Raw genomic sequence first — 81550 nt, forward strand, 5'->3', positions numbered from 1 at the left:
GGCGGATCCCGGGATCCGCCGGCCTCTGCGCGCGTCCTCGGTGACTAGTGCTTGAAGGTGTCCTTGGCCTTCTGGGCGGTCTGCTTCGCGTCACCGGCAGCCTGTTCCGCCCGGCCCTTCATCTCCAGGCTCTCGTTCCCGAGGGCCTTGCCCGTGGTTTCCTTGATCTTGCCCTTCGCCGTCTTGCCGACGTTCTTGGCTTTCTTGCCTCCGGCCATCCCCAGCCACCTCCTGAGAAGAAGCTCTCTTACTGCACATTCCCTGCATTCCGGGCAATATGCCCTCCCTGGCGCTCCGGGGAACCGGGCGGACGTCACGGGAGGCGGCCCCGGACACCCCGCACGAGAATGAGGAAGGGAAATCGGCGCTCGGCGGCGAGGTGCGGGGATGGACGATGCGGCTTTCGGCCGACTGCTGGCCCGGCTGCTCGGCGATGCCCACCGCTGCGGCCCCGACGACCTGCCCGCCCTGGTTCAGGGGGCCGCGCGTGCCATGGGGATGCACGACGCCGTGATCTACCTGGCCGACGTACAGCAGGCGCAGCTGGTCCCCCTCCGCGCCGCCGGGCGGGCCCCACGGGCCCCGGCCGGAGGGCCGCCTGCGGGCGGGCGTCTGGCCGTGGACGGCACGCTCGCCGGCTGGGCGTACCGCACGCAGTCCCTGCGCCTCTCCTCGTCCGACGACACGGTGGTGTGGCTGCCGCTCGTCGACGGCGTCGAGCGGATGGGGGTCCTGCGCGTCACCGCGCCCCCGCTCGACCCCGCCGCCCTCCAACAGTGCAGGACACTGGCGGCGTTGACGGGACAGTTCCTGTTCTCCAAGCTCCCGACCAGCGACACCGTCCTGCGGGCACTGCGGACCCGCCCGATGACGCTGCAGGCCGAGCTCGGCTGGGCCTTCATGCCTCCGCGGACGATCGGCACCCGCTCCGCCACCTCCAGCGCGGTCCTGGAGCCCGCGTACGCGATCGGCGGCGACGCCTTCGACCACTCGATCACCGCCACCACGCTGCACATGGTCGTGATCGACGCGATGGGGCACGATCTGGCCTCCGGGCTCTGCGCCGCCGTGGCGATGGCCGGCTGCCGTTCCACCCGGCGTACCGGCGGTGATCTCGCCGACATCGCCACCGCGGTCGACGAGGCGCTCGGCACCTGGCTCCCCGACCGTCTGCTCACCGCCGTGTTCGCGGATGTCGACCTGGGGACCGGCGCCCTGACCTGGGTGAACTGCGGGCATCCGGCGCCGCTGATCATCCGCAACCACCGTGTGGTACCCGGAGCCCTGCAACGCCCCCCGCAGCTGCCCCTCGGTCTCGGACCGCGCACCCGGCGGGCCCCCAGCGTGATCCACCATGCGCAGCTGGAGCCCGGCGACCGGGTCCTGGTGTACACCGACGGGGTCACCGAGGCCCGCTCCAGTACCGGGGAGCAGTTCGGTGAGGAACGGCTCGTGGACACCATCGTCCGCGCGACGGCCGCCGGCGAGGCCGCCCCGGAGGCCCTGCGCCGCCTGGTACGGGCCATCCTCGACCACCACGACGACCGCCTCACGGACGACGCCACGATCCTCCTGGCCGAGTGGCACCCTCACGGAGCCGCCCCGCCGCAGGAGCCTTCGAGGACGCCGCCGTCCGCGGAGCCGTCGGGCGCTCGGCCCGAGGGGCCCGCGGCCGCGGGCGGGCCCGGGGGTGAGGGCACACCGTCAGGTGTCTGAGCGGGAGGTCCTCCGGGACGCTCCGCTCGGGGGTTCGGCGCGTACCGGAAGACCTGGGGGCCCATGATGGGCCACCGACCCTGCGGATCGCCGCCGCACACGAGGGGCGTGGCGCGTCAACACCCGGGCGGGATGGGCGTCCGATCGTGGGACAAACGCCGTGGCGCCCCGCAAATGCGCCCCGCACGCCCGGGCCGGTGGTACACAACTGGCCTACACAGATACCCCCAAGTGGGGCACCGGCCAGAGGAGTGGCGGATGACCAGCACGCCAGCACGACACCGTCCCCCCACCGGCCTCATCGCGGACGACGGCACCGCCGCCACCGGTGCCTCCCCCGAGTCGGCCGGACGCGCGGCGCTGGGACGGGCCACCGGAATCCTGATGGCCCTCGTGCCGTGCAGCACCGCGACCGCCCGCCGCATCCTCGCCGAGACCGCCCGGGTCGCCGGAGTGGGCCTGCCCGAGGCGGTGGGCGCCGCACTCGCCCTGCGGGACGGCGAGGACGCGCCGCCGACCCCTGTCGAAACCATCCTGCAGACCGTGATCGAACACACCCTGCACACCCCCGACCCGGCGCCGGCCGCCCTCCAGCCCAATCCCGGCGTGCTCCGCGGACACCTGCGCCACTTCCGGGCCCTGCGCCGCCGGACCTTCGCCACCCCCGAGGACCCCGGGCTGCGCTGCGAGCTGGAGGACGCCTCCTACACGCTGTGCGTGCTCACCGGCCGCCGCAGTCCCCACCACGCCGTCCACGCCGCGGAGGAGCTCGTCGCCCTCCACCGCCTCGACGCACCCCACGACCAGTAGGGGGTGTCCGCCCATGACCACGCCGAGCACACTGCCCGCCCCGCCGACAGGGACCACCCCGGCCCCCACGGCCAGCGCCACCGGGACCCTCATGACCCTCCTCCCCGGCCGTGCCGGCGCCTCCCGGCCGGCCTCGGGGATCCCTCGGCAGCCGAGGCACCCGGCCGCCGGCCGGACACCGCTGTTCGACACGCTCGCACGGGACTGGGCCGCCCGCGGGGCCACCGTTCCTGGGACGCCCGACCCCGTCTGGGAGCGGCTGGTCTCGTGGGAGCACCTCCGCTGGGAGACCGAGTGCACGCTGCGCAGCCTCCATCTCCAGGGCAGCGGATTCGCTTCCGAAGGCCCGGCATGGGTATCGGGAATCTGGTAAGACGCCCGGATAGCAGCCCCGGGAGGAAGCATGGATGAGGGCTTCGACGCGCCCGTCGCACAGGAACCCGCGATCCGCACCGCGCCCACCGAGCCACCGACGCATCCGTTCCCGGTCGGCCCCGACCCGCACCCGGCGCCGCCCACCCACCCCTTCCCGGCCGACCCGCACGCGCCCGAACCGAAGCCGCCCTCGCCTCCGGAGCCGGACCGCGAGCCGGGACCCGAACCCGCGCCGAGGCCCCCGCCGCACTGAGGGCCCGCCGCACCGGGGGCCGGGCCCGGCCCCGACCGGGAGGAAGCCGTGAAACTGCAGTTCCTGAGCGCCCTGTACGAGCATCACGGACCGGTGGCGTCGGTGTACCTCGACACCTCCCGCGACATCGACGACCCGGACCGCGCCATCGACCTGCGGTGGCGGAGCCTGCGCGAGGGCCTGCTCGCCCACGGCGCCGACCCGGCCACCGTGGGGGCCGCCGGCCGAGCCGTCGGTACGGACGCCCCGGTGTCCGGCCCGCACGGCCAGGCGGTCTTCGCGGCGGAGGGCGAGCTCCTGCTGGCCGCGTGCCTGCCCGAGCCGCCCGTCGACTCGACGGCCCGGTACGGGGTCGTCCCCGACGCCCTCCCCCTCGCCCTCCAGCACGCGCCGGACATCCCGTACACGGCGCTGGTCGTCCACCGGACGCACACCATGGACACGGGCAACGCAGAGGACGAGCTGGAGGTGGAGCGCGAGAGCGGGCGATGGCCGATGAGCCGGGTCGCGGCCCGCCGGACCCCCGCACGGCGCATCCCCGTGGACGGCTGGGCCAAGGAGGCCGAGCAGCTCCTCGCCGAGTTCGCGGACCAGGTCGAGGCCCGCGGCACCGAGGTGATCGTGCTCGCCGGAGACCCCTGGGCGGCGAACACCCTCACCCGCGAGGCGCCGCGGCACCTGCACGACCGCTTCGTCCGGCTCCGCGACGGCCACCCCCGGCGACCTCAGCCCGGCCGGGCCCTGCTGGAGGCGGAGCTCCGCTCGCTGCTCGCGGGCAAGGTGCCCGAGCACGACCGGCAGCGGCTGGACGCCTTCCACGCGCAGCGCGCCCGCCGCCCCGAGGAGGTCGAGGGCCTCGCCGCGACGGTCACCGCCCTCCAGCGCGGACAGGCCCGGGCACTGCTGGTCAACCGGCCCGCGCGGCTGCCGGGCCGGCTGTGGGCGGGAGCGGAGCCGACGCACCTCGCGCTCTCGGGTACGGAGCTGACCGCGTTCGGGGTGGGCTACTACTGGGAGGAGGAGCCCGGCGCGGCGCTGATCAGGGCGGCGTACGGCACCCACGCCGAGCTGCTGGTCGTCGAGCGCGAGGAACTGGCCCTGGAGGACGGGCTCGGGGTGCTGCTGCGCTACGTCGACACGGACGCCTGAACGTGGCGAGGCGGAAGGAGGAGCCATGGCCCGGGTGACGGTGGAAGGCGGGGAGCTGGTCGTCCGGCTGTCCCTGCGGGAGAGCCTGGCCGCCCGGCGGCGCGAGGTCCGCGTACCCCTTTCCTCGCTGCGCCGGGTCGAGGTCGAGTCCAGCTGGTGGCGGGTGCTGCGCGGGGTGCCCGGCCACGGCAGCTGGCGCCCCGGGCGGTGCCTGGGTGTCCGGCACGCGCCGGGCGGGGACGATTTCGTCGCCGTGAAGGCGCAGGGGCCGGTGCTCTGCATGGAGCTGGCCGGGGAGGGTGCGCTGCGCCGGGTGGCGGTCTCCGTCCCCGATGCCCGGCGGCTGTGCGAGGAGCTGAGCGCCTTCCTCCCCGCGGAAGAGGAAGGGAAAGAGGAAGGCGGCGGCCGGCCGGCGCCTCCCCCGCCGCACCGGCCGTTGCTCCAGCACGAGGGCGGGACCGCGGACGATCACGGCCGCAGGCCCGGCGCGCCCTCCCGGACGGGGACCGGAGCCCAGCCTCCGGCGGACGACGAGCGGGTACGGGAGGCCAACCAGGGCGCGGACGGGGGCCCAGCCGAGGACCGGGGAGGGGCCGAGCACGGAGCCCGGGACCGGACCGGGGAGACGGGCGGCGGGGTGCGGCCCCCGTCGCAGCCCTGATGGCCGAGGCCGCACCCCAGGCCCGGGGTCTACCCGGGGCGGGCGCGGTCATGCCGGAGGCATCTTGACAGTGCCGGTCCCAGGTTCTATCCCAGTCAGTGAAGGCGTTGTTTGCGCAGGTGGCAGGCCTCGGGGGAGGTGGAGGCAAAACCTCGGGGGCATCCGGCGCGGCACCGGGGCGCTCTTCGCCCCGAAGCTCCCCGGAGCGGCTCCTGCGGCGGATGTGAGCAGAGAGGAGCACGAGCCATGGCGCGCTCGGTGGGTATCGATCTCGGAACCACGAATTCCGTCGTCAGCGTCCTGGAGGGCGGCGAGCCCACCGTCATCCCGAACGCCGAGGGTGCCCGTACGACCCCCTCCGTGGTGGCCTTCGCCAAGGGCGGGGAGGTACTGGTCGGGGAGGTCGCGAAACGGCAGGCCGTCACCAATGTGGACCGCACGGCCCGTTCGGTGAAACGGCACGTCGGGGATCCGCAGTGGCGGTTCCCGGAGGCCGGGGACGTGGACGGCAAGCGCTACACCGCGCAGGAGATCTCCGCGCGGGTGCTGCAGAAGCTCAAGCGGGACGCGGAGGCCTACCTCGGGGAGGACGTGACCGACGCCGTCGTCACGGTGCCCGCCTACTTCAACGACGCGCAGCGCACCGCCACCAAGGAGGCCGGCGAGATCGCGGGGCTGAGGGTGCTGCGGATCGTCAACGAGCCGACCGCCGCGGCGCTCGCGTACGGGCTGGACAAGGGGCACGACCAGACGATCCTCGTCTTCGACCTGGGCGGCGGCACCTTCGACGTGTCGCTGCTGGAGATCGGCGAGGGCATCGTCGAGGTCAAGGCCACCAACGGCGACACCCACCTGGGCGGCGACGACTGGGACCAGCGCATCGTCGACCACCTGGTCCAGCAGTTCAAGAACGGGTACGGCATCGACCTGTCCAAGGACAAGATGGCGGCCCAGCGGCTGCGCGAGGCCGCCGAGAAGGCGAAGATCGAGCTGTCCTCCGCCACCGAGACCAACATCAACCTGCCGTACATCAGCGCCTCGGCCGACGGTCCGCTGCACCTGGAGGAGCGGCTCACGCGGACGCAGTTCCAGGAACTCACCGCCGACCTGCTGGAGCGCTGCAAGACGCCCTTCCACGAGGCGGTCAAGGACGCCCGCATCAAGGTCTCGGACGTGGACGACGTGATCCTGGTGGGCGGCTCCACCCGGATGCCGGCGGTGACCGAGCTGGTGCGCGAGCTCACCGGCAAGGACCCGCACAAGGGCGTCAACCCGGACGAGGTCGTCGCCATCGGCGCCGCTCTGCAGGCCGGTGTCCTCAAGGGTGAGGTCAAGGACGTCCTGCTCCTCGACGTGACCCCGCTGTCCCTCGGCATCGAGACCAAGGGCGGCATCATGACCAAGCTCATCGAGCGCAACACCACGATCCCGACCAAGCGGTCCGAGACCTTCACGACGGCCGAGGACAACCAGCCGTCCGTGCAGATCCAGGTCTACCAGGGCGAGCGCGAGATCGCGGCGTACAACAAGAAGCTCGGCATGTTCGAGCTGACCGGCCTGCCCCCGGCCCCCCGCGGCGTCCCGCAGATCGAGGTCACCTTCGACATCGACGCCAACGGCATCATGCACGTCACGGCCAAGGACCTCGGCACGGGCAAGGAGCAGAAGATGACCGTCACCGGCGGTTCGGCGCTGCCGAAGGACGACATCCAGCGCATGATGCACGACGCCGAGCAGCACGCCGAGGAGGACCGCCGCCGCAAGGAGGCCGCCGAGACCCGCAACCAGGCCGAGCAGCTCGTCTACCAGACGGAGAAGTTCCTCAAGGACAACACCGACAAGGTCCCGGCCGAGGTCAAGGCCGAGGTCGAGGGCGCCGTCGCCGAGCTGAAGGAGAAGCTCAAGGGCGAGGACACCTCGGCGATCCGCACCGCGACCGAGAAGGTCGCCGCGGTCAGCCAGAAGCTCGGCCAGGCCATGTACGCGCAGGCGCAGGCCACGGGCCAGGAGCCGCCGGGTACGGCGGGCGCGGGCGGTGACGCGGGCCGGGCCGGTGCGACGGACGCCGCGGACGACGTCGTCGACGCCGAGATCGTCGACGACGAAACGCCGAAGGGGGGAACGGGATGAACGGGCCGGGCGAGCCCCGGGATCCCGACCGCGAGGACCGCGCCGAACGGCTGGAGTCCGCCCTCGCGGAACGCACGGCCGATCTGCAGCAGGTCAAGGCGGAGTACGACAACTACCGCAAGCGGATCCGGCGCGACCGCCTCGCCGTGCGGGAGGCGGCCGTCGCCAACGTGCTCACCGGGATGCTGCCGGTGCTCGACGCGATCGACGAGGCGCGGGCGCAGGGGGAGGTCACCGGCGGTTTCCGGTCGGTGGCGCGCCTCCTGGAGGCGCAGCTCGCCTCTCTGGGTCTGCAGAGCGTCGGCGAGCCGGGAGAGCCCTTCGACCCGCGGGTCCACGAGGCGGCCACCTGCACCACCGCGGCGGGCACTACCTCGCCCGTGTGTACGGAGGTGCTGCGCGCGGGCTACCGCGTGGGCGCCCACCTGCTGCGGCCCGCCCAGGTCGCCGTGACCGGACCACCGGACCGGCCGGTCGGACCGCCGTCCGCGTGAGGCGTCAGGCGGATTCGTCGGCGAGTTCGAGGGCCAGCTCCTGGAGGATCTCCTGCGCCGACCGGGGCGGGTCGAGTTCGTCGTACGCATCGGCGACCGCCTCGAAGGCCAGCACGAATCCGGTGACCAGGGAGCTCCAGGGGCCGGAGAGCTGCTCCAGCATCGCGCGCCCGATCTCTGCCGCGTCCGCTCCGGCGGGGACCAGGAACGTCGACGGCGTGACCTCGCCGAGCAGCGCGGACACGTAATCCGAATCGACACCACTGCGCAGGCCCGTCAGTACTGCGATGGCCTTGAGCTTGATCTCGTTGTCGCTGGCTAGCACCGGTCCTCCTGCGGGATGCGCCGTGGCCCGGGTCCCTGGTGCGGGCCCCTCTGCCGGGCTGAGCGCCTGCCCCGGCCGGGGCCCGCCAAACGACGTCACCGCACCGGGGGCGAACGCGGGGCCGAAGCGCCCGGTTCACACCTCGCGCCACCGGTCGTCGACCAGGTGGGAGCCGGCCATCGGCCCCATCCGCAGCATGCCGCCGTCGACCGCCCACGAGGCGCCCGTGACGTAGGAGGCGTCCTCGCCGGCCAGGAAGGCGATCACGGCCGCGACCTCCCGGGCATCGCCCGGTCTGCGCAGGGGGACTCCGGGCCGGGTCTCCTGCCGTACGTCCCGGTCCTCCTGGCCGGTCATGGGAGTGGCGATCTCCCCGGGGGCCACGGAATTCACGGTGATGCCGTACTCGGCCAGCTCCAGGGCCATGACCTGGGTGAGCAGTCCCAGGCCGCCCTTCGCGGCGCAGTAAGGGGCTGCGCCGACGCGGGGCTGGTGCTCGTGCACCGAGGTGACGTTGACGATCCTGCCCCCGTCGCCCTGGTCGATCATGCGGCGGGCCGCCCGCTGCGAGCACAGGAACGGGCCGACCAGATCGACGTCCAGGACCTCGCGGAGGGTGTCGAGGCGGATGTCGAGGAACGGTGTGGCGGTTCCGGTGCCCGCGTTGTTCACCAGGACGTCGATCCGGCCGAGGTCCTCGGCGAGCCGGTCGATGACGTCGGCGGCCTCGGGCAGTCCGGTCAGGTCCAGCCGGCGTACGGCCGCCTTGCGGCCGTACGCGTGGACCTCGGCAGCCGTGGCCCGGGCACCGGCCTCGTCCGTGTGCCAGGTGATGCCGACGTCCAGGCCGGCGGCCGCGAGCCGGACGGCCGTGGCCCGGCCGATGCCGGAGTCCGCGCCCGTCACCACGGCCGCCGTCGGCCTGCGCCCGCGGGCTCCGAGAGGTTGAGTCATGGCACTGCCTTTCGGTCGGCTTTCCCCGGTCGGCGGGCCCGGGCGCGGACGCTCCGGCCGGGTACGGTGCACCTACCCGCGCCTCGCCCCGGCGAGGCGGGCCCATCCGGGTGCCGCCCGGCCGCCGGTCACCTGCGCCGGTCACCTGCCGCCGGTCACCTGCCGCCGCCCGTGAACGAGATCACGCACCCGGTCGACCAGACCGGTGTCGGGGGCTGCCGGGTCGGGCCCGGCCGGCGCGAGCTCCTTCGCACGACGCGCCTCGTCGCCCAGCCGGTCCAGGACGCCTTGCGGACAGGCCCGGCGCAGCCGGGGGAAGAGGTTCTCCTCCTCGTCCCGCACGTGGGCGGTGACCTCGGACTTCAGCGCGGCGAGGAGACGGTCGAATTCCGGCCCCTCGGCGTCCAGCCCTTCGAGGTCCTTCAGCAGCTTCTCCACCAGGGAGTGGTCCGCGACCTCCTTGTCGGCGACGACATCCCCGTCCGGAAGGTGCTCCCGGATCGCCGGGCAGAGGTGCTCCTCCTCCACGACGGTGTGCCGGACGAGTTCGACCGTCAGCCGCTCGGCCGCCCTCTGGCGGTCCTCCGCCCCCGTGGTGTGCTCGATCCGGTCGAACATCTCCGCCGCCTCGCGGTGGTCCGCGATCAGCTCGGCGATGACGTCTGCGCCGCGTCCCATGGCGCCGCTCCCTTCGACGAGGGTGTCGGCCGGCGCACACCGGCCTGCGGTGCGCCTACCCGGAGAACGGCCCGCTCTCACGGAACGCGGCCCGCTCCCCCGGCGCCGGGGTGGCGAAGCGGCCCGCATCCCCCCGGGCAGCCGCTGGGGCGGCACGGCTGGAGACGGCCCCGGGCGGGCCGCGGACACCGCCCGGCTGCCGCGGCGCGGCGACGATGCGGGCAGGGGCGCGGGTATCGGGAAGACGGTGGAGCCCTGGGCGGCCGCGCCAAGGTGCGTTGCGCACCGGGCGGTTGACGGCCGCAGCCGTACGACCTCCGGCGACGGGGGTGCTACGTGGGGGACTTGGCGGCGCGGGCCGGCCGTTCGGCGTCGAGCAGGACCCACAGGCGGCGTCCGTCCGCGGCGGCGTCGGTGCCGCAGGCGACCACGCCGGGCAGGGAGGCGAGTTCGGTGAGGACGCTGTCGTCGGGGGCGGTTCCGGTGACGTGGCTGAGGGCGACGGCGAGGATGCGGTGGTCCTGGTCGGCGAGGTGGAGGCTGATCCGCCGCCCGCCGTCGGCGACCGCGGCGCGGACCAGGAGCCCTACGGCGGTGTCCAGTTCGTGCTCGTCGAGATGGGGGTGGCCCCAGGCGCGGACGCGGGCGGCGGCCTGCGCGCCGGCCTTCTTCGCGGCCCACTCGTCCGCACGGAAGGTCAGCCCGGCGGTCCGCCGGTTGCGGATCTGCATACGGGGTGCGGAGCGGCCCCGGGACGGGGCGTTCGGCCCGCCTGCCTCGGTCGGCGACGTCGTCATGTCACCACGCTACGCGGCTGCACACGATCCCCGAAAGGCCGTCAGCCGTACGGCGGCAAGGGGAGTCGGGATCGGCCGCTCGGCGTCCGTGGCGGTCCCGCAGGGACGTCCAACGCCCGTTCCGCGGTTGCCCGGGCGCGGCGGGCCCCGGCGAACTCGACCCGGTGGTTCCCAGGTTGGCGCGAAGAGAACACTACTCTTCGTGTTTATGAGCCGCCATTCCGGTTACATGACGTAGTGACAGCCAGTCAGTACTCGACGGAAGGCAGGAACATGACCCTCGTCACCGTGCTCATCCTGGTCGCTGTCCTCGCCCTCATCGCCCTGCTCGTACTGGCCCCGCCGGTGCCGGCCCGGCGCAACGCCTTTCCCGGGCGCCGTCGCCGCGCGAGCCACCGGCGCGGCCACCGGGCCCGGCTGAGCAAGATCCCGGGCCAGCGCAGCGTCCACCACCACGCGGGCTGACCGGGGGCCGGCGCTGCCGGGCCGGCCCCCCGCGGGCTGCCCGGCTGCGGGGCGGTCAGGCCGACCCTTGCGGATCCCGCCTGAGCGGCAAGAGCCGGAAGACGGCCCTACGCGCCGCCCCGCGGCGTGGGCCGCACCTCGAACCCGCTGAGCCGCTCCCGCGCCGGCGCCTCCTCCCGTACCTCCACGTCCCGCACCTCGGCCGCCGGAGGTCCCGTGTGCGCCCAGCCCACCAGCTGCGCGACGGCCCCTTCCTCGCCCTCGAACACCGCCTCGACCTCGCCGCCCGGCAGGTTGCGCACCCACCCGGACACCCCGTGTTCCAGGGCCTGACTGCGACAGGTGTCCCGGAAGAAGACCCCCTGGACCCTTCCGGACACGATCACGTGCTTGCGTACCATGCCCCGACCATAAGGCCGGACCGCTCCGCACCGGACGTGACGGCGCGGCGACCCTCGGCGACGCGGGCGCGCCCGGGCCCGGCCGGCAGGGCACCCTGGAGATATGCCCAGGGCCAACGAGGACGTCGAGGCGCTGCTCCAGGAGTACGCGGACCTCATCGCGATCACGGGCGGGGACGCCTTCAAGGCCCGTGCGTACGAGAAGGCCGCCCGCGCCATCGGCGGCCACCCCGCCGACATCGCCCGGCTCGACGCCAAGGGCCTGCGCGAGATCCCGAACGTGGGCAAATCGATCGCCGACAAGATCGTGGAGTACCTTCACACCGGCCACGTGCCCGACATCGACACGACCAGGGCCTCGATCCCGGTCGGCGTGCGCGAGCTCATCAGGATCCCGGGGCTGGGGCCCCGCAAGGCGATGGTCCTCTACCAGGAGCTCGGCGTCTCCTCCGTGGAAGCGCTGCAGACCGCCATCGAGGAGGAGCAGCTGCGCGATCTGAAGGGCTTCGGGGAGCGCACCGAGGAGAACATCCTGCACGGCATCTCCCTGCTCCAGAAGGCCGGGAGCCGCATCCTCCTCGGCGCCGCGATGGACATCGCCGAGCAGATCGTCGCCGACATGTCGCGCATCCCGGGTTGCGTGCGGTGTACCTACGCGGGCTCTCTGCGCCGGATGCGGGAGACGATCGGCGACATCGACGTCCTGGTGGCGGCCGACCGGTCCGCGCCGTTCATGACGGCCCTGGCCGAGCTGCCGTACACGGGCGAGGTCATCGCGCACGGCGCGAAGAAGACCTCCATCCGGACCACCACGGGCCTCCAGGTCGACCTGCGCGTCCTGCCGCCGGCCTCGTGGGGTGCGGGACTCCAGTACTTCACCGGTTCCAAAGGGCACAACATCCGCACCCGGGCGCTCGCGGTACGGCAGGGGTTCAAGCTGTCCGAGTACGGGGTCTTCGACGCCGAGAGCGGCAAGAACCTCGCCTCGGAGACGGAGGAGGAGATCTACGCCCGGCTGGGCCTGCCCTGGATCCCGCCGCCGCTGCGCGAGGACCGCGGGGAGATCGCGGCCGCCCTCCAGGGCGCCCTGCCGACACTGGTGACGGAGCGTGACCTCAAGGGTGACCTGCACACCCACACGGACCTCACGGACGGTCTCGCCCCACTGGAGGACATGGTCGCCGCCGCTGCGGCGCGCGGCTACGCCTACTACGCGGTCACCGATCACGCTCCCGACCTCGCGATGCAGCGGATGACGCGCGAGAAGATCCTCGCGCAGCGGGAGCAGGTGCGTGCGCTGGACCGCACCACGCGCGGGATGCGGCTGCTGCACGGCACGGAACTCAACATCGGCCCCGAAGGCGGCCTGGACTGGCCCGACGACTTCCTCGCCGGGTTCGACCTCTGCGTGGCCTCCGTGCACTCGCACTTCAACCAGAGCAGGCAGGCCATGACCCGGCGCTTCATCCGGGCCTGCGAGAACCCGTACGTGGCGGTCATCGGCCATCCCACCACCCGGCGCATCGGCAAACGGCCGGGCGTGGACGCCGACTTCGACGCGGTGTTCGAAGCCTGCGCGCGCACGGGCACGGCCCTGGAGATCAACGCCCACCCGGAGCGGCTCGACCTGTGCGACGAGGACATCCTGCGGGCGCGACGGTACGGCGTGAAATTCGTCGTGAACTCGGACGCGCACGCCACGACGCACCTGCCGTACGTCCGCTACGGGGTGGGAACGGCGCAGCGCGGATGGCTGACGAAGGAGGACGTCGTCAACACCTGGCCGTGGACCCGGCTGCGCCGCTTCCTCGGGGCCCACAGGACGTAGGCCTGCGTGCAGTGCAGTGCCATGCAGTGCCGTGCCGTGCCGTGTCGCAGCGGCCGTCCGGAGCCGGCGGGGGCCGATAGTGGGTGCCGTGAGCAGCGAACCGGGGGCGGATGATGTCCAACGCTTCACCCGTACGTGGGAGGTCTCGGCCGGGCGGGGGTACGACACCGCGTGGGGGGAGTTCCAGGGGGACCGGCTGCGCGCCCGTGGACGGGCCTTCGCGCTGGAGCGCGGCCCCTACTGGGTGAGCTACACGCTCGACACCGGCCCCGGATGGGTCACGCGCTCGCTGCGCGTCGGCGTCGAAGGCCCGGGACACGCGGCGCGCGCGCTCGACCTCGTTCGCGGCGACGACGGGCGGTGGACGGTCGACGGGCAGCTGCGGAACGAGTTCGACGGGGCCCTCGACTGCGATCTCGGGCTGTGCCCGCTCACCAACACCATGCCCGTCCGGCGCCATGGCCTGCACCTGCGCGAAGAGGAGGGCCCGGCCCGGGAGTTCCTCATGGCCTGGGTGTCGGTGCCCGAACTCACGGTGGCCCCCTCGGTGCAGACGTACACCCCCCTGGGGAGCCGCCGGGTCCGCTACGCCTCCGGGGACTTCCGCAGCGACATCGCGTTCGACGCCGCCGGGCTCGTCCGCGACTACCCCGGCCTCGCCGCCGTCCTGGCGCCCTTCGCCGGCTGATCCCACCACGGAAGATGAGGATTGTTCACTTTCCATTGACAGGGTGGTCGCCGCGGCCCAACAGTGGGCTCTCCGGCCGTACTTGAGCCGCCGTCCTGCCCGCTGCCGAGCGAAGCGAGTCCGCATGACCGCGCCCGTGCCCGAGTTCCCCGCCGACTTCCTCTGGGGCGTCTCCTCCTCCGCCTTCCAGATCGAGGGATCGCCCACCGCCGACGGCCGGGGGCCCTCGTCGTGGGACGCCTTCACCAGGGAGCCCGGAAGGATCAAGGACGGCTCGCACGCGGACGTGGCCACCGACCACTACCGCCGCTACCGCGAGGACGTGGCGCTGATGGCCGGCCTCGGTGTCGGCGCCTACCGCTTCTCGGTGTCCTGGTCGCGCGTCCTGCCCGAGGGCCACGGCCGGGTCAACCGCGCGGGCCTGGACTTCTACGACCGGCTCGTCGACGAGCTGTGCGCCCGCGGCATCGCCCCGGTGCCGACGCTCTTCCACTGGGACACCCCGCTCGCGCTCGAAGAGGAGGGCGGCTGGCTCCGGCGCGACACGGCCGAGCGGTTCGCGGCGTACGCCTCGGTGGTCGCGGACCGGCTCGCCGACCGGGTGCCGATGTGGATCACCATCAACGAGCCCGCCGAGGTCACCCTCCTCGGCTACGGCCTCGGCGAGCACGCCCCCGGAAGACAGCTCTTCTTCGACGCCCTGCCCGCAGCCCACCACCAGCTGCTGGCCCACGGCCTGGGCGTGCAGGCCCTGCGCGCGGCGGGGGCCCGCGAGATCGGCATCGCGGCCTCGCACAGCCCGGTCTGGGCCGCTTCCGGCACCGAAGCGGACCGCGAAGCAGCCGAGTTGTACGACACGCTCACGAACCGCCTCTTCGCGGACCCGATCCTGACCGGCGCCTATCCGGACGAGGCCTTCGCCTCGCTCATGCCCGGCCCCGTGGCGGAGGACCTCAAGACGATCTCGGCCCCCCTGGACTGGTACGGGGTCAACTACTACAACCCCATGCTGGTCGGCGCCCCGCAGGAGCACACCTCCGCCGCGACGGGAACGGCCTACGCCGGCATCGACATCCCGCCCGGCCTCCCGTTCGGCATCGGGCAGATCGAGGGGTACGAGCGGACCGACTTCGGCTGGCCCGTGGTCCCGGACGGGCTGCGGGAGCTGCTCGTCGCCCTGGAGAAGCGCTACGGCGACCGCCTGCCGCCGCTGTACATCACCGAGAACGGGTGCTCGTACGGGGACGGCCCCGACCCCGCCACCGGACGGATCGCCGATGCGCGCCGGATCGCGTACCACGACGGCCATCTGCGCGCCCTGCACCGGGCGATGGGGCAGGGGGTGGACGTCCGCGGCTACTTCATCTGGTCGGTCCTCGACAACTTCGAGTGGGCCGAGGGCCATCGGCAGCGGTTCGGGCTCGTCCACGTCGACTACGAGACGCTGGATCGGACCCCGAAGGACTCCTACGCCTGGTACCGCGCGGTGATCGAGCGCGGCAGATGAGCGCCGGGCGGACGGCTGCCGCGCAGAGCGCCGGCCCGGTCGGCGCCCGGTGGGTGGGTGCGCTGTGCCTGGCCAACCTCGGGGTGTGGGTCGGCTGGTTCGGACCGCTCCAGCTGCTCCTGGCCCGCCAGGCGGAACTGCTCGCCCCGGAGCACAAGGCCTCCACGCTCGCGCTGGTGACCGGTGTGGGGGCAGCCGTGTCGATGGTCGCGAACCCGGTCTTCGGGGCGCTCTCGGACCGGACCACGGCCGCGGTGGGCCGGCGCATCCCCTGGGTGGTCGCGGGGGTCGCGGGCGGGGCGGCCGGGCTGCTGGCCCTGTCCCGGGCCTCGGGCATCGCGGGGGTGCTCGCGGGCTGGTGCCTGGTGCAGCTCGCCCTGAACGCCGCCTTCGCCGCGCTCACCGCCGCCGTCCCGGACCAGGTTCCACCCCAGCGGCGCGGCCTGGTCGGCGGGTGGCTCGGGGTCTCGCAGGTGGGCGGAGTCCTGGCCGGCACGGCGCTGGCCACGGCGGCGGGCGGAGTCACCGCCGGCTATCCGGCCTGCGCTGCCTTCACGGTCCTCGCCGCCCTGCCGTACGTCCTGATGGGGCGCGACAGCCGTCTGTCCCCCGCCGACCGGCCCACCCTGCGGCCCCGCGCCTTCCTGGCCGGCTTCTGGATCGACCCGCGCCGGCACCCGGACTTCGGCTGGGCCTGGCTGACCCGGTTCCTGATGAACCTGTCGTACTCCGTCAGCACCATGTACCTGCTCTACTACCTGACGGACGCCGTGCACTACGCGGACGACGCCGACACCGGCGTACTGGTCCTGACCGCACTCAACGCGCTCACCCTGCTGGCCACCGTGGTGGCCGGCGGCAGGCGGTCGGACCGTACGGGCCGCCGGAAGGTGTACGTCATCGCGTCCGGGCTGGTCATCACGGCAGGCACCCTGCTGCTGGCAGTCTGGCAGACCTGGACGGGGGCGGTCACCGCCTCGCTCGTCCTCGGGGCCGGCTTCGGCGTCTACACGTCCGTGGACTTCGCCCTGCTCACCGATGTCCTGCCGACCGCCGAGGACCGGGGCCGGGACCTCGGCGTCATCAACATCGCCAATGCGCTGCCCCAGGTGCTGGCTCCGGTGATCGCCGCCCCGGTGGTCACCCACCTCGGCGGATACACCGCCCTGTACGCACTGGCCGGGACCCTCGCCCTGGCCGGGTCCGTTCTGGTCGGCCGCATCCGCGGCGTGCCCTGACCGGCGGCGCTCCCCCGGGAGGGTCACCGCAGGCCGACGACGACCGCCGGGTGCCACCGGAGGGATCCGGTGGCACCCGGCCGGTGCGGACGTGTCAGTCGTTGACGCAGAGGGTGCCCCCAGCCGGGTTCAGCGCCCCGATGATGTTGATGCTGTTGCCGCAGATGTTGATCGGGATGTGGATCGGGACCTGGACCACGTTGCCCGAGAGCACGCCCGGCGAACCGACGGCGACACCGTGCGCCTCGCTGTCGGCGACAGCGGCTCCGGCCCCGCCCAGCGTCGCGGCGACGACCAGACAAGCTGCAGCGGCGACGGTACGGATCTTCATGAAGGTCTCCCATCGAGTGAGGGTGTTCGGCCTCATTCCACAGCAGACCCGGCCAGACCAGGCCTATTCACCCGGTCGTGGGCGGTGTGCGCGCCCACCTGGCGGGACCTCGATTCAGCACGGATCCAGACTTTTCTGGAAAAGCGCAATCCCTGGAGCAGCCTGCCCCGTATCTCTTGTGGAAGTTCTTCAGGAGGGAATTCTCATGGCGATCTTCAGTCACCTGACCCCGGCAAAGCACCGTCGCCGCAACAGGAGGAACACGAACGACCGGCACGACAACACTGGCACCAACCACCGTCGTCGCCGTCGTCACACCAGCACCACCGGCCACGGCCGCCACCACGGCGGCTGCTGACCGCACGGGAACGGCTGAGCAGCCCGTCAGGGCCGCTCGGCCGGCCTCCGTTGAGGGAACGTGCCCATGAGGCGGGTGTCATGGCAGGTCCTGCGACGGCTGCTCTCGGTGGCAGACGACCCCGACGCAGTCGTCGCCGCTGCGCCCCAAGTCTCTCCGCGCGCAGCCTTCCGACGTTTTTGGCCCTATACACGTGGTGGTCGGCGCTGGCTGGCGCCGATCCTCTTGTTCAGCCTGATCGGCCCCGTCCTGGACGCGGCCGAGCTCTGGCTGTTCAAAGTCGTGGTGGACGAGGTCCTCGTTCCGCGCGATCTGGGCCCCTTCCTCTGGATCGCACTCGCCTACCTGGGGTTCGTCCTCTGCTCCGGCATTCTGGGGTTCGCCGACGACGTGTTGTCCACCTGGGTCAGCGAGCGCTTCGTACTGTCGCTCCGCTCGGACGTGTTCCGCCACGTCCAGAGGCTCTCGCTCGGCTTCTTCGAACGCCGGCGGCTGGGTGACGTACTGTCACGCATCACGGGCGATGTCGACGCGGTCGAGACGTTTCTGCTCTCGGGCGTGGCCAACGCCCTGTACGACGTGGTGCGGTTGGGCGTCTTCCTCGGCCTGCTGTTCTACCTCCGCTGGGACCTGACCCTCCTGGCGCTCGTCATCGTGCCGCTCTTCTGGTGGGCGGCCCGGCACTTCTCCCGGCTGATCAAGGCCGCCTCGCGCGAACGGCGCCGGCGCAGCGGCTCGATCAGCGCGATCGCCGAGGAGTCGCTCGGCAACATCGCGCTGGTGCAGGCGTACAACCGCCAGGAGTGGGAGGGCCGCCGCTTCGACCGGGAGAGCACCGGCAAGTTCCGCGCGTCGATGGCCTCGGCGCGCATCCGCGCGGTCTACGGCCCGCTCGTCGAGATCGTCGAGGTCAGCGGGGCCCTGGCCGTGATGGGCCTCGGCACGTGGAAACTCACCCAGGGACAGCTGACCCTGGGCGGCCTGCTGGTCTTCCTCGCCCTGCTGAGCAAGCTCTACAGCCCCGTGCGCGGGCTGTCGCAGCTGGCCGCCACCTTCTACGCGGCGTCCGCCTCCGCCGAGCGGATCATCGAACTCCTCGACCAGCAGCCCCAGGTCGCCGAGGCGCCCGATGCCCGGCCACTCGGGCGGGCCCGCGGCGAGGTCGAATTCCGCGGCGTCAGCTTCCGCTACCCGGGGACGTCCCGGTGGGCGCTGCACGACGTGTCCTTCCATGTCGCAGCCGGTACGACGGTCGCCCTGGTCGGGGCGAGCGGCGCCGGGAAGTCCACGCTCGGAAAGCTGCAACTGCGCTTCTACGACCCGGATCAGGGCGCCGTCCTCCTCGACGGCACGGACCTGAGGGAGCTGCGCCTGGAGGAACTGCGCGAGAACGTCGCGGTGGTGCTCCAGGAAACCCTGGTCTTCCACGGCACGGTACGCGAGAACATCGCCTACGGCCGGCCCGGTGCGAGCGAGGCGGAGATCGTCGCCGCGGCCCGCGCCGCCGACGCGCACGAGTTCATCCAGCTGCTGCCCGAGGGCTACGACACCGTCGTGGGCCAGCGCGGGCGCACGCTCTCCGGCGGGCAGGCCCAGCGCCTCGCCATTGCCCGCGCGATGATCAGGGACGCGCCCGTCCTGCTCCTGGACGAACCGACGACGGGCCTGGACACCCAGTCGGCCCGCCGGATCATGGAACCGCTGCGCCGGCTGATGGCCGGACGGACCACCCTGGTCATCTCCCACAACCTGCTCACCGTCCGCGATGCCACGTCCACCGTGGTGCTGGAGCACGGGCGGGTCGTCGAGCAGGGCACGCACGAGGAACTGCTGCGCCTCGACGGAACGTACGCACGGCTCCACCGGGTGAACGGTTCCGCTCCGGCCGGCCCGACGGAGCCCAAGGTCCTGTCATGAACACTGCCATCAAGGCCCCGCCGGCCCCGCCCCTCACGCCCGGAACCCGCCCCGCCCCCGGGTACGAGGTCCTGGCGCACCTGGACCGGACCGGCTGGCTCGACCTCTACGACTCCTGGAGCGAGGAGCGGGCCTGCCGGTGCGTGCTCAAGGTGCTGCGGCCCGACCGCCGGCACGAGGAACGCCTGCGCGACCGGCTGCTGCGCGAGGGCCGTTGGCTCCAGGACTTCACCCATCCGCACCTGGTGCGCGCGTACGAGACCGTCGCCTCGCCTGAGCCGCTCGTGGTGCTGGAGACGCTGACGGGGGAAACGCTGTCCCACCTCGTCGACCGGCTGTCCCGGCGGCCGTCCGCGCAGGACGTGGCCCTGCTGGGGCTGCAGCTGTGCTCGGCGGTGCACTACCTGCACGGCCGCGGACTGCTGCACCTGGACCTGAAGCCGTCCAACGTGGTCGTCGACTGCGGGCACGTGAAGGTGCTCGATCTCAGCGTCGCCCAGGCGCCCGGCACGGCCCCGGCCGGGGTCGGCACCTTCTGCTACCTGGCCCCCGAGCAGGCGCGCGGCGGCCCGTTGTCGGCCGCTGCCGACGTGTGGGGCATGGGGATCACGCTGTACGAGGTCGCCACCGGCGGGCTTCCGTTCGACTGCGATGACTTCATCGGCAGCGAGACGACGTCGGCGACGGCGAGCGGTGGCAGCGCGGGCACGGACGGCCCGGAGGATCCGGCGGACCTGGAGGACTATCCGCAGGTGAAGGGGGCCGCTGCGCCGGTCGGCTCGCGGCGCCGGGGGCTCCCCGCCGAGCTCGCCGAAGCCATCGACGGCTGTCTGCGCCCCGAACCGGCCGCACGGCCGACGACGACGGAGCTGGCCGCCGCCCTCGATGCGGTCCTCCCCCCGGACCGCCGCCGCACCGCCGTGGCCCTGCCCGACTGACGCGCTGCGGACCGGCGTCCGTCCCCGGTACGGCGCCACGGCCCCGGTACGGCTCCGGGAGCCACCCCGCCGCAGGTCGGCAGGGAAGGGGCACGGTGCCCCGACGGCGTCAGCCGGGCGACAGCTCCCCCAGCCTGGCGGCAGCGGCGTCGGCCGCCCGACGGGCCTGCTTCGCCGCCCGTTCCAGGTCCCGTACCCGGGCCGCGGACCGCACCACCGCCTCGCGCGCGCTGCGCTGGGCTTCCCGGACCTCGCGGAGCCGGCGTTCCGCTTCGGCGAGGTGCTCTTCGGCCTCGGCCGCGGCCTCCTCGCAGCGCTCCTGCTCCTCGACGGCCGCCCGCAGTTCCCCCTCGCGGGCCTCGGCCTCGTCTCCGGTTTCCCGGGCCGCCTGCCGGGCGCGTTCGAGGCGGGCCAGGCGCCGGGCGTCCACGCGTGCGGGAGCGGGTGTCCCGGACGGCGGTGGCGGTGCGTCCGGAGCGGGGGCCCGCTCCGGACGGGGCCCGGGTTCCACTGGGGGGAGGCCGGTGAAACCGACGGGGGGCTCCAGTGCCCTGGACAGGCGCCCCGAGGCCCACTGCTCGGCGGCGTCGGGATCGGCCAGCGCGGCGTGCAACGTCTGCTCCACCTCCCGCAGGACGGTGTCGCTGACCGCCGATCCCGCCTCACCGGCCAGCTGCCGGGCGGTCCGGGCCAGCTCGGAGACCACCCCGTGCTGCCGGTGCGACAGCTCGCGCAGCTGCGGGCCGTGCAGTGCCTGGTGCGCCTCGCGCAGGGCCCGGCCGAGCTCCAGCAGCGCGGCCGTCTCCCGTGGCCGCTCCCGGACGAGGAGGTTCGAGGCGAACGCGGCGAGCGTGGGCCGCCGCAGGCCCGCGATCGTCTTCGCCGCCTGCTGGTCCCCGGCCTTCCGGGCCCGGGCGGCCTGCTCATCCCGGGCCTCGGTGAACCGGTCCGGGGGCAGCCCGTACAGCTGCGCGCTGACCTCTTCCACGTCCACGTCGGCATCCACAGCACCCACCATCGGGCACCGCCCGGCGTCCGGGGCGGAACACGCCGGGCCGAGCGGGCCACCGGAACCGGTATGCCCCGGCGGGGACGCGTCCGGCTCCGCGTGCGGGGGGCCGGGATCACCGGCAGGCTGGAGGGATGAGCAAGGCGATCGCGGGCCGGTCGCCCGCCGGGGCACGGACGGGGACGGACCGTGGAGTGGGATGAGGTGCTGGCGCTCATGGAAGCGCCCGGTGAGCGGCTGCCGCTGCTGTCCCGGGGCGAGGCCGCGGCGCTGATCGCGCTCCTGGGCGAGGTGGACCTGACCTCCGGGTCCACCGTGGCGATGGGGTTGCGCGAGCTCCAGGTACGCATCGCGGCCCGCATCGGCGTCCCGGAGGGCCATTAGGCCGCGCGGGCCGCCGATCTGCTGAACCCGGGAGCCGGCAGGCGTCGCCGGCCCGCCGGACGGGCACTCAGCACGGGTGAGACCTGACGTCCTGCGCGCCCCGGCGGGGAGCCGCGCCGCCTCCCGTCGTGCGCTGCTCGCCGGCTCGGTCGGCAATCTCGTCGAGTGGTACGAGTTCGGCGTCTACGGCTGCTTCGCCACGGTCATCGCCGCGAACTTCTTCACCCCTGCCGGGTCCGGCGCGGCGGTCGGGGCCGAGGCCCTCGTGGCGACGTACGCCTCCTTCGCGCTCGCGTTCTTCTTCCGGCCCCTGGGCGCCGTGCTGTTCGGGCGGCTCGGTGACCGGCTCGGCCGGCGGACCACCCTGGTTCTGGTGGTCGGCCTGATGACGTGCGCCACGACGATGATCGGGCTGCTGCCGACGCGCGCGGCCCTCGGCGCGGCCGCCCCGTGGCTGCTGACCCTCCTGCGGATCCTGCAAGGGCTCTCGGCGGGCGGTGAATTCGGCGGCGCCGTCTCCCTGATGACGGAGTACGCGCCGGTGGGACGCCGGGGCCTCTACGGTGCGTGGCAGTCGTTCACCGTCGCGCTCGGGCTGCTCACCGGGGCGGGCACGGCGGCCGGCCTGGCCTCGGTCCTGTCCGCCGGGGCGCTGCACGCATGGGGGTGGCGGATCCCCTTCCTGCTGGCCCTGCCGCTCGGCGCGGTGGCGCTGTGGCTGCGCACGGCGCTGGAGGAGCCGCCCGCGGCCGCCGCCGGCGGTGCCTCCCCGGCCGGACCCCGGGCCGCTCCCGCGCCGCCGGACCTCCCCGGGCCGGCCCGCCCCGGGGAGCTCGGCCGGGCCGTCGCGCTCGGGATCGGGCGGATCATGGGCTGGTGCGCGGCCGGGTACACCTTCCTCGTCGTCCTGCCCTCGTACCTCCAGGCCACGCTGGGCACTTCCGTGCGGGAGGCCCTGCTGGTCACGGCCCTCGCCCAGCTGGGGTTCGCGGCCTCGATCCTGCCCGCCGGGATGCTGAGCGACCGGATCGGACGGCGTCCGGTGATGCTGGCCGGGGCGCTCTGCGTGGTCCTGCTCGCCCTCCCGCTGCTCCACCTGATCCGGTCCCCCGGCGGGTCCCCCTGGCTGCGGGCCGGGGCGGTGCTGCTCTCGGGCGCGCTGGTCGGCCTGATGGCCGGGCCGGGTCCGGCCATGCTGGCCGAGATGTTCCCCCGGCGGGTCCGCTGCACCGGGCTCGGAGTGGCCTACGCCCTCGGCAACGCGGTGTTCTCCGGCTGCGCCGGACTCGTCATCACCACGTTGACCGCCCGAACGGGAGACCCCGGGGTTCCGGCGTACTACGCCGCCGGTGCCTGCGCCCTCAGTTGTCTCGCGCTGTCCACCCTGCGCGGCCACGACCACATGGAGCCGTTGCGATGAGAGTGATCGGTCTGATGTCGGGGACCTCGTACGACGCCGTCGACGCCGCGGCCGCCGATCTCGACCTGTCCGCCGAGGACGGCACGCTCCACCTGACCCCGCTGGGCATGGTCAGCGAACCCTACCCGCCGGACGTACGGGCGGCCCTCGCCGCGGCCCTGCCGCCGGCGGCCACCACCCTGGCCGACGTGTGCCGGCTCGACACCCGGATCGGGCAGGCCTTCGCGGCCGTGGCCGTCCGCGCGGACCGGGAACTGTGCGCGGGGCGGGCCGAGTTGGTCGCCTCGCACGGGCAGACCGTGTACCACTGGGCCGACGGGGGCCGGGTGCACGGCACGCTCCAGCTGGGCGAGCCGGCGTGGATCGCCGAGCGCACCGGCTGCCCGGTGGTGTCCGGCTTCCGGCCGCGCGACGTGGCGGCGGGCGGGCAGGGCGCACCGCTGGTCAGCCTGGTCGACCTGATGCTGCTGCGGGGGCGTCCCGGCGTTCCGGCCGCCCTGAACATCGGGGGGATCGCCAACGTCACCGTGGCGGGCGGCGGCGGGGGTCCTCACGGTGCTCCGGTCGCCTTCGACACCGGTCCGGGCAACGCGCTGATCGACGCCGCGGTGCGGGAACTGACCGGCGGGCGCCGCGCGTACGACGAGGACGGCGCCCTGGCGGCCGCCGGTCAGGTCCAGGAGGCGCTGCTGGAACGGCTGCTGGCGGATCCGTACTACCGGATGCCCGCTCCCCGCACGACCGGAAAGGAACTGTTCCACGCGGGCTATCTGCACGACCGGCTGGCGGGGTTCCGTGAGCTGCGGCCCCAGGACCTGGTCGCCACGCTGACCCGGCTGACCGCGCGGACCGTGGCGGCGGCGGTGCTCCCGTACGGGGTGACGGAGGTCTTCGCCTCGGGCGGCGGCGTCCGCAATCCGGCGCTGATGGCGATGCTCGGCGAGGAGGTGGGGAGCGCCGCCGTGGTGCGCGGATCGCACGAGCTGGGGCTGCCCGCCGAGGCGAAGGAGGCCTATGCCTTCGCGGTGCTGGGCCACCTCACCCTGCACGGTCTCCCCGGGAACGCCCCGGCGTGCACGGGAGCGGCGGGGCCGCGGATCCTCGGCTCCCTCACCCCCGGCAGCCGCCCGCTGCGCCTGCCGGCCGGTCCGGCCCGCGCCCCGCACAAGCTGCTCGTACGAGCGGCCCCGGCCTGACGGCCGGCAGAACGGCCCGGAACCGGCAAAGTCGACTCCGGCGACCGGGGGCCCGTGGTCGACTCGGCGGCATGGACACCGTACTGGCCGGCGTGGTCGCCGTGGTGGGCACTGTGGTCGGCGCGTGGAGCAGCTACCTGTTCCAGCGTCGCGGCGCCGAGCGCGCCGAGGCAGTGAGCCGGCAGGAACGGATCCGTCAGGAGCAGCTGACGGCCTACAGCGCCTACGCGGGGGCGGTGACCGAACTCAAGCGTGCCGTGATCACCCTGTGGTTCCGTCGGCGGCGCACCCCGCGCGACGGGGACCTCGCGGCAGCCCAAGTGGAGTGCGACCGCCTCGGCGCAGCGGCCGAGGCGGCCGCGTTCCGGCTGCGGCTGGTCGTGGGCGGGGGCGACGGCGTGGGCAAGGGCGGCGGTGCGCCCCTGTCGCCCTTGATGGACGCCGTCTCCGCACGGCTCGGCGAGCTCGGCGAGGCGGAGGACCGACAGGCCCTCCGCGCCGTCGAGGCCCGGTTCGAGGCGGCGGTCGGCGCCTTCCTCGAAGCGGCCGCTCGCCGTCTGGAATGACGGGCGCTCAGTGGCCGGGCGTCCAGAGCTCCGCCAGGTGTGCGGACTCCCGGGCGATGTCCCGCCAGGCTCCGGTCGCGGTCAGCACGGCGACGGACGACGTGGGGAACGACGTGCGCAGGACGCGCACCAGGTCCTTGGGGCCGCCGCCGCACAGGCCGTCCGCGAGCTGGTGGATGGCCGGATTGTGGCCCACCAGCAGCAGGCCGGTCAGGTCGTCGGCGCTCTCCCGCACGACGTCGAGCAGGTCGTCGGCATCGGCGTCGTAGAGCCTGTCGTCGTAGCGGGTCGGCGGCGGCGTGGGCCAGTGCGCCAGCATCAACTGCCAGGTCTGGCGGGTGCGGCGGGCCGAGGAGCACAGGGCCAGGTCGACGGCGACGCCCGACTGTGCGAGCCATTCGCCCGCCCTGGGCGCGTCGTGGCGGCCCCGGTCCGCCAGGGCGCGCTCGAAGTCCTCGGCGGCGTCCTTGGGAACTGCCTTGGCGTGCCGGACCAGGACGATCCGACGCTCGGCTTCGGGCATGGTCCACCCCTCTCACAGCTCCTCCCACGGTGGCACGCCCGCCTGCCGTCTGCACGGCCAACCAGGTGTTGAACAAAGTACGAGAAGCACGTGCACAGCGTTCCGGCTCTTCAGGCGCCCTTCACGGCGAACGGGCCGCCCTCGCCGAAGGCCCGTTCCACGAAGCGTTCGCCGATCAGGCGGTGGCCGGCCGTGTCCGGGTGCAGCCCGTCGGGGAGCGGCACCTCGGCGAAGTCGCGCTCCCCGTAGAGGCAGCGGCCGTCCAGGTAGTACAGGTGCGGGTCCTCCGCCGCCCGTTGCTCCGTGATGCGTACGAGCTCCTCGCGGATGACGGTGAGGGTGAGCCGCGTGGGGTCCGAGGCGTCCCCGAGGGCCCGGAAGCGCAGTCTCCCGTCCGAGAAGTCCGGCGCGAGGGGACCGGGGGTCTCCTCGTGCAGGGGGCACAGGACGGGAGAGACGACGAGCAGCGGCGCGGTCGGATGTCCGTCACGGAGGGTGTCGAGGAAGCCGTGCACCGCCGGGGCGAAGGCGCGCCGCCGCATCAGGTCGGTGTTGACCAGGTTGATGCCGATCTTGACGCTGAGCAGGTCCGCGGCGGTGTCGCGCATCGCGCGCGCCGTGAAGGGGTCGAGCAGGGCGTTGCCGCCCAGGCCGAGATTGATCAGCTCCACCCCGGCCCGGGTGGCGGCCAGCGCCGGCCAGGTGGCGGTCGGGCTCCCGGCCGCGGAGCCGTGGCTGATCGAACTGCCGTGGTGCAGCCACACCCGGCGTCCGGTGGCCGCCGCGGCCTCGACGGGGGCATCCGTGCGCAGGGCGATCAGCTCCGTGGTCTCCCCGTGCGGCAGCCAGATCTGGATGTCCTTGGCGTCCCCGGACAGGCCGGTGAACCGGACGGTGCCGGGGCGGCCGGAGCGCACCTCCTCCGCCCCGGTGGCCATGTCGAGGGTACGGAGGTTGCCTCCGGGCACCCGGGCCTGTCCCGCCAACAGGCCGTCGACCAGGAGGTCGTACACCCCGTCGGCGGGGGCGGCCATCCCCCGGTAGAGCGTCTTGGTGGGGAGCACGTCCAGCTCGACGGCGGTGGCCCGGCTGCGGAAGGACAGCCGTACGCCGGAGGGCTGGGAGGCGGCCATGAGCAGCCGGGCGTCGGGGAACTGGCGTCGGGCCCGGGCGGGCAGCCGGTACGGCAGCAGCCCGTGCGCGGTGCGCTCCAGGTCGAGCGCACCGTGCAGGATGCGGGTGTCGATGGGGGTGGTGATCCAGTCAGTCACGTGACGACCCTACGTGCGGCCCCGGCGCGGTCATGGACTGGCCGCCGATGTCCGCCGCGTCCGCGAGTTGGTCCTGCCACCAGGCCTGCGCCTCACCGGCGTTCATCGCCGCCCAGGCGGGTGTGCGCTCCACCTGGGCCCGGCCGAGCCTGCGGGCCAGGGCGACGAGCTCGCGGCCCGCGGCGGCCCGGGCCGTCCGGTAGGTGTTCACCAGCTCGTCCCAGGAGTCCGCCGCCCGCCAGGCGGCCTCGAAGGCACTGGCGTCCTGGAGGGCCTTGGCCGCACCGCTGGTGGTGTGCGGGCGCGCCACGACGGCCGCGTCGCCCGCCAGCAGGAAGCGTCCCGCGGTGGGGTGCGCGCTCTCCAGGTCGTAGATGGGCTGGACGTAGGTGTGCTCCGCATCGGTCAGCCCGATGACCCGGGCCCAGTACGGCGGAAACCCGCGGTCGAGCAATTCGGCCAGCGCGGCGGCCAGTTCGTCCGTCACCTGGCCGGGCGGGAAGCTGGTGGGGTCGTCCAGCCGCAGCTGCCCGGTCTGCGGGGGCATCGCGTACAGGACCCAGTTCACCCGGGGCCCGTCCGGTCCGGGGATGCGGTAGACGACACAACTGCCGCCCGGGAAACAGACGGTGGTCACCGCGTCACCGGGGAACTCCGCCCCGCCGGTCTCCGCCAGCCGCCGGGCGTCGAAGTTCCCGCGCCAGCAGACGTACCCGGCGTACTCGGGGCGCGAGGTACGGCAGACCGTCTCCCGTACCACCGAGCGGTACCCGTCGGCGCCGACGGCCAGGTCGTAGTGCTCGGCGGCGCCGCCCGCGAGCCGCACCTCGGCGCGGTCGCCGGCGTCGGCCGCCCCGGTCACGGTCACGCCCTGGCGGTAGACCACCGCCGCGGGCGTCGCCTCCCGCAACCCCCGCCACAGCAGCCCCCAGTGGTACGAGTGGAAGGGGAACGGCTGCTCCCAGAACATCCGCCCGGCCGGTCCGGCCGCGTCGTCGCGGACCACCCACCGGCGCCGGGTCAGCCGGTGGGCGGCGATCCCGGCGGGCAGGGCGCCCGTCGCGGCGAGTTCGGCGGCCCGGTCGTCGTGGACGCACAGTCCCAGTCCCCGGTCGGCGAGCCGCCCGCGGGTCCGCTCCAGCACCACCACCTCGTCCGCGCCCGCGCGCGCCGCCGCCGAGGCGAACGCACATCCGGCGATGCTCCCGCCGACCACCGCGACCGTACCGCCCTGCATGACTGCTCCCTCCACTCGCCGGTCCCGCGCACCGGTCCCCCTGCCGCGACCGGCGGACCCGCCTACGGGGACTCTCCGGCAGGCAGGGGGGATTCGGCAAGGGAGCACGGCCCGCAGGGCTGCCCGCCGGGCCGTCGACGCGTCGGCCCCTCAGCCGTCAGCCCGTCAGCCCGTCAGTGCTGCCGATACGACGCCCTGGGCCTCCTCCTGGACCCGGCTCAGGTGGTCAGGGCCGAGGAAGGACTCGGCGTAGATCTTGTAGACGTCCTCCGTGCCCGAGGGGCGCGCCGCGAACCAGGCGTTCTCGGTGGCCACCTTGATGCCCCCGATGGCCGCCCCGTTCCCGGGGGCCTCCGTCAGCACCGCGGTGACCGCCTCGCCCGCCAGGGTGTCGGCGGTGACCTGCTCGGGGGACAGACGGGCGAGGACGGCCTTCTCCTCCCGGGTGGCCGGGGCGTCGACGCGGGCGTACGCCGGTTCGCCGAAGCGGGACGTGAGACCGGCGTACCGCTCGCTCGGGGTCTGCCCGGTCACGGCCGTCATCTCCGAGGCCAGCAGGGCGAGGAGGATGCCGTCCTTGTCGGTGGTCCAGACCGAGCCGTCGCGGCGCAGGAACGAGGCGCCGGCGGACTCCTCGCCGCCGAAGCCGAGGGTGCCCGCGGCCAGCCCGTCCACGAACCACTTGAACCCGACGGGAACCTCCACCAGTTCGCGGCCGAGGTCGGCGGCCACCCGGTCGATCATCCCGGAGGACACCAGGGTCTTGCCGACCCCCGCACCGGCCGGCCAGCGGTCGCGGTGCCGGTAGAGGTAGTCGATGGCGGTGGCGAGGTAGTGGTTCGGGTTCATCAGTCCGCCGTCCGGGGTCACGATGCCGTGCCGGTCGGCGTCGGCGTCGTTGCCGGTGGCGATCCGGAAGCGGTCGCGGCCCTCGATCAGCGAGGCCATCGCGTACGGGGAGGAGCAGTCCATCCGGATCTTGCCGTCCCAGTCCAGGGTCATGAACCGCCAGGTGGGGTCGGTGTGCGGGTTGACCACGGTCAGGTCGAGGCGGTGCTCCTCGGCGATGCGACCCCAGTAGGCCACGGAGGCCCCGCCGAGCGGGTCGGCCCCGATGTGGAGGCCCGCGGCGCGTACGGCGTCCAGGTCGAGCACGGACGGCAGGTCGCGCACGTAGCTGCCGAGGTAGTCGTACGTCCCCGTGGTCGGCGCCGCCACGGCCCGGGTGTACGGCAGCCGCCGTACGTCCTTCAGCCCGCCCGTGATGATCTCGTTGGCGCGCTCCTGGATCCAGCCGGTCGCCTCGGAGCCCGCGGGGCCGCCGTGGGGCGGGTTGTACTTGAAACCGCCGTCCGCCGGCGGGTTGTGCGAGGGGGTGACCACCACGCCGTCCGCGAGGCCGGAGGTGCGGCCGCGGTTGTGGGTGAGGATGGCGTGCGAGACCGCGGGCGTGGGGGTGTGGCCGTCGGCCGAGTCGACCAGCACGGTGACCTCGTTGGCCGCGAAGACCTCCAGGGCGGTCACCCGGGCGGGCTCCGAGAGCGCGTGCGTGTCCACGCCCAGGAAGAGCGGGCCGTCGATGCCCTGCTGGGCCCGGTACTCGCAGATCGCCTGGCTGGTCGCCGCGATGTGGTCCTCGTTGAAGGCGGTGGCCAGGGAGGACCCGCGGTGCCCCGAGGTGCCGAAGGCAACGCGCTGGGCGGGGTCCGCCGGGTCGGGGTGCAAGGCGTAGTACGCGGTCACGAGCCGGGCGACATCGATCAGATCGTCCGGGCGCGCCTGCTGTCCCGCTCGTTCGTTCGGCATCCGCCGGCTCCTCCATGAGGTCGAGAGATCAACCAGGTCATTGTGTCGTCCCGCCGTCCGCACCGCACCGGCGCCCCGCCCGTCGTCGCCCCGCGGACCCGTGCGCCAGAAGACCCCCGCGCCCCGGCCCAACCTGGAATCGAGCCGGGCCCGGCATCGCCGTGGCCCGGCGGCTGGGGATGGACCCGGGACGGCGTCCTGCGCGAGAGCTGCTTCTACCGGGGCAAGCGGCACGACGAGGAACTCCGGTCGGTCCTGGCCCCTTGAATGGCGGGCGGCCCGCCGGGACCCCGGCGCCGGCTAACGCAGGAGCCACCCGCGGGTCAGTTCCAGGACCTCCGCCCGGCTGCGGGTTCCGTGGGCGGCGGCCACGAAGTGGTTGCCGATGCGCAGGGAGACGGCGAGCATGCAGCGCACTTCCACGTCGTCCTCGTCCGCGCAGAAGGTGCGGAACAGCGAGCGCAGGTACTCCATGCGCCGGTCGTCCACGCGCCGCAGCCGCTCCGCGACGTCCTCGTCGCGCCGGGCCCAGTCGCGGACGGCCAGGTCGGCGGCGATGCCGGTGATCGGCCCGCTGCCGGATGAGGCGATCTGGAAGAGGCGCTCCAGTTTGGCCCTGGCGTCTCCCCCGCCGCTCTCGACGCGTTCGATCACCGCTTCGGTGACCTCGTGTTCCCAGGCGTCGAGCATCTCGGTGAGCAGGGCGCCCCGGTTGCCGAAGTAGCCGTAGAAGCCGCCCTTGCTGACGCCCAGTGCCTGTGCGAGGACCTCGATCCGGACGGCCTCGGGGCCGCCCTCGGCGAGCGCGCGCAGGCCCTCCTCGATCCACTTCGCGCGCGGCGTCCGGGCCACGGCCATGGTGCGTCTCCCCTCGCTGCGTCAGATCCGTACGGCATCGTACAGACGGAGCCGGTGCGAACCGTACGGCACCGTACAGACGGGACTCCGGTCCTCCGGAGGGGCGCTGCCCGCCCCGTGTGCGGTGGGCCGTCGCGCGACGTGGCTGCGACGGCCCTCTGCGCCACGGGTCCGCGCTACGCCGTCGGGGTCAGCACGCTGCCTCCGGTGACGATGAGCGCCAGCAGGACGGCGGCCGCTTCGCTCTGCAGGATGCGGGCGGCCTGCTTCAGGCGGTGCGGGTCCGGGGCGGGCATCGACAGGGCGACGCACTCCGCGTTCGGACCCGCCGTGATCGGCACCGCCGCGCACACCGTGCCCATGGCGTACTCCTGGAGGTCGAGGAGCGGATCGTTGGGCAGGCGCACGTCCAGCTGGTGGAACAGGGTCCGTTCGCTGGTGAGGGTGTGCGGGGTGAACCGCTCCATCCGGTGCCGGGCCAGATGGTCCCGGCGGTCCTCGTCCTCCAGCTGGGTCAGCAGGGCCTTGCCGACCGCGGAGGCGTGGGCGGCCGCACGGAAGTCCACCCATTCCTCGACGAGCGGCGCGGTGGGGGAATCCGCGTACTGGGTGATGGCGACCTCGCCGTCGGTGTACCGGGCGACGTAGACGGCGGCGCCGACCGCGTCCCGCACCCAGGCCAGGGTCTGCCGCAGCCGGCCCGGGCCGTCGTCCCCGACGCCCGCGGTGAGGGCCAGGGCCGTGCCCGCGACGTAGGCGCCGGGACCGGCAGGGGTGGCCAGGTTCGCCCGTACCAGCCGCTCCATCACCCGGGCGAGCACGAGTTGGGGCAGCCCGGTCCGACGGGCGATCTGCGTCAGGCTCACGCCGCCCGAGTACCGGCCCACGACCTCCAGGACGCGCAGGGCCTGGTGTACGGACTCCAGGGCGGCCGAGGCCGGGCGGGACCGGGGGGTGCTCCGGCCGGTGGAGCGGGGGTGCGCCGGCGCGGGGGGCGTGGAGGGGCGGCCGTTCGCCTCGTCCGTCAGGTGCGCGCCGCCGAGCTGCGCGTGGCGGGCGATGGCGGCAGCTAACTGGGGACCCGGGGTGAAGACCTCGCCCAGGTCCGGGTCCTCCCGCGGGACGAGCGAGGCGACCGCCCTGCGCAGCCGGGGCGCGAGCCGGTAGCGGTCGCCGCCCAGGCGGCCCGGGGCGGTGAGGGCGGTGAGGTCCTGGGTGGTGATGGGCGGGGAGGTCCAGATCACCGAAGCCGCCAGGGCCCCTTCCAGGTTGTCCGGGAGGGCCAGCAGGGCGGGCAGGCCGTCGTCCGCGGGCAGGCTCTGCACCTGGCGTTTCCAGTGCCGGGCCGTGGTGACCTCGGCGCGGGCCAGGTGGTGGAGGTAGAGGCACTGGGCGGCGGCGCGGGATCCGGCGCCGGCCGCGTACTGGAACCAGAACTGTGCGCCCTCCATCCGCCCGGCCAGGTGCAGCAGGCACCCGAACAGCAGGGCGGACCGGGGGCTGTGCGGCCAGGCCTGCCGCTCCAGGGCGAGTTCGGCGAAGGCCCTGCTGTCCACCAGGTGTCCGGTCAGGGCGTCCAGGGCGCGGGCGGCCCGCACGTGGCAGGCGGCGTCCATGACGAGGTGGTCGGCCGTCCCCTGGGCCCCGCCGCGGCCCGCGGCCCGGGTGCGGTCGGCGACGACGCGGCGGGCGATCCGGCGCCGGGCCGCGTACTCGTCGTACCCGGCGAACTCCTCCGGGAGCACCTGTGCCTCCTTCAACGCGGCGTCCAGCTCGAACGGCACGGCGTCGCGGTCGCGTGTCATGTCGCTCACTGGTCCTTCTCCTCTCCGGGAGCCCATGCCACCCCGAGTTTTCGGGACAGGATCCGGCGTGCGCCGCGGATGTGCGAGCGGACCGTGGCGGGGGAAATGCCCATCATCCGGGCGACGGTGTCGTAGTCGTTGCCCAGCAGGAAGGTCAGCAGCACCACGTCGTAGTGGCGCTCGGACAGTTCCGAGATCGCCGCGTACAGGCCGAGCTTGGACTCCAGCAGTTCCAGCCGTTCCCGCGAGGAGCGGCGCAGGGCCGCGAACCAGGCCGTCTCCACCATGGCCACGGGCCGGCCGAGGGCGGTCAGGCGCCGTTCGACGTGCTCGCGCAGGACCGCCCAGGCGAAGCCGTTCAGGCTGGCCTGGCTGAGGGCGTGCGACCACACCTTCAGGAGGAAGGTGAAGGCGTCGTCGACGACGTCCTCCGCGTCCCTGGCGGCGCCGAGCTGGAGGTGGGCGTAGCGCAGGTAGGCGCGGTGGTGCTGGGAGTGGAACGCCGTGAAGTCCACCGGCAGGACCCCCGCCAGTTCGCTGGAGACCGCCCGGTCCCCCGATGGGTCGAAGTCGCCCTCGTTCATGCGTTCCCCCGGGGCTGTGTACCGCCGGCCCGGGGCGCGGCGTGGACCGTGACGCGTGGCTGGACCTGGACCGCGGTGGCCGCTAACAGCACAGGGGCGACTCTCTCGACAGCGTTCACGTGGGTGCGGAACCTTCCGGTGAGGTGTACGGGTGGGGGCTGGGCCTGCCCCCGGTCCGGCAGCCGCGCATCACCGAGGGGTCCCCTGCTTCTCACCCCATCGGAGAAGGCGGCCGTTTGTGCACGCCGGTCCCGCGAAATTTCCGGGCAGCTGGCGCATGGGCCCGACCGCGCGCCCTCTCACGCCCGCGTGCGCCCTCTGCCGTCCGGGCGCATCACGCCCGCGTACGCCTGCTGTCGTCGACGGCGCGCGGGGGCCCCGGGGCCCCCTGGTCCGTCAGGACCGTCAGGACCGCTGGGACCCGGAGGGTGCGGCGGTGTCGAGCAGGTGGGGGCCGTTGTTGCGGACGCTGTTGACCTCGGTGGAGACCGCCCGTACCTCCAGGCGGCCCTCGGCGGGGGTGTGGAGGAGGGCGCGCAGGGCGTGGACGTCCTCGTGGGCGGGGTCGAGCCAGGCCTCGTAGTCGGCGGGGTCGAGGGCGAGGGGCATGCGGGGGTGGATCCGGCCCGCGGCGTCGGCGGCCTCCGTGGTGATGACGGTGGCCGTGGTCAGCCAGGCGGCCGGGTCGTCCTCGTCGGGCACGTTCCGGTCGCGCCAGAACTCGTACAGCCCCGCCATCGCCATCACCGTGCCGTCCTCGGGGCGGATGAAGTACGGCTGCTTGTACGCCTTCGCCGTGGCGGTCGCGGGGACGGACTGCCATTCGTAGAAGCCGTCCGCGGGCAGCAGGCACCGGCGCTTGGCGAACGCCCGGCGGAAGGCCGGCTTCTCGTGCACCGTCTCGACCCGGGCGTTGATCATGCGGGCGCCGACCCCCGGGTCCTTCGCCCAGGACGGGACCAGGCCCCAGCGCACCGTGCGCAGCCGGCGCTGCACCGCGCGGGTGTCCCGGTCCGGACGTTCCAGCACGGCCCAGACGGGGTCGGTGGGGGCGACGTTCCAGCTCGGGGCGAGCGCCTCCCGCGGATCCCAGCGGGCCTCGAACAGGCCGGCCAGGTCCTCGGGGGCTCGGCTGGAGGCGTATCGGCCGCACATACCACCACCATGCCACCCCGGCGCCTCCCCCGGCACGGGGGCGCGCGCACCGCCCCGGGCGCGCCGGCCGCCCGTCCGCCCGCCGGGCACCGGGACCGTGGCCGACCGGTGGCCGACGGCTTACGCTGGTGCCTTCCGCGACCCGCCGGCTTCTCCTTTCTCCGTCACGTCGAGAGCGAGGGCACCGTGAGTCACCGTCACCCGCGCGACCACCCGCCCGCCGGCCGGCCTCCGGCACGGATCCGGCACCGGATCGCGCACCTGCTCGTTCCGCACCGCCACGAGGCGACGGCCAAGGTCGACGCGGTGATGGAGGCCTCCCGGGAGGGCATGCGCACGTTGTGGCTGTCCCTGGGGGTGCTGGGCCTGACCACCTGTGTCCAGGCCGCCGTCGTCGCCGTGTCCGGGTCGGTGGCGCTGATGGGCGACACCCTCCACAACGCCGCCGACGCGCTCACCGCGGTCCCGCTGGGCATCGCCTTCGTCCTCGGCCGGCGGGCGGCGAACCGCCGGTACACCTACGGGTACGGCCGCGCCGAGGACCTGGCGGGGATCGCCGTCGTCTTCACCATCGCCGTGTCCTGCGCGCTGACGGCCTGGCAGGCCGCGGACCGGCTCCTGCACCCCCGCGACATCGGGCACCTGTGGGCCGTCGCCGCGGCCGCGGCGGTCGGCTCCGCCGGGAACGAGTGGGTGGCGCGCCACCGGATCCGCACGGGCCGCAGGATCGGTTCCGCCGCCCTCGTGGCGGACGGCCTCCATGCCCGCACCGACGGCTTCACCTCCCTGGCCGTCCTGTTCGGCGCGGGCGGAACCGCGCTCGGCTGGAAGGCGGCCGACCCGGTCGTCGGCCTCCTCATCACCGCGGCCATCGCCCTGGTCCTGCGGGACGCCGCACGCGAGGTCTGCCGGCGTCTGATGGACTCCGTCGACCCCGCCCTGGTCGACACGGCCGAACGCGCGCTGCGCGGGGTGGGCGGAGTGCTCGGCACGGGACAGGTCCGCATGCGGTGGATCGGCCACACGCTGCGCGCCGAGGCGGACATCGTCGTCGATCCGCAGCTCACGGTCGTGCAGGCGCACGCGCTGGCCGTCGAGGCCGAGCACGCGCTGATCCACGCCGTTCCGCGGCTGACGGCCGCCACCGTCCACATCGACCATCCCGCCGAGGACGGCGACCCGCACGCCGCCCTGGCCCACCACGCCCCCTGAGTGCCGTCCCGGCCGGCGCGATGGCCGGCCGGCGGCCTCCGGGCCACCATGGGAGGGCTGGACCGTTCCGGGGGGATCCACCGGGAGGCGTTCATGGTGCACGGCGACGGAGCGGCTGCGGACGTACTCGTGGCGGGCGCCGGACCGGTCGGTCTGACGGCCGCCGCCGAACTGCGGCGGCGCGGTGTCCGCTGCCGGATCATCGACCGGCTCCCGGCGCGGCTGCCGTTCGCCAAGGCCGTGGGGATCCAGCCCCGCACGCTGGAGATCTGGGACCGGATGGGCTTCGTCCGGGCCGCGCTGGACCTGGCGGTCCCGCTGCGCGGGCAGCTGACGTACGTGAACGGCGCCGAGCAGCCCCCGGTCAGGATGCAGCTCCCGCCGGAGGTGCCGTACGGCTTCGCCGCGCTGCCCCAGTACGAGACCGAACGGCTCGTCGAGGAGTGCCTGGCGCGGTTCGGCACGGGGATCGAACGGGGCACCGAGCTGCTGTCCTTCGCCCAGGACGCCGACGGGGTGACCTGCCGGCTGCGCACCCCCGCCGGGGAGGAGGAGCTGCGGACCCGGTACCTGGTGGGCTGCGACGGTGCGCACAGCACCGTCCGCAAGGGGCTCGGGCTGAGCTTCGAGGGCGGCGCCTTCCCCGAGGAGTACATGCTCGCCGATGTGGAGGTCGGCTGGGACCTGCCGTACGGGTACGGGGTGCGGGCCATGCACCGCACCCCGGAGGGCGCCGTCGACGACGTGCTGGTGTGCATTCCGCTGCCGGGCACGGGCCGCTACCGGATGTCGATGATGGTGCCGCCGGAGCTCTCCGCCGCGGCTCCGGCGGCCGGCGACGGGGTGGCCCACGGCCTGGAAGGCGGCGCCCGGGCCCCCGAACTGGCCCACGTCCAGGCCGTCCTGGACCGGCTCGCACCCCGGCCGGCGACGGCGTCCGCGATGCGGTGGTCCTCGGTGTTCCGGATCAGCCACCGGCTGGTGGACCGCTACGGCGAGGGCCGGGTCTTCGTCGCCGGGGACGCCGCGCACATCCACCCGCCGACCGGCGCGCAGGGCATGAACACCGGGATCCAGGACGCGTGGAACCTGGCCTGGAAACTGGCCGCGGCTCTGGAGGGCGCCGCCGGACCGGACCTGCTGGCCAGTTACGACGCCGAGCGCCGGCCGGTCGGCGAGGAGGTCGTCGGCCGCACCGTGCGGCACGCCGCCGAGGGCGTCCAGGCCGATCCGGCGGACCCGGCGACCCTGGTGCTGCGCGAGGCCCAGCTGCTGGTCGGGTACCGGGGCAGCCCGATCGTGCAGCGGCCGACGCGTGCGGGGACCGGCCGGGGACCGCAGGCCGGGGACCGCGCCCCGGACTGCGGCGGGCTCGCCGGGCGGCTCACCTCCTACCCGCTGCGCCTGTACGACCTGCTGCGCGGCCGCGAGCACCTGCTGGTGCTGTACGGGACCGGGCCGCTCGGGGACGGCCCCCTGACCGAACTCGCCGAAGTCGTACGGACCTTCGCGCCCGGCCGGGTGGAGGCCTGCGCGGTCCTCGCGGAGGCCGACACGGACGGGCCGGCCCCGCTGCCGGTGTACCGGGACGCGCGGGGCGAGTTCGCCCGGACCTACGAGGTCGGGGAGCCGACGGTGTTCGTGGTCCGGCCCGACGGCTACCTGGGGGCCCGCCTGTGCCCCCCGACCGTCCAGGACCTCACCGCCCACCTCGCACAGGTCTTCCGGGCTTCCGGTACGCCGGCGTGAGGAGGGCGAGCCTGGTCCGCACGACCGGACCTAGTCTCCGAGTTCGAGGATCCGGCCCGTCTCGGGGCCCTCGATGGCGCGTACGTAGGCCTGGGCCACGGCGGCGAGGTCCACGGGCGGGAAGCCGGGGAAGGATGCGCCGTAGACGTCCAGGGCCTCGGTGAAGACCGTCGGGCTGACCGCGTTGATGCGCTGGGGGGCGATTTCGACGGAGGCCGCGCGGACGAACGCCTCCACCGCGCCGTTCGCCATCGAGGCCGCCGAACCCGTGACGATCGGGCTGCGGGCGAGGACGCCGGTGATGAGGGTGAAGGAGCCGCGCGGGGCGATCCGGCCGAGGCCCTGGCGTACCAGCTCCAGCTGGCCGAGGACCTTGCCGTTGAAGGCCGCCGTCCAGTCCTGCGGGGTCATGTCCGCGACCGGCTTGTACGGCACCGAGCCCGCGGCGCTCGCCACCGCGTCCAGCTGTCCGCCCTGGGCGGCCTCGTCGTACAGGGCGGTGATCTGTGCCGGGTCGGTGATGTCGTATCGCAGGTCGCCGCTCGACCGTCCGGCGGTGACGACCGTGTGGTTGCGGGCGGTGAGGGCCTGGTGGACGGCGGTGCCGAGCCGGCCGCCCGCGCCGATGAGAAGGATTCGCATGGACCCGACGCTAGGGCCACCGGGGCGGGCCGGGGAAATGCCACCCGTACAGCATTTATGCTCGGTGGTCATGAATGTGGAGCTACGGCACCTGCGTGCCCTCGCCGCGATCGGCGACGAGGGCACCATCACGGGGGCGGCGGACGTGCTGCGGGTCGGCCAGCCGGCACTGTCCCGCACCCTGGACCAGCTGGAGCGCCGTCTGGGCACCGCGCTGGTCGAGCGTACGACCCGGCGTCTGGCCCTGACCCCGGCGGGCCGGCGCCTGTGGGAGCACGCACACCGCATCCTCGCCCAGGTGGACCAGGCCCTCGCCGAGGCCGCCACCGGGCCGCGTCCCCTGCGCATCGGCTTCGCCTGGGCGGCCCTCGGCCCGTACACGGTGGGGCTGCTGCGCGCGTGGCGCCGCGAACACCCCGAGGTCCCGGTCGAGGTACGCCGGCTCGACGACCCGGCGGCGGCGCTGCGCCGCGGGGAGATCGACGCCGCGTTCCTGCGGATCCTGCCCGGGGACGGCGACCTCCCGCTCTCCGTGCTGCCGTTGTACCGGGAACCACGGATCGCAGCCCTGTGCGAGGACGATCCGCTGGCCGCCCGGGAGGAGCTCGCGCTGGCCGACCTGGCGGACCGCAGGGTCGTCCTGTGCGCGTCGGCGGCGACGACCAGCACGGCCCTGTGGCCGGACGAGCGCCGCCCGGAGTCCCTGACCGTGGCCAACGTCGACGAGTGGCTCACGGCCATCGCGACGGGCGAGGCCGTCGGCGTCACCGCGGACGCGACCCGGCACAGCCACCCGTATCCGGGCGTCCGCTACCTGCCGCTCAGCGACGTCCCGCCGGTGACGGTCCACTTCCTGTCCCCCGCGGCCCCGACGCATCCGCAGACCGGGGCCTTCCGCGCCCACGCCCGCCGCGTTCTCCCGGCCACGGGCCTCCAGCCCGCGGCGCCGCGCCGCGCGGCCGCGCTCGCGAGGGCGCTCACCTCGCCAGGTGACGGGTGAAGAACGACCGCACGAGGTCGCGGACGGCGGGCACGGTGACGCGGGGGTCGGCCCGGCCGACCATGGCGGCGCGTCCGGCCGCGGTCATCAGGCCGGCCCCTTCGAGCTGCGGGACGAGGGCCGCGTAGTCGGTGAAGGCCCAGTGGTGGGCGTCGTCGAGCTGCCGCCGGACGACCGGGCCCCCGTGGGCGAGGAGGGCCGCCCAGGACCGGTCCAGCCGGGCGTCGCGGAAACCGTCGGTGCCGGCCAGGAGCAGCGGCCGGTCCGTTCGCTGCCGGGCCACGGGCAGGAGTTCTCCGTCCATCCGGTCGAGGTATCCCTCCAGGTTGACGGCGGCGGTGATGCGCCGGTCCTCGTGGAGCGCCTGTGCGGCCGCGGTGCCGCCCGCGGAGTGCCCGTAGACCCCGGCCCGGTCCAGGCCGAGGGCGTCGAGGACGAAGCGGAGATCGGCGACCCTGGTCTCGATCATGGTGCGGAACGTCGCCGCGTCGAGGTCCGGACGCAGCACCGTCATGCGGATCCGGTCACGTCCCGGCCGCTCGTCGGGGAACTCCACCTCGCTCGCGTCCCCGGGGTGGTCGACGGTGAGGACGGTCCAGCCGTGCGAGGCGAGGTCGATCGCCAGGGAGCTGCCCATGGTGCGGGCGTCGCCGCCACCCGGGCTGTAGAGCAGTGCCGGGCGCCGGCCGGGCAGGGGCGGGGCCCCGGCCCGGGCATGGGTGAGGGTGGCCGCCCAGTCGACCCCGGCGGCCGGCAGGTGCGGACGGACCAGGTGGGCGAGGACGGCGAACGCCCCGGCGGCGCCGGGCGTGAGCTGCGGGACGCGCGGGAAGCCCCGGCCGTTCACGGCCGGCCGCAGGACGGTGACCATGAGCTCGCGTACGCCGATCCGGGTGTCCCACGGGTCGTTGCGGGACCGGTCGACGAGGTGGAGGACGCGGGCGCCGACGGGGTACGGGCCGGTGGGCGCGGGCAGCCGGAGGAGGGGCGCACCCGGGTGTCCCGAGGCCGCGGCGGAGCCGGTGGCGGTGGTCGTGAGGAACAGGGCGGCGGCGCCGGCGAGGGCGCCCTTGGCGAAGGAACGGCGGCCCGGTGCGGAGGGATTGGTCATGCACGGCATCCTGGGGGCGGGCGCGGCGGCGGGCGAAGCTTGCGGCCTAAACCGAAAGGCTGGCGCGGGGCAGGGGGATGTGCGTGATCCGGATCCATTTCACGGCGGACGACTTCGCCCGGGTGCGCTTCGCACCGCGGCCCTCGCCCGTACCCGAGCTGCACGCGGCCCTGATGATGCTGGGCGCCCCGCACGAGCAACTGCTGTTCGGGCGCTGGCGCAGCAGGCTGCTGAGGAACCTGCCGCACGCGGTCCGACCGCTCGCGGACCTGGTGCCGGACGGGAGGGCCCCCGCGTTCCTCGACGTCCTCGGTGACACACCCGACGAGGGGTTCGCGCTGATCAGGGCGGCCCGCCCGGAGTTCGTGCGGGCCGGCATCGAGGAGGTCTACGCACGACGGCCGGCCCCGCCGTGGATCCGCGCCCTGCACGACGGGGACGCGGACGCCTGGCGGACCCTCGTCCGGGCGCAGCGGACGGCGTACGAGTCGGTGCTCGCGCCGGTGTGGCCGCTAGTCCAGGACCTGCACCGGGCGGAGTTCACCCACCATGCCCTGACCGCTGCCGAACAGGGCCTGGGAGCCGCCCTGACCGGCCTGGCACCGAGGTCGCGGCTGTGCGGCGGAGTCTGGGAATGGCCCCGTCCGGACGTCCCGGGGGTGCGTGAGGTGCGGCTCGGCGGGCGCGGACTGGTCCTGCGGCCCACCTTCCACTGGCGGCAGGGCCCCCTCGTCCAGGACCTGCCGGACCGTCCGGTGGCGCTCGCCTACCCCGCAGGCCGGGGGCTGCCGCTCGTTCCGGACCGGAACGGCCCACCGGACGAGCCCCTCGCCGGGGTCCTCGGGCGTACCCGGCTCGCGCTGCTGCACTGCCTGGACCAGCCCCGTACGACCACGGGGCTGGCGCGCCGCATCGGCGTCAGCAACGCCACCGCGTCGGCCCACGCCTCTGCGCTCCGCGCCGCCGGCCTGCTCACCACCACCCGCACGGGCCGCTCGGTCCACCACGCGCGTACGCCCCTGGCCGAGCTGTGGCTCGCCGGCGGCCCGGCCGCCGGTTAGGCCGCGTCTTTTCGGATCGCGCCGGGCCCGCGCGTCGTGTCACACGATCGGATGCCGTTACGGCCCCATCCGGTGGAACACGTCCCGACTGCCCCTTCCCCGGGACCGGATGCGTGCAAGGTGGGTGCAGCTTCCGGCGCCCGGGCCCCTCCGCCCGGCCGCGCCCGCCGAGCAACGGAAGGGCCGGTACCCGATGGCGATGGCGAGGGCCCTGCTGCCCGCTCTGCTCTCCCTGGCACTGACGGGCGTGCCCGCCGTGCTCCCGCACCCCGCAGCAGCCGTGGCAGCCGTGGCCTACGACGGGCAGAGCCGCCACGAGAGCGCCCTGTTCAGCGTGAAGTCCACCAACAACGCGGCGGCCCAGGCCTTCACGGTGGCCGGCACCCGGCTCTCCCGGCTCAGTGTCCACCTGGGCAGCGGCGCCGCGACCGGGACCGTGACCGCCCAGGTCCGCCGGGTCCGGACCGACCCCGGGTCGGTGGTGGCCTCGAAGACGCTGGACCTCGCCGCCCTCGGCGGGGCCGGCGCGGGCTGGGTCGAGTTCCCGGTCAGCGCCTCCGTCACCGCGGGCACCACGTACTACCTGTTCGTCCAGGCCACCACGGCGGAGAGCAAGCCCGTCGCCTGGTACGGCACCCGGCAGTCCGTCCCCGGTTCGCTGAACAGCTGGAACTACGACAAGGCGTACTGGGGCGGCTGGCACGCCGAAACCACCTCCCGGCCAGCCTTCCACGTCAATCCCACGGGGAGCGAGCGCTGCGGCGAGACCGAGCCCTGCTACGTGCCCGCCTCGGCGCTCGCGGCGCGTACGTCGGGGCTGCTGGCCAACGGGGTGGCCACCGAGGCCGTCCTGCCCTCCTTCGCCGTCGGCGCCTCCTACGTCGACGGCAGCAACGTGCTGCGCCTGCCGTCCGGCCGGTGGCGGTACCTGCCCGAGGGCGCCTCCGCGTCCGCCGTGGTCGAGGCGGGCGACCCGGGCGCCCTCGCGCAGGTCGAGGAGAGCCGCGGCTGGCTGGCCTCGGGCCGGGTACCGGGGACCACGGCCGCGCAACGGGCCGCGACGCAGCGCGCCCTGCTGTCGATGCGGGCCCTGTTGCAGCCGAACGGCGCGTTCGCCGCCGGATGGTCGCCGCCCTGGGCGTACTCCTGGCCCCGGGACGGCGCGTTCGCCGCCGCCGCCTTCGCCGGCACCGGGCACGACGAGGAGGCGTACCGGATCCTGGAGTACGACGCGCGCACCCAGCGGGCCGACGGGACCTGGGAGGCGCGGACCAAGCTGGACGGCAGCGGACCGCCCGATGCCCGCAAGTGGCAGCTCGACGGCAACGGCTGGGTGCCCTGGGCCACCTGGCAGTGGTACGAGGCGGCGCCGTCCGGCGACCGGGACGAACGACTGCGCGCGCTCTACCCGATGGTGCGGAGGGCGGCCGACTACGCCGCGCGGTCGCTGGGACCGGACGGGCTGCCGCCGGCCTCCCCGGACTACTGGGAGATGGGCACCGCGACCACCAACATCGGTACCGCCGCGCCCCTGCTGGCCGGGCTCAACGCCTCGGCGGACCTGGCCTCCCGGCTGGGCATGGGCGGGGACGCGGAGCGCTGGGCGGACGCGGCCGGGCGGCTGTCCGCCGGCATCGACGCCGTCTTCGCCCCGCTGGGCTACCAGCGGACCGCAGACGGCCGGCACGGCCGGGACAGCGCGGTGGCGTTCATGGCGCCCCCGTTCAACACCGCCCCGCCCGGCCTCGGCGCAGCCCTGGACTCCTCGTACCGGGAGCTGCTGCTGCCCAACGGTGGCGTCTCGCCCGGCAACGACCCGGATTTCAGCTGGGGACCGTACGCCTGGACGGCCAGCACCTCCTTCTTCGCCCTCGCCTGGTCGGGTACGGGCGAGGAGGCGAGGGCGGACGGGGTGCTGGACTGGGTGCTGTCGAAGCGGAACGGGCTGGGCGAGCTTCCCGAAACCGTGAACGGGGCCGGGCTGCCGTCCGCGGTCGCTCCCCTGGGCTGGACGGACTCCCTGGTCGTGCTCACCGCGCTGGCCCTGCAGGGCTCCCCGCAGCCCACCCCGCCGATGCCGGCGCGCGCGGCGCGGGCCGGCGCGACGTCGGACGGCCCGGCGCGGGCGGGCACGGCGCCCGGCGGTGCGGTCGTGCGGACCGGCTGATCGCGTACGCTCGGCGGATGGCGAAGTACTTCGACGTGCACCCTGAGAACCCTCAGCCGCGCACCATCAGCAGCGTTGCCGACAGCATCCGCTCCGGCGCGCTCGTCGCGTACCCGACGGACTCCTGCTACGCGCTGGGCTGCCAGCTCGGCAACCGGGAAGGGCTCAGCCGGATCCGGTCGATCCGCAACCTCGACGACCGGCACCACTTCACGCTGGTGTGCCAGAACTTCGCGCAGCTGGGGCAGTTCGTGCACGTCGACAACGACGTGTTCCGGGCGATCAAGGCGAGTACGCCCGGCAGTTACACCTTCATCCTGCCGGCGACGAAGGAGGTGCCGCGCCAACTGCTGCACCCCAAGAAGAAGACGGTGGGCGTCCGCATCCCCGAGCACGTCGTCACGCAGGCCCTGCTCGCCGATCTCGGGGAGCCGCTGCTGTCCAGCACCCTGCTGCTGCCGGACGAGTCCGAGCCGATGACGCAGGGCTGGGAGATCAAGGAACGGCTCGAACACGTGGTGGACGTCGTGGTCGACTCGGGCGACTGCGGGACCGAGCCGACCACGGTCATCGACTTCTCGGGCGGCGAGGCCGAGATCGTACGGCGGGGGGCCGGGGACACCAGCCGCTTCGAGTGACGGTGCCGGGGCGGTGTAGCGTCCGCCTTGAACCAGCCGCCGCAGAAAGGGTGTTCGAGGCATGGCCGTCATCCACCACACCACGTTGAGCCCCACCAAGCTGGAGCTGCTCACCTCATGGCTGCCCGGCCGGTCCTGGTACCGGGAGACCGGGAGCGAGCCGCGGCTCGGCAGGGCCGGCGGTTTCCGGCTCGACGACCCGAAGGGGGAGGTCGGGATCGAGTTCATGGCGGTCACCGACGAGTCGGGGCCGGAGCCGGTGACGTACCACGTGCCGCTCACCTACCGCGGAGCACCCCTGGAGGGGGCGGAGGGGGCCCTCGTCGGCACGTCCGAGCACGGGGTGCTGGGGCGCCGGTGGATCTACGACGGCACCCACGACCCGGTCCTGCTGGCCCAGTTGGCCGCCCTCCTCCAGGGCGAGGCGGTGCCGCAGGCCCAGAGCGCGAGCGACACGCCCGACCCGACCGTCACCGCCCACCTGTCCGGGAGCCTGCGGGGACCCGTACGGGCGCCGGAGGGGCTGCCGGCCGTGACGGAAGGCCCGTCGGCCACGGAGCTCCTCGTGGGCGGCCCGGACGGGCAACTGACCCTGGCCGTCCAGCGGGTGCTGCGCCCCGAGCCGGCGGCCCCCGCCGAGGCGGCGCCCCTGGGGCACGTCACCGCAGGATGGACGCTCCCTGACGGGCGAACGGCCCGCGGCCGGTACGCCGTCGTCCACGCGTAGGCAGCCGGCGGACACGGCCAGGGCGGTGGTGAAATGCGGTGTAGGTGTGTTTCGTGTTCCCAGTGGGCAAGCGGGGGCATATGCCGACTCCTGCGATCCCCGATTCCGTCCGCGATCTCGTACACCTGGTACGCCACCGCCGGGAACCCGTGGTGGTGCAGGCGGTCCGCTCGACGGCCGCCGCCGTGGTCAGCTACGTCGTCGCCCTGGCCCTCAGCAGTGAGCCCGCCCCGCTGACCGCACCGCTCACCGCGCTGCTGGTGGTCCAGGTGACCCTGTACGCCACGCTCACCACCAGCGTCCGGCGGGTGAACTCGGTGGTCGCGGGCGTCCTGGTCGCCGTCCTGTTCAGCACCCTGGTCGGGCTCACCTGGTGGAGCCTGGGCCTGGTCATCCTCGCTTCCCTGGCCGTCGGGCACCTCGTCCGCGTCGACGAGTTCGTGCCCGAGGTCGCCATCAGCGCGATGCTGGTGCTCGGCGTGGCCCGGGTGGGGGCGACGGCCTGGGACCGGGTGCTGGAGACCCTGATCGGTGCGGTGGTCGGCTTCCTGTTCAACCTGCTCCTGACCCCGCCCGTGTGGACGGCGCCCGCCGGGGCCGCCATCACCGGGCTCGCCGCCCGGATGGGCGAGCTGCTGGGGCACATGCGCGACGGTCTCACCGGACGCCCGGGGAGCGCGGCCTTCCCCCAGGCGGCCGAGCGGCTGCACGAGGCACGCCGGCTCGACCACGACATCGTGCAGGTGGACGCGGCCCTGCGGCAGGCCGAGGACAGCCTGCGGCTGAACCCGCGGGTCAAGGAGAGCCTGCTCCAGCGGGTGGTCCTGCGGACGGGGCTGGACACGCTGGAGATCTGCGCGGTGGTCCTGCGGGTGGCCTGCCGCACCCTGACCGACCTGGCGAAGGCCCGCCCGCACGGCTCCCTGTACCCGGAGCACGTCGCGGCGGCCCTGCACGCGCTGTTCACCCACCAGGCCACCGCCGTGGCCAGTTTCGCCAGGCTGGTCACGGCGCAGATCAGCGTGAACGCGGAGCAGGCGGAGGAGGACCTCGCCCGCGCCCTGGACGCCGCCCGCGCCGCCCGCGACCGGGTGGCCCGCCTGCTCCTGGAGGAGGTACGGGACGACCCCGCGCAGTGGCAGCTGCACGGGGCGCTGCTGGCCGAGGTGGACCGGGTCCTGGACGAGCTGGGCGTGGAGAAGCGGACGGAACGCCTGGTGGAGGAGCTGGACCGGGCCCGGCCCCGGCCCGAGGGCGTCCTGGCCCGGCTGACCCGGCGGTGACCGGGCGGTGACCGGGTGCTGACGGGGCGCTGACCGGGCGACCGTCGCGACCTGCGCGCATGATGGAAGGGGAGATCCTGCGTGCGCCCGGCCGAGGGAGGCCACACATGAGTTCCCAGCGTTACGAGCTGATGTTTTCCGAGGGCCCCGAGGCGGGCGAGGACGTCGTCGTCGTGGCGCCCACCGGCCAGACGGGACCGGGCGGTCATCCGGTCTACGAGGACGCGACCGGCATCGTCCGGGCGGAGATCAGCGACCAGGGGGAGGTCCGCGTGCTGGCGTCCGGAGGCGCGCAGAGCCCGGCCAGGGTGGTGGGGGTCAAGGCCCTGCCCTGACGCACGCCGCGTTGAGCCGTACGGGTTGTCTTGGCCGCCCGTTCGGCCGCACCGCCCGAGCGCATGATCATCCTTTCGGTCCGCAGTCGCTTTGATGCTGGTATTCCAGCCGTGGGCGAACCGGGAGGGCTGCGTGGCCACGTCACCGACACCGACACCTACTTCGACGTCGAACCCGACGCGACGGAACAGGCTGTGGAGCGCGGTCGCCACGGTGGCCGGGGCGGCGCTCGTCATCGCCGCGGCCCCCGGCAGCCTGCCGGCGCCTGACATCCCCCGCTACTGGCCCACCGGCCAGGACGCGGCGCTGACGCTGCTGGTGGGCAGGACCCTGGACGAGGGCCGCGGCGGCGCCGCCGAGGGGTGCGCGGGGGAAGCGTCCCGCGCGGGACGGTGCACCGGCTGGCGCGAGGAGCGGGTGCGGGCCACCGCCCGGGGAGCGGGTTCCGTCCTGCGCGGCTCCGCCTCCCGCAAGACGGGGCAGGCGGGGCGCGCGGTGATGCTGCCCACCGACGCGGGCGGCCCGCTGCACATCGCCCTCGCCGACCCCGGCCGGCTCACCGACGTCACCGTACGCGATGGACACGGGCGCTACGTGGGGGGCGAGCTCGCCCCGAAGAGCCGGCAGTGGACCAACACGGAGCCGCTGCGGGCCGGCGAGTCCTACACCGTCCGGGTCGGCGCGCAGGACGCCTCCGGGACCCCGGTCGGGGTGACCATGGCGTTCCGCACCGCCCCGCCCCCGCAGCGGGGCAGGCTCACCGTGGAGTTCGGGCCGCGGCCGGGGACCTACGGGGCGGGGCAGATCGTGACGGCCGCCCTGAGCCGCCCCGTTCCGGCCGCCGACCGCGCGGCGCGGGCCCGGCTGGAGCGGTTGCTGGAGGTGAGGTCGGAGCCCGCGGTGGAGGGTGCCTGGCACTGGGTCGACGACTCGACCCTGCACTACCGGCCCCGTACGTACTGGCCGGCCAACGCCGTGGTGCGGGTACGCAGCGGACTGGACGGAGTGGCGGTCGGCGACCACGGCTACGGCGGCCCTTCGGAGTCCGTGCGGTTCACCGTCGGGGACCGGATCGAGGCGGTCACCGACGCGGCGGCGCACGAGATGACGGTACGCCGCAACGGGCACGTGCTGCGCACCATCCCGGTCACGACCGGGAAGGCGGGCTTCCGGACCCGCAGCGGCATCAAGGTCGTCCTGAGCAAGGAGTACCAGGTCCGGATGCGCGGGGACAGCGTCGGCATCCAGCGCGGGACGAGCGAGTTCTACGACATGCCGGTCTTCTACGCGACGCGCGTGACGTGGAGCGGCGAGTACGTGCACGCCGCGCCCTGGTCGGTCGAGTCGCAGGGCGAGGAGAACGTCAGCCACGGCTGCACGGGCATGAGCACCGCGGACGCCGCCTGGTTCTTCAAGACCGTGCGGGAAGGCGACATCGTGGAGGTGGTGAACAGCGAGGGCGAGCCGATGGCCCCGTTCGACAACGGCTTCGGCGACTGGAACCTCGACTGGCGGGCCTGGCGGGCCGGCAGCGCCCTCAGCGCCGCGGCGGCCCCCGCCGCCGCCCCCGCGGGGGTCTCCGCCCGCAGCTCCGCCCGGCTGCGCCCCCTGACCTGACCCCTCCCCGTCCGGCGCCCGGCCTTCGCACCGCGGGGCGGTCAGGTGCCGGACGGGGTCGGCCGGCCGGTGGGCGTCAGCGGGGCGGTCGGCATCCCGGCGCCGTCCCGCAGACCGGCCAGGAACTCCTCGAAGGCCTCCACCGAACTGCGCCGGGGCTGCCAGCCCAGCTCCTCGTGGGCGCGCGAGGCGTCCAGCAGCGGCAGCCGCAGCACCGCGTCGAACAGGTCGGGGGACGCCGGGACCAGCCGCATGCGCCACGCCGCGGAGAGCCCGGCCCGCACGGCGGCGGTGGGCAGGCGCACGGGCTTGGCGGCGAAGATGCGGGCCAGGGCCGCGCCGTCCAGCGGCGGGCCCGCGGCGAGGTTGAACGCGCCGCGCACGGGGCGCAGCACCGCCTCGCGGTAGGCCGCGGCCGCGTCGTCGGTGTGCAGGGCCTGGAAGCGCAGCCCCTCCAGCTCCGGCACGAGGGGAATCAGGCCGGGGCGTACGAGGCTGCCGGGCAGCAGGCGGCCCGCGAAGATCCGGCGCTGCTCGGAGGCGGACTCCCGCTTGAAGAGGAAGGCGGGGCGCATCCGCACCACGCGGATGCCGGGGAAGACGGCCTCGTAGGCATCGAGTACGCGTTCCAGGTAGGCCTTCTCCCGGCAGTACGCGGCCTGCGGCCAGCCGTGGGTGGGCCAGGACTCGTCCACCGGACGGTGGCGGGGGCCGGGCGAGTACGCGCCGACCGACGAGGCGTGGACGAGGGCGGGCACCCCGGCGGCGGCCACGGCGTCGAAGACGCGGACGGAGCCGAGGACATTGGTCTCCCAGGTCTCGGCGGGGCGGTGGGTGGGCTGGAACTTCCAGGCCAGGTGGACCACGGCGTCCGCTCCGGCGAACAGCGGGACGAGGTCCTGGCCGCCGGGCTCGATGCTGACTGACCGCCAGTGCGTTTTGGGGGGCTGCCAGTTCGGGACCCGGCGCGCCAGGCCGGTGACGGAGGCCACCGCGGGGTGGTCGGCCAGGGCCTGGACCACGCTGGTGCCGACGTTGCCGGTGGCGCCGACGACCACCACGCGCAGGCCCTCTGCGGCCGGCTCGTCGGGGGCGGGTGCGGGCACGGGCACCGGGCCGGGTGCGGAGGCGGAGGTCATGGCGGCGGTTCCCTTCAGGAGGGTGCCCCGAAGGGGCTGCGGTCGAGGTGGTCGAGCAGGTCGCGGGGGTGCCGGTAGACGGAGCGGGCCCCGGCTTCCTCCAGGTCGCCGCGCGGGATGCCGCCGCAGAGCAGGCCGACGCAAGTGACGCCGGCCCGGGCCCCGGCCTCCATGTCCCAGACCGTGTCGCCGACGAGGACGGAGTCCGCGGCGTCCGCCCCGGCGAGCTCCAGGGCGTGGTGGACGGGATCGGGCGCGGGCTTGCCGCGGTCGACGTCGTCGGAGCTGCCGCTGTCGGTGATCGCGTCGTCCGCCCCGATGGCCCGCTTGAGGGCCCCGAGTTCGGCGCCGCTCGCCGAGGTCACGAGGACGACCCGCCAGCCCCGCCCGTGGAGTGCGCGCAGCAGCTCGTCGGCGGCGTCGATCCGGGGCAGCCGGTCGAAGTACGTGCCGTACAGGGTGTCGTGCGCGGCCTTGAGCGCCTCGTCCTCGTCCTCGTCGCGCCCGTCGCCGAGCAGATGGGCGAGCAGGTCCCCGCCGGGGAGGCCGATGGCGCGGTGGATGGCGTGCATGGGAACGTGGTGGCCGGCTTGGCGCAGCGCCTCCCACCAGCACGTGACGTGCAGGTGGTTGGTGTCGGTGAGCGTCCCGTCGACGTCGAACAGGGCAGCGCGGGTGGTCGTGCCCGGTGTCATGCCCGGTGTTCCGGTGCGCTGCCGTAGTAGACGCCGATCACGCGGTGGTAGTCCGCGTCGCCGAGGTGCCTGTCCTTGACGAATTCGGGTGCGTGCTTGATCTGGTCGCGCGTGCGGTCGACGTGGATCTTCTGCTCCTCGGGGTCGATGCGCGAGACGGTGCCCGCGGGCAGGAGCACTTCCTTGCCGAAGATCCACGGGCCGGTGTCGACCACCAGGTAGGCGGCTCCGACCTCGTCGGAGTGCTTGTCCACCTTGCCGATGGTGCCGTCGACGGCCTCGACCTTGTACCCGGTCAGGTCGACGCCCTCCAGGCGGCCCGAGGTCTCACGGTATCCCCACAGATTGACGATCATGCGAGCGGCTCCTCTGTCCGGAATGACCGATGATGTTCACCGACGCGCCTGCCCTGTCCAGCCTGCACTATGCCGCCCGTCGGGCCGGGAGGCCGGGCCGTGTCAGCGGCCGCGGGGCGGGTAGCCGCCCCCTGGAAGGTCACCCCGAGCCCGGAAGGCCGACATGGGCACTCCCCCGCGCGATCCCGTACCCCCGAATCCCACTCCCGCGCCCGGTCCTGGGCCGGGACCGCAGCCCGGCCCTGTGCCCGGACCGGTGCCCGCTCCCGGCGGCCCGGATCCGGTGCCGCCGGCTCCGCCGCAGCCCGAGCCGGACCCGCAGCCCGATCCCGCGCCGCGGCCCGATCCGCACCCCCGGCCGGGGCCGCTGCCCGGGCCCCTGCCGGCGCCCGGACCGGCCACCTGAGCCGAACGCTCACCCGTCCGCCGGCGCGGGTTGCGGGGCCGGGCCAGCGTCCCCGGTCAGGCGCATGAAGGCCCGGGCGTCGTGGACGGCTGCGCCGCCCGTGTCGTTGTTGAAGTACGCATAGATGTCGGCGTCCGGGGGCCAGGTCTCGGCGATGCGGGCGGCCCACGACCGCAGGGCGGTCCTGCCGTACCGGGGGGCGGGACGGGCCCGGCCCGCGTGGAAGCGCACGTACCCCCAGTCGGTGGTGCGCCAGAGCGGGGTGACGGGGCGAGAATCCCGGTCCGCCCAGCACAGGGCCGCGGCCCGTTCGGTCAGGACCGCCCGTACGTCCGCGTTCCACCACGAGGCGTGACGGGGCTCCACGGCCACCCGGGTGCCCGCGGGGAAGCAGCGCAGGCACCTGTCCAGCGCCTGCGCGTCCGCGTGCAGCGTGGGCGGGAGCTGGAGCAGGACGGGGCCCAGGCGCTCGGCGAGGGCGCTGCTGTGCTCCATGAGCCGGTGCACCGGTTCCTCCGGGTCGCGCAGGCGTTTGATGTGGGTCAGGAAGCGGCTGGCCTTCACCGCCATGACGAAGCCGTCCGGGGTGCGCTCGCGCCAGGCCGCGAAGGTCTTCGGGTCGGGCAGCCGGTAGAAGGCGTTGTTGCTCTCCACGGTGCGGAAATGGCGCACGTACTCCTCCAGCCACAGCCGCTGCGGCCGGTCCTCGGGATAGAGGAGCCCCGACCAGTCGCGGTACTGCCATCCGGAGGTTCCCACGTGTACGGGCATGGCCTGCTACCCCGTCCTCTCCGGCGGCACCCGGTCATCCGATCCGGATTCCGCCTGACCGGCCCTGACCGGCCCTGACCGGCGCGTACCCGGCCCGCGGACGGGCAAGCCCCGGCCGCGGTCGCAGCGCGGGCCGCGGGCACCCGCGCGCCCCCCACGGGGCCCTCCCGGGTTTCATGCCGGGACTCAGCGGCAAGACGTGGCGCATGGTGCGAATCGGATACACGATGATGACCGAGCAGGCCGGCCCGCGTGAGCTGGTCGAGCACGTGGTCGGGGCGGAGCGGGCGGGGTTCGACTTCTGCGTGACCTCCGACCACTACTTCCCGTGGCTGGAGGCCCAGGGGCACGCCCCGTACGCCTGGACCGTGCTCGGGGCGGCCGCGCAGGCCACCTCGACGATCCCGCTGATGACCTACGTGACCTGCCCCACCATGCGCTACCACCCCGCCGTGGTGGCCCAGAAGGCGGCGACGGTGCAGGCGCTGTCCGGGGGCCGCTTCCGGCTGGGCCTGGGCTCCGGGGAGCGTCTCAACGAACACGTCGTCGGGCGTGGATGGCCCGCCGCGCACGTCCGCCTGGAGATGCTGGAGGAGGCGGTGGGGATCATCCGGGCGCTGTTCGAGGGCGGCACGGTCAGCCGTCACGGGCGCCATTTCGACGTGGAGAACGCCCGGCTGTGGGATCTTCCGGAGGAAGCTCCGCCGATCGGCGTGGCGGTCTCCGGGGAGCGCTCGTGCGAGCTGGCCGGACGGCTGGCCGATCTGGTGATCGCGATCGACCCCGAGCGCGAGCTGCTGGAGGCCTTCGCCCGCTCCGGCGGTGCCGGAAAGCCCGCCGTCGGCCAGTTGGCGGTGTGCTACGACACCGACCGTGACGCGGCCGTCAAACGGGCCCACGAGCAGTTCCGCTGGTCGGCACTGGGCTGGAAGGTCAACGCGGAACTGCCCGGTCCGGCCTCCTTCGAGCAGGCCTGCGAACACGTCCGCCCGGAGGACGTCGCGCAGGCCATTCCGTGCGGCGACGACGTCGAGGCGTTCGTCGAGGCGGTGCGTCCCTACGTGGACGCGGGCTTCTCCGAGGTCGCCCTCGTCCAGGTGGGCGGCGGCCACCAGGAGCCGTTCCTGGAGTGGGCCGAGTCCACACTGCTCCCGGCCCTGCGCGCGCTGCGGCCGTCATAGCCCGGGCCGCCACGGGCCCTCCGTCCGGCGCGTACGGCGCATCCCCGCTCCGACCGCGTTAGGCTCGGACGGGGCGCAGGAGAGGGATGATGCTGATGTGTCGCTGGCTCACCTACTCCGGTACGCCGATGCTTCTCGACGCGGTGCTCTACAAGCCGGAGCACTCACTGATCAATCAGAGTCTGCACGCGCGGATGGGCGTCGAGTCGACCAACGGCGACGGATTCGGCATCGGCTGGTACAGCGCCGATCCCGAGAGTGACGGGACACCTGCGGTGTTCCGTGACATCGGGCCGGCCTGGAACAACCGCAACCTACGCGAACTGGCCTCGCACGTGCGCTCGCCGCTGTTCTTCGCGCACGTGCGCGCCTCCACCGGTTCGGCCATCCAGCAGACCAACTGTCACCCGTTCCGGCACGGCCGCTGGCTGTGGATGCACAACGGAGCGATCACCGACTTCCACCGCCTGCAGCGCGACCTCTGCATGGCCATCGACCCGGCGCTGTTCCCCTACCTTGAGGGCTCGACGGACTCCGAGGTGATGTTCTACCTGGCCGTCACCTTCGGCCTGGACCAGGACCCGCCCGGGGCGGTCGCGCGGATGGTGGGCCTGGTGGAGCGGCTCGGCAAGGAGCACGGTGTCCCGGACCCCATGCAGATGACCGTGGCGGTCAGCGACGGCGCGCAGGTGTGGGCCTTCCGCTACTCCAGCGAGGGCAGGACCCGCTCGCTCTTCTACAGCAGCCGGGCGGAAACGGTACGCCAGCTTTATCCCGAACTGCCCTACCTGCGCAAGGTGTCCGACGACACCCGGCTGGTGGTCTCCGAACCGCTGGGTGACCTGCCCGGCGTGTGGAACGAGCTGCCCGAGGCGAGCTACGCGGTCGTACCGTCCGACGGCACGGTCGACTATCTGCCGTTCATTCCCGAACTGCCCTGAACCGTCCCCGCACTCCCCTGAAACCTCCCGGGCCCGACCCCTGGCCAAACGGAGTGGGCGTACGCGAAGATCGCGGCCGCATACGCCACCACTCCATCAGGGGAGACGTCTATGGCCCGCCGCACATCCCGCGGCCTGATCGCCGCGGCCACCACCACCGCGGCCCTGTTCGCCCTGGCCGGTCCGGTTTCGGCCCTGCCCTCGGGGGCGCCTTCCGAGGCCTCGCTGCCCCAGGCCCGCCTCTTCATGGTCAATCCGGTCCAGTCCTCCGGGGACCAGACGCTGACCGACGCGAAGGACTCCGCCGACGCCGTGCCCGCGTCGGCGTACGCCACGGCGGCGCTGCGCAATCTCGACGCCGGCGGATCGCTGTCCGGCAGGTGGGCGTACGTCCGCTCCGACACCGGCAGCGCCGCGAAGACCGCGGACGCGGGCGGCTACACCCGCGCCGACGACCAGTTCGAGCAGGTCATGGCGTATTTCTGGGTGAACGAGGCGCAGGAGTACCTCCAGGGCCTCGGCTTCGGCAGCGAGCTGCCGGGGGCCAACGACCGCGCCCAGCCGGTGCGGATCAACCAGTACGGGGCCGACAACTCCTTCTTCACCGACAAGAAGGCCGAGATCCGCTTCGGCAAGGGCGGGGTGGACGACGCCGAGGATGCCGAGGTGATCGTCCACGAGTACGGCCACGCGGTGCACAACGCGCAGGTCCCCGGCTTCGGCACCTCTCCGGAGGCCGGCGCCATCGGCGAGGCCTTCGGGGACTACCTCGCGGTCGAGGTCGGTGCGCACGCGGACGAGGTCCACGGGTGGCAGCGCAGGACGGACCTCGCGTGTGTCGCCGACTGGGACTCGACCGGGTACAGCGCGGCTCCGCACTGCCTGCGCCGCATAGACGGCGACAAGGTGTACGCGGACCGGGTGGGGGAGGTCCACGCGGACGGTGAGATCTGGTCGCGGGCGCTCTTCGACATCCGCGGGGCCCTGGGCGCCCGCACCGCCGACCGGATCATCGTGAACGCGCAGTTCGGCTTCCGCCCGGACACGAGCTTCCAGGACGCGGCACTGACGACGATCGCGACGGCGCAGCGCATGTACGGCAAGAGCGCGGCGGACGCGGTCCGCGCCGCGTTCCGGGCCCGGCAGATTCCGGGCGTCGGGTAGCCGCTGCATACGGTGTCGGTTCCGCGCCCGGTCGGCGGCCGGAACCGACACCGTGTCATATCGGGCTGTTTCCACGCCGATTCACCGCTCAGCGGACACCGATGCGCACCCTTCGGACAACAGAAGGTCAAATCCTTGTTGCGCACCTGTCAATGATCGGCCACTTCCTGGCACTCTCTCCTCCACTGCCCCCCACGGCCAGCCAAGGAGATCGAGTGACTCACCCCACGTCCTCAACCCCCACCTCCCCCAGCCGCATCCACGTGCTGCGCGCCGCCGCCCTCGTCGCCTCCGCCGCGATGGTCGCCCTCGCGGTGCAGAGCGGCCCCGCCCAGGCCTCCGCCGACCGCGAGGCCGGAGCCACGGCCGTCGCCCTGACGGGCTCGGCGCGCGCCTCCGCCATCGCGCAGGCCCAGACCGAGGCCACGGCCACCGCGAAGGCCATCGGCCTCGCCGCCGAGGAAGGGCTCGTGGTCCGGGACATCGTCAAGGACGCGGACGGAACCGTCCACACCCGCTACGAGCGCACGTACGCCGGCCTGCCGGTCCTCGGCGGCGACCTGGTCGTGCACACCGGGAAGAACGGCGCCCGCTCCACCACCAAGGCGACCTCGGCACGCATATCGGTCGACACCAAGACCGCTTCGCTCGCCGCTCCCAAGGGCGCCCGCAAGGTGGTCTGGGCCGCCGGCGGGACGCCGGTGCTCGCCTGGGAGACCGTCACCGAAGGCGTCGGGCACGACGGTACGCCGAGCGAACTGCACACCGTCACCGATGCCCGCAGCGGCAAGGTGCTCTACTCGTACGACGCGATCGAGACGGGCATCGGCGCGAGCGAGTACAGCGGCTCCGTCACCCTCGGCACGAAGGCCAACGGGTCCCAGTTCGAGCTGACGGACGGCGCCCGCGGCGGCCACAAGACCTACGACCTGGCCGGCGGCACCAACGGCACCGGGTCGCTGTTCCTCGACGCCGACGACACCTGGGGCGACGGCACCCCCGCCAACCGGCAGACCGCCGCGGTCGACGCGCACTACGGTGCGGCCGTCACCTGGGACTTCTACAAGAACGAGCTGGGCCGCCTCGGCATCCGCGGCGACGGCGTCGCGGCGTACTCCCGCGTCCACTACGGGAACGCCTACGTGAACGCCTTCTGGTCCGACTCGTGCTTCTGCATGACCTACGGCGACGGGGCGAACAACACCAAGCCGCTGACCTCGCTCGACGTGGCAGGCCACGAGATGTCGCACGGCCTGACCGCCTCCACGGCGGGCCTGCGCTACAGCCGGGAGTCCGGCGGGCTCAACGAGGCGACCTCGGACATCCTCGGCACCGCGGTCGAGTTCTACGCGGCCAACGCCTCCGACCCCGGTGACTACCTCATCGGCGAGAAGATCGACATCCGCGGCAACGGCACGCCCCTGCGCTACATGGACAAGCCGAGCCGCGACGGCGCCTCCGCGGACTACTGGGACCGCAACGTCGGCCGCCTCGACGTCCACAACTCCTCCGGCGTGGCGAACCACTTCTTCTACCTGCTGTCCGAGGGCAGCGGCGCGAAGACCGTCAACGGCGTGAGTTACAACTCGCCCACGGCGAACGGCTCCACCGTCACCGGGATCGGCCGGACCAAGGCGTACAAGATCTGGTACAAGGCGCTGTCCGTGTACATGACCTCCTCGACGGACTACGCGGGCGCCCGGACGGCGACCCTGCAGGCCGCCGCGGACCTGTACGGCTCCGGCAGCACCGAGTACCAGACGGTCGCCGCGGCCTGGACCGCGGTCAACGTGAAGTGACCCCGGCCGCCGTGTCGCGCCGCCCGTGCGGGCCGGCGCGGCACGGCGGGCCGCGGCCTCAGCAGATGCGCGGCAGTTGTTCCCCGATCGGCAGGTCCACCACGCGGGTCCCGCCGAGGCCGGTGCGGGCCACGACCAGCCCGGGATGGGCCTCGACCGCCTCGCCGACCACCGCCGCGTGCCGGCCGAGCGGGTGGGCGCGCATCGCGTCGAGGACCGCGTCGGCGTGTTCCCGCGGGACGAAGGCGACGAGCTTGCCCTCGTTGGCCACGTAGAAGGGGTCGAGTCCGAGGACCGCGCAGGCCCCGCGCACCGCCTCGGGGACCGGCACCCGGCTCTCCTGGACGACGACCCCGGTGCCCGAGGCGGCGGCGATCTCGCCCAGGGCCGCGGCCAGTCCGCCGCGCGTGGGGTCGCGCAGTACGTGCAGATCTGGCGTGACGGCGAGCATGGCCTGGACGAGCCCGCCCAGCGGCGCGCAGTCGCTCTCGACGTCCACGCCGAATTCGAGGCCTTCGCGGACGCTCATGATGGCCACCCCGTGGAGCCCGATCTCGCCGCTGACGATGACGACGTCGCCCGGTACGACACGCTGCGGCCGCAGGTCCACCCCGTCGGGGATCAGGCCGATGCCGGCGGTGTTCAGGTAGATGCCGTCACCGTGGCCGGCTTCCACGACCTTGGTGTCCCCGGTCGCCACCTCGACGCCCGCCGTGCGCGCGGCCGCGCCGAGGTCCTGGGCCACCCGGGCCACCACGGACATCTCGACGCCCTCTTCGAGGATGAACCCGCAGGAGAGGTAGGCGGCCCGGGCTCCGCTCATCGCCAGGTCGTTGACCGTGCCGTTGACGGCGAGGTCGCCGATGCTGCCGCCGGGGAAGAACAGCGGCCGCACCACGTACGAGTCCGTGGAGAAGGCCAGCCGGGCCCCGCCCAGGGTCACGGCGGCCGAGTCGCCGAGCTGGGCGAGGACCTCGCCGCCGAACGCGGGGGCGAAGACGTGCTGGACGAGCTCGGCGGACAGCGAGCCACCGCCGCCGTGGCCCATGACCACCCGCGGGCGGTCGCGCAGGGGGGCCGGACAGGTCCAGCCGGTGACGTCCAGCGGGGCGTCGGACACGGTGTCAGGCAACGGGGCTCGCCTCCAGCTGCCCGGTCCCGGCCGGGGCGGGGGCCTCGGCCTTCCGGGCGGTCGTGATCTCCAGGCGCCGGTAGAGGTAGTACGCGGCGCACGCGCCCTCGCTGGAGACCATCGTGGCTCCGAGCGGGGTGCGCGGGGTGCAGGTGGCGCCGAAGGCCTCGCACTCGTGCGGCTTGATCAGGCCCTGGAGGACCTCGCCGCTGCGGCACTCGGCGGGCTCCCGGGTGCTGATGTCCGTGACCGAGAAGCGGTGTTCGGCGTCGAAGTCCCGGTAGCGGGCGGACAGCCGCCAGCCGCTGCGGGGGATCACGCCGATCCCGCGCCAGGCGCGGTCGGTCACCTCGAAGACGTCCTCCAGCATGGCGAGGGCCGCCGGGTTCCCCTCCGGGCGCACGGCCCGGGCGTACGCGTTGTCGACGGTGTGCTCGCCGCGTTCCAGCTGCCGTACCGCCCTGCGCACGCCTTCGAGGATGTCCAGCGGTTCGAAGCCGGTCACCACGATCGGGACGCGGTGGCGGGCGGCCAGGTCCGGGTACTCCCCCGTTCCCATCACGCTGCACACGTGCCCGGCGGCGAGGAAGCCCTGGACCCGGCAGCTCGGCGAGGTCATGATCGCCTCGATGGCGGGGGGCACCCGCACGTGGGAGACGAGCAGGCTGAAGTTCGGGATGCCGAGCTTCTTCGCCTGGTACACCGTCATGGCGTTGGGGGGTGCGGTGGTCTCGAACCCGATGCCGAAGAAGACCACCTGGCGGCCGGGGTTCTGCTGCGCGATCCGCAGCGCGTCGAGCGGGGAGTAGACGACCCGTACGTCCCCGCCCTCGCTGCGGACCTGGAAGAGGTCGCGGCCGGTGCCGGGAACGCGGAGCATGTCGCCGAAGGAGCAGAAGACGACGTCGGGCCGGGAGGCGATCTCCAGGGCCTTGTCGATGACCTCCAGCGGGGTCACGCAGACCGGGCAGCCCGGCCCGTGGATCAACTCGACCTGCTCCGGCAGGAGCTGGTCGATCCCGTGTCTGATGATGGTGTGGGTCTGGCCGCCGCAGACCTCCATCAGCGCCCAGGGCCGCGTCACCGTCGCGTGGATGTCGTCGAGCAGCCTGCGGGCCAGCTCGGGGTCCTGGAACTCGTCGATGTACTTCACTGCTGCCGTGCCTCCTGTGGTGCGTCCCCGGCCGGGAGTCCGTCGGCGAAGGGCCAGTCCTGGGCGCCCGCCTCTGCCGCCGCCCGCTCCCAGGGGTCGCCGAACTCCTCCTGGAGCATGCCGAGCTGGGCGAAGAGGTCGAGGGTCTGGCGGGCCGAATCCTCGTCCAGGCGCTGCAGGGCGAAGCCGACGTGGACGATGGCGTACTCGCCGACCTGCAGGTCGGGCAGGTACTCCAGGCACACCTCCTTGACCACTCCGCCGAAGTCGACGGTCGCCATGCGGGTGCCGTCCTTCTCCCCGATGTCAAGCACTCTGCCGGGTACCGCCAGACACATGGCCCTCTCCTCGCTGTGGGTGGTGCGGTGCGCAGGCCGCCACCATGAGCTGGCCGAGGGCCAGCCCCCCGTCGTTCGGGGGGATGCGGTGGTGGCGCAGAACGGTGAAGCCGCGCTCGCGCAGGACGCTCGCGCACGCGGACGAAAGCAGGGTGTTGGCGAAGACGCCGCCGGTGAGGGCGACGGTGTCGAGGCCGTGACGCTCGCGGGCCAGGGCGGCCCACGTACCCACCAGCGCCGCGACCGCGTGGTGGAAGCGGGCCGCGATGACGGGAGCCGGTGTGCCGGCGCGCAGGTCGGCCACCACCGCGGCGAGGACGGGGGCCGGGTCCGCCGCCACCGGGCCGCGGTCGGGGAAGCCGCCGGGGCGCAGGGCGAAGGCGTAGCCCTGCCCGCCCGGCGCGGCGGGGGTGGCCGACAGTGCGGCGGACTCCAGCTCGACCGCGGCCTGGGCCTCGTACCCGGCGAGGTGGCACACCCCGGCCAGGGAGGAGACCGCGTCGAACAGCCGCCCCATGCTGGAGGTGGGCGCGCAGTGCAGATTCCGCTCCAGCTGGCGGCGCAGCACGCCCCGTTCCAGGGGCGGGCAGGCCGCCACGCAGGGCAGGTCCGGTGACCAGTCGATGCCCGCCGCCCACAGGTGCGCCAGGGCCATCCGGTAGGGCCGCCGTACGGAGGCGTCCCCGCCGGGCAGCGGCACGTACCCGAGGTGGCCGAACCGGTGGTACCCGGCGTAGTCCGCGACGAGGACCTCCCCGCCCCACACCGCGCCGTCGTCTCCGTACCCGGTACCGTCGAAGGCGATGCCGATCACCCGGGCCGTGCCGTCGAGGCCGTGCTCGGCCATTGCGGAGGCCACGTGCGCGTGGTGGTGCTGTACGCGGACCAGCGGCCGGGCCCCGGCGGTGCGCTGGGCCCAGCCGGTGGAGCGGTAGCCCGGGTGCCGGTCGGCCGCGAGGAGTGCGGGGGTGACGCCGGTGATGGACTCCATCTGCTGCTCGGCGCGTTCGAAGGCGTGCTGGGTGGCCAGGTCGTCCATGTCGCCGATGTGGGCGGACAGCCATGCCCGGCGGCCCTCGCCGAGGCAGAAGGTGTTCTTGAGGTCTGCGCCGGCGGCGAGGGAGGGCGGGACGGGCAGCGGCAGGGCCAGGGGCAGCGGGGCGTGGCCGCGGGAGCGGCGTACGGTCAGCGGTTCCCCGTCGCACACGCGGACGACCGAGTCGTCGCAGGGCACGTGGATGGGGCGGTCGTGCGTGAGCCAGGCGTCGGCGAGGTGGTTGAGCCGTTCCAGCGCCTCGGCGTCGTCGGTGACGATCGGCTCGCCCGAGAGGTTGCCGCTGGTCATCACGAGCAGGCGCGGGCCGGGCGGGTCCCCCGGGAGCCCGAACAGCAGGTGGTGGACGGGGGTGTAAGGGAGCATCACGCCGAGGTCGGGGCAGCGCGGGGCGACCGCGTCGGCCACCGTGCGGTCGGCCGCGGGGCGGCGGCGCAGCAGCACGATGGGCCGCACCGGGCCGGTGAGCAGGGCGCGTTCGGCGGGGCCGAGCTCGGCGAGGGCCTCGACGTCGGCGAGGGCGGCGGCCATCACGGCGAACGGCTTGTCCCCGCGCGCCTTGCGGCGGCGCAGCTCGGCCACGGCGCCGGCCTGGGCTGCGTCGCAGGCGAGGTGGTAGCCGCCGAGGCCCTTGACGGCGAGGACCGCGCCCTCGGCGAGGAGCCGCCGGGCCGCGGCCACCGGGTCGGCGTCCGCCGTCTCGCGCGGGGGCGTGCCGGTGAGGAGCCGCAGCCGGGGTCCGCAGGCCGGGCAGGCCACGGGCTGGGCGTGGAAGCGCCGGTCGGCCGGGTCGGCGTACTCGCGGGCGCAGTCGGGGCACATCGGGAAGCCGGCCATGGTGGTGTGCGCCCGGTCGTACGGCAGGCCGGTGACGATGGTGAAGCGGGGGCCGCAGTGCGTGCAGGTGATGAACGGGTGCCGGTGGCGCCGGTCGGCCGGGTCCGCGAGCTCGGCCAGGCAGTCGGCGCAGGTGGCCACGTCCGGGGAGACGAGGGTGCGGCCGGGGCCGCCGGAGCGGGAGGCGACGATGGTGAAGCCCGCACCGCCGGCGAGCGGGACCTCGCAGTGGTCGACGGCGTCGACGACGGCCAGGGGCGGGGCGTCGGCCGCGAGCCGCTCGCAGAAGGCCGTCACGGCGGCGGCAGCGCCCTCGACCTCGGCGACGACGCCCTCCGGGGTGTTGGTGACGTGCCCGGCAAGGCCGAGTCCGGTCGCGCGGGTGTAGACGTACGGCCGGAAGCCCACGCCCTGGACCACGCCCCGCACCACGACCCGTCGGCGCTGCACGGCCTCCATCAGCGGGTGGGTGCCGCGGCCGGGTGCGCGGGGAGCGGGCCGGCGGGGTCTGCGGGGCCGTGGTCGTGGCCGCCGTGGTCGTGGTCGTGGCCGCCGTGGTCGTGGTCGTGGCCGCCGTGGTCGTGGTCGTGGCCGCCGTGGGCGTGGTCGTGGCCGCCGTGGTCGTGGTCGTGGCCGCCGTGGTCGTGGTCGTGGCCGCCGTGGTCGTGGTCGTGGCCGCCGTGGGCGTGGCTGTCGTGGACCTGTGGGGCGGTGGTCCGCTGCCGGGACATGACCGGGGTGTGCACGGCTGCGCCCTCGGCGGCGGCCAGCGCCCGGTCCACGAGCACCCCGGCTCCCCGGCCCGTGCGCGCGGAGGTCAGGACCACTTCCACCCCGGGGTTGACCTGCTGGACGTGCGCGCGGAAGGCGGCCTCGTCGAACTCCACGGCCTGCGCGATGTCGGTCTTGGTGACCACCACCAGCTGGGCCAGGCCGAACGCCGTGGGGTACTTCAGGGGCTTGTCCTCCCCCTCCGTCACGGAGGCCAGCACCACGCGCAGTGACTCGCCGAGGTCGTAGGAGGCCGGGCAGACGAGGTTCCCGACGTTCTCCACGAAGAGCAGCCGGATGTCCTGCGGCAGCCAGCCGTTCAGGTGCCGGCCCAGCATCCCGGCCTCCAGATGGCAGAGACCGTCGGTCAGCACCTGCTTGACGGGGACGCCCGAGCGCGCCAGCCGCACCGCGTCGTTCTCGGTGGCGAGGTCGGCGGTCAGGGCGGCGACGGCGACGCCCCGCTCCCTCGCCAGCCCGAGTTCACGCTCCAGCAGGGCCGTCTTCCCGCTGCCGGGACTGGAGAGCAGATTCACCACCGTGGTGCCGCGGGACGCCAGTTCGGTGCGCAGGCCCTGCGCGAGCGAGTCGTTCTTGGCGAGGACCGCCTGCTTCAGGTCGACCACACGGCACATGGTTCAGCGCTCCTCGGGGATGGGTTCGCGGGTGCGGGCGGCAGGGGCGGGAGCCGCGGCCGGGGACGGGCCGTCGGCTCCGGCCGGGTCCTCCTGCCAGCACACGTCGAGGATCTGCAGTTCGCGTCCGCCGATCAGTTCGACGCCGGTCGCCCGGCCGCACCGGGGACAGATCAGTCGCGGTGGCATGCCGACCGCCCAGTCCTGCGTACAGGACCCGCAGCGGGCGCGTGCGGCCACGCGTTCCGTGACGAGCTGGGCTCCTTCGAGCAGCGTGCCGGCGCAGGCGAGTTCGAAGCAGAAGGCGAGGGCGTCGGGGACGACCCCGGCCAGCTCCCCGACCTGGAGCCGGACCGAGGTGACCGCGTTCGCGCCGCCTGCCTCGGCCGCTTCCTGCACCTGGCTCACCACGGCCGTCGCGATCGACATCTCGTGCATGGGTCTCCGTCCTGCCGGGCCTCATTAGACCGGGCGGCGACGGGCGGGGCGCCGGGGCACGCCGACGCGCCGCCGCCCCGTACGCCGTTCGGGCGCCGGGGCGGTTCAGCGGTTCCGGGGGTCCGGGCGGCGGGCCGCGGTCACATCCGGCGGATGCGCAGGTACCGCTTGAGGTCGGGCAGTGTCATCGCCAGGACGGCGGCGAAGGCGACGGCCGCGGCCGTGGCGCCGATGAGGGACTTGTTCACGGGGTCCTCCTCAGGTGGCTGTGGCGTTGTGTTCCTCGTCGAGCGGCTCCGCGTCCTGGTGCCGGACCAGGTCGTGGACCATCCGTACGGCCTCCGGCACGGCGGCGGCCACCGGGGCGCTGAGGCCGATCCCCTCGTCCAGGCAGGCGGGTTCGCAGCCGACGACCCAGATGCGCCGGGGCGGGGTGCCGCCGGCGCCCTCGCACAGGGTGGCGAGCAGGGCCAGGACGGCGTCGGGCGACATGTGGTGCCCGTCGAGCACGGCGCTCTGCGGGGCGACGGTTCCGGGTTCGGGCGCCTCGATCAGATAGAGGGTGCCCGGGGCTCCGCCGCGGGCGGTGGCGTCGATCAGGACGAGCGTGTCGTACCCGTCGAGGAGCTGGTAGGCGAGGTGGACGCCGCGGACGCCGATGTCCGCCAGCTCCACGTGCGCGGGCAGCGGCCGGCCGGGCTCGCCGAGCTGCCGGACGGTCTCGACGCCGAATCCGTCGTCGCCGAGGAAGACGTTGCCGATGCCTGCGACCAGGGTCGAGCCTCTCACGCGTCCTCCAGCGGGGTGACCTCGTCGGGCTGGAAGTACAGGAAGCGGCCCTGCTCCCGGCGGATGTCGGCGCCCGGATCCCCTTCGACGGTGACCGCGAGGTGCACGCCGCCGTCGACGTCGTGGAGGACGGCCTCGACCCGGGCGCTGCGGCCCTGGAGGAACAGGTCCTGGGCGTCGGTGCGGCGCAGGCCCGGCCGCAGCAGGACCCGGCTGCCCGGGCCGACCGGGGTGCCGTCGACGAGGATCCGGTCCCGCAAGGGGTCGGCGGTGTCGTCGTGGGCCGGGTCCCACCAGGGGGTGTCCTGCCGGAACACGGCGTCGGGCTGCGGGGGTTCGCCGTCCGGGTCGGTCCGCCGCGCCGGGTCGGTGATCTCGCGCAGTGCCCGCACCGCGCCGTGCAGGCGTTCCAGCACCTCGGGAGGCATGGAGTCGGCGAGGTCGATCACGGCGGCGGCACGCGGGTCGGTGCCGCGGGCCTCGCGCTTCTCCTGGTCGGTGAGGGCCGCCGTGCGCAGCGCGAGGATCTCGTCGATCTCGGTGGCGTCGTACATGGCCCCGGCGCTCTCGGGGGCGATCGCGGGGTGGTCCTCCAGGATGATGGGGGAGGACAGGACCACGTCGGCGCGGCCGTTCTCCCCGGCGAGGACGGGCCAGGTGTGCTCGTTGGCGCAGGCGGCGACCACGCCCTTGGCCCATTCGGGCGGATCGGTCATCGACAGGAAGGACCCGGCGTCCAGGCAGAGCAGGAGGTGGGCGGCGACGAGCGAGCGGGGGATCGCCTCCTCCCGGTCGGCGCCGTCCGCCGCCCCGGCCTCGGGATCCCAGTCCCCGGTGTTCTCCACCACGGCCGTGAGCTTCAACGCCCGGTAGGGCAGGGCCAGTTCCTCGGCACGCAGCCGCACCACGCCGTCGATCCGCTCGGTGCGCCGCACCAGCCGGCCGACGCTGCGCCCGGCCGCGTCGAGGACGGGCTCGGTCTCCTCGCGGGCCGGCCGGGCGAAGGGCAGGCAGACCTCGCCCGCCTCCAGTTCGGCGACGCGCACGCTCATCTCGACCCGCTCCTCGGTCCCCTCGTCCCAGGGGACGAGGACCCGGTCGGGCAGGTGGAGTTCGGCGACGGCCGCGAAGGTGCCGTCTCCGCGGGCCTCTTCGACGGTGCGCCGCTGGGCGTGCAGGAAGCGCGCCTCGACGTGGACGGTGGCGTCTCCCCGCGGCTCCATCACCAGTTCGGTCCGCTGGAAGCAGTGCTCGCCGTGGGCGTTGCCCCAGGCGGGCGGCACCAGTACGCCGAACTGCCAGCGCAGCCGGTTCTTCGCGGCCGAGGCACGGTACGGGTACAGCACGTACCCCTCGAACAGGACGGCGTCGGCCACCTGTCGGGCGGCGGCGAAGCGGGAGGCGGGCAGGGTCGTGGTGGTCACGGCGTCGTCCTTCCGGTGGCGGTGGCCCGCGGCAGTACGGCGCCGGCCCAGGAGGGGTCCGGGGAGGGGGCCGGGTGCGGCGGCGCGGCGGGCTGCGCCGCGTCGAGCAGGGCCCGTACGGTCGCCTCCCAGGAGGGCAGCGCGTGCCGGGAGCGGTAGGCGAGGAGGTCCGCCATGGTGTCGCGGGGCAGCCGCAGCCAGCCGCAGCCGGGGAAGTGCTGCTCGACCATCTCGCGCCACACCGCCACGGGCATCCGGTACGCGGCTTCGCGGTCCCAGGGCACGGGCTCGACGTGGAAGCCCCCGGCTCCGGTGAAGGCGGTGCCGGAGAACAGCATCAGCAGCGGTGCCTCGCCCTCGTCCAGGGCGCCGAGGTAGCGGCCGGCGGCGATGTCCATGTCGTAGGTGCACGGTACGACGACGTCCGTCTCGGTCTCGCCGGTGAAACTCGGCACCATCACGGCGACCTGGGCGAACTGGACGGGCCGCAGGGTGGTTCCCCAGCGGGAGCGGTCCCCGAACAGGTCCCGGAGCGCCTCGGCCTCGTCGGGTCCGTAGCCGCGCCGCGCCGGTTCGATCCGCAGCTGGCAGCGCAGCGCGAGGGCGTGGACGCGGGTGCCCCCGGAGGCGGTGATGCGCAGCCGGAAGACGAGGGTGGGGCCCGCGGCGTACGGGTCGGCGCGTACGCCGGTGCAGGTGAAGGTGAAGTCCGTCATCGGTTCAGCTCCCCTCCCCCGCGGTCCCCGCCGGTACGGCCGCCGGCCTGGCGCGCCGCTCGACGTGCTCGAAGAAGGAGTCCAGCGCGGCGCGGGCCTCCGCTCCCCCGTCGAAGCCCTGCCACAGCAGCCGCATCCGCCCGACCAGCTCGTAGCAGACGTCGATGGGCACCAGGTAGCACGCGGTGCGGCCCTCGGAGCGGCGCAGCAGCAGCGCTTCCACGTCGGGTTCGAGGAGCGCGGCCAGCCGGCCGGCTCCGAGTACGGTCTGCCAGGTCTGCGGGTCGAGCTCGCTCTCGGTGGCCCCGGCGGGGCTCGGGTAGAGCGCGACGAGTCGGTCGAGTGCGGCATTGCGGAAGAAGAACGCGACGCCGACGGGGATCTGGAGGAGGTCCCATGCCGTGTCGTCGAGCCGGTGGGCGGGATCGGCGAGGTAGCGGTCCGGAACGGTGCGGAACCGTCCCGCCCCGGCGCCCGGCCGGTCGAACAGCAGGGCGCAGGGCGTACAGGCGCAGACCAGCGCCCGCTTCTCGGTCTCCACCAGGTGGCGGTGGCCGTCCTCCGGTACCACCACCCCGCACAGTTCGCAGGTCTCCGGGCGGGGCGTGCGGGGGCCGGTGAAGCGCCGCAGCCCGCGGCGCGGGCCGTCCGGGCGCACGGCCGCGGCGGCCGGTGCGTGGGAGGCGCTCACGGCACGCGCGCCGGGCTCTGCGGGCGGGTGCCGATCTGGAGCAGCGGCGCCGGCGGCCGGCCCTCCTCCAGTTCGACGGCGCCCACCTCGGGGGCGAAGCAGGCGAGGGCGTCCTCGACGGCCTGCCGCGCCGCACCGGCGTCGCCGCTGCCGCAGCCGCAGCCGCCGCCCGGGGCGGCCCGCAGCCGCAGGGTGCCGGAGTCCGCGTCGAAGCCGAGGAGTTCCAGGGGGTCCCGTACGGACTTCAGGGCGCGGCCGATCCGGGTCTGCACGTCCTCGGGGTTCAGGTCGTGCAGCGCGAGGAGCCCCGCGACCAGGTCGTCGTCGAGCATCGCGGTGAGGGCGCCCCGGCCGCCCGGGCCCTCGCCGAGCCGTTCCACGATGCGGGCGAGGCCCGCGCCGTAGAAGTCCATGAGGACGCGGACCAGTTCCTCGGCGGCCGCGCACGCCTCCCGGTCGCCGGTGGCGGCCAGCCGGTCGAGGACCTCGTCGACCCGCCGGCCCGCCTGCCGTGCGTCGGTGACCGCCGCGCTCATCCGCCCAGTCCGCTCAGGCCGGTGGGCACGTGCATCTGCTTGACCGTCTTGCCGCCGCCCACGTACATGTGGACGCCGCAGGGCAGACAGGGGTCGAAGCTGCGCACGGTGCGCATGATGTCGATGCCCTTGAAGTTCTCCGGGGTGTTCTCCTCGAAGATCGGGGTGTTCTGCACGGCGTCCTCGTACGGTCCGGGGGTGCCGTACGTGTCGCGGGTGCTCGCGTTCCACGGGGTCGGCGGGTAGGGGTGGTAGTTGGCGATCTTGCCGTCGCGGATGACCATGTGGTGCGAGAGGACGCCGCGCACGGCCTCGGTGAAGCCGACGCCGATGGACTCGTCCGGCACCTCGAACTTCTCCCAGGTCTGGGTGCGGCCGGCGCGTACCTCTTCGAGGCCCTGCTCGGCGCAGTGCAGCGCGATGGCCGCCGCGTACGCCTGGAAGTACGTGCGGGCGCGGTTGCGCTCCAGCGCGTTGCTCCACTGCGGGATCTTCCACTCGAAGGTGGTCTCCGGCTTGGTCATCGTGCGGGGCAGGTTGATGAGGACGCTGTGCCCGGTGGCCTTGACGTAGCCGACGTCGACGAGCCCGGACAGCGCGGTGGACCAGAGGCGGGCGATGGGTCCGCCGCCCGTGTCGAGCGCGAGGTGCTCGGTGCCGTCGAACCAGCGGGGCGACATCACCCAGCTGTACTTGTCGTCGAAGTTGCGCTTCTGCGGGACGGGGATGGTGTGCTGGTTCCAGGGGTGGCGGGGGTCGACCGGGTTGCCGAGCGGGTCGTTGCGGACGAACTGCTCCTGGCCGGCCCAGTCGTCGTAGTAGGAGCTGCCCAGCAGGATGCGGATCCCCAGGTTGATCTTGGTCAGGTCGTTGGTGACGAGCTTGCCGTCGACGATGATGCCGGGGGTGACGAACATCCGCCGTCCCCAGTCGCTCATGTTGGCGTACGTGAAATCGCAGTACTCGGGGTCGTTGAGCGCGCCCCAGCAGCCCAGCAGGACGCGGCGGCGGCCGACCTCCTCGTATCCGGGCAGTGCCTCGTAGAAGAAGTCGAAGAGGTCGTCGTGCAGCGGGACCACGCGCTTCATGAACTCGACGTACTTCATGAGCCGGCTGAGGTAGTCCGTGAAGAGCTGCACGGAGGCGATGGTGCCCACGCCGCCCGGGTAGAGCGTGGAGGGGTGCACGTGGCGGCCCTCCATCAGGCAGAACATCTCGCGCGTGTAGCGGCTGACCTGGAGGGCCTCGCGGTAGAACTCGCCCTCGATGGGGTTGAGGGAGCGCATGATGTCGGCGATGGTGCGGTAGCCGTGGTCGCCGGCGTGCGGGGCCTCGGTCCGCTCGGCGAGCTCCAGGACCCCCGGGTTGGTCTCGCGGACCATCTTCTCGCAGTAGTCGACCCCGACCAGGTTCTCCTGGAAGATGTTGTGGTCGAACATGTACTCCGCCGACTCGCCCAGGTTGATGATCCACTCGGCGAGGTGGGGCGGCTTGACGCCGTAGGCCATGTTCTGCGTGTAGACGGAACAGGTGGCGTGGTTGTCACCGCAGATGCCGCAGATGCGGCTGGTGATGAAGTGCGCGTCGCGCGGGTCCTTGCCGCGCATGAAGACGCTGTAGCCGCGGAAGACCGACGAGGTGCTGTAGCACTCGGCGACCCGTTTCTGCTTGAAGTCGATCTTCGTGTGGATGCCGAGACTGCCCACGATCCTCGTGATCGGGTCCCAGGCCATCTCCACCAGGCCGCTGCCGTCACCGGCCGCCTTCGTCTTCGGTGCCATCTTGTCTGCCGTGACCCTTCTTGGAGCGCGAGCTGGACGTTCTTGAAAAGCGGGACGGCGGCCCGGGGGTGTGCCGGGCCGGATCACGTCACCAGGGCGGGCGGTAGCCGGTGGTCAGCCGTTCGCCGGTGTGGCGCCACTTGGGCTCCTGGTCCACGGTGTGCGCGGTGATCGAGCGGAGCTTGCGGACGACCTTCCCGTAGACACCGCTGGCGGCGCTGGAGACCGTGGCGCCGGGAGGCTCGTCCATGAACGGCATGAACTTGTCGGGGAAGCCGGGCATGGTGCAGGCGATGCAGATGCCGCCCACGTTCGGGCAGCCGCCGATGCCGTTCATCCAGCCGCGCTTGGGGACGTTGCACTTGACGACGGGTCCCCAGCAGCCGACCTTGACCAGGCACTTGGGCGAGTCGTACGTCTCGGCGAACTGGCCCTGCTCGTAGTAGCCGGCCCGGTCGCAGCCCTCGTGGACGGTGGCGCCGAACAGCCAGGTCGGGCGCAGTTTGTCGTCGAGGGGGATCATGGGGGCGGAGCCGGCCGCCTGGTAGAGCAGGTAGGTCAGGGTCTCCGAGAAGTTGTCCGGCTGGATGGGGCAGCCCGGTACGCACACGATCGGAATGCCGGCGTGCGACTTCCAGTCCCAGCCCAGGTAGTCGGGCACGCCCATGGCGCCGGTCGGGTTGCCCTCCATCGCGTGGATGCCGCCGTACGTGGCGCAGGTGCCGATCGCGACGACGGCGAGGGCCTTGGGCGCCAGGCGGTCGATCCACTCGCTGGTGGTGATGGGCTGGCCGGTCTCCGGGTTGTCGCCGAAGCCGCACCAGTAGCCCTCGGGCTTGATGTTCTCGTTGGGGATCGAGCCTTCGATGACGAGCACGAAGGGGTCGATCTCGCCGCGTTCCCCCTTGAAGAACCATTCGATGAAGGTGTCGGCGCCGCCGACCGGCCCGCACTCGAAGTCGATGAGCGGCCAGTGCACGGCGATTTTGGGCAGGCCGGGGAGCACGCCCATGACGATTTCCTCGATGCTGGGCTGCATCGCCGCCGTCAGGGACACGGAGTCGCCGTCGCAGCTCAGTCCGGCATTGATCCAGAGGATGTGGATCGGGGGGTCCTCTACCGTGCTCGGCATGGGTGCACCCATGAGGATCGCTCCTTCGGGGGGAGGGACGCGGGGAGGATGAACGGGGAGGTGCGGGGTGGCGGACGGGGTTCCGCGCGGTGGCCCCACCCTTCTTGCTAGCAGTCGGCCGGGCCCGGCGCCCTGTCTTGTACGGCCGGTCCAGTGACCTGGGCGCGGCGGAAGGGGAGCGGTACGGTGCGCCGGCCAGGCACGGTCCGCGCCAGGTGCGGCGGGGTGCACTCGGGCGGTTCCTTGCGGACGAAGGCGCGGCGCAGCGCGTGGTAGGGGGCCGCGGGGTCGAAGAAGGTCTCCCGCATCCGGGCGAGCTCGGCCTCCCGGTAGGCGGCCAGCGGCTTGACGGACTCGTCCACGTCCCGCTGGGTCTTCTTGCCGGCGATGCGGTATCGCGTGGCGGAGGCGTTCGCCAGCCGGGCGGCGAGGCGGGCGGTCTCCCCGGCGAAGTCCTGCGGGGCGCAGGTGATCGTACGGTCGGCCAGCCCGAGCCGTCGGGCGGCGGCGGCGCAGACCGGCATGGCCTCGGACATCAGGCGGTGGGCGAAGGCGGTCCCGGTGCGGCGGGGCAGGGTGTACGTCCAGTACTCCGAGCCGTACAGCCCCATCAGCCGGTAGTGCGGGTTGAGCACCGCTCCGGACCGGCACCAGACCTCGTCCGCGGCGAGCGCGAGCATGGCCCCGCCTGCGGCGGCGTTGCCGCCGAGCGCGGCGACGACCAGCCGGTCGGTGGTGGTCAGCACGGCCTCGACGAGGTCGTCCATGGCGTTGATGTTGGCCCAGGACTCCGCGGCGGGGTCGGCGGCGGCCTCGATGACGCCGAGGTGGATGCCGTTGGAGAAGAAGTCGCGGCCGCCGCCGAGGACCAGTACGGAGGTCGGGCGGGAGCAGGCCTCGCGGTAGGCGGTGAGCAGGCGGCGGCAGTGCGTGGTGCTCATCGCGCCGCCGGGGAAGGAGAACGACAGGAAGCCGACGCCGCCCTGTTCCCGGTAGCCGATGTCCGACCAGGTGCGCCCGGCCGGGCCGGCGCCGGTGTCGGCGTCCAGCGGGGCGGGCAGCTCCGGCAGCGGCGGCAGGGACCGCAGCCGCTCGCCGAGGGCGAGGACGGCCGGGAGTTTCACGGCGGCCGCTTCGCCGGGGGCGCGGCGGGCCCGCAGCTCGGGGATCCACACGGCCCCGTCGACCGTGGCCCGGCAGACGGCGCCCGCCCGGGTGGCCAGGAGCTCCCCGGGGCGCCCGCGCAGCGAGTCCTCGGGATGCCCGCCGTGCAGGTACCACTCGGCACCGAGCAGCTCGTCCAGCACCCCGGGGCGGGAGTCGGCGGCGCGCAGGGTGCGCACGACGCGTTCGGTGGGGTCCTGGTTCCAGTCGATCCGGCGCAGCTCCTGGCGCAGGTAGGGCCGGGCGGGGCCGGGGACCTGGGGCTGGGGGACGTGGGTGCCGGAGGCGAAGCGTTCCACGGCTGCCAGTACGGCGGTGAGGGCCGCGTCGGCGATCTCGCCGCGGTAGGCGTCGCTCTTGCCGACCGGGGGCAGAGGGCATTCGGCGTAGGCCCAGACATCGCCCGCGTCCATCTCGGCGTCCGCCTGGAGGACGGTGACGCCCCACCGGGTGGCGTTCTCGCTGATGGCCCAGTCGAGTGAGGACGGGCCCCGGTCACCGACGGGTCCGGGGTGGACGATCAGGCAGGTGTGGGTGGACCAGACCTCCCGGGGGATGGCCGTGGTGAGTATCGGGGCGAGGACGAGATCGGGCTGGTGGCGCTCGACGGCCTCCGTGAAGGAGAACCCGGGCAGGGCGAGTTCCACGGCCACGCTGTGGCCGTGCTCCCTCAGCTCAGCGTGGACACGCTGGGTGAGGCTGTTGAACGCGCTGGCGGCGAGCAGGATGTGCACGTGGTCTCCCATGCGTCCGGGCTCTCGTCCTTCGGCGGCCGGAGCGGGCCGGGCCGGTGGCGATCGTCGGCCACGGCCGGCCGCCGGACGGCGAGGCCTACGGGGGTGTCACCCGGACGTGGCGTCTTCGGCGGCCACCTGGTGGACGGGGCAGGGGCCGTACGGGCGGCCCGGCGCGGCCAACGTCGCCGGCCTCTCGCGCACTCCGGCCCGGCAGTGGCGACGGCGCCGCGGCCGGGGAGACCGGCCTTCGTCCTGCTCCACGGATCCGGCGGCAACTCCTGCGCCTGGCCGCCCTGGTGTCCGGGCCGGCGCCTCAGGTCCGTGCGGGAGCCGATGCCGGCTGCGGAGGCGTCCCCCGGCGCCTGTTCCGGATCCCGGCCGTCGCCACCCCGCCGGAGGTGGGGGTCGGCCGGGTCGACTGGCGTTCGTCATCGCGGAGGCCGACGAGACGACCCCGCGGAATCGTTTCCCCGTACGGTCCCTGGCGGCCCCGCACATCGGGCCGCGGGACCCGGCGGTGCCGGCCGACGAGCTGGAGCGGGTGGCGCGCCCCGGCTCCCGGGCCATCCGCGCTCACCCGCCCGCCGGGGTCCCGCCGACCGGCCGGAGCCGCAGGTGGCGCGGGGGCGAGGCCAGATGGGCCGAGAGGTCAGGGAGGGGCGGTGGGGCCTCGCCGCGGGTGAACCAGAGCAGGACGTCCTCTCCGGTGCGCACGGGCAGCGCGGGGAAATCGTTCTCCGCGTGCTCGGTGCGGTGGACCGCCGTGGGCGGAGCCCCGGCTGCCACCAGGGCAGGCCGGAGGCGGTGCTCGAAGTGCCCGGCGAAGGAGGCCGGGTCCCGCGGGTGGCAGAGCGTGACCGTCACCGGCCCGGCTCCCGCCGGGGCGGTGAAGCCGGGGCCCCTCAGCAGGAGCACGTCGTCCGAGTCGAGCATGGTGGCGTTGGCCCGGTCTCGGTGCTCCTGCCAGACGGGCCCGGAGTAGAAGGCGTGCAGAGCGCGGGCCCGCCGCTCCATGTCGGGGAAGCCCCGCAGCCAGACGAAGCGGTCCGGGTCGTCCATGTCCCGGAACCGGCCGCCCAGCGTGATGCCCACCGCCTCCTGCCCGGTCACGAACTCCCGCTCGAAGAGCTCGACGAGCGTGTCCCGGGCGCCGGGACGGAGGGTGTACTGCCGCAGTTCGACGATCATGTGCGGCAGGCTAGCCCTCCTCCCCTGACACCTCCTGTCAGCGGACCGGCCTCAGCAGCCGGGCGCACCCGTGCCCCCGCGCTGCGGCAGGCTCAGGTTGGGTGCCGAGTTGGGCCAGGTCAGGGTGACCGTGCTCGTCGTTCCGTCCGGGTTGAGCTGGACGATCGGGGCGGGCTTGCCGACCGGGTTGCCGTCGGCGCCGAAGGAGAGCCAGCCGCTGGCACCGGGGAGCATCTGCGCGCAGTAGAACTGGTGCAGGATGCCCGTCTCCAGGCCCGGGTTCTTCAGACCGGCCTCGTCGTGCCGGGCGGCGCTGATCGCGGCGACGGCGGCGTCGTGCGTGAGCATCGCCTGCCCGCTCGCCAGATCGGCCGGGTCGAAGGACAGGGGTGCCACGTTCCCCTGGCCGACCAGGGGCAGCTTGGTGCACGGGTCGGGCCGCCCGGTGAACGCCGACCAGAACTGGTCGTAGTTGCGCTTGGCGTCGGATCCGGGGCATTCGGTGCCCCATTCGTCGGGGCTGGCCAGTGCGGTGTACGCGACCGTGACGCGACCGGAGGCCACCCCGGCCAGCACCTCCGCGTCACGGATGGCCTCCGAGGCGTCGTCCCCGACCAGGATGCGCAGTTGCGGGATGCCGCACGGGGCGCCCTGCACCCAGTTCTGGATGAACGCCCCGAGGTCGCGGCCGCGTCCGGCGAAGTAGACCACGGAGGGCGCCGCCTGGCAGAGGTTGGCGTGCATCAGGTTGAACTGCTGGATCAGGTAGTCCTGCCGGCCCGCGCCGCTGGGCAGGCTGCGCGGCGAGGTGTACGGCAGCACGGTCACGGTCCGGCCCGGGGCCTGGAAGCGGGTCTTGGCCTCCGCCGCCAGCGTGGCCGTGTAGTCGTCCCCGGCGACGCTGTCGGCCACCACGGCGACCGAGGAGACGGCGGGACGCAGCCCGGTCACGTACTGGTTGGCCGCGATCACGGAGTCCGAGTTGGTGGGTGAGACCCGGAACATGTCGGGGATCGGGCGCTTGCCGGCCGGATCGGCGGGGTCCAGGTTCATCGAGTTGCCCGTGACCGTGGACCCGATCACGGGGATGTGCAGTTCGGCGGAGATCGCGGCGGCGGCCTGCCGGGTCTGCTCGGTGCTCTGGCCGAGGCCGAAGACCGCCGAGACGTGCTCGGAGGCCGCGTGCTTCTTCACCCGGTTCACCGCCTCCCGCCAGGAGCCGTACTGGCTGCCCATGTTGGCGAGGTACAGCTTGACCCCGGGGGTGCTGCCGTACGCCGCCGTGTTGTTGGCGCGCCACACGGCGGTGACGGCTCCCTCGATGTTGGGGTAGAGCGAGTCGTAGGTCAGGGAGTCCACGTCGGCGACCGGCGAGAAGTTGAGCATCATCACCACGCTCGTGGAGGGCCCCCGCACCGCCTCGTTGGACTTGCGCACCGCCTCCTCCAGGGCGCGCATGCGGGCGGGCTCGCCCTTCGTGAAGGCGGTGCTGTCGAGGTTCACCCCGACGCACGCGGACGGGGAGCCGGCGGCCGTCATCCCGGCCCCGCAGGACAGGGCGGGCGGGAACAGCACCGGGTAGGCCCGTATCCCTCCCAGCACGGCACCGGTCAGGACGGCGAGGACGGCGATCATCGACAGCACCGGATGGCGGCGCAGCCGGCCGAACCGGGGGTTGCGGACACCTGCGGACATGAACACTCCTAGTGGTACAGCGGTACGCCCGGCACGCCGGCGGCGCGGCCCGGCACGGTCACCGACGAGGTCAGGCGAAGAGCGCGCCCGCCTGCTGGAGGGCGCTGACGTCCAGCAGCCGGGAGTTGTGGGAGAGGCGTTCGAAGCCCTCCTCGATCTGTGCGTCCCAGCGCCGGCTGTGCTCGGTGAGCGGATCGTTGTAGAGCCACAGCAGGGCCAGGAGCTTGGCCGTGGCCACCGAGACCACGTCCCGGCCGCTCTCCTCGATCCCGGTCAGCAGCAGGGCGTACGCCTCCTGCGCGGAGTGCTCCTGGACCAGGCGGCACGGCGCCGACGCCAGGTAGTCGAGGAGGCGGACCCAGGCGCGGTGGTCCCGGTCGAAGCGGGCCGCCAGCGCTTCGGCCACGGTGGCGAACCGGCCGAGGGCCAGGTCGTAGAAGAGCTGCTGCTCCTCCCTGGCCACGGCCGGGCCGCCGAGGGTGCCGGCGAGCGAGCCGAGGGCCCGCGCCTGGCCGCTGAACACCTGGTCCCAGGGCTCGGGGGCGGGCGGCGCGTCGGGCGCGCCGTCGGGACCGGGAGCGGGCGCGCCGGCCGGGGCGGCCGAGGAGAGCGCGGTGAGCAGGCAGCGGCTCAGCCAGGGGTGCAGGACGGGCGGCCCGTCGGCCTCGCCCCAGCCGACCTCCCGGATCCGCGAGGGCCGGTGGAAGAAGGTGCTGACCCACAGGTTGCGGCGCAACAGCTCCAAACTGCGGGGCAGGTCCGCCAATTCCACCGGGACCCGCGGATCGTCGGCGGTGCGCACGTCCGCCAGGTACGCCGCCGCGAGGACGACCGGCGGCGGGGTGCCCCGGCCCGTGCCGGGGGCGGCCAGACCCTCGGGGAGGCAGGTCTCCAGGGCGTGCGACCACAGCGGTCTGCCGTCCGGGCCGAAGGCGGCGGACAGGGGTCTTTCGCGTACGGCGGCGTCCGCGTCCGGCGGGGTGCTCTCCCGCTGGTCCTGGAGGGCGATGGCGGCGCCCCAGTGGCCGCCGGTGAGGGCGTGGGTCACCGACGCCGGCAGGGCCGGGACCAGCGCCGCGGCGTCGTCGGTGACGTACGCGACGTGCTCCTCGGACATCGGGTCGAGCCACACCGGGTACCAGTAGTGGGCCGCCGCGGCCGGATCGGGCCCGCCGGCCCGCTCCTCCTCCCGGGTCCAGCGCATCCGGGTGGCGCGCGAGAAGAGGGGGACGCGGCGCTGCGCGGTGTCCGCGAGCGGGGTGGTGCGCCACGGCTCGCACCAGCGGGTGGTCCACTCCGGCTGCCACTGGTCGCACGCGGCCACCACGACGAGCGGATCGGCGGCGGCGCCCGGCTCGTTCTGGCCGTTGCGGATGCGCGCGGCGACCAGGGCGGAGAGGAAGCGCCGCCCGGCAGGTGTCTGGGCGCCGTCCACGAGGAGGACCCAGGCGTGGTCGTGGCGGCCGCGGTCGCCGCGCCCCGCCGGCACCTCGCACGAGCAGGAGGAGCGCAGCGCGGGATGGCGTTCCGCCTGGTCCTTGGCGTCGGCGAGGAAGGCCGCCAGCAGCGGCCCGACGGCCGCCGACCGGGAGGCGGAGCTCAGCCGGATCAGGGCGTCCACGGATCCGGCGGCCTCCGCCTCCGGTATGCCGACGTGCCAGCGCAGCGCATCGCGCAGACCCCACCGGGCGGTGCTCTGCAGCAGCGAGCCGATCACCGGGCGGGCGCCGTCGCGTACGGCCGCGACCACCTCCCGGGCCTGCCCCGACACCAGCGGGCTGAGCGCGCCGGTCGCCACGACGTCCATCGTGGCGTCCACGGCCTCCTCCAGCCGGCTGGCGAGCCTGCCGCGGCGCGTGCCGCGCGTGTACTCCTGGATGAGTCCCCTGATCTGGTCCGTGGCGCGGGCGCGGTCCGGCTCCAGGTTCTCGTTCAGGGCGAGCAGCCCGAGCGCGAAACGGTGGAAGACTGGACTCCGGCGCAGGGTGTCCCAGCCGCGCATCATCTGGAAGGCCACGAGGGCGGCCGCGGACACCGGGTCCAGCGGGGTCTCGTGGAAATCGAGATGGGCGTGCACCACCGTGGCCCCGCACCCCTGGGACAGGGAGCGCAGCATGCTCGTCTTGCCCGACTGCCGCGGACCGAGCAGCGCCACCACGGGCTGGAGCTGGTCCGGATACCGCCAGATCATGTGCCGAAGAAAAGCGTCGGTCCCCTGCGCCCGACTGGTCTCCCCCGTTGCGCTCACCATTCCCCGCCCCCCAACCCGGCTGCGACGCACGCGCCGACGACACGGAAGGTAACACCGGGAGGACCGGGAGCGACGGGGATCCCAGGATCTTCTGCCCTTCACTTCCGACGCCGCGTCAGATGCACCGGCGCGGCCTGCCGGGGAGGTGGGTGCGCACCCGCCTCGGAGCCTGCTCGCCGATCTTGAGCGGCTATTCTGCATCCGCCCCGGCGCGCAGCCGGACGGCCCGCAACGGACGAGATGGAGCCCCCGATGGACGTGCAGCACTTCGAGCGGATCACCGCCTTCATCGAGGCGCGGCTCACCCCGCTGTTCGACGAGGGCACCGGCAGCGAGCGCGGCTTCGCGATGGACGACACCTCCCGTGCGCTGCGCGCCCTGCGCAACGCGGTGCTGGAGGCCTCGGCGGTCAAGGGGCTCATCGCCCAGCGGGCCACCGCGGAGCCTTCGCTGCGCCGGGTCGTCGACCAGTCGGTGGAGCACCACTGGGACGTGCTGAGGGGCATCGCCCGGCAGTGGGAGGACCACGAGGACTTCGTACGCGAGTTCAAGCGGCACGCGTGGGAGCTCGACGAGGCGCTGAGCACCCCGGCCGCGTCCGAGGGCTGACCGGCGCGGGCTCCCGGGGCGACACTGGGGGTGGTGCCGGCTGCCGGGGGCGGAGGTGACGTCGATGAACGGGTCGATCCGCATCGGACGTGTGGTCGGGGTGCCGCTGCGGATGCACTGGAGCGTGCCGCTGCTGGTGGTCTTCTTCGCGTACGGTCTCGGCCGCCGGACCCTGCCGGTCTGGACCCCGGGCCAGTCGGACACGGTCTACACCCTCGCCAGCGCCGTGGGCGCCGTCCTGCTCATGGGGAGCCTGCTGCTGCACGAGGCCGCCCACGCCGCGACCGCCCTCAGGAAGAAGATCTCCGTCCAGGACGTGACCCTGTGGGCCCTGGGCGGCATGACCCGGATGGGCCGGCCGCAGAACGCCTCGGCGGCCTTCGCGGTGGCGGTCAGCGGGCCCCTCACCAGCCTGGTGACCGGCGGGGCCGCGCTCGGAGCCGGGATCGCGCTGCACGCCCTGTCCGGCTGGGCGGTGCCCGCCGCGGTGCTGGTGTGGCTCGGCTGGACGAACCTCTTCCTCGGCGTCTTCAACCTGCTGCCCGCCGCCCCGCTCGACGGGGGCCGGGTGCTGCAGGCGCTGCTGTGGTGGCGGACGGGCGACCGCGAGCGGGCGGACCGGGCGGCCTCCCGCAGCGGGCAGGTCGTGGGCGTCCTGCTGGCCGGCTTCGGCTGGGTCACCTTCCTGCGCGGGACCTCGGGCGGGCTGTGGCTCGTGTTCGTCGGCCTCTTCATCGCGGTCGTCGCCGGTGCGGAACGGCAGAACGCCGTCCTGCGCACCGCGCTGGAGGGGGTGCGGGTCGCCGACGCGATGACCGCTCCCGTGGTCTCGGGCGCCGACTGGCTGAGCGTGCGGCGCTTCATCGACGAGGTGGCCGTGGAGTCGCGGCACTCCCTGGTGCCGCTGCTCGACTTCGAGGGGCGGCCCAGCGGGATCGTGCAGCTGCGCAGGTTGGCGGCCGTCCCGGAGGACCAGCGCGGAACGCTGCGGGTCCGGGACGTGGCGACCCCGCTGGCGCGGTGCGCCGTGGCGGAACCACAGGAGCTGCTCGCCGAGGCCCTGGACCGGCTGCGCCCGGGGGCCGGGCTGCCCTTCCTGGTGGTGGACGGGGGCCTGCTGGTGGGGATCGTCACCGGGAAGGACATCTCCCGGATGATGCGGCGGCACACCCTCGGCGGCGGCCGCAGCCCCGGCTGAGCCAGCGGCCTGGCCCCGGTGGCGGGACAATGGGGGTGGGCTGTGGGACGCCTGCCGGTTCCCTGCGGAGAGGCGGGTCTGTGCGATGCCGTACGTGGCCGTGAGCGCCTTGAGCCATCCCGGGCTCCTGCGCGAGCAGAACGAGGACAGCCTCGTGATCGGGCCGTGGACGCTGTGCGCCACGGTGACCCAGAATCCGCAGACGTTCGTCTTCCCGCTCGGTGTGCCGCTCGTGGTCGCGGTCGCCGACGGTATCGGCGGACAGCCGGCCGGGGAGGTGGCCAGCGCCCTGGTCGTACGCCAACTGGCGGCGCTGGGGCCGTCCTTGGACAGTGAGGGGGCCGTCCAGGAGGCGCTGACCGTCTGCAACCACGCGGTGTTCGCCGCGGCGGGCAGCGATCCGGAGCTGGCGACCATGGGGACCACCGTCGCGGGCACCGTCGTACTCCCCGAGTCGCTGATCGCCTTCAACGTGGGCGACAGCAGGGTGCTCGACGCCAGCCGGGAGGGGCTCCGCCGGGTCAGCGTGGACGACAATCCGCCCCTGGAGCCCGGACAGCGCACCACCTCGCTGCTGACGCAGGCGCTCGGCGGGGCCCGGCAGCCCGCCGGGATCACCCCGCACGTCGTGACGCGGCCGCTCGCGGCGGGAGACCGCTACGTGGTGTGCACGGACGGGCTGACCGACACGGTGCCGGACGAGGAGCTGGACGAGCTGCTGCGGGTGCACGACGACGGGAAGGCCGCCTTCGAGCTGTGGAGGGCCGCCATCGAGGCCGGCGGGCCGGACAACATCACCCTCGCCCTCGTACGGATCAGCGCGGAGTGACGCAGCGGGCGCCGTGACCGGCCCGCCCGTGCGCCGCCTCGCGGCCGGCAGCCGGGCGTACCGCCCGGGCAGGGGCGCCCCGCCCGCCCGGCTAGGGACGGCGGCGCGGTTTGCCGGCCTTGCCGCTCCTGCCGCCCTGGCCGCCCTTGGCGCCGCCCTTGCCGGCCTTGGGACCGCCCTTGGCGCCCTGTCCGCCCTTCGCTCCCCCGGCACCGCCGCGCGGGTTCTTGCCGGCCGGCTTGCCCGCGGGCTCCGTGCGCTTGCGCTGCTTCGGCTGCGGCGGGGTCTGCCCGCGGCCGCGGGTGCTGTTGACGGTCCGGCCGCGGACGATCCCGATGAACTCCTCCACCAGGTCGGTGGTTTCGTCCTCGCGCCAGGACAGCGCGACCCGGGATGCGGGGGCGTCGGTGACCGGCCGGTACGTGAGGTCCCTGCGGTGGTGCAGGCGGGCGAGGGACTGGGGGACGACGAGGACGCCCACTCCGGCCGCCACCAGCTCGATGGCGTCCGCCGTGGTCGCGGGGCGCTCGATCGCGGGCAGCCCGGGCAGCTGTTCCCACGCGAGGGTGTCGTCGAGGGGGTGCAGCACGATCTCCTCGGCCAGGTCCTCCGTGGTGATCTCCTCGACCGCAGCGACGAGGTGGTCCTTCGGGACCACGACGACCGTCGTCTCGGTGTAGAGGGGGATGGCACTCAGGCCCGTACGGTCCATCGGCAGCCGGACGAGGCCCGCGTCGGCGCCGTTGTCCCGCAGGACGCCGGGTGCCTCTCCGGCGGAGACCTGGAGGAGGGCCAGCGGGGTGTCCGGCAGGCGCTCGTTCCATACCCGCACCCACTTTCCGGGCGTCACGCCCGGGACGTACGCGAGCCGGAACGAAGGAGCCGGAGGGGTGGGAGGAGATGCGGGGGATGCTTCCGAGCCTGTCACCCGGCCAGGTTACCGGCCGTGGTCAGGAGTAGCGCACATGCTCGATACCCTTGACCCATGACGTCGCACAAGACCACCCAGACCATGAAGCCCGCCACCGCGGCGAAGAAGCTGGGTGTGTACCTAGAGGCCACCCCCGCAGAGTTCCGGGAGGGTGCCGTCTCCCGCACCGAGCTGAACGCGCTGCAGGCCGACCCGCCCGCGTGGCTCCAGGAACTGCGACGCAACGGCCCGCACCCGCGTCCGGTGGTCGCCGCCAAGCTCGGCGTCTCCATCGCCGGCCTCGCCCGGGGCGGTGTCACCGAGGCGCTCACCACGGAGCAGATCGAGGCGCTCAAGCAGGAGAACCCGGAGTGGCTGCAGAAGGAGCGCGCCACGCAGGCCGAGGTCCGCAAGGAAGCCGTGCGCATCAAGGAGAAGCAGGCCGAGCGCGCGGAGCGGCAGAGCCGGTAGGACCGGCGCACGGCCGGTGGCACCGGACGGCGCAGAGGCGACAGGACGGGGCGACACGCCGATAAACCGGCAAAGCCGGAGAAGAAGGCGAAGATCGTCGGAATAGGAGCTCTTCCGGACGGGCAGAGCTGCGGCGTGATCTCGCAATTCCTCGCCCTGTTCACGCGCCGCGCGGTCCGCGGCGCACTCGTCTTCTCAGCCGACTTCGACTCCACGGCCCGCTGGGTCGCCGGCCGCTCCTGGGCGTATCCCGACGGCGGCCCGGTCAATCCGGGCGACAACAAACTCGATCACCTCGTCGACGACCCCTCGTACAGCCGCACCGGCACGTTCCGGGCGACCCGGCGGCCGGACGGCAACTGGGACGCCGGGCTGCTGACCACGGAAGGCAGCGAAGAGGGCTTCATGCTCCGCGCCGAGGACGTCCTGGAAGCCCGGGTCCGGCTCCCCGAGGGCATGGGGGCCTGGCCCGCGATCTGGACCTGGCGGGACGGCGGCCAGGAGGTCGACGTCTTCGAGTACCACCCGGACAACCCGGACCTGCTCGAACTCTCCAACCACGTGCGGGGCGGTTCGCACTACTTCCGGGACGCCTCCGCCGTACAGCCGGGCGCCTGGGTCGACCTCAAGGTCAAGTTCGGTGCGAACTCGGTGGTCTGGTGGGTGAACGGCACCCGCGTCTTCGCGGACCGCAGGGGGGTCGGCCGGCGCTGGCGGGCGTACCTCATCGTCAACCTGTCCGTGTGCGCGGGCCGCTACCACCCGGCCCCCGACCCGGACGTCTCCGAGCTCTCGTACCAGGTGTCGGAGCTGAGCGTGTACCGCTGAGACGGCGTCAATCCCCTCGCCCTGACGCCGTCGTGTACGCGTACGAGATCGGTGTGGAGACGCAGTTCGTCGGCCCCGCGCGGACGGTGGCCGGCCCTCTGCAGCGTCTGCAGCGTCTGCAGGAGGCCACCGGGGCCGACGAACTGCTGGTCACCACCCTCACCCACGCCTCATGCCGACCGGGTCACCGGAGCGTACGCACCCGCTGGTCCCGCAGCTCGTAGCGGGCGGCGACGACGGCCAGCCGGCCCGCGGCCATCCGGTCGGCCAGGTCGGGTTCGGCCGCGAGCAGGGCCCGGGTGCGGCGGGCGTGGGGGGGGGGGGGGGGGGGGGCCCGCGCCGCGCCCCCCCCCCCGGGGGGGGGGGGGGGGCGGAGCCCAAGGGCGCGGGGGGGGGTGTGGGGGGGGCGCCGGGCGCGGGG

General features: G+C 73.9%; 78 protein-coding genes and 1 pseudogene. 39 read left to right on the forward strand and 40 right to left on the reverse strand.

Annotated elements, in window-relative coordinates; genetic code table 11:
• Positions 1 to 44: 44 nt before the first annotated feature.
• A complete protein-coding gene (locus ABZ128_RS24970) occupies positions 45 to 218 on the reverse strand; it encodes a CsbD family protein (RefSeq protein ID WP_356851035.1) in 174 nt (57 codons plus the stop codon).
• Positions 219 to 387: 169 nt separating this feature from the next.
• Between ABZ128_RS24970 and ABZ128_RS24975 the strand changes: the two genes are divergently transcribed.
• The 8 genes from ABZ128_RS24975 to grpE all read left to right on the forward strand — a co-directional run bounded on the left by ABZ128_RS24975 (position 388) and on the right by grpE (position 7588).
• Positions 388 to 1716: a PP2C family protein-serine/threonine phosphatase gene (locus tag ABZ128_RS24975; protein ID WP_356851036.1), complete on the forward strand. Its 1329-nt coding sequence runs from the start codon at positions 388 to 390 to the stop codon at positions 1714 to 1716.
• 258 nt (positions 1717 to 1974) lie between these two features.
• Positions 1975 to 2526 (forward strand): DUF5133 domain-containing protein, encoded by a 552-nt coding sequence (locus tag ABZ128_RS24980; protein WP_356851037.1) that lies wholly within the window; start codon positions 1975 to 1977, stop codon positions 2524 to 2526.
• Between the two features lie 13 nt (positions 2527 to 2539).
• Positions 2540 to 2899, forward strand: a complete 360-nt coding sequence (locus ABZ128_RS24985; RefSeq protein WP_356851038.1) for a hypothetical protein — start codon at positions 2540 to 2542, stop codon at positions 2897 to 2899.
• 30 nt (positions 2900 to 2929) lie between these two features.
• On the forward strand, positions 2930 to 3154 hold the full coding sequence (locus ABZ128_RS24990; RefSeq protein ID WP_356851039.1) for a hypothetical protein: 225 nt from the start codon (positions 2930 to 2932) through the stop codon (positions 3152 to 3154).
• 48 nt (positions 3155 to 3202) lie between these two features.
• Positions 3203 to 4303, forward strand: coding sequence for a hypothetical protein (locus ABZ128_RS24995; protein WP_356851040.1), 1101 nt, complete (start codon positions 3203 to 3205; stop codon positions 4301 to 4303).
• A gap of 25 nt (positions 4304 to 4328) precedes the next feature.
• The gene (locus ABZ128_RS25000; RefSeq protein WP_356851041.1) at positions 4329 to 4964 is read left to right on the forward strand and encodes a hypothetical protein; all 636 of its coding nucleotides are present in this window, start codon (positions 4329 to 4331) and stop codon (positions 4962 to 4964) included.
• Between the two features lie 246 nt (positions 4965 to 5210).
• Positions 5211 to 7094, forward strand: a complete 1884-nt coding sequence (gene dnaK / locus ABZ128_RS25005) for a molecular chaperone DnaK (protein WP_356851042.1) — start codon at positions 5211 to 5213, stop codon at positions 7092 to 7094.
• Entirely contained in the window at positions 7091 to 7588 is a 498-nt protein-coding gene (gene grpE / locus ABZ128_RS25010) for a nucleotide exchange factor GrpE (protein WP_356851043.1), read from the forward strand. Before dnaK ends, grpE begins: the two co-directional genes overlap by 4 nt.
• Positions 7589 to 7592: 4 nt before the next feature.
• On the opposite strand, the gene ABZ128_RS25015 is transcribed toward grpE, so the two are convergent.
• The 4 genes from ABZ128_RS25015 to ABZ128_RS25030 all read right to left on the reverse strand — a co-directional run bounded on the left by ABZ128_RS25015 (position 7593) and on the right by ABZ128_RS25030 (position 10342).
• Positions 7593 to 7913: a hypothetical protein gene (locus tag ABZ128_RS25015; RefSeq protein ID WP_356851044.1), complete on the reverse strand. Its 321-nt coding sequence runs from the start codon at positions 7911 to 7913 to the stop codon at positions 7593 to 7595.
• A 135-nt stretch (positions 7914 to 8048) separates the two neighbouring features.
• Entirely contained in the window at positions 8049 to 8867 is an 819-nt protein-coding gene (locus ABZ128_RS25020) for an SDR family oxidoreductase (RefSeq protein WP_356851045.1), read from the reverse strand.
• A 141-nt stretch (positions 8868 to 9008) separates the two neighbouring features.
• Complete coding sequence (locus tag ABZ128_RS25025) at positions 9009 to 9545, reverse strand: hemerythrin domain-containing protein (protein WP_356851046.1); 537 nt, start codon at positions 9543 to 9545, stop codon at positions 9009 to 9011.
• 332 nt (positions 9546 to 9877) lie between these two features.
• Positions 9878 to 10342, reverse strand: coding sequence for a hypothetical protein (locus ABZ128_RS25030; RefSeq protein ID WP_356851047.1), 465 nt, complete (start codon positions 10340 to 10342; stop codon positions 9878 to 9880).
• 273 nt (positions 10343 to 10615) lie between these two features.
• Here ABZ128_RS25030 and ABZ128_RS25035 point away from each other — a divergent pair, with 273 nt between their 5' ends.
• Positions 10616 to 10807, forward strand: a complete 192-nt coding sequence (locus ABZ128_RS25035) for a hypothetical protein (RefSeq protein ID WP_356851048.1) — start codon at positions 10616 to 10618, stop codon at positions 10805 to 10807.
• A gap of 107 nt (positions 10808 to 10914) precedes the next feature.
• Here ABZ128_RS25035 and ABZ128_RS25040 read toward each other — a convergent pair whose 3' ends face one another.
• Positions 10915 to 11208 (reverse strand): acylphosphatase, encoded by a 294-nt coding sequence (locus ABZ128_RS25040; RefSeq protein WP_356851049.1) that lies wholly within the window; start codon positions 11206 to 11208, stop codon positions 10915 to 10917.
• A 103-nt stretch (positions 11209 to 11311) separates the two neighbouring features.
• Between ABZ128_RS25040 and polX the strand changes: the two genes are divergently transcribed.
• The 4 genes from polX to ABZ128_RS25060 all read left to right on the forward strand — a co-directional run bounded on the left by polX (position 11312) and on the right by ABZ128_RS25060 (position 16469).
• Positions 11312 to 13036, forward strand: a complete 1725-nt coding sequence (polX, locus tag ABZ128_RS25045) for a DNA polymerase/3'-5' exonuclease PolX (RefSeq protein ID WP_356851050.1) — start codon at positions 11312 to 11314, stop codon at positions 13034 to 13036.
• Between the two features lie 88 nt (positions 13037 to 13124).
• Complete coding sequence (locus tag ABZ128_RS25050) at positions 13125 to 13724, forward strand: putative glycolipid-binding domain-containing protein (RefSeq protein WP_356851051.1); 600 nt, start codon at positions 13125 to 13127, stop codon at positions 13722 to 13724.
• A 124-nt stretch (positions 13725 to 13848) separates the two neighbouring features.
• Complete coding sequence (locus ABZ128_RS25055; RefSeq protein WP_356851052.1) at positions 13849 to 15231, forward strand: GH1 family beta-glucosidase; 1383 nt, start codon at positions 13849 to 13851, stop codon at positions 15229 to 15231.
• Entirely contained in the window at positions 15228 to 16469 is a 1242-nt protein-coding gene (locus ABZ128_RS25060) for an MFS transporter (RefSeq protein WP_356851053.1), read from the forward strand. The genes ABZ128_RS25055 and ABZ128_RS25060 overlap by 4 nt, the downstream gene beginning before the upstream one ends.
• Positions 16470 to 16563: 94 nt before the next feature.
• Here ABZ128_RS25060 and ABZ128_RS25065 read toward each other — a convergent pair whose 3' ends face one another.
• The gene (locus ABZ128_RS25065; protein WP_356851054.1) at positions 16564 to 16800 is read right to left on the reverse strand and encodes a chaplin; all 237 of its coding nucleotides are present in this window, start codon (positions 16798 to 16800) and stop codon (positions 16564 to 16566) included.
• A 583-nt stretch (positions 16801 to 17383) separates the two neighbouring features.
• Here ABZ128_RS25065 and ABZ128_RS25070 point away from each other — a divergent pair.
• Both ABZ128_RS25070 and ABZ128_RS25075 read left to right on the forward strand, forming a co-directional pair.
• On the forward strand, positions 17384 to 19075 hold the full coding sequence (locus ABZ128_RS25070; RefSeq protein ID WP_356851055.1) for an ABC transporter ATP-binding protein: 1692 nt from the start codon (positions 17384 to 17386) through the stop codon (positions 19073 to 19075).
• Entirely contained in the window at positions 19072 to 20013 is a 942-nt protein-coding gene (locus tag ABZ128_RS25075; RefSeq protein WP_356851056.1) for a serine/threonine-protein kinase, read from the forward strand. Before ABZ128_RS25070 ends, ABZ128_RS25075 begins: the two co-directional genes overlap by 4 nt.
• Positions 20014 to 20122: 109 nt before the next feature.
• On the opposite strand, the gene ABZ128_RS25080 is transcribed toward ABZ128_RS25075, so the two are convergent.
• On the reverse strand, positions 20123 to 21019 hold the full coding sequence (locus ABZ128_RS25080; protein ID WP_356851057.1) for a hypothetical protein: 897 nt from the start codon (positions 21017 to 21019) through the stop codon (positions 20123 to 20125).
• Between the two features lie 192 nt (positions 21020 to 21211).
• Here ABZ128_RS25080 and ABZ128_RS25085 point away from each other — a divergent pair, with 192 nt between their 5' ends.
• From ABZ128_RS25085 to ABZ128_RS25100, 4 genes are all read left to right on the forward strand, one after another.
• Positions 21212 to 21406 (forward strand): hypothetical protein, encoded by a 195-nt coding sequence (locus tag ABZ128_RS25085; protein WP_356851058.1) that lies wholly within the window; start codon positions 21212 to 21214, stop codon positions 21404 to 21406.
• 76 nt (positions 21407 to 21482) lie between these two features.
• Positions 21483 to 22826 carry an MFS transporter gene (locus tag ABZ128_RS25090; RefSeq protein WP_356851059.1) on the forward strand — a complete coding sequence of 448 codons (1344 nt, stop codon included), beginning with the start codon at positions 21483 to 21485 and terminating at the stop codon, positions 22824 to 22826.
• Positions 22823 to 24022, forward strand: a complete 1200-nt coding sequence (locus ABZ128_RS25095; protein ID WP_356851060.1) for an anhydro-N-acetylmuramic acid kinase — start codon at positions 22823 to 22825, stop codon at positions 24020 to 24022. The genes ABZ128_RS25090 and ABZ128_RS25095 overlap by 4 nt, the downstream gene beginning before the upstream one ends.
• A gap of 71 nt (positions 24023 to 24093) precedes the next feature.
• Positions 24094 to 24588 carry a hypothetical protein gene (locus ABZ128_RS25100; protein ID WP_356851061.1) on the forward strand — a complete coding sequence of 165 codons (495 nt, stop codon included), beginning with the start codon at positions 24094 to 24096 and terminating at the stop codon, positions 24586 to 24588.
• Between the two features lie 7 nt (positions 24589 to 24595).
• Here ABZ128_RS25100 and ABZ128_RS25105 read toward each other — a convergent pair whose 3' ends face one another.
• The 4 genes from ABZ128_RS25105 to pgm all read right to left on the reverse strand — a co-directional run bounded on the left by ABZ128_RS25105 (position 24596) and on the right by pgm (position 29425).
• Positions 24596 to 25111, reverse strand: coding sequence for a histidine phosphatase family protein (locus ABZ128_RS25105; protein WP_356851062.1), 516 nt, complete (start codon positions 25109 to 25111; stop codon positions 24596 to 24598).
• Between the two features lie 110 nt (positions 25112 to 25221).
• On the reverse strand, positions 25222 to 26382 hold the full coding sequence (locus ABZ128_RS25110; protein ID WP_356851063.1) for a GDSL-type esterase/lipase family protein: 1161 nt from the start codon (positions 26380 to 26382) through the stop codon (positions 25222 to 25224).
• The gene (locus ABZ128_RS25115) at positions 26375 to 27619 is read right to left on the reverse strand and encodes a monooxygenase (RefSeq protein WP_356851064.1); all 1245 of its coding nucleotides are present in this window, start codon (positions 27617 to 27619) and stop codon (positions 26375 to 26377) included. Before ABZ128_RS25115 ends, ABZ128_RS25110 begins: the two co-directional genes overlap by 8 nt.
• A 165-nt stretch (positions 27620 to 27784) precedes the next feature.
• Positions 27785 to 29425: a phosphoglucomutase (alpha-D-glucose-1,6-bisphosphate-dependent) gene (gene pgm, locus ABZ128_RS25120; RefSeq protein WP_356851065.1), complete on the reverse strand. Its 1641-nt coding sequence runs from the start codon at positions 29423 to 29425 to the stop codon at positions 27785 to 27787.
• Positions 29426 to 29580: 155 nt separating this feature from the next.
• On the opposite strand from pgm, the pseudogene ABZ128_RS25125 reads away from it, so the two are divergent.
• Positions 29581 to 29729, forward strand: a pseudogene (locus tag ABZ128_RS25125) (GNAT family protein); the annotation flags it as partial.
• Here ABZ128_RS25125 and ABZ128_RS25130 read toward each other — a convergent pair.
• From ABZ128_RS25130 to ABZ128_RS25145, 4 genes are all read right to left on the reverse strand, one after another.
• The gene (locus ABZ128_RS25130; RefSeq protein ID WP_356851066.1) at positions 29726 to 30283 is read right to left on the reverse strand and encodes a TetR/AcrR family transcriptional regulator; all 558 of its coding nucleotides are present in this window, start codon (positions 30281 to 30283) and stop codon (positions 29726 to 29728) included. The pseudogene ABZ128_RS25125 and the gene ABZ128_RS25130 overlap by 4 nt on opposite strands.
• Before the next feature lie 176 nt (positions 30284 to 30459).
• Positions 30460 to 31209 (reverse strand): IclR family transcriptional regulator C-terminal domain-containing protein, encoded by a 750-nt coding sequence (locus ABZ128_RS25135; protein WP_356851108.1) that lies wholly within the window; start codon positions 31207 to 31209, stop codon positions 30460 to 30462.
• Between the two features lie 884 nt (positions 31210 to 32093).
• On the reverse strand, positions 32094 to 32672 hold the full coding sequence (locus ABZ128_RS25140; protein WP_356851067.1) for a sigma-70 family RNA polymerase sigma factor: 579 nt from the start codon (positions 32670 to 32672) through the stop codon (positions 32094 to 32096).
• Between the two features lie 405 nt (positions 32673 to 33077).
• Positions 33078 to 33827: an SOS response-associated peptidase gene (locus ABZ128_RS25145; RefSeq protein ID WP_356851068.1), complete on the reverse strand. Its 750-nt coding sequence runs from the start codon at positions 33825 to 33827 to the stop codon at positions 33078 to 33080.
• A 186-nt stretch (positions 33828 to 34013) separates the two neighbouring features.
• Between ABZ128_RS25145 and ABZ128_RS25150 the strand changes: the two genes are divergently transcribed.
• On the forward strand, positions 34014 to 35039 hold the full coding sequence (locus ABZ128_RS25150; RefSeq protein WP_356851069.1) for a cation diffusion facilitator family transporter: 1026 nt from the start codon (positions 34014 to 34016) through the stop codon (positions 35037 to 35039).
• A 93-nt stretch (positions 35040 to 35132) separates the two neighbouring features.
• Complete coding sequence (locus ABZ128_RS25155) at positions 35133 to 36788, forward strand: FAD-dependent monooxygenase (protein ID WP_356851070.1); 1656 nt, start codon at positions 35133 to 35135, stop codon at positions 36786 to 36788.
• A 30-nt stretch (positions 36789 to 36818) separates the two neighbouring features.
• Here ABZ128_RS25155 and ABZ128_RS25160 read toward each other — a convergent pair whose 3' ends face one another.
• Complete coding sequence (locus ABZ128_RS25160; protein ID WP_356851071.1) at positions 36819 to 37430, reverse strand: short chain dehydrogenase; 612 nt, start codon at positions 37428 to 37430, stop codon at positions 36819 to 36821.
• Positions 37431 to 37500: 70 nt separating this feature from the next.
• Between ABZ128_RS25160 and ABZ128_RS25165 the strand changes: the two genes are divergently transcribed.
• A complete protein-coding gene (locus tag ABZ128_RS25165) occupies positions 37501 to 38430 on the forward strand; it encodes a LysR family transcriptional regulator (protein ID WP_356851072.1) in 930 nt (309 codons plus the stop codon).
• On the opposite strand, the gene ABZ128_RS25170 is transcribed toward ABZ128_RS25165, so the two are convergent.
• Positions 38408 to 39541 carry an alpha/beta fold hydrolase gene (locus ABZ128_RS25170; protein ID WP_356851073.1) on the reverse strand — a complete coding sequence of 378 codons (1134 nt, stop codon included), beginning with the start codon at positions 39539 to 39541 and terminating at the stop codon, positions 38408 to 38410. The two genes, ABZ128_RS25165 and ABZ128_RS25170, sit on opposite strands and share 23 nt — an antisense overlap.
• 77 nt (positions 39542 to 39618) lie before the next feature.
• On the opposite strand from ABZ128_RS25170, the gene ABZ128_RS25175 reads away from it, so the two are divergent.
• The 7 genes from ABZ128_RS25175 to ABZ128_RS25205 all read left to right on the forward strand — a co-directional run bounded on the left by ABZ128_RS25175 (position 39619) and on the right by ABZ128_RS25205 (position 47370).
• Positions 39619 to 40602 carry a winged helix-turn-helix domain-containing protein gene (locus tag ABZ128_RS25175; RefSeq protein WP_356851074.1) on the forward strand — a complete coding sequence of 328 codons (984 nt, stop codon included), beginning with the start codon at positions 39619 to 39621 and terminating at the stop codon, positions 40600 to 40602.
• Between the two features lie 193 nt (positions 40603 to 40795).
• Complete coding sequence (locus ABZ128_RS25180) at positions 40796 to 42769, forward strand: hypothetical protein (protein WP_356851075.1); 1974 nt, start codon at positions 40796 to 40798, stop codon at positions 42767 to 42769.
• 17 nt (positions 42770 to 42786) lie between these two features.
• Positions 42787 to 43407 (forward strand): L-threonylcarbamoyladenylate synthase, encoded by a 621-nt coding sequence (locus tag ABZ128_RS25185; RefSeq protein ID WP_356851076.1) that lies wholly within the window; start codon positions 42787 to 42789, stop codon positions 43405 to 43407.
• 61 nt (positions 43408 to 43468) lie between these two features.
• Positions 43469 to 44134 (forward strand): 1,4-alpha-glucan branching protein, encoded by a 666-nt coding sequence (locus ABZ128_RS25190; protein ID WP_356851077.1) that lies wholly within the window; start codon positions 43469 to 43471, stop codon positions 44132 to 44134.
• Positions 44135 to 44214: 80 nt separating this feature from the next.
• On the forward strand, positions 44215 to 45417 hold the full coding sequence (locus tag ABZ128_RS25195; RefSeq protein ID WP_356851078.1) for an aromatic acid exporter family protein: 1203 nt from the start codon (positions 44215 to 44217) through the stop codon (positions 45415 to 45417).
• A 107-nt stretch (positions 45418 to 45524) separates the two neighbouring features.
• The gene (locus ABZ128_RS25200) at positions 45525 to 45752 is read left to right on the forward strand and encodes a DUF6296 family protein (RefSeq protein WP_356851079.1); all 228 of its coding nucleotides are present in this window, start codon (positions 45525 to 45527) and stop codon (positions 45750 to 45752) included.
• A 133-nt stretch (positions 45753 to 45885) separates the two neighbouring features.
• Positions 45886 to 47370 (forward strand): Ig-like domain-containing protein, encoded by a 1485-nt coding sequence (locus ABZ128_RS25205; protein WP_356851080.1) that lies wholly within the window; start codon positions 45886 to 45888, stop codon positions 47368 to 47370.
• 41 nt (positions 47371 to 47411) lie between these two features.
• Here ABZ128_RS25205 and ABZ128_RS25210 read toward each other — a convergent pair whose 3' ends face one another.
• The 4 genes from ABZ128_RS25210 to ABZ128_RS25225 form a co-directional block, all read right to left on the reverse strand.
• Positions 47412 to 48509, reverse strand: coding sequence for an NAD-dependent epimerase/dehydratase family protein (locus ABZ128_RS25210; protein ID WP_356851081.1), 1098 nt, complete (start codon positions 48507 to 48509; stop codon positions 47412 to 47414).
• A 14-nt stretch (positions 48510 to 48523) separates the two neighbouring features.
• A complete protein-coding gene (locus ABZ128_RS25215) occupies positions 48524 to 49204 on the reverse strand; it encodes an HAD family hydrolase (RefSeq protein ID WP_356851082.1) in 681 nt (226 codons plus the stop codon).
• On the reverse strand, positions 49201 to 49560 hold the full coding sequence (locus ABZ128_RS25220; RefSeq protein WP_356851083.1) for a PRC-barrel domain-containing protein: 360 nt from the start codon (positions 49558 to 49560) through the stop codon (positions 49201 to 49203). The genes ABZ128_RS25215 and ABZ128_RS25220 overlap by 4 nt, the downstream gene beginning before the upstream one ends.
• Positions 49561 to 49975: 415 nt before the next feature.
• Positions 49976 to 50737, reverse strand: a complete 762-nt coding sequence (locus ABZ128_RS25225; RefSeq protein WP_356851084.1) for a DUF72 domain-containing protein — start codon at positions 50735 to 50737, stop codon at positions 49976 to 49978.
• Between the two features lie 206 nt (positions 50738 to 50943).
• Here ABZ128_RS25225 and ABZ128_RS25230 point away from each other — a divergent pair, with 206 nt between their 5' ends.
• The 4 genes from ABZ128_RS25230 (at position 50944) to ABZ128_RS25245 (ending at position 55822) form a co-directional block, all read left to right on the forward strand.
• Positions 50944 to 51918 (forward strand): LLM class F420-dependent oxidoreductase, encoded by a 975-nt coding sequence (locus ABZ128_RS25230; protein ID WP_356851085.1) that lies wholly within the window; start codon positions 50944 to 50946, stop codon positions 51916 to 51918.
• 95 nt (positions 51919 to 52013) lie between these two features.
• A complete protein-coding gene (locus ABZ128_RS25235; RefSeq protein WP_356851109.1) occupies positions 52014 to 52859 on the forward strand; it encodes a class II glutamine amidotransferase in 846 nt (281 codons plus the stop codon).
• 111 nt (positions 52860 to 52970) lie between these two features.
• Entirely contained in the window at positions 52971 to 54023 is a 1053-nt protein-coding gene (locus tag ABZ128_RS25240) for a M4 family metallopeptidase (RefSeq protein WP_356851086.1), read from the forward strand.
• 299 nt (positions 54024 to 54322) lie between these two features.
• Entirely contained in the window at positions 54323 to 55822 is a 1500-nt protein-coding gene (locus ABZ128_RS25245) for a M4 family metallopeptidase (RefSeq protein ID WP_356851110.1), read from the forward strand.
• Between the two features lie 58 nt (positions 55823 to 55880).
• Here the strand turns inward: ABZ128_RS25245 and hypE are convergent, their stop codons facing one another.
• The 17 genes from hypE to ABZ128_RS25330 all read right to left on the reverse strand — a co-directional run bounded on the left by hypE (position 55881) and on the right by ABZ128_RS25330 (position 76224).
• The gene (gene hypE, locus ABZ128_RS25250) at positions 55881 to 56942 is read right to left on the reverse strand and encodes a hydrogenase expression/formation protein HypE (protein ID WP_356851087.1); all 1062 of its coding nucleotides are present in this window, start codon (positions 56940 to 56942) and stop codon (positions 55881 to 55883) included.
• 4 nt (positions 56943 to 56946) lie between these two features.
• Complete coding sequence (gene hypD, locus ABZ128_RS25255; RefSeq protein WP_356851088.1) at positions 56947 to 58107, reverse strand: hydrogenase formation protein HypD; 1161 nt, start codon at positions 58105 to 58107, stop codon at positions 56947 to 56949.
• Positions 58104 to 58445 carry a HypC/HybG/HupF family hydrogenase formation chaperone gene (locus ABZ128_RS25260; protein ID WP_356851089.1) on the reverse strand — a complete coding sequence of 114 codons (342 nt, stop codon included), beginning with the start codon at positions 58443 to 58445 and terminating at the stop codon, positions 58104 to 58106. Before ABZ128_RS25260 ends, hypD begins: the two co-directional genes overlap by 4 nt.
• Complete coding sequence (gene hypF / locus ABZ128_RS25265; RefSeq protein WP_356851090.1) at positions 58414 to 60795, reverse strand: carbamoyltransferase HypF; 2382 nt, start codon at positions 60793 to 60795, stop codon at positions 58414 to 58416. Before hypF ends, ABZ128_RS25260 begins: the two co-directional genes overlap by 32 nt.
• Entirely contained in the window at positions 60795 to 61742 is a 948-nt protein-coding gene (gene hypB, locus ABZ128_RS25270; protein ID WP_356851091.1) for a hydrogenase nickel incorporation protein HypB, read from the reverse strand. Before hypB ends, hypF begins: the two co-directional genes overlap by 1 nt.
• A gap of 3 nt (positions 61743 to 61745) precedes the next feature.
• Entirely contained in the window at positions 61746 to 62180 is a 435-nt protein-coding gene (locus ABZ128_RS25275; RefSeq protein ID WP_356851092.1) for a hydrogenase maturation nickel metallochaperone HypA, read from the reverse strand.
• Between the two features lie 258 nt (positions 62181 to 62438).
• The gene (locus ABZ128_RS25280; RefSeq protein ID WP_356851093.1) at positions 62439 to 62969 is read right to left on the reverse strand and encodes a hydrogenase maturation protease; all 531 of its coding nucleotides are present in this window, start codon (positions 62967 to 62969) and stop codon (positions 62439 to 62441) included.
• A complete protein-coding gene (locus ABZ128_RS25285; RefSeq protein WP_356851094.1) occupies positions 62966 to 64393 on the reverse strand; it encodes a hypothetical protein in 1428 nt (475 codons plus the stop codon). The genes ABZ128_RS25280 and ABZ128_RS25285 overlap by 4 nt, the downstream gene beginning before the upstream one ends.
• Entirely contained in the window at positions 64390 to 65109 is a 720-nt protein-coding gene (locus ABZ128_RS25290; protein ID WP_356851095.1) for a DUF6084 family protein, read from the reverse strand. Before ABZ128_RS25290 ends, ABZ128_RS25285 begins: the two co-directional genes overlap by 4 nt.
• Positions 65110 to 65113: 4 nt before the next feature.
• Entirely contained in the window at positions 65114 to 65740 is a 627-nt protein-coding gene (locus tag ABZ128_RS25295; protein WP_356851111.1) for a DUF5947 family protein, read from the reverse strand.
• A gap of 56 nt (positions 65741 to 65796) precedes the next feature.
• On the reverse strand, positions 65797 to 66336 hold the full coding sequence (locus ABZ128_RS25300) for a hypothetical protein (RefSeq protein WP_356851096.1): 540 nt from the start codon (positions 66334 to 66336) through the stop codon (positions 65797 to 65799).
• The gene (locus ABZ128_RS25305; RefSeq protein ID WP_356851097.1) at positions 66333 to 68117 is read right to left on the reverse strand and encodes a nickel-dependent hydrogenase large subunit; all 1785 of its coding nucleotides are present in this window, start codon (positions 68115 to 68117) and stop codon (positions 66333 to 66335) included. The genes ABZ128_RS25300 and ABZ128_RS25305 overlap by 4 nt, the downstream gene beginning before the upstream one ends.
• 88 nt (positions 68118 to 68205) lie before the next feature.
• A complete protein-coding gene (locus ABZ128_RS25310) occupies positions 68206 to 69261 on the reverse strand; it encodes a hydrogenase expression protein HypE (protein WP_356851098.1) in 1056 nt (351 codons plus the stop codon).
• Positions 69262 to 69356: 95 nt separating this feature from the next.
• On the reverse strand, positions 69357 to 71147 hold the full coding sequence (locus ABZ128_RS25315) for an enoyl-CoA hydratase-related protein (protein ID WP_356851112.1): 1791 nt from the start codon (positions 71145 to 71147) through the stop codon (positions 69357 to 69359).
• A gap of 576 nt (positions 71148 to 71723) precedes the next feature.
• Complete coding sequence (locus tag ABZ128_RS25320) at positions 71724 to 72338, reverse strand: NIPSNAP family protein (RefSeq protein ID WP_356851099.1); 615 nt, start codon at positions 72336 to 72338, stop codon at positions 71724 to 71726.
• Positions 72339 to 72389: 51 nt separating this feature from the next.
• Positions 72390 to 74033, reverse strand: coding sequence for a hypothetical protein (locus tag ABZ128_RS25325; RefSeq protein ID WP_356851100.1), 1644 nt, complete (start codon positions 74031 to 74033; stop codon positions 72390 to 72392).
• Between the two features lie 70 nt (positions 74034 to 74103).
• Positions 74104 to 76224, reverse strand: coding sequence for a hypothetical protein (locus ABZ128_RS25330; RefSeq protein WP_356851101.1), 2121 nt, complete (start codon positions 76222 to 76224; stop codon positions 74104 to 74106).
• A 312-nt stretch (positions 76225 to 76536) separates the two neighbouring features.
• Between ABZ128_RS25330 and ABZ128_RS25335 the strand changes: the two genes are divergently transcribed.
• The 3 genes from ABZ128_RS25335 to ABZ128_RS25345 all read left to right on the forward strand — a co-directional run bounded on the left by ABZ128_RS25335 (position 76537) and on the right by ABZ128_RS25345 (position 78920).
• Entirely contained in the window at positions 76537 to 76893 is a 357-nt protein-coding gene (locus tag ABZ128_RS25335) for a hypothetical protein (protein ID WP_356851102.1), read from the forward strand.
• A gap of 64 nt (positions 76894 to 76957) precedes the next feature.
• Positions 76958 to 78091 (forward strand): site-2 protease family protein, encoded by a 1134-nt coding sequence (locus ABZ128_RS25340; protein ID WP_356851103.1) that lies wholly within the window; start codon positions 76958 to 76960, stop codon positions 78089 to 78091.
• Positions 78092 to 78176: 85 nt separating this feature from the next.
• Complete coding sequence (locus tag ABZ128_RS25345; RefSeq protein ID WP_356851104.1) at positions 78177 to 78920, forward strand: protein phosphatase 2C domain-containing protein; 744 nt, start codon at positions 78177 to 78179, stop codon at positions 78918 to 78920.
• A gap of 91 nt (positions 78921 to 79011) precedes the next feature.
• Here ABZ128_RS25345 and ABZ128_RS25350 read toward each other — a convergent pair whose 3' ends face one another.
• The gene (locus tag ABZ128_RS25350; RefSeq protein ID WP_356851105.1) at positions 79012 to 79848 is read right to left on the reverse strand and encodes a LysR substrate-binding domain-containing protein; all 837 of its coding nucleotides are present in this window, start codon (positions 79846 to 79848) and stop codon (positions 79012 to 79014) included.
• 57 nt (positions 79849 to 79905) lie between these two features.
• Here ABZ128_RS25350 and ABZ128_RS25355 point away from each other — a divergent pair, with 57 nt between their 5' ends.
• Together ABZ128_RS25355 and ABZ128_RS25360 are read left to right on the forward strand one after the other, a co-directional pair.
• Positions 79906 to 80301 (forward strand): DUF5997 family protein, encoded by a 396-nt coding sequence (locus ABZ128_RS25355; RefSeq protein WP_356851106.1) that lies wholly within the window; start codon positions 79906 to 79908, stop codon positions 80299 to 80301.
• 135 nt (positions 80302 to 80436) lie between these two features.
• The gene (locus ABZ128_RS25360; protein ID WP_356851107.1) at positions 80437 to 81129 is read left to right on the forward strand and encodes a beta-glucanase; all 693 of its coding nucleotides are present in this window, start codon (positions 80437 to 80439) and stop codon (positions 81127 to 81129) included.
• Positions 81130 to 81550 lie beyond the last annotated feature (421 nt).

The sequence above is a fragment of the Streptomyces sp. NPDC006326 genome (genome assembly GCF_040612915.1).
Lineage (GTDB): Bacteria > Actinomycetota > Actinomycetes > Streptomycetales > Streptomycetaceae > Streptomyces.

What these genes read in the sequence shown, in the direction of transcription:
- ABZ128_RS25335 (WP_356851102.1), top strand. Translation starts at nt 76,537, where the DNA reads ATGGACGTGCAGCACTTCGAGCGGATCACCGCCTTCATCGAGGCGCGG.
- ABZ128_RS25040 (WP_356851049.1), bottom strand. Translation starts at nt 11,208, where the DNA reads ATGGTACGCAAGCACGTGATCGTGTCCGGAAGGGTCCAGGGGGTCTTC.
- ABZ128_RS25235 (WP_356851109.1), top strand. Translation starts at nt 52,014, where the DNA reads ATGTGTCGCTGGCTCACCTACTCCGGTACGCCGATGCTTCTCGACGCG.
- ABZ128_RS25180 (WP_356851075.1), top strand. Translation starts at nt 40,796, where the DNA reads ATGGCGATGGCGAGGGCCCTGCTGCCCGCTCTGCTCTCCCTGGCACTG.
- ABZ128_RS25300 (WP_356851096.1), bottom strand. Translation starts at nt 66,336, where the DNA reads ATGAGCGCGGCGGTCACCGACGCACGGCAGGCGGGCCGGCGGGTCGAC.
- ABZ128_RS25140 (WP_356851067.1), bottom strand. Translation starts at nt 32,672, where the DNA reads ATGAACGAGGGCGACTTCGACCCATCGGGGGACCGGGCGGTCTCCAGC.
- ABZ128_RS25060 (WP_356851053.1), top strand. Translation starts at nt 15,228, where the DNA reads ATGAGCGCCGGGCGGACGGCTGCCGCGCAGAGCGCCGGCCCGGTCGGC.
- grpE (WP_356851043.1), top strand. Translation starts at nt 7,091, where the DNA reads ATGAACGGGCCGGGCGAGCCCCGGGATCCCGACCGCGAGGACCGCGCC.
- ABZ128_RS24980 (WP_356851037.1), top strand. Translation starts at nt 1,975, where the DNA reads ATGACCAGCACGCCAGCACGACACCGTCCCCCCACCGGCCTCATCGCG.
- ABZ128_RS24985 (WP_356851038.1), top strand. Translation starts at nt 2,540, where the DNA reads ATGACCACGCCGAGCACACTGCCCGCCCCGCCGACAGGGACCACCCCG.
- ABZ128_RS25195 (WP_356851078.1), top strand. Translation starts at nt 44,215, where the DNA reads ATGCCGACTCCTGCGATCCCCGATTCCGTCCGCGATCTCGTACACCTG.
- ABZ128_RS25215 (WP_356851082.1), bottom strand. Translation starts at nt 49,204, where the DNA reads ATGACACCGGGCACGACCACCCGCGCTGCCCTGTTCGACGTCGACGGG.
- polX (WP_356851050.1), top strand. Translation starts at nt 11,312, where the DNA reads ATGCCCAGGGCCAACGAGGACGTCGAGGCGCTGCTCCAGGAGTACGCG.
- ABZ128_RS25175 (WP_356851074.1), top strand. Translation starts at nt 39,619, where the DNA reads ATGTGCGTGATCCGGATCCATTTCACGGCGGACGACTTCGCCCGGGTG.
- ABZ128_RS25095 (WP_356851060.1), top strand. Translation starts at nt 22,823, where the DNA reads ATGAGAGTGATCGGTCTGATGTCGGGGACCTCGTACGACGCCGTCGAC.
- ABZ128_RS24975 (WP_356851036.1), top strand. Translation starts at nt 388, where the DNA reads ATGGACGATGCGGCTTTCGGCCGACTGCTGGCCCGGCTGCTCGGCGAT.
- ABZ128_RS25035 (WP_356851048.1), top strand. Translation starts at nt 10,616, where the DNA reads ATGACCCTCGTCACCGTGCTCATCCTGGTCGCTGTCCTCGCCCTCATC.
- ABZ128_RS25320 (WP_356851099.1), bottom strand. Translation starts at nt 72,338, where the DNA reads ATGATCGTCGAACTGCGGCAGTACACCCTCCGTCCCGGCGCCCGGGAC.
- ABZ128_RS25345 (WP_356851104.1), top strand. Translation starts at nt 78,177, where the DNA reads ATGCCGTACGTGGCCGTGAGCGCCTTGAGCCATCCCGGGCTCCTGCGC.
- dnaK (WP_356851042.1), top strand. Translation starts at nt 5,211, where the DNA reads ATGGCGCGCTCGGTGGGTATCGATCTCGGAACCACGAATTCCGTCGTC.
- ABZ128_RS25330 (WP_356851101.1), bottom strand. Translation starts at nt 76,224, where the DNA reads ATGATCTGGCGGTATCCGGACCAGCTCCAGCCCGTGGTGGCGCTGCTC.
- ABZ128_RS25290 (WP_356851095.1), bottom strand. Translation starts at nt 65,109, where the DNA reads ATGACGGACTTCACCTTCACCTGCACCGGCGTACGCGCCGACCCGTAC.
- ABZ128_RS25145 (WP_356851068.1), bottom strand. Translation starts at nt 33,827, where the DNA reads ATGTGCGGCCGATACGCCTCCAGCCGAGCCCCCGAGGACCTGGCCGGC.
- ABZ128_RS25305 (WP_356851097.1), bottom strand. Translation starts at nt 68,117, where the DNA reads ATGGCACCGAAGACGAAGGCGGCCGGTGACGGCAGCGGCCTGGTGGAG.
- ABZ128_RS25165 (WP_356851072.1), top strand. Translation starts at nt 37,501, where the DNA reads ATGAATGTGGAGCTACGGCACCTGCGTGCCCTCGCCGCGATCGGCGAC.
- ABZ128_RS25245 (WP_356851110.1), top strand. Translation starts at nt 54,323, where the DNA reads ATGGTCGCCCTCGCGGTGCAGAGCGGCCCCGCCCAGGCCTCCGCCGAC.
- ABZ128_RS25200 (WP_356851079.1), top strand. Translation starts at nt 45,525, where the DNA reads ATGAGTTCCCAGCGTTACGAGCTGATGTTTTCCGAGGGCCCCGAGGCG.
- ABZ128_RS25185 (WP_356851076.1), top strand. Translation starts at nt 42,787, where the DNA reads ATGGCGAAGTACTTCGACGTGCACCCTGAGAACCCTCAGCCGCGCACC.
- ABZ128_RS25225 (WP_356851084.1), bottom strand. Translation starts at nt 50,737, where the DNA reads ATGCCCGTACACGTGGGAACCTCCGGATGGCAGTACCGCGACTGGTCG.
- ABZ128_RS25130 (WP_356851066.1), bottom strand. Translation starts at nt 30,283, where the DNA reads ATGGCCGTGGCCCGGACGCCGCGCGCGAAGTGGATCGAGGAGGGCCTG.
- ABZ128_RS25000 (WP_356851041.1), top strand. Translation starts at nt 4,329, where the DNA reads ATGGCCCGGGTGACGGTGGAAGGCGGGGAGCTGGTCGTCCGGCTGTCC.
- ABZ128_RS25355 (WP_356851106.1), top strand. Translation starts at nt 79,906, where the DNA reads ATGACGTCGCACAAGACCACCCAGACCATGAAGCCCGCCACCGCGGCG.
- ABZ128_RS25155 (WP_356851070.1), top strand. Translation starts at nt 35,133, where the DNA reads ATGGTGCACGGCGACGGAGCGGCTGCGGACGTACTCGTGGCGGGCGCC.
- hypF (WP_356851090.1), bottom strand. Translation starts at nt 60,795, where the DNA reads ATGGAGGCCGTGCAGCGCCGACGGGTCGTGGTGCGGGGCGTGGTCCAG.
- ABZ128_RS25020 (WP_356851045.1), bottom strand. Translation starts at nt 8,867, where the DNA reads ATGACTCAACCTCTCGGAGCCCGCGGGCGCAGGCCGACGGCGGCCGTG.
- ABZ128_RS25190 (WP_356851077.1), top strand. Translation starts at nt 43,469, where the DNA reads ATGGCCGTCATCCACCACACCACGTTGAGCCCCACCAAGCTGGAGCTG.
- ABZ128_RS25230 (WP_356851085.1), top strand. Translation starts at nt 50,944, where the DNA reads ATGGTGCGAATCGGATACACGATGATGACCGAGCAGGCCGGCCCGCGT.
- ABZ128_RS25115 (WP_356851064.1), bottom strand. Translation starts at nt 27,619, where the DNA reads ATGCAGGGCGGTACGGTCGCGGTGGTCGGCGGGAGCATCGCCGGATGT.
- ABZ128_RS25025 (WP_356851046.1), bottom strand. Translation starts at nt 9,545, where the DNA reads ATGGGACGCGGCGCAGACGTCATCGCCGAGCTGATCGCGGACCACCGC.
- ABZ128_RS25170 (WP_356851073.1), bottom strand. Translation starts at nt 39,541, where the DNA reads ATGACCAATCCCTCCGCACCGGGCCGCCGTTCCTTCGCCAAGGGCGCC.
- ABZ128_RS25340 (WP_356851103.1), top strand. Translation starts at nt 76,958, where the DNA reads ATGAACGGGTCGATCCGCATCGGACGTGTGGTCGGGGTGCCGCTGCGG.
- ABZ128_RS24970 (WP_356851035.1), bottom strand. Translation starts at nt 218, where the DNA reads ATGGCCGGAGGCAAGAAAGCCAAGAACGTCGGCAAGACGGCGAAGGGC.
- ABZ128_RS25240 (WP_356851086.1), top strand. Translation starts at nt 52,971, where the DNA reads ATGGCCCGCCGCACATCCCGCGGCCTGATCGCCGCGGCCACCACCACC.
- ABZ128_RS25220 (WP_356851083.1), bottom strand. Translation starts at nt 49,560, where the DNA reads ATGATCGTCAATCTGTGGGGATACCGTGAGACCTCGGGCCGCCTGGAG.
- ABZ128_RS25030 (WP_356851047.1), bottom strand. Translation starts at nt 10,342, where the DNA reads ATGACGACGTCGCCGACCGAGGCAGGCGGGCCGAACGCCCCGTCCCGG.
- ABZ128_RS25210 (WP_356851081.1), bottom strand. Translation starts at nt 48,509, where the DNA reads ATGACCTCCGCCTCCGCACCCGGCCCGGTGCCCGTGCCCGCACCCGCC.
- ABZ128_RS25260 (WP_356851089.1), bottom strand. Translation starts at nt 58,445, where the DNA reads ATGTGTCTGGCGGTACCCGGCAGAGTGCTTGACATCGGGGAGAAGGAC.
- ABZ128_RS25100 (WP_356851061.1), top strand. Translation starts at nt 24,094, where the DNA reads ATGGACACCGTACTGGCCGGCGTGGTCGCCGTGGTGGGCACTGTGGTC.
- hypB (WP_356851091.1), bottom strand. Translation starts at nt 61,742, where the DNA reads ATGTGCCGTGTGGTCGACCTGAAGCAGGCGGTCCTCGCCAAGAACGAC.
- ABZ128_RS25325 (WP_356851100.1), bottom strand. Translation starts at nt 74,033, where the DNA reads ATGTCCGCAGGTGTCCGCAACCCCCGGTTCGGCCGGCTGCGCCGCCAT.
- ABZ128_RS25055 (WP_356851052.1), top strand. Translation starts at nt 13,849, where the DNA reads ATGACCGCGCCCGTGCCCGAGTTCCCCGCCGACTTCCTCTGGGGCGTC.
- ABZ128_RS25310 (WP_356851098.1), bottom strand. Translation starts at nt 69,261, where the DNA reads ATGGGTGCACCCATGCCGAGCACGGTAGAGGACCCCCCGATCCACATC.
- ABZ128_RS25065 (WP_356851054.1), bottom strand. Translation starts at nt 16,800, where the DNA reads ATGAAGATCCGTACCGTCGCCGCTGCAGCTTGTCTGGTCGTCGCCGCG.
- ABZ128_RS25075 (WP_356851056.1), top strand. Translation starts at nt 19,072, where the DNA reads ATGAACACTGCCATCAAGGCCCCGCCGGCCCCGCCCCTCACGCCCGGA.
- ABZ128_RS25105 (WP_356851062.1), bottom strand. Translation starts at nt 25,111, where the DNA reads ATGCCCGAAGCCGAGCGTCGGATCGTCCTGGTCCGGCACGCCAAGGCA.
- pgm (WP_356851065.1), bottom strand. Translation starts at nt 29,425, where the DNA reads ATGCCGAACGAACGAGCGGGACAGCAGGCGCGCCCGGACGATCTGATC.
- ABZ128_RS25275 (WP_356851092.1), bottom strand. Translation starts at nt 62,180, where the DNA reads ATGCACGAGATGTCGATCGCGACGGCCGTGGTGAGCCAGGTGCAGGAA.
- ABZ128_RS25160 (WP_356851071.1), bottom strand. Translation starts at nt 37,430, where the DNA reads ATGCGAATCCTTCTCATCGGCGCGGGCGGCCGGCTCGGCACCGCCGTC.
- ABZ128_RS24990 (WP_356851039.1), top strand. Translation starts at nt 2,930, where the DNA reads ATGGATGAGGGCTTCGACGCGCCCGTCGCACAGGAACCCGCGATCCGC.